This window comes from Streptomyces avidinii (assembly GCF_014650695.1).
In the GTDB taxonomy this organism is placed as follows: Bacteria; Actinomycetota; Actinomycetes; order Streptomycetales; family Streptomycetaceae; genus Streptomyces; species Streptomyces avidinii.
Window position 1 is genome coordinate 1 of record NZ_BMVL01000014.1, and the last position, 114,394, is coordinate 114,394.

Consider the following 114,394-nt stretch of genomic DNA (forward strand, 5'->3'; position numbering starts at 1 on the left):
CGCCGAGGGTGCCGGTGCCGCCGGTGATCAGCGCCGTCCCCTCCGGGTCGATCCCCTGCGCCGCTCCGTCCGCGGCACCGGCCCGGGCCAGTCGCGGCACGTGGGCCGCGCCGTTCCGCAGAACGGTCCGCGGCTCGTCCGACGCCACCGCCCGCCGCAGGGCCTCCAGCGATTGCGGTGCGTCGTCGAGGTCGACCAGGACGATCCGGCCCGGGTGCTCCGTGACCGCGGAACTCAGCAGACCCCAGACGGCGGCCTGCGCCGGGTCGGGTTCCTCCCCGGGGCTCACGGCGTTCGCGTGACGGGTGACCGCCACCAGCCGCGAGGACACGAAGCGCTCGTCGGCCAGCCAGGACCGCAGCAGGTCCAGGGCCCGCTGGGCGCTGTCGTGCGCCGCGTCCGCCCCGTCCTTGCCGTCCGCAGGGGCGGGCGTCGCGACGACGACGAAGTCGGGCACCGGGGCGCCCGCGTCCGTGGCGGCACCGAGCGCCGCCAGATCGGAATGTGCCTCGGCGCCGGGCAGCCCGGCGAGCGCACCCGAGCCGAGCACGGCCCACAGGCCGGCCGGTTCGGCCGCGGCCGCGGGCGCCCACGAGGGCACGAACATCGCGTCCGAGGGTCCGCCCGGCTCGGCGACCCGCCCGGCGGGCCGCACGACCAGGGAATCCACCGTGGCCACGGGCCGGCCGTCCGCGTCGGCGAAGAGCAGTGCGAGCGAGTCGGGACCGTTCGGTGTCAGTCGTACGCGCAGGAACGACGCCCCGGCCGCGTGCAGCGAGACCCCGCGCCACTCGAAGGGCAGCCGGCCCCGCTGCTCCCGGCCGAACTCGCCCGGTACGAAAGCGGCCGCGTGCAGCGCGGCGTCGGCGAGCGCGGGGTGCAGGCTGAAGGAGTCGGCGTCCCCGGCGACCTCGTCGGGCAGCCGTACCTCGGCGTAGACCCGGTCGCCCTGCCGCCACACCGTGCGCAGCCCCTGGAAGGCCGGCCCGTAGTGGAACCCGGCCGCGGCGAAGTCCGCGTAGAAACCGTCGACCGACAGCTCCTCGGCCCCGGCGGGCGGCCATGCCGCCAGATCGTCCGCGGGTTCGGTACCGGCCGCGGTGAGACGGCCGCCGGCGTGCCGGGTCCAGACGTCCTCCGCCGATCCCTCCACCTGCGCGTGCACGGTGAACTCGCGGTCCCCGGACGCGTCCGGGGCCCCCAGGGCGACCTGGACCCGTACGCCGCCGCCGGACGGGAGGGCGAGGGGAAGCTCCAGGGTGAGGTCCGCGACGGACTCCAGCCCGATGCGGGCGCCCGCCCACAGCGCCAGCTCGGCGACGGCGGTACCCGGAAGCACCACCGTGTCCCCGAGGGCATGACCCGCCAGCCAGGGGTGGGTGTCCGTGGACAGCCGGCCGGTGAACAGCCAGCCGCCCCCGGTCGCCGGCACCAGCGCGGCACCGAGCAGCGGGTGATCGGCCGGGGCCAGGCCCGCAGCGGTCACGTCCCCGGAGCCGGGCAGGGTCTGCACCCAGTAGTGCGCGTGCTGGAACGCGTACGTCGGCAGGTCGACCTCGCGGGCGTCCTGTCCGGCGAAGAACGCCGCCCAGTCCACGGGCAGCCCGGCCGCGTGCGCCCGGGCCAGCAGGGTGGTGAGCGTCCTGACCTCGGGCCGTTCCCGGCGCAGGGCGGGTGCGACGACAAAGTCCTCGCCGCCCAGGGCGGCCAGGGTCTCGTTCACCATGGACGTGAGCGCGCCGTCGGCCCCGAGCTCGAGGAAGACGGTCACGCCGTCCTCGGCCAGGGTGCGTACGACATCGTGGAAACGGACGGGTTCGCGCACCTGCCGGGCCCAGTAGCCGGGGTCGGCCCAGTCCTGCGGCGCGAGGACGGTGCCGGTCACGCTGGAGACGACGGGGATGTCCGCGGGCTGGAAGGCCAGGCCCTGCGCCACCCGGCGCAGCTCCTCGACGACCGGCTCCATGAGAGGCGAATGGAAGGCGTGGCTCACCGGAAGGCGCCGCGTCCGCCGGCCGAGCTCGGTGAAGTGCGCCGCGATCGCGGTGACCACGTCCTCGGCGCCGGACACCACGACCGAGCCGGGTCCGTTGACGGCGGCGACACCCGCCGACGCCTCGTGCCCGGCGAGCAGCGGCAGCACCTCGTCCTCGGTCGCCGCGACGGAGACCATCGCGCCGCCCGCGGGCAGCTCCTGCATCAGCCGGCCGCGTGCCGCCACCAGCGCACAGGCGTCCGTCAGCGACAGCATGCCCGACACGTGCGCGGCGGTCAGCTCGCCCACGGAGTGCCCGGAGAGCAGCCGGGGCCGTACGCCCCACTCCTCCAGCAGCCGGAAGAGCGCCACCCCGAGCGCGAAGGTGGCCGCCTGGGTGTAGAGCGTCTGGTCGAGCAGCCGGGCGTCCTCGGTGTCCGCACCGGCCAGCAGCACCGTCAGCAGGGGACGGTCCAGGCGCGGGTCCAGCTCGGCGCACACCGCCTCCAGCGCGCGGGCGTAGACCGGGAACGTCTCGTAGAGCTCCCGTCCCATGCCGGGACGCTGAGCGCCCTGACCGGTGAAGAGGAACGCGCCGCGCACCTCGCTCGCGAGTCCGCCGACGGAACCGGCCGACGGGGCTGCGCCCATCAGTCCGGCCAGCTCGCGCAGCAGTTCCTCGCGGTCCTCGGCGAGCAGGACGGCGCGGTGCTCGAAGGCGGTGCGCTTCGTCGCCAGCGCACACGCCAGATCGCCGAGTGCCAGGTCGGGGCGGCCGAGCAGGTGCTCGTGCAGCCGGGCGGCCTGGGCGGGCAGCGCCGCGGCGGTGGCCGCGGACAGCAGCACCGGCACCACCGGCAGGGCGGCGGGAGCCGGCGGGCGGTTCCCGTCCGGCGCGTCCGTCTCCTCGGGGGCGTCGGCGGCGAGGTCCGCGGCCGCCGGTTCCTCCACGATGACGTGCACGTTCGTGCCGCTGATCCCGAACGAGGAGATCCCGGCCCGGCGGGGCCGGTCGGCCCGCGGCCACGGGCGGTTCTCGGTCAGTAGCTCCACCGCGCCGGCCGACCAGTCCACTTCGGGAGTCGGGCCGTCCACGTGCAGGGTACGGGGCAGCTCCTCGTGCCGCATCGCCATGACCATCTTGATGATGCCGGCGGCGCCGGCGGCGGCCTGGGTGTGCCCGAGGTTGGATTTGACGGACCCCAGCCACAGGGGCTGGTCCGCGGGGCGGTCCTGGCCGTAGGTGGCCAGCAGGGCCTGTGCCTCGATGGGGTCACCGAGCGTCGTGCCCGTCCCGTGCGCCTCCACGACGTCGACGTCGGCGGTGCCGAGGCGGGCCGAGGCCAGCGCCTGCTGGATCACGCGCTGTTGCGAGGGGCCGTTGGGCGAGGTGAGTCCGTTGGACGCGCCGTCCTGGTTGACCGCGCTGCCCCGGACGATCGCGAGCACGTCGTGCCCCTTGCGCCGGGCGTCGGAGAGCCGCTCGACCACGATCAGGGCGGAGCCCTCGCCCCAGCCGACGCCGTCGGCGGCGGCAGCGAACGACTTGCACCGGCCGGTGCGGGACAGGCCGCGCTGCCGGGAGTTCTCCACGAAGGTGGCGGGCGTGGACATGACCGTGGCCCCGCCCGCGAGCGCCATGTCGCACTCGCCGTCACGCAGGGCCTGCACGGCGAGGTGCAGCGCCACCAGGGAAGACGAGCACGCGGTGTCCAGGGTGACGGCCGGTCCCTCGAGGCCGAGGAAGTACGAGATCCGGCCCGACGCCACGCTGGCGGCCATGCCCGTGCTCAGGTACCCCTCGACCTCGTCGGGCAGCATGCCCGGGCCCGAGGCGTAGTCGTGGTACATCAGGCCGGTGAAGACACCGGTGCGCGAACCGGCCAGGGACCTCGGGTCCACCCCGGCGTTCTCCAGGGCCTCCCACGCGGTCTCCAGCAGCAGCCGCTGCTGCGGGTCCATCGCCAGGGCCTCGCGCGGCGCGATCCCGAAGAACTCGGAGTCGAACGACGCCGCCCCGGAAAGGAAACCGCCCTCGGTCGCGTACGCGGTGCCCGAGTGGTCGGGATCGGGGTGGTAGAGCCCGTCGAGGTCCCAGCCGCGGTCCTGCGGCATGGGACCGATGGCGTCCCCGCCACGGCGGACGAGCTCCCACAGCTCGTCGGGCGAGCCGACGTCGCCGGGCAGCCTGCAGGCCATTCCGACAATTGCTATGGGCTCGGCGTCGCCGGCCTCAAGCTTCTTGATACGTCGATGGGCCTGCCGGAGATCGGCCGCCATCTTCTTGAGGTAATCAACCAGCTGCGCTTCGTTCGTCACCTGTGAACCTGCCTGAGAGATTGGCAAACCTCGCCCTTCGAGGGGAAGCTACGGATGCTCCGCCCCTAGCCGCGTCCCCTCAGCCACCCCAGAAAGCCGTCCCGCGGCCTTCTCGCGCAGGGGCGTGCGTGCACGGGCTAGGGGTTGTCGTTAGGGGTGAAGCGCTGTTTAGCATGCGGCGATTTCATTTCGACAGGACTGGAGCGCATCGCCGCCATGACAATCTCTGAGTCGGCAACCGAAACCCCGGTGGAGCAGGAATTCTCCAAGCCTGCGGGCCCCGAGAAAATCCACGACCTGGATTTCCTCCTGGGTGACTTCCGAATCGAGTGGACCAATTACACGTCCGACCCGGCCACCACCGGCGTCGCCACCTGGAACACCGAGTCCACCTTCGGCGGCCACGCGTACGAGATGACGCAGCGCGTGGACGAGCACGACGTCAACGGACGCTTCATCGTCCAGTGGGTCGAGTCCGAGTCCGCCTTCTCCGGCTACTACTACGACGACTGGGCGAACCGCACCCTTCTGACCTCCGAGGGCTGGAAGGACGGCTTCTTCTCCTTCACCGGCACGTGCGTCGGTTTCGGAAAGACGTTCCAGCTCAAGGAGCAGTACGAGATCGTCGACGCCGATCACTACGTCAAGCGCGGATTCGTCAAGTTCGACGAGAACGAGGAGACGGAGTGGATCCCGGCGGACGAGATCCACGCCTACCGGGCCTGAGCACCCCCGGCCGCCCCCTGGACGGCGGCAGCGATGCAGGACTCCGCCGGCCTCTCCCGTGGAACCGGCGGTACCGGGACCGGCCCCGGTCCCGCACCACCTCGGAAAGGTTGAACATGCCCACGCTGTCCGAAGCCCTCCTTGCCGGTGCCCCGCCGGAGGAGTTGGAGCGCGCCGCGCTGCCGGAGGAGTACACCGCCGCATACATCCGGGCCGAGGACGCCGGGATGTTCGAGGGGGTCGGCGACAAGGACGTCCGGAAGTCGCTCCACGTGGGGCAGGTGCCCATGCCGGAGCTGGCCCCGGACGAGGTGCTGGTCGCGGTCATGGCGAGCGCGGTCAACTACAACACCGTGTGGTCGGCCATGTTCGAGCCGATCCCCACCTTCCGCTTCCTGAAGCAGTTCGCCGCCCAGGGAGGCTGGGCCGAGCGGCACGACCTCCCCTACCACGTGCTGGGTTCGGACGGCGCCGGCGTGATCGTGCGCAAGGGGTCCGGCGTGCGCCGCTGGCAGGTCGGCGACCACGTCGTGACGAGTTGCGTCCAGGTCGACGACCAGGAGCCCGCCACGCACGGTGACGGAATGATGGGTGCCGAGCAGCGCATCTGGGGGTTCGAGACGAACTTCGGCGGCCTGGCCCACTACGCGGTGGTCCGGGCGAGCCAGCTCATCCCCAAGGCGGCCCACCTCAGCTGGGAGGAGGCAGCGTGCAACCCGCTGTGCGCGAGCACGGCCTACCGCATGCTCGTCGGTGACCGGGGCGCCCGCATCAAGCAGGGTGACGTCGTACTGATCTGGGGCGCCGCCGGCGGGCTGGGCGCGTACGCCACCCAGTTCGTCCGGAACGGCGGTGGCATCCCCGTGGGTGTCGTCAGCTCGCCCGAGAAGGCGGAGGCGGCGCGCAGGCTCGGCTGCGAGCTGGTCGTGGACCGGTCGGAGATCGGCCTCGACGACAGCATCGCCGATGACCCCGCAAAGGTGATCGAGGTCGGCAAGCGTCTCGGCCGCATCATCCGCAAGGGGGTCGGTGAGGACCCGCACGTCGTCTTCGAACACGTGGGCCGCGCGACCTTCGGGGTCTCGATGTTCGTCGTGCGCCGTGGTGGGACCGTGGTCACCTGCGGCTCCAGCAGCGGTTACCAGCACACCTATGACAACCGGTACCTGTGGATGAAGCTGAAGCGGGTCATCGGCAGCCACGCGGCGAACCTGCAGGAGCAGTGGGAGGCCAACCGGCTCTTCGCCACGGGCCGCATCGTGCCCACCCTGTCCACGGTCCATCCGCTGGCCGAGATCGGCGAGGCCGCCCGCTCCGTGCAGACCAACCGGCACATCGGGAAGGTGGGCGTGCTCTGCCAGGCGACCGCTCCCGGGCAGGGCGTCACCGACCCGGTGCTGCGCGCCTCCATCGGCGAGGACCGTCTGAACCCGCTGCGCGACCTCCACCAGGTACGCACGGCGAGCTGAGCCACCTGATGCACTGGACCTGTCCGGGACCGTAGATACTGGTTCCGGACAGGTCTTTGCCGTGTCCACGGGCCCACGGGTCGCCGCTCAGGTGAGCGGGCGTTGACCCATCCGTGTGACGAGCGGCATAGTAATTGAGTAAAGTCTGCATCAAATACTTTGTGATACCGTTCGCAAGCGCCCGGGATGGAAGCGTGAAGACCGCAGTGCGACCGTCTTCCCCATATGTGCTAGACCACTCCCGGGTCACAACCGTCTACTGGCGGTGACCAAACCCACCCAACACCTCGCCGGAGGAGCTGCCCCCATGCAGTCCAACGACGCCCGAACTCTCCTGCACTGCGTCATCCCCACCGTCGTCGTCGGCGGCGCCGGGATCGCGGTCAGTGCTGCCCTCGCGGGCAGCAAGGGCGCGCTGGGTGCCGCCATCGGCGTGGCACTCGTCCTCGTTTTCATGGGAGGGGGGCTCGTCGCCCTCCAGCGGACCGCTCGCTCCCTGCCTCATCTCTTCCAGATGATGGGGCTCCTGCTCTACACGACGCAGATCCTCGCTCTGATGATCATTCTGAGTGTGATCAAGCGCGTCGCGGTCTTCGACACCAAGTGCACGGCCTTCACGCTGCTCGCGGCCACTCTGGTCTGGATGGCGGCGCAGGTCCGGGCGCACATGAAGTCGAAAATCCTTTATGTGGAGCCGGAAGGGACCCGGACGCCCTCGTAACGTGTAGGCCGGGTGTAAAGGTGCTACCGCTCGTTTGCTATCGTCTCGCCACAGCTGCGGCAGGTTTGCGCGGGCGGCAGACGGACGTCAGATGAGCGTTGTCAGAGCTTGGTGCCCAATCGCCGCACTTAAGTATCCGCCAGTCCAGTCCAGTGCCGTTCCGCGGTCGCAGGCCGCGCCGACACAATGAGGTTGCCGTACCCATGCGTCAAGTTGAAGGAGCTCGCGGTGAGTGACGCCACGACGCTCGCCTTCGAGACCGATTGTCACATCTTCGAAGGGTGCGGCTTCCCGACTCCCGGCCTGCACTCCTTCCTGTTCAAGCCGATGTTCACGGTCGGCGGTATCGAGTTCAACAAGCCGATACTGCTGGCTTTGCTGAGCTCGGTGATCGTCATTGGGTTCTTCTGGGCGGCATTCAGTAAGCCGAAGTTGATCCCGGGCAAGCTGCAGATGATCGGTGAGGCGGGCTACGACTTCGTCCGCCGCGGAGTGGTCTACGAGACGATCGGAAAGCGTGAGGGCGAGAAATACGTCCCGCTCATGGTCTCTCTGTTCTTCTTCATCTGGATGATGAACATCTGGTCGATCATCCCGCTGGCCCAGTTCCCGGTGACGGCGATAATCGCTTTCCCGGCCGGCCTTGCCGCGATCGTGTACGTCCTGTGGGTGAGCATCACCTTCAAGCGTCACGGGTTCGTCGGTGGGTTCAAGAACATCACGGCGTACGACAAGTCGCTCGGCCCGGTGTTCCCGGTGGTCATGCTCTTCGAGTTCCTCTCGAACATGCTCATCCGACCGTTCACCCACGCGGTCCGTCTCTTCGCGAACATGTTCGCGGGTCACGTGCTGCTGCTGATCTTCACCATCGCGAGCTGGTACCTGCTGAACGGCATCGGGATCGCCTACGCCAGCGTGTCGTTCGTGATGGTCATCGTGATGACGATCTTCGAGTTGTTCATCCAGGCACTGCAGGCGTACGTCTTCGTCCTGCTCTCGTGCAGCTACATCCAGGGTGCTCTCGCCGAGCACCACTGACGGTTCGGCCCCCTATACATCCGGTGGCCAACCCCCACCGGCCCGTGAATACAGAAGGAAGAAACGGCATGTCTGCTCTCGAGACCCTCGCAGCGGTCAACATCCAGGGCAACCTCGGAGCGATCGGCTACGGCCTCGCCGCGATCGGCCCCGGCGTCGGCGTCGGCATCATCTTCGGTAACGGTACCCAGGCGCTGGCCCGCCAGCCCGAGGCCGCCGGCCTCATCCGCCAGAACCAGATCCTCGGCTTCGTCCTCTGTGAGGCGCTCGCCCTGATCGGTCTCGTCATGGGCTTCGTTTACCCGGTCCCTTCTTGATCGCCTGAGAACCATTTCCGACGGAAGGCACTGATGTGATCGCCCTGGTACCTCTGGCGGCTGAGGAGATTCAGAATCCCCTCATCCCGCCGATCCCCGAGCTCGTCATCGGTCTGATGGCCTTCGCCATCGTCTTCGGCTTCTTCGCGTGGAAGTTCCTCCCGGCCATCAACAAGGTCCTGGAAGAGCGTCGCGAGGCCATCGAAGGCGGTATGGAGGCGGCCGAGGAGGCCCGGACCGAGGCTCAGAGCGTCCTGGAGCAGTACAGGGCCCAGCTCGCCGAGGCTCGGCACGAGGCCGCGCGCCTGCGCCAGGAAGCGCTGGAGCAGGGCACTGCGCTCAAGGAAGAACTGCGCGCAGAGGGCCAGCGGCAGCGTGAGGAGATCATCGCTGCCGGTCACGCCCAGATCGCGGCCGACCGCAAGGCCGCGTCCCAGGCGCTGCGTCAGGACGTGGGCAAGCTCGCCACCGACCTGGCCGGCAAGCTCGTCGGCGAGTCCCTCGAGGACCACGCCCGGCAGAGCCGCACCATCGACCGCTTCCTCAGCGAGCTTGAGGAGAAGGCCGAGGCGGCCCGATGAACGGAGCGAGCCGCGAGGCGCTGGCCTCCGCGCGTGAGCGTCTCGACGCGCTGACGGACAACACGTCCGTCGACGCGACGAAGCTCGCCGGTGAGCTGGCTGCCGTCACCGCGCTGCTCGACCGTGAGGTCTCGCTGCGTCGGGTCGTCACGGACCCGGCGCAGTCCGGCGAGGCCAAGGCCGAGCTGGCTGCTCGGCTGCTCGGCGGACAGGTCGGCGGGGAGACCCTCGACCTGGTGTCCGGCATGGTCCGGTCCCGTTGGTCGCAGTCCCGCGACCTGGTGGACTCGCTGGAGGAGCTGGCGGCCACCGCCGACCTCACGGCGGCCCAGCAGGCGGGTGCGCTCGACAACGTCGAGGACGAGATCTTCCGCTTCGGCAGGATCGTCTCGTCGAGCACCGAGCTGCGTTCGGCGCTGACCGACCGCGCGGCGACTGCCTCCGCCAAGAGCGGGCTGCTGCGCAGCCTGCTCGGAGGCAAGGCGAACGCCGTCACCGAGCGCCTGGTGGTCCGTCTTGTCACGCAGCCGCGTGGACGTAGCCTGGAGTCGGGACTCGAGTCCCTTTCCAAGCTCGCCGCCGAGCGCCGTGACCGCATGGTCGCCACCGTGACCAGCGCGGTTCCGCTCAGCGACGTGCAGAAGGCGCGTCTCGGTGCGGTGCTGGCCAAGCTGTACGGCCGCCAGATGCACCTGAACCTCGACGTGGACCCCGAGGTCCTCGGCGGGATCTCGGTGCGAGTCGGCGACGAGGTCATCGACGGCACCATCGCGGACCGCCTCGCAGAGGCGTCGCGCCGCATGGCCGGCTGACCAGCCACCAATAGAACAAAAGCATTCCTAGCGGCCCGGTTGGGCCGTGCAGAACTTGCAGAAGATTCCTGGGGGTCGCCCCCAGACCCCTAAGAAGCTTCAGGCCCAACAAGGAGAGCAGGGAACCCAGATGGCGGAGCTCACGATCCGGCCGGAGGAGATCCGGGACGCACTGGATAACTTTGTCCAGTCGTACCAGCCGGACGCGGCCTCGCGCGAGGAGGTCGGAACGGTAAGCGTTGCCGGCGACGGCATCGCAAAGGTGGAGGGCCTGCCCTCCGCCATGGCGAACGAGCTGCTGAAGTTCGAGGACGGCACCCTCGGTCTCGCCCTCAACCTCGAGGAGCGCGAGATCGGTGCGGTCGTCCTCGGCGAGTTCAGCGGTATCGAGGAGGGTCAGCCGGTGCAGCGCACCGGTGAGGTGCTCTCCGTCGGCGTCGGCGAGGGCTACCTCGGCCGCGTCGTCGACCCGCTCGGCAACCCGATCGACGGTCTCGGCGAGATCGCGACCGAAGGCCGCCGCGCCCTCGAGCTGCAGGCGCCCGGCGTCATGATCCGCAAGTCGGTCCACGAGCCGATGCAGACCGGCTACAAGGCCATCGACGCCATGGTGCCCGTCGGCCGTGGCCAGCGTCAGCTGATCATCGGTGACCGCCAGACCGGCAAGACCGCGCTGGCCGTCGACACGATCATCAACCAGCGCGACAACTGGCGCTCGGGCGACGTGAACAAGCAGGTTCGCTGCATCTACGTCGCCATCGGCCAGAAGGGCTCGACCATCGCGTCCGTTCGCGGCGCCCTGGAAGACGCCGGCGCGCTCGAGTACACGACGATCGTCGCCGCCCCGGCCTCCGACCCGGCCGGCTTCAAGTACCTGGCGCCGTACACCGGTTCCGCCATCGGCCAGCACTGGATGTACGCCGGCAAGCACGTCCTGATCATCTTCGACGACCTGTCGAAGCAGGCCGACGCCTACCGCGCCGTGTCGCTGCTGCTGCGCCGCCCGCCGGGCCGTGAGGCCTACCCGGGTGACGTCTTCTACCTGCACTCCCGTCTGCTGGAGCGCTGCGCCAAGCTCTCCGACGACATGGGTGCCGGTTCGATGACCGGTCTGCCGATCGTCGAGACCAAGGCGAACGACGTGTCGGCGTTCATCCCGACCAACGTCATCTCCATCACCGACGGCCAGTGCTTCCTGGAGTCCGACCTGTTCAACGCGGGCCAGCGCCCGGCGCTGAACGTCGGTATCTCGGTCTCCCGCGTCGGTGGCTCCGCCCAGCACAAGGCCATGAAGCAGGTTTCCGGCCGTCTGCGCCTGGACCTCGCCCAGTACCGTGAGCTGGAGGCGTTCGCCGCCTTCGGTTCCGACCTGGACGCCGCTTCGAAGGCTTCGCTGGAGCGCGGCAAGCGCCTGGTCGAGCTGCTGAAGCAGGGCCAGTACCAGCCGATGCCCGTCGAGGAGCAGGTCGTCTCCGTCTGGGCCGGCACCACCGGCAAGATGGACGATGTCCCGGTCAACGACATCCGTCGCTTCGAGTCGGAGCTGCTGGAGCACCTGCGCCGCGAGCGCAAGGACCTCCTCACCTCCATCGCCGACGGCGGCAAGATGTCGGACGACACCCTGTCCTCCATCGCCGACGCCATCACCGGCTTCAAGCGCCAGTTCGAGACCTCGGACGGCAAGCTCCTGGGCGAGGACGCACCGGCCGTCAACGTCTCCAAGTGACGACGGAAGGGACCTGACTCATGGGAGCGCAGCTCCGGGTCTACAAGCGTCGCATCCGTGCCATCACGGCGACCAAGAAGATCACCAAGGCGATGGAGATGATCGCCGCCTCGCGCATCGTCAAGGCGCAGCGCAAGGTGGCGGCTTCGATGCCGTACGCGACCGAGCTCACCCGTGCGGTGACCGCGGTGGCGACCGGTTCGAACACCAAGCACGCCCTGACGACCGAGGCCGAGCAGCCGACCCGTGCCGCGATCCTGCTCATCACGAGCGACCGCGGTCTGGCCGGCGGCTACTCCTCGAACGCCATCAAGCAGGCGGAGCGGCTCACCGAGCGGCTGCGCGCTGAGGGCAAGGAGGTCGACACGTACATCGTCGGCCGCAAGGGTGTCGCCTACTTCGGGTTCCGCGAGCGCAAGGTCGCGGATTCGTGGACCGGCTTCACCGACAGCCCGGCCTACGACGACGCCAAGCGCGTCGCCGGACCGCTGATCGAGGCCATCCAGCTGGACACGGCCGAGGGCGGCGTCGACGAGCTGCACGTCGTCTACACGGAATTCGTGTCGATGATGACGCAGAACGCGGTCGACGGCCGGATGCTGCCGCTCAGCCTCGACAAGGCAGAGGAGGAGACCGGCGCGAAGGGCGAGATCCTTCCGCTGTTCGACTTCGAGCCGTCGGCGGAGGACGTCCTCGACGCCCTTCTGCCGCGCTACGTCGAGAGCCGTATCTACAACGCACTGCTGCAGTCGGCCGCTTCCGAGCACGCCGCCCGCCGCCGCGCGATGAAGTCGGCGACCGACAACGCCGGAGACCTCATCAAGAGCCTCTCCCGGCTTGCCAACGCGGCCCGCCAGGCCGAAATCACCCAGGAAATCAGCGAGATCGTCGGTGGCGCGAGCGCCATGGCTGACGCGACCGCGGGGAGTGACAAGTAATGACGACCACTGTTGAGACGGCCGCCGCCACGGGCCGCGTCGCCCGGGTCATCGGCCCGGTCGTCGACGTGGAGTTCCCCGTCGACGCCATGCCCGAGATCTACAACGCCCTCAAGGTCCAGGTCGCCGACCCGGCCGAGGACGGCGCGCTGAAGACCCTGACCCTTGAGGTCGCGCAGCACCTGGGTGACGGCCTCGTCCGTACCATCTCGATGCAGCCGACCGACGGTCTGGTCCGCCAGGCCCCGGTGACCGACACGGGCGAGGGCATCACCGTCCCCGTCGGTGACTTCACCAAGGGCAAGGTGTTCAACACCCTCGGTGAGGTGCTGAACTACCCGGAGGAGAACGCCAACGTCACCGAGCGCTGGCCGATCCACCGCAAGGCCCCTCGCTTCGACGAGCTCGAGTCGAAGACCGAGATGTTCGAGACCGGCGTCAAGGTCATCGACCTTCTCACCCCGTACGTCAAGGGTGGAAAGATCGGTCTGTTCGGTGGTGCCGGTGTCGGCAAGACCGTTCTGATCCAGGAAATGATCTACCGCGTCGCCAACAACCACGACGGTGTGTCGGTCTTCGCGGGCGTCGGTGAGCGTACCCGTGAGGGCAACGACCTCATCGAGGAAATGGCCGAGTCCGGCGTCATCGACAAGACGGCGCTTGTCTTCGGTCAGATGGACGAGCCCCCGGGCACCCGTCTTCGCGTCGCGCTTGCCGGTCTGACCATGGCGGAGTACTTCCGCGATGTGCAGAAGCAGGACGTGCTCTTCTTCATCGACAACATCTTCCGTTACACCCAGGCCGGTTCGGAGGTGTCGACCCTTCTGGGCCGCATGCCGTCCGCCGTGGGTTACCAGCCGAACCTGGCTGACGAGATGGGTCTGCTGCAGGAGCGCATCACCTCGACCCGCGGTCACTCGATCACCTCGATGCAGGCGATCTACGTCCCCGCGGACGACCTGACCGACCCGGCGCCGGCCACCACCTTCGCCCACCTCGACGCGACGACGGTTCTTTCCCGTCCGATCTCCGAGAAGGGCATCTACCCGGCCGTGGACCCGCTGGACTCGACGTCCCGCATCCTCGACCCGCGGTACATCGCGGCGGACCACTACGCCACGGCGATGCGCGTCAAGGGGATCCTGCAGAAGTACAAGGACCTCCAGGACATCATCGCGATCCTCGGTATCGACGAGCTGGGCGAGGAGGACAAGCTCGTTGTCCACCGTGCCCGTCGTGTCGAGCGCTTCCTGTCGCAGAACACCCACGTCGCCAAGCAGTTCACCGGCGTGGACGGTTCGGACGTTCCGCTCGACGAGTCGATCGTCGCCTTCAACGCGATCTGCGACGGCGACTACGACCACTTCCCCGAGCAGGCGTTCTTCCTGTGCGGTGGCATCGAGGACCTGAAGGCCAACGCCAAGGAGCTGGGCGTCTCCTGATCCGGCGCGCCCCGCGAGGGGCGCATCCGGTTCGCAGGCCGCCGTCGAACGCTGACAGTGTCTGCAGACGGAGAGGGGCGGGTAGGTCCGTCCCTCTCCCCACGCCCATTAGAATTTGACCCAACACCCGGCCGACCCGCCGGGTGGTGACCCGAGGAGCCACCTTGGCTGCTGAGCTGCACGTCGAGCTGGTCGCGGCGGACCGCAATGTCTGGTCCGGCGAGGCCACCCTTGTTGTCGCCCGCACCACGTCCGGCGACATCGGCGTCATGCCCGGTCACCAGCCGCTTCTCGGTGTGCTGGAATCGGGCCCGGTGACCATCCGCACCAGCGAGGGCAACACTGTCGTCGCCGCGGTGCACGGCGGTTTCATCTCGTTCGCGGACAACAAGCTGTCCCTGCTGACCGAGATCGCCGAGCTCGCGGACGAGATTGATGTCCAGCGTGCGGAGCGGGCACTGGAGCGCGCGAAGGCGGAGGCGGACGCCGTCGCCGAGCGTCGCGCTGATGTCCGGCTGCGCGCCGTAACGGGCTGAATGCCCGTCGGAGTTTGATCGCTTGAGTCCCGGGGGGCGACCGCCGGGACGCAGCAGACCTCAGCCGCGGTCCGTGCTGGAATTTTCCAGACCGGGTCGCGGCTGAGGCGATGCAGGTCCGTTTTTTCTCATGCGTATTCGATGAGCGAGGAGGTCGGTGAAGATGCTCCTCGCTCTGCTTGTGAGCGGCCTGGTCGTAACCCTGGTGGTGATCGGGCTGTTCGTGTTCGGGCTGCGCCGCAGACTCATCCAGCGGTCCGGCGGCACCTTCGACTGCAGCATGCGCTGGGGGGTGTCGGAGGAGCCCGACATCTCCGGCAAGGGCTGGGTGTACGGGGTCGCGCGCTACAGCGGTGACCGGATCGAGTGGTTCCGGGTGTTCTCGTACTCCCCGCGTCCGCGCCGGCTGCTGGAGCGGTCCTCCATCGAGGTCGTCGCCCGCCGCGCTCCGGAGGGCGAGGAGGAGCTGGCCCTGCTCTCCGACGCCGTCGTGCTCGGCTGTCTCCACCGGGGGACGCGCCTGGAGCTGGCGATGAGCGAGGATGCGCTGACGGGCTTCCTGGCCTGGCTGGAGGCTGCGCCTCCCGGGCAACGGGTGAATGTGGCCTGAAGATCCTTGCCGGACATGAAGAAGCCGGGGAGACGGGGGCGGACCCGTCTCCCCGGCTTCCGTCTTGTTACTGGAGCCCGGTGTGGACCGCGTTCGCGAGCTCACCGTTCGTGGTGTCGCCGCTGAACTCCCAGTAGAAGGCTCCCCTGAGGCCCTGCTGCTTGGCCCAGGTCATCTTCCCGGCGATGGTGGCGGGGGTGTCGTAGCTCCACCAGTTGCTGCCGCACTTCGCGTAGGCCGTGCCGGCGACGGTGCCGGTGGCCGGGCAGCTGGTCCTGAGCACCTTGTAGTCCTCGATGCCCTGCTCGTACGTGCCCGGCGCGGGGCCGGTGGCGGTACCGCCGGGGGCCGCCTGGGTGACTCCGGTCCAGCCGCGGCCGTAGAAGCCGATGCCGAGGTTGAGCTTGGCGCCGGCGACGCCCTTGGCCTTGAGCTTGGCGATCGCGTCGGCCGAGTTGAAGCCGGCCTGCGGGATGCCGGCGTACGAGGTGAGCGGTGAGTGCGGGGCCGTCGGGCCCTGCGCCGCCCAGGCGCCGAAGAAGTCGTATGTCATGACGTTGTAGAAGTCGACGTACTGCGCGGCGCCGCCGTAGTCGGCCGCGTCGATCTTGCCGCCGCTGGAGGCGTCGGCGGTGATGGCGGCGGTGACCAGGTTGTTCGCGCCGAACTTGGCCCGGGTCGCCTGCATCAGGTTCTTGAAGGCGGCCGCTCCGCTGGTGTCGCAGGACAGGCCGCAGGCGTTCGGGTACTCCCAGTCCAGGTCGATGCCGTCGAAGACGTCGGCCCAGCGCGGGTCCTCGACCAGGTTGTAGCAGGACTGGGCGAAGGCGGTCGGGTTGGCCGCGGCCTGCGGGAATCCGCCGGACCAGGTCCAGCCGCCGAAGGACCAGAGGACCTTGATGTTCGGGTACGCCTTCTTCAGCTTGCGCAGCTGGTTGAAGTTGCCGCGCAGCGGCTGGTCCCAGGTGTCGGCGACGCCGTCGACGCTCTGGTCGGCGGTGTAGGCCTTGTCGTAGTCGGCGTAGGCGTCACCGATGGTGCACTGGCCGTTCTGGACGTTGCCGAAGGCGTAGTTGATGTGGGTGATCTTGCCCGCGGTGCCCGAGGTGACCAGGTTCTTCACGTGGTAGTTGCGGCCGTAGACGCCCCAGTTGGTGAAGTAGCCGAGCTTGACCTTGCCGCCCGGGTCCGGGGGGACGACCCCGCCGGTCGTGGTGACCGTGGCGGAGCCGGAGGACGGGCCCGTCTGGTCGATGGTGTCGCGGGCGGTGACGCTGTAGGTGTACGTCGTGCCCTTGGTCAGGCCGGAGTCCGCGTAGCTCGTCCCGGTGACAGTGGCGATCCTGGCGGAGCCCCGGTAGACGTCGTAGTTCTTGACGCCCTTGTCGTCGGTGGCGGGGGTCCAGGTCAGGGTCAGTGCGGTGTCGGCGACGTTGCTCGCGGTGGGGGTGCCGGGAGCGGTGGGGGGATTGTCGCCGGGCTGGGTGCCGCCGTCGCAGGAGGCCCCGTTGATCTTGCAGCCGCTCGGGGCGCCGCCGCCGGCGCCGTTGAAGCCGAAGCTGGCGGTCGCGCCGGGGGCGAGCGTGCCGTTCCAGCCGAGGTTCTTGGCGGTCCAGTGGGTGCCCGAGCCGGTGACGGTGGCGTCCCAGGCCGAGGTGACCGAGGTGCCCGCCGGGTAGTCCCACTCCACGGTCCAGCTGCTGAGGGTGGTGGTACCGGTGTTCTTCACCACCCACTTGCCCTCGAAGCCGGAGCCCCAGTCGGAGACCTTGGTGTACGTCGCCGTCGCGGACGCGGCTGCCTGGGCCGGGCCGGCCAGTGCGACGAGTCCGGTGACGGGCAGGGCGAGCGCGGCCACGACGGCCGCGACTCGGCTGAAGAACCGGGTGCGCCTGGTGCGGGGTGGGGATGCTGTGCTCAAGGGTGATCCTCCGTAGGTCCGTCGCAGTCGTGGGGCCGACTGCGACATGGGGGTGGGACCTGCGCCGCCCGTGAGCACGCTTTGTCATGGCACGCTCACCACAGTGTTGCGGCGAGCGTAGAAAGGTCTGGACCAACCGTCAAGAGGTCCAGACCGGTGCGCGGCCGCTGCCTATATCCCCAACTCCTGCGCCAACACCGCGGCTTGGAGTCTGCTGCGCAGCTCCAGCTTGCCCAGCAGCCTGCTGACGTGCGTCTTGGCCGTCGCCTCCGCCATCTCCAGGCGCACGGCGATCTCCGCGTTCGACAGGCCCTCGCCCAGCGCGCTCAGCACCTCCCGCTCCCGCGGGGTGAGGGAGGCGACCGCCGCGGCCCGTTCCGGCGCCGGGGCCGGCCGCGCCGGACGGGGCGCGGCGAACTCGGCGATCAGCCGCCTGGTCACCGCCGGGGCGATCAGACCCTCCCCGCGCGCGACGGTCCGTACCGCCGCGATCAGCTCCGCCGCGTCCGCGTTCTTCAGCAGGAAGCCCGCGGCTCCCGCCCGCAGCGCCCCGAAGACGTACTCGTCGAGGTCGAAGGTGGTCAGCACCAGGACGTCGGCCAGGCCCTCCGACACCACCTGACGCGTCGCGGACACCCCGTCGAGGCGGGGCATCTGCACGTCCATGAGGACGAGATCCGGCCGCAGCTCCCGGGCCAGCCGCACCGCATCCTCCCCGTCGCCCGCCTCGCCCACGACCTCGACGTCGCCCGCGCTGCGCAGGATGAGCACGAGCCCCGCCCGGACCGCGCCCTGATCCTCCGCCACCACCACCCGGATGGTCATGCCTCCACCGCCTTCTCCTCCGCGGGCAGTGTTGCCCGTACCTGCCACACCGCACCGGACCGGCCCGCCGTGAACTCCCCGCCCAGCAGTTCCGTCCGCTCCCGCATGCCGATCAGACCCGCCCCGGAGCCGGGGGCGCGGGGGCCGGGCCGGTCCCCGTAGGGGGAGTCCACCGCCACGGTCAGCAGTCCGTCGGCGCGCGCCACCCGGACCGTGACCGTGCCCGGGGCGGCGTGTTTGAGGGCATTGGTCAGCGACTCCTGGACGATCCGGTACGCGGCCAGCTCCACGGGTGCCGCCGTCGGCTCCCCGGACGGCCGGTCGTCGTGGAGCACGAAGGTCAGCCCGCTCGCCGAGCCGTTGGTCCGGGCCTGCCCGATCAGGGCGTCGAGGCCGTCCAGCGAGGGCACGGCGACCGGTTCCCGGTCGCCCCCGGCATCCCGCAGCAGCCCGATCAGGCGGCGCATTTCGGCCAGCCCCTGCACGCTGTTCTCGCGGATCACCCCGAGCGCGTCGCGGCTGGTGGCAGCGGTGTCGATGGAGAGCGCGGCGGTGGAGTGGATGGCGATGGCGGAGAGGTGGTTGGCCACCATGTCGTGGAGCTCCCGCGCCATCCGGGCGCGCTCGGCGGCCACGGCCTGGCTGCGGTCCATCTCGGCCAGCAGTGCGGTCTGCTCCGCGCGCAGCCGGGCCGCCTCGGCGGCCTCGCGGTGGTTGCGCAGGGTGGCGCCGGTCAGCGCCGGGGCGAAGCTCACGATGCCGGTGACCGCGCCGATCAGCAGGGCCTGCGGGGTGCGCAGCCAGGCCAGCGAGGCGATGGTGACCACGACGGTGATCAGGCCGGTGCTGATCGGGAGCCGCCGGGCCATGGCCGGTTTTCCGTACACGACGGCGGCGTACATGAGATCGGTGAAGATCACGACGGTGGCGAGGCTGCCGACCGTGAACTGGTCGGCGATCACCCCGACGGTGCCGACGATCAGGGTCAGATTCGGCAGGGTCCGGCGCAGCAGCTCCATCGAGCCGAGGGCCACGAGCGGGACCAGGGCCGCCCAGGCCGGCAGGAGGTCACGGCCGGGGCTGCTGTAGACCCCGAGCGACCAGAAGGCGAGGCCCGCGAGCACGCTGACCACCGCGAGGAGGACGTCGTCACGGTGGGGGCGCAGGCTCTTCTCGGTCACGTTCCCATCCAACAGGGTGCGCGGGCCCCGCACCTCGGCGGAGAGGCCGAGGCGCGGCTACATCGAACGATGCAGCCCGACATGGTCAATGGCGACGACGTATCGGGCCCGGCCGGACGGGAGCCTGGAAGGGAACGGAGAACCCGAGCGGACGGAGAATCCCATGATCGTCGCGCTGATCATCGCCTGCGAGGTCGGCTTCTGGGTACTGCTGGCAGCCGGCCTGGCCCTGCGGTACCTCGCGAAGATGCCCAGGCTGGGGGCGGCGGTCCTGCTGTGCGAGCCCCTGATGGAGCTGGTGCTGCTGGTGGTCACCACGCTCGACCTGAAGAACGGCGCCGAGCCGGACTGGAAGCACGGACTGGCCGCGCTCTACATCGGCTACACCGTCGCCTACGGCCACTACACGATCAAGTGGCTCGACGGGCACGCCGCGTACCGGCTGGCCGGGGGACCGAAGCCGGCGGGCGCCGGGTACGGGAAGGCGCGGGCCCTGCACGAGTGGAAGCTGTGGGTCCGTACCGTGATCGCCGCGGCCGTCGCCCTGGCCCTGCTCCAGGTGGCCATCTGGTACGTCGGCGACGCGGGCGACGTCAGCTCGCTCCAGGGCTGGCAGTTCGGCGCCCTGCGCGTGGTCGGGATCCACGCCCTGGTCGCCGTGGCGTACACCGTCTGGCCCTCGAAGGCCCCGGCGAAGGCCCCGGCGGACGCCGCCGAGGACCCGTCCTCCCTGGCCCGTACGGAGCGCTAGCGCTCGCCGCCCGGCACCCACAGAACGTCCCCGACCTCCTTGTTGGCCACCCGGGCCAGGATGAACAGGAGGTCGGAGAGGCGGTTCAGGTAGGTGGCGGTCAGCGGGTTCATCACCTCGCCGTGCACCTCCAGCGCCGCCCACGTCGACCGCTCGGCGCGCCGGACCACCGTGCAGGCCTGGTGCAGCAGGGCCGCGCCCGGGGTGCCGCCGGGGAGGATGAAGCTGCGCAGCTTCTCCACCTGCTCCAGGAAGTGGTCGCAGTCCGCCTCCAGCTTGTCCACGTAGAACTGCTCCACGCGCAGCGGCGGGTACTCCGGGTTCTCGACGACCGGGGTGCACAGGTCGGCGCCGACGTCGAACAGGTCGTTCTGCACGCGGACCAGGACCTTGACCACGTCCGCCGGCAGCCCGCCGAGCGCGATCGCCGTCCCGATGGCGGCGTTGGCCTCATTGGCGTCGGCGTACGCGGAGATCCGCAGGTCGGTCTTGGCGGTGCGGCTCATGTCGCCCAGGGCGGTCGTGCCCTTGTCGCCGGTACGGGTGTAGATGCGCGTGAGGTTCACCATGCCGCCAGGGTAGACGGGCCCGCCGGGGAAATTCCGGGCGCGGTCGCCGCTGTCCGCCCACGGGCCGGTGGGGCCCGGCGGACCCGGGGCGGGGGAGCGGCGCAGTGGCCGAGCGGTATGCCGGGACCGACCTCACGTGAACTGGAGGGCCGGGCAGGGCTGCTGGGCCGTACCGGTGTGATGTCCGTCATCTGAGACGTGACGCGTGTTACTTCACGGTCACACCGCACCGCCCGGGCGCTAGTCTCCGCCGGAGTGGCTACGTGACTGTGCCGTAGGGAAACGAGGGGTGTGTAGTGGCTGGGAAGCTCGCCGTCATCGGTGCCGGACTCATGGGTTCCGGCATCGCGCAGGTCTCCGCTCAGGCGGGTTGGGACGTCGTACTCCGCGATGTCACCGATGCCGCGCTGACGCGTGGCACGGACGGAATCAAGGCCTCCTACGACAAGTTCGTCTCCAAGGGCAAGCTGACGGCCGAGGACGCCGAGGCGGCGCTCGCCCGCATCACCACCACCACGGACCTCGACGCGGCCTCCGACGTCGACATCGTGGTGGAGGCCGCATTCGAGAAGATCGAGATCAAGCACGAGATCTTCCGCGCCCTGGACAAGATCGTCCGCGAGGACACGATCCTCGCCTCCAACACCTCCGCCATCCCGATCACGAAGATCGCGGCCGTGACGGAGCGTCCGGAGCGGGTCGTCGGCGCGCACTTCTTCTCGCCCGTCCCGATGATGCAGCTGTGCGAGCTCGTGCGCGGCTACAAGACGAGCGACGAAACCCTCGCCACCACTCGGGCGTTCGCCGAGTCCGTCGGCAAGACCTGCATCGTGGTCAACCGCGACGTCGCCGGCTTCGTGACGACCCGTCTGATCTCCGCGCTGGTCGTCGAAGCCGCAAAGCTGTACGAGTCGGGCGTGGCCTCCGCCGAGGACATCGACATCGCCTGCAAGCTCGGCTTCGGGCACGCGATGGGGCCGCTGGCCACCGCCGACCTCACCGGTGTCGACATCCTGCTGCACGCCACCAGCAACATCTACACCGAGTCCCAGGACGAGAAGTTCGCCCCGCCGGAGCTGATGCGGCGGATGGTGGACGCCGGGGACATCGGCCGCAAGAGCGGCCAGGGCTTCTACAAGCACTGAGGCCTCGCCCCGCCACCGAGCACCACCGTTCGAATGCCTTCACCCGCCAGGGTGAATTAGGTATCGGTTCGCTCACGGTCGGCAACTTCCTCGCTCGCGCGGCAGTCAGTTGCAGTGAGAGTTGCCGACCAGGGACCAGTCGGACCAAACGTACGCAGTACCGCCGGGAGTACACATGCACATCAGGGGCGACCACGCCGAACTCGCTGTCGGGGGCCGCCTCGACGTGCGCAGCGCGGCGGACGCCCGTACGGCCCTTCACACCGCCCTCGACGACGGCCAGGGCGACCTCGTGCTCGACCTCACCGGACTCGACTCCTGGGACGCGACCGGCCTCGGCGTGATCATGGGCGCGCACCGCCGGGCCGGCCGGACCGGCCGGCGACTGGTCCTGCGCGGCGTGCCGCCGCAGATGCAGCGGCTCCTCGTGGCGACCCGGCTGCACCGGATCCTCGCGATCGAAGGCGGCCTGGAAGCCGAGTCCCTGCCCCGCGTCTGACCGGCAGGCCGCTGACCTTTGCATTTCCTGCGGAAACGTAACGGTCCGGTGGTGATCGCACCCCTGCGGTTTCCCGCACGACCGGCCACGGTCTAGGGTTCGGGCGGAAACCGGACCAGGAGCGACAGCGCGTACGCGAAGGCCGGGCGGTACGACGGCGAGGCGCGCGGCCCGCGATCGGGGGACTGGGTCATGGACCGTACACAGGGGCAGAACGAGCAGCACGAGCCGCCCACGGGCGGCTCCGCGCCCACGGCGCCCACGGGCGGCCCCGCGCCCACGGCGCCCACGGGCGGCCCCGCGCCCGCAGTGTCCAAGGCGCCCGCGCCGGGAGCTCCGGCCGCCGGCCCCGCCCGGGTCGTGACCCTGACCGCGGGCGACTTCACCCTCACCGTCAACCCGGTCGACGGCAGCGAGATCGAACCGCTGCGCCCCGGCACCGAGCCGGGCCGCCCCGCCCGTCGCGACGCGGCCGCCCGCGCGGCCCGCAACGCCGCCGTGCGGCCGCCCGTACTGCCGGGCCCCGCCGTCCCCGCCCGCCCCCTGCCGGCGCGCGAGGAGGAGCGGGAGCGGCTCGTCCGCCTGCTGGGCCGGGGCCGCTCCGTACGGCTGACCGGGCCCGCAGGATCCGGCCGCAGCGCGCTGCTCGACGCGGTCGCCGACCGGTGCGCGGACCTCGCGCCCGACGGCGTCGTACGGCTCTCCGGGTGCGGGCACCAGCAGCCCGGGGAACTGCTCCACGCGCTGTACGCGACCGTGTACGAGGCCGAACGGGCCCGGCCCGGGCGGATCGAGCTCCTGGCCCGCGTACGGGAGATAGGCGCCGTCGTCCTCCTGGACGACCTGGAGATGGGCGGGCCCGCCCTCGACGAGCTGCTGCGCGCCACCCCCGAATGCGCCTACCTGCTGGCCGCTACCCCCGACACCCGGGCCCCCTCGGACCACTCGCACGTCGAGGAGGTCTTCCTCGGCGGACTGGGCAAGGCCGACTGCCTGGAACTGCTGGAGACCGGTGTCGGACGACCGCTGACCGACGAGGAGATCGCCTGGGCGGGCGACCTGCGCTTCGCCTCCGAGGGGCTGCCGCTGCGCTTCGTCCAGGCCGCCGCGCTGCTGCGGCAACGGGACGAGCTCAACCACAGCGACGAGGACGACGAGGAGGAGGAGCCCGGCGTCTTCGAGGGTCGCCCGCGCGACGCCGTGCAGGTACCGCTGCCCACCCTCGCCGAGGGCGCGGCCCCTGCCGAGCTGCTGGCCTCGCGGGTCAGCGAGTCGGCGCGCGCCGCCCTGCGCATCGCGTGCGCGCTCGGCGGGGAGCTGCCGCACCACGCGCACCTGCCCGCGCTGGTCGGGGACACCCACGCCGACACGGCCGTGGCGGAGCTGCTCGCCTGCGGGCTGCTGACCCCCGTCGGGACGCGGTACCGGCTGGCCGCCGGCGTCGCCCGCCAGCTGGAGGAGGTCGGGTACGGGGACACCGCGTCGGAGGAGGCCCGTACGGCCGCCCGGCACTACGCCTGGTGGACCGGGCACGCCTCGGTGGTCCCGGAGCGGGTCGCGGCGGAGGCGGACGCGGTGCTCGCGGCGCTGGCCGGTGCGGACGTGGTCGCGGCGGTGCTGCTGGCGCGCACGGCGGCTCCGGCGTTCGCGGCCTCCCTGCACTGGGAGGCCTGGGAGCGGGTGCTGCGCTCGGGGGCCGAGGCCGCACGCAAGGCCGGAGAGGTGGCCGAGCAGGCCTACTTCCACCACGAGCTCGGTGTGCTGGCCCTGTGCGAGGAGCGCCTGGACCGGGCACGGGCCGAACTGGAGACCTCGATCGGGCTGCGGGGTGCGCTGGCGGACAAGCGGGGGACGGTCGCGGGCCGGCGGGCGCTGGCCCTCGTCGTCGACCGGGAGACCGCGGGGGCGGCCGTGTCGCCGCCGCTCCGGCTGGAGGCACCGGCGGCCCCGGCAGCGGCCCCGGAGGCCGTGACGGTGGCCACCCCGGCCGCTCCGGCGGCCGCTGCGCCCAAGGCGGCCCCTGTGGCCTCCGAGGCACCCACGACCGAAGTGGCCCCCGTGGCACCCGCGACCGAAGTGGCCCCCGTGGCACCCGCGACCAAGAGGGCTCCCGGGGCCCGGGTGGCCCCCGTGGCCCGGGTCTCTGCCGAAGCGGTGACCCGGATGACTCCGGTCGTCCCGGTCACCGCCCGCTCGGAGCCGCCCACGACGCTGTCCGAGGTCTTCGAGGACGCCTTCCCGATGGCCCCGAAGCCCGCTCCGGCCCCGGCCCTGCGGCCCGCCGCCGCGCCGGCCCGGGCCCGTGGCCGTCGCCGGCCGGTGCTGCTGGCCGGTGCGGGCGCCCTGACGGTGGTGGTACTGGGCACGGTCGTGAGCCTGGCGCTGAGTTCCTCGGACACCTCGCCGCCGGCCCAGGGGCCGTCGGTGTCCCGGACTCCGACGGTCACGCCGTCCTCGACGGATCCGGTCGTCAGCCAAAACGATCCTGCGCCGGAGCCGCCCGTATCGGCACCGCCGGAGCAGTCCGTGGCGCCCGGCCCGAGCGTCGCCCCGACCCCGGGCCGCACCCCCGCACGAACCCCGTCCCGCCGTCCGGCCGCGACGCCGCCGAACTCCCCGCCCGCGACGTCCGTTTCGCCGCCGCCGACCACGGCCGGGCCCTCGCCCTCCCCGTCGGAGACCGTCGTACCCTCGCCGACGGCCACCGCCCAGACGGGTACCGCCACGGCCACCTCTCCGGCCACGGGCCGGTGAACGACAACGGCTCCGTCCCTCGGGACGGAGCCGTTGCTCGAGAAGTGCCGGAGAACCGGTGGAGGATCAGAACAGGCGGAGCTTGTCGTCCTCGATGCCGCGCAGCGCGTTGTAGTCCAGAACCACGCAGTCCATCCCGCGGTCCGTCGCCAGGACCTTCGCCTGCGGCTTGATCTCCTGGGCCGCGAACACGCCGCGCACCGGGGCCAGGTGCGGGTCGCGGTTGAGGAGTTCGAGGTAGCGGGTCAGCTGCTCGACACCGTCGATCTCGCCGCGGCGCTTGATCTCCACGGCCACCGTCGCGCCCTTGGCGTCCCGGCACAGGATGTCCACCGGGCCGATCGCCGTCATGTACTCGCGCCGGATCAGCGTGTAGCCCTCGCCCAGCGTTTCGATGCGGTCCGCGAGGAGTTCCTGGAGGTGTGCCTCGACGCCGTCCTTGATCAGGCCCGGGTCGGTGCCCAGCTCGTGGGAGGAGTCGTGCAGGACTTCCTCCATGGTGATGATGAGCTTCTCGCCCGCCTTGTTGATGACCGTCCACACGTTGGCCTCGTCACCGCTCCCCTCCTTGAGGGTGCACGGCGGCGACATCCAGTTGAGCGGTTTGTACGCTCGGTCGTCCGCGTGGATCGAGACACTGCCGTCGGCCTTCACGAGGATCAGACGGGGTGCCGAGGGCAGATGGGCGGTGAGCCGGCCCGCGTAGTCGACGGAGCAGCGGGCAATGACGAGACGCATGGTCGGCAACGCTACTCGACGAGAAGGCCTTCACGCGATTCGCCCCTGAAAGCCCCCTTCGCCGATGGCGCGTTGTATGCGCATTCTCCTGGTGCGTCACCCATGGGACGCCTACCGTGGTGAGCGGGAGGTTGTCGAGCGTGCACTCTGCGTCGCGATCTCCTTCCCTGCCCGTAAGACTCCGGCAACCCAAACAGCCGGGGTCGCGAGAGGAGAACCCATGTCGCTCGACGTCTCACCGGCCCTACTCGAACAGGCCGAGCGAGGCGAGGTCGACGAAGCCGCTTTCGTCGACTGCGTCCGGACCTCCCTGCCCTACGCCTGGGAGATGATCAGCTCACTGGTGGCCCAGCTGAAGGTGGACGGCGGACAGTTCGCCGACAACCAGACGCCGCCGCCGGACGAGCAGGCTCGGGGGCAGCTGCTGCGCGCCCTCGCGAGTGACGCGATACGCGGTGCGCTGCAGCGGCACTTCGGAGTACGCCTGGCGTTCCAGAACTGTCACCGGCTGGCGGTCTTCCCGCTGGATCCCTCGGTGGACGACCGGCTGGCCAAGTTCACTTCGATCCGCGGCCAGCTGCTCAACCAGTCGCCGGAGCTGCGGGACTGCTAGGCCGTCTCCTTCGGACCGTGCCCGGCCCCACCGGGGTGATCCGAAGGAAACGGCCCGGGCAGGACCGGCAGGTCTCAGTCGAGACGGGGAAGGACCTCGGCGCCCAGTCGTCGTACGTTCTCCTCCGTCGCGGCGAGATCGCCGGAGCCCTCCGTCAGGAGGGCGAAGCGCGTGATGCCCGTCCGTGCCGACGTGGCCGCCAGCCGGTCCGCCGCCACCTCCGGGGTACCCACCGGGTGCAGGTCGCAGAGCAGTTCCGTGTAGGCGACCGGATCCCGCATCGCGCGCCCCCGACCGTCGACCGTCACATGTGCGTCGAGGCCCTGCTTGAGCCAGCCCGGCATCGCCTTCAGCAGGGTCTCGCGCGCATCCGCCGTACGGTCCGCGATCTGGCACACCCCGGCCGAGACGTGTCCCGCGCCGGCCACGAACTCGCGCGAGTGGCCCGCCGCCAGCGCCGCGCTGCGCCACAGGGCGACCATTTCGGCCTTGCTGTCGTCCCCGCAGTGCATCCCGAGCAACATCGGCAGCCCCCGCTCCGCCGCCATCCGCACCGACGCCGGCGAGGTGCAGGCCACGATGACCTCGGGCCCGGCCGCGTCCCCGTCCAGGGCCTCCGAGGGCCGCGGTACGACGGCCACCTCGCGGAATCCGTACCGCTCGCCGGCGGCTCCGACCCGGGCCTCGGTCAGCCAGCGCCGCAGCAGGTCCAGGGCTTCCGGGAAACCGTTCTCGTAACTGTCCAGGCCGCCCCCGAACACCTCCAGGTCGACCCACGGCCCGCCCCGTCCCACCCCGAGGGTGAACCGGCCGCCCGAGGTCATGTGCAGCAGGGCCGCCTGCTCCCCGAGCGCCACCGGGTGCGTGCTGGGCAGCACGCTCACCGCCGTACCCACCTGCAGCCGCCGGGTGCGGCCCAGCAGCAGGGCCGCCAGGGTCACCGCCGACGGGCAGACCCCGTACGGGACGAAGTGGTGCTCGGCGAGCCAGACCGAGTCGAGCCCGGCCTCCTCGGCCACCTCGGCGGTCCGCACCGCCCGGTGCAGTGCTTCTCCCTGTCCCTGGCCCGGGAACTGGGCCGCCAGTACAAACGCTCCTACGCGCATCGCCTTTAGCCTCCTCGCGGCTGACGCGGCCTCCCCCAGGTTGACCGGTTCTTCCTATGGCAACAACGTCTGACACGTGCCAAAGGCACGGGCTGACAGGAAAGTTATTGGGATTGTCGGGCCATTCCTCTTCGCGGGCCGGCCTCCCACAACCACCCTGCGGGTACCCGGCCTCGCTGCGCGTAGTCTGGGAGAAAGTCACTGCCGTCCGCCCATCCGTGAGGTATACGTGTCACCGCGCAACAACCGCCCCAGAGGCGGCGAGACTCCGGACGAACGCCCCAGCACCGGCCTCGACCGCTACGGGCTGGAGCGCACGGAGGAGTACCAGGGCGAGGACTGGAAGGTCCGGCACGTGGCCGGCGCGAGCGCGGCGGGCAAGCGCTACCGCTGCCCCGGCTGCGACCAGGAGATCCCCTCCGGCACCCCGCACCTGGTGGCCTGGCCCGAGTACGGCGGCGTGGACGACCGGCGGCACTGGCACAAGGCCTGCTGGAACGCGAAGGACCGCCGCACCACGAAGGTGCAGCGGTCCCGCAACGCGCCGAAGTACTAGCCGGAGTACTAGACGTCCCGGCGGCCGACGACCACGTACGATCCGGCCACCGCGGCGCCGGTGACCAGCAGGATCAGGATCAGGTGCGAGAAGTTGCTCGGCGCCGGGCCGAGGTCGCCGCCTTCCTGCAGGCCGAACAGCTGCATCATCGCCACCGGTACGTTGTACTTCAGGATGAGCCGGCCGAGGGGCTCGACGGCCACCCACATGCTGAGCATGCCCCCGATCACCGGCGGCAGCGTGACCAGGCCCAGCATCAGGGCGATCGCCCCGGCCGAGTGCCGCACCAGCGCGCCGATCGCGAGCGCGAGCACGCCGAGCAGGGTGACGTAGCCGCAGCCGAGCAGTGCCCCGAACCACTCGCCGGCCGCGTGCGGCCCGGACGCGGAGCCGCCGCGTACGACCGCCGCGGAGACCCCGACCACGAAGACCGACAGCGTGGTGGTGACGAAGGCCGTCATGCTGAAGACGAGGTACTTCGCGGTGAGCACCCGGTGCCGGTCGGGGGCGGCCGTGAAGGTGGTCCGCACCAGCCCGGTGCCGTGCTCCGAGCTGATGGTCAGCACGCCGAGGACGATCACCGCGAGCTGGCCGACCAGCAGGCCGATCAGGGCGGGCGTGGTGAAGTTGATCTGTGCGAAGTCCTCGTCCCCGGTCTGCGCGACGACGGCCAGGCCGACGCCGACCACGATCAGCACGAGCGAGCCCAGCGTCCACAGGGTGGAGCGGAGCGAGACCAGCTTGGTCCACTCCGAGGCCAGGGCGTGCCCCAGGTGCGGCCGCGGCGTGGCCAGGGGGGAGCTGTAGCTCCCGGGCTGCTCCGCCGTCGTGGTCGTCGGGGTCATCGGGTGTCCTCGGGGGTGTTCGGGGAGGGGTTCCCGGACGCGCTCGCCAGCTCGCCGGGGTTGCTCGGCATCAGGAAGGGCTGCCCGCCCGCCCCGGGCGGCGGGGGAGCGTAGAAGCCGGTCCGCGGGACCTCGGGGGCGGCTTCGGCCTCGTCCTCCCAGGCCGGGAGGGCGAGCGGCTCCGGCTCCCACAGCTCGGCCCGCGGGTCCTCGGTGGAGGTGTACTCGACCGAGGACTGGGTCATCCGCATGTACGCCTCCTCCAGCGAGGCCCGGTGCGGTGACAGCTCCCACAGCCGTACGCCGGCCCTGTGCGCGAGGTCCGAGATCTGCGGCAGCTCCAGCCCCGTCACGCGGAGTGCTCCGTCGGGCTCCTGGAGGATTCGACCGCCCGCCTTGGTGAGGGCCGTACCCAGCGTCTCCCGGCCATCGCGATCAGTGTCGGCCGCACGCACCCGAGCGAATCCGGCCGAGTTGTGCGCGATGAACTCCTGGGTGCCCATGTCGGCCAGCAGGCGGCCCCGGCCGATCACGATCAGGTGGTCGGCGGTCAGGGCCATCTCGCTCATCAGGTGCGAGGAGACGAGGACGGTGCGGCCCTCGGAGGCGAGGCGGCGCATGAGGTTGCGGACCCAGAGGATGCCCTCGGGGTCGAGACCGTTGACCGGTTCGTCGAACAGCAGCACCTGCGGGTCGCCGAGCAGGGCGGTGGCGATGCCGAGCCGCTGGCCCATGCCGAGCGAGAAGCCCTTCGTACGCTGCCGGGCGGCGTCCTGGAGGCCGACCACGGCGAGTACCTCGTCCACCCGCTTCTCCGGGATGCCGGAGAGCTGGGCGATGGAGAGAAGGTGGGCGCGGGCCCGGCGGCCGCCGTGCACGGCCTTGGCGTCGAGCAGCGCCCCGACGTGCCGCTGGGCGTTCGGCAGCTCCCGGAAGGGCCGGCCGTTGATCGTGACGTGGCCGGATGTGGGCCGGTCCAGGGCCACGATCATGCGCATGGTGGTGGACTTGCCGGAGCCGTTGGGCCCCAGGAATCCGGTGACGTGACCCGGCTTGACCTGGAAGGACAGCTGGTCGACGGCGGTCTTCGCGCCGTAGCGCTTGGTCAGGCCGACTGCCTCGATCATCTTGCTGCCCCTTACCAGGCCGGGACGACTTTCGCCCGCGTAAGGGTTAAGAGGATAACGAGCTTCCTACGGTTCCGTCCCCGCCCGGATCCCTGAGGTGCCCCTGAGGCCGACCCGGGGATCCCCCGTAGTACGCGGGCAGGAGTTCAGGCGTCCCTCTTGCGGAGGACGGCGTAGCCCCCGAGTACCGCGGCCAGCGTCCAGAGGACCATGATCCCGAAGCCGCCCCACGGGCCGTACGGCGTTTCGGGGCTGTCGAACGCGTGGGGCACGACCTGCATGATCCGCCCTCCGGCATTGCTCGGCAGGTACTGGCCGACCGTACGCGTCGCCTCGAAGCCCACGAGGAGGTTCGAGACGATCAGGAAGAACGGGACCAGGACGCTGATGGCGGCGACCGAACTGCGCAGCATGGCCGCCACGCCCATGCAGAAGAGGGCCAGCAGCGCCAGGTACAGTCCGGCGCCGGTCACGGCGCGCAGCACGTTCTCCTCGCCGATCCCGATGCCGAGGTCACCGAGGAGCGCCTGGGTGAGGAAGAACGACGCGAAGCTGGTCAGCAGCCCCACGGCCAGGGCCAGCGCGGTCGCGACCGCCATCTTGCCGAGCAGGAAGTGCTCCCGGCGGGGTACGGCGGCCAGCGAGGTACGGATCATGCCCGTGCTGTATTCGGTGCTCACGACCAGCACACCGAAGACGATCATGGCCAGCTGTCCGAGCTCCATCGAACTGAGGCTCGTCGCGGTGGGGTCGAAGGTGGCCCGCTGGGCCGCGTCCAGGCGGTTCGGGTCGAACGTGGCGCTGAACAGCGCGGCGAACCCGACGGTGACGAGGAAGACGAGGGCGAGGGTCCAGCTGGTGGAGGCCACCGTGCGGATCTTGGTCCACTCGGACTGCAGGACGGCGGTGAAGGCCATGCTCACTCACCGGCCTTGCGCGTCGCGGTGTGGGCGGCGCCCCATGCGGGGACGTCGGCCGGCCGGGCCGGGTTGTCGGCAGCCATGCCCGGTGCGTGGGCGTGGTACTCGACGGAGTCCGCCGTCATGCGCATGAACGCTTCCTCCAGTGATGCCCGTTGCGGGCTGAGTTCGTGCAGCACGATCTGGTGCCGGGCGGCCAGCTCGCCGAGCTGCTCCGCACTCACGCCGTCGATCTCCAGGGTGCCGGTGGCGGGAACGCTGACGACATTGATCCCGGCCTCGTGCAGGAGGTCCTTCAGTCGTTCCTGCTGCGGTGAGCGCAGCCGCACGTAGCTGCGCGAGTTCTGCTGGATGAAATCGGCCATCGGCAGGTCTGCCAGCAGCTTTCCCTGTCCGATGACGACCAAATGGTCAGCGGTCAGCGCCATTTCGCTCATCAGGTGGGACGAAACGAAGATCGTCCTCCCTTCTGCCGCCAGGCCCTTCATCAGATTGCGGATCCAGAGAATTCCCTCGGGGTCCAGGCCGTTGACGGGCTCGTCGAACATCAGGATTTCCGGATCGCCCAGCAATGCGGAGGCGATTCCCAGCCGTTGGCTCATTCCGAGCGAAAATCCTTTGGACTTCTTCTTCGCCACGGCCGTCAGGCCGACCAGATCCAGCACCTCGTCGACCCGCTGCCGCGGGATGCGGTTCGACTGGGCCAGGCAGAGAAGGTTGTTGTATGCACTTCGGCCACCGTGCATGGCCTTCGCGTCCAGCAGCGCGCCGACGTGCTTCAACGGCTCCGACAGGTCGCGGTAGTGCTTCCCGTACACCCGGACCGTGCCGCTGGTCGGATTGTCGAGGTCGAGCATCATGCGCATCGTCGTGGACTTGCCCGCGCCGTTCGGGCCCAGGAAACCGGTCACCACCCCCGGCCGGATCCGGAAGCTGAGGTGGTCCACGGCGGTCGTCGTACCGAATCGTTTCGTAAGGCCCTCGAGCTCGATCATGCGGCCACGCTAGAACGCCCGAGGGCCCTACGCCACCTCAAAAGGGTGACATAGGGCCCTCGATCGGGCGCACGACAGGTGCCGCGTACTACCCGCCGGTGATCAGCGGCTCTGCTGCGCCGGGACGCCGCGGGTGACGGGCTCGTCGTCCACGATCGGGTTGGCCGCCGCGACGGCCGCACCGGTGAGCGTCGCCAGCATCTCGCGGACGTTGGTCAGCTGCGCGTTGATCGAGTCGCGGCGGTTGGTGAGCGCCGCCAGCTCGCGCTCGGACTCGCTGCGGATCCGGTCCGCCTTGGCGTTGGCGTCGGCCACGATGTCCTCGGCCTGGCGCTGCGCGGTCTCCACGGTCTGGCGGGCCCGGCGCTCGGCGTCCGTACGCAGCTTCTCGGCCTCCAGGCGCAGCTGCTCGGCGCGGTGCTCGATCTCCGCGAGGCGCTTCTCCGCCTTGGCCTGGCGGGAGGCCAGGTCGCGCTCGGACTGCTCGCGGCGCTTGGCGAGGTTGGTCTCGAAGTCCGCGGCGGCCTGGGCGGCCTTGGCGCGGGTCTCCTCGAACAGGGCGTCGGCCTCCTCGCGCTTGGAGGCCGCGTCCTTCTGGGCCTCGGCGCGCAGGGTCGACGCGTCGCCCTTGGCCTTCTCGACGATGCGGACGCCCTCGTCCTCCGCCTTCGACTTGCGGTCGGCGGCGAACGACTCGGCGTCGTTGCGCACCTGCTGGGCGGCCGACTCGGCGAGCTCGCGGTGCTGCTCGGCCGCGCGACGGGCCTCCTCGCGCAGGTCCTTCGCCTCCTCCTCGGCCAGCCGCAGGATCTTCTCGACCCGGGCGCCGAGACCGGCGTACGAGGGCTCGGCGTCGTTCACCTGGGCCTGGGCGTTCTGCGTCTCGAGGTGCAACTCCTCGATCCGCTTTTCCAGAGAGTTGATACGTCCAAGGGCGCTGTCGCGGTCGGAGACCAGCTTGGTAATGCGGTCGTCCACCTGACCACGGTCGTAACCACGCCGCACGAGCTCGAAGCCGAAGGGGGAGGAAGTGTCGCTCATGGGGTTCCTGTCGAATGAGACCGATGAGGTGCTACGTGAGGTGTTAGGGGAATCCTAGGCGCCCAGACGGCGTGTCATCGAGTCAATCCGCGTTTGATCTGGACAATGACACCCCTTTTGAGTGGCAAGACAGCAGAACGCTTGTCACCCGTTCGCCTGAACCTTCATCAGGTGCACACATCGTTGGGCATTTGGCTACCCCTCCGACGCCTTGCCACCCGAACGAGTGGAACCTGCTGTCGCTCCGGCCTTCACGCCCCCCGCGCCCTGACCGCCGACCGTCGGCTTCCCGCCGCCCGAAGGCGCCTCGAATGATTCCAACGCCTCAAGAACGTCCTGGACACGGGAGATCTCCGCCTGAATGTCCTCACGACGGCGGACCAGGACCTCCAGCTCGCGGCGGCCCTCGTCGACGAGCTGCTCGGCCTCCGCCTTGGCCTGCGCGAGCGCGCTCTCGGCCTCCCGGGCCAGCTCCGCCTTCTTCTGCTCGGCCTCCTTGAGTAGTGCCTCCGCCTTGCGGACCGCGGCGATGCGCACCTTGCTCGCCTCGCTGCTCGCGTCCGAAACCAGCTCCTTGGCCTTGGCCTCGGCCTCGATGCTCTGCTCGGTCGCCGCGCGCACCAGCTTGTCCACGCGCTCGCCGGCCGACTTCATCTGCTCGGCCGACTCCCGCCGGGCCCGCTCGTGCAGCTCCTCGACCTCGCCCTCGACGCGGCCGCGCAGCTCCTCCGCCCGTTCCCTTATGGCCGCCGCGTCCGTGCGCGCGCCCACCAGCAGCTCGTCCGCGTCCGTACGGGCCTTCTCCACCAGGGAGTTGCCCTCGACGGTCGCCTCGGAGGTGATCCGCACGGCCTCCTTGCGGGCCGCGTCGACCATCGCGTCGGCCTGCTCCTCGGCCGCCGTGGTGGCGGCGAGAGCCTGCTTCTGCGCGTCGGTCGTGAGCTTCTCGGCTTCCGCCGAGGCCTCGGTGATGAGCCGGTCGACCTGCTCCGCGGCCTCGCTGCGGCGCTTGTTGGCCGCCTCGCGGGCCTCGTCCAGCAGTCGCTCGGACTCCGTACGGGCCTCGCCGCGGATGCGCTCCGCCTCGGCAGCCGCCTGCGCCTTGACCCGCTCGGCCTCCGACCGGGTGCGGGTCGCGTGCTCCTGCGCCGAGGACAGCGCCTCGGACGCGTCCGCGCGCAGCCGCTCGGCCTCGGTGGCCGCCTCGCCGACCGTCCGCTCGTTGTCCTTGCGGGTCTGCTCGGTGAGCTTCTCCGTCTCGGACACGGCCTCCGTGACGAGCCGGTCCGCCTGCTCGGCCGCCTCGGTGCGCAGCCGGTTGGCCTCGGCGCGCGCCTCGTCCAGCGTCTGCTCGGCATCGCGCTCGGCGCCCGCCAGGGTCTCGTTCGCCGCGACCGTGACCCGGTCCGCCTCCGCGGTGGCCTCGCCGATGATCCGGCCGCCCTCCGCACGGGCGTCGTCCAGCTCCCGGGCCGCCTCGGCGCGCAGCCGGTCGGCCTCCGCCGCGGCCTCGCCGACCGTGGCCTCGTTGGCCACACGGGTCTCGTCGATCAGCCGGTCGCCCTCGGCACGAGAGTCGACCATGATCCGCGCCGCGTCGCGCTCGGCGCTCGCCAGGGTCTCGGCCGCCTGCGCCTTGAGCCGGGTCGCCGCGGTGGTGAGGCGCTCGGCCTCGGCCGCCGCCTCGCCGACCGTCGCCGCGTTCGCCGCCCGGGTCTCCTCGGTGAGCCGGTCGGCCTCCGCCGACGCCTCGGTGATGAGCCGGTCGACCTGCTCCGCCGCCTCGGTACGCAGCCGGTTGGCATCGGCCCGCGCCTCGTCCAGGATGCCCGCGGCCTCGATGCGAGTGGCCTCGGCGATCTCGGCCGCCTCGGAAGTGATCCGCGCGGCCTCCGCCTCGGCGTCCGCGACCGTGGCCGCGTTCGCCGCGAGGGTCTCCTGGGTGAGCCGCTCGGCCTCCGCGGCCGCCTCGGCCGTGATCCGGGCGCCCTCGGTGCGGGCGGCCTCCAGGGCCTCCGCCGCCTCGCCGCGGATGCGGTTCGCGTCGTCCCGGGCGTCGGCCCGGGTCCGCGCCGCGTCCCGCTCGGACGCGGCCAGTGCGTCCGTGGCCTCCGTACGCACCCGCTGTGCGTACTCGGCGGTGTCGCTGCGCAGCTGCTCCGCCTCGGCGATGGCCTCGCCGACCGTACGCTCCGCCAGTGCCTTCGCCGCGTCCGTCTCGGCCCGCGCCTCGCTGCGGACCCGGTTGGCGTCCTCGGTGGCCCGCTCCCGTTCCGCGTAGGCGTCCGCACGGACCCGGCCGGCCTCTTCCTCGGCCTCCGACTTCGTACGCTCCGCCGCGTGCTCGGCGGCATTGCGCAGCCCGGCGATCTCCTCCTCGGCCTGCTCGTGCAGCCCGGCCACGGAGTCCCGTACCTGCTGGGCGGTGGTCTCCGCCGCCGATACGACCTCCGACGCGCGCCGCTCGGCCTCCTCGGTCAGCCAGACCGCCTCGGCCTGTGCCTCCTCGGACCGCTTGCGCGCCTGCGCCAGCAGTTCCTCGCTCTGCTCGCGGGCCTGGGCCCGCTCGCTGTCCGCGTCGGTCCGCGCCGACGCCAGGGTCTCCTCGGACTCCCGGCGGCGCCGGGCGGCCTCCTCCTGGGCGGCGGCCAGCGCCTCGGCGGCCTCCTCGGCGACCCGCTCGGCAGCGGCCTTCGCCTCCGCGCGCAGCCGGTCCGCCGTCTCCTGGGCCTCGGAGCGCACCCGCTCCGCCTCGGCCTCGGCCTCACCGCGCAGCCGCACCGCGGACTGCTCTGCCTCCGCGCGGACCCGGCCGGCGTCCTGCGCCGCGTCGGTGCGCAGCTGGTCGGCCTCGGCCTCCGACTGCGCCTGGAGGGTACGGATCCGCTCCGCCGACTCGGCGCGCAGCCGGTCGTTCTCCTCCGTGGTCTCCCGGCGGATGTTCTCCGCCGCGGCGCGGGCGTCACGCAGCGTCTGCTCGGCCGTCGTCAGCCGGCCCTCGGCCTCGGTGTGCAGCCGTACGAGCTCCTCGTCGGCCTCCGCGCGCTTGGCGGCCAGCGCCTGCTCGGTCTCCTCGCGCCTGGCCAGGGCCGCCGCGTCCGCCTCGGCCCGTACGCTCTCGGCGCCTTCCTCGGCCTCGGCGCGCAGCCGCTCGGCCTCGGCGCGGGTCCGCTCCAGGGTCTCCTCGGCCTGCTTGCGCAGCGTGCCGGCCCGTTCCACGGCCTCGGCGCGCACCCGCTCGCTCTCGGCGGTCGCCCCGCCGCGCAGCTCGTCCGCGTCCGCCTTGGCCTTGCCGAGCAGCTCCTCGGCGGTCCGGGCCGCCTCCTCGATCTGCTGGACGGCCTCGCGGCGGGCCTCGCCGCGGATCCGCTCGCCCTCGGCGACGGCCTCGGCGCGCAGCTGCTCGGCCTCGCCGCGCAGCCGCCGGGCCTCCTCCTGGAGCTCGACCGTGCGGGCCCGGTACTCCTCGGTGTCGTCCTTCGCGGCGCCCTTGAGCTCGTCGGCCGTGGTCGCCGCCTGCAGGCGCAGCCGGTCGGCCTCGGTCTCCGCCTCGCGGCGGATCCGCTCGGCCTCCTCGGACGCGGCCCGGGTGGTGGCCCGGGCGTCCTCCGAGGCCTTGTTCAATACGTCCTCGGCCGTACGGGCGGCCTTCGCCAGCTGGGCCGCCATGTCCTCGGCCGCGGCCGTACGGGCGCTGTCGCCGGCCTCGCGGCGCAGTCGCTCCGCCTCCGCGCGGGCGTCGGCCAGGGCCTGCTCGGCCTCGGCCTTGAGGACCTCGGCCTCCTTGGTGGCCTCGCCGACCAGCCGGGCGACCTGCTCCTTGGCGGTGCGGGTGCGCTGCTCGTTGACGGATTCCGCCGACGCCAGCTGCCGGGTGGAGCTCTCCTTGGCCTCCGCGAGGATCTTCTCGGCCTCGGCGCGCGCCTCGCGCAGCGCGGAGTCGGCCTCCTGCACCCGGGATTCGGCCAGCCGGCCGAGGTCCAGGGTCTGCTGCCGGGTGTGCTCGGCCTCGGCGGAGGTGGTGGAGCGCAGCCGCTCCGCGTGCTCGCTGGCCTCCTGGGCCTGCAAGGAGGCGGCGGTCAGCAGCCGCTCCGCCTCCTTGCGGGCGCGCAGCAGGGTGGCCTCGGCCTCCCCGCGGGCGGCCTCGGCGTCCGCGGCCATCCGGCGCCGGGTCTCCTCGGCGACCCGGGCGGCCTCCGCGCGGGCGGCGTTCAGGGACTGCTCGGCCTCGGCGCGGGACTCCTCCATGAGCCGGCGCGCCTGCGCCTCCGTACGGGCGCGCAGCTGCTCGGCCCAGGCCACGTTCTCGTTGACGTGCGCCTCGACGGTCTGGCGGCGCTCGCCCAGCTCCTGGTCCAGGCGCTGGCGGCGGTTCACCGCCTCGGCGTGCAGCTCGGCCTGCAGGCGCGCCTGGTGCTCGGCGTGCTCCTGGAGGATGCGCTGGGTCTGCGCCCGGGCGTCGCGCAGCTCGCGCTCGGCGTCCGAGCGCATCTGGTCGGCCTGGATCTGGGCATTGCGAAGCAGCTGCTCCGCCTGGTATCCCATGTCCGCGCCGTCGTAGGCGGGGCGGGACGCCAGTGCGCGTCGTACCTCGTGAAGCTTGGCGCGCAGCACCTCGACCTGGTATCCCAGGTCCTCAGCGTGCTGGACGGCCTTCCCGCGCTCCTTCTTCAGCCGCTCCATCTCGGCCTCGAAGCGCGAGAGATGGTCGGCCTCGGCCTGATGGCTCTCCTGGCTTTCGTAGCCCCGCACAGCGCGGTCCCATCCGTCCCCTGGTCGCAAGCTCACTCCCAAATGAGCATCGCTCGCCCGCTGAACGACGCCCCCGGGGGAATGGTGTCAGATACCGGGGCAGGGGTCACAGGCCCCGACCCCGTCTCCGCACCGAACCCCGGCCGAGCCATGGCCACTCTACCGGCCGGGGAATCGGGCCATCAGTGGTCCATCAGTGCTCGGGGTTCGAGGTGACCAGTTCGGTGAGAACGCCGTGGCAGTCCTTGGGGTGCAGGAAGGTGATCGAGGAGCCCATGGAACCCGTGCGGGGCTGGTCGTAGAGGACGCGGACGCCCTTGCCGCGGATGGCTTCGGAGTCCCCCTGGACGTCCTCGGTGCCGAAGGCGATGTGGTGGACCCCCTCGCCGTTCTTCGCCAGCCACTTGCCCACGGCCGAGTCCTCGCGGGTGGGTTCCAGGAGCTGGAGGTAGGAGGCGCCGCCGTCGGAGGTTTCGTTGATCTTCAACATGGCCTCGCGGACACCCTGCTCCTCGTTGACCTCGGAGTGGAACACCTCGAAGCCGTACGTGGCACGGTAGAACTCGACAGTCTTGTCCAGGTCGAAGCAGGCGATCCCGATGTGGTCGATTCTTGTCAGCATGGTGACAGTGCACTCCTGAAGGGGGTGGTCACGCAACGTGCGCGCGATCACACCGGCAGCCCGGTGACCGCTGCGGTACCGCCCAGTACATTCACGTAAACCCTCGTTCACTCCTCATCCAAGGGGCTGTGCCTCATGTCCGGATCGAACAACACCACTTCTGTGATCGTCGCCGGGGCCCGCACGCCCATGGGGCGGCTGCTCGGCTCGCTGAAGTCCTTCTCCGGTGCCGACCTCGGCGGCTTCGCCATCAAGTCCGCGCTGGACCGGGCCGGGATCTCCGGCGACCAGGTGCAGTACGTGATCATGGGCCAGGTGCTGCAGGCCGGCGCGGGCCAGATCCCCGCCCGCCAGGCGGCGGTCAAGGCCGGCATTCCGATGAACGTGCCCGCCCTCACGATCAACAAGGTGTGCCTCTCGGGCCTGGACGCGATCGCGCTGGCCGACCAGCTGATCCGCGCCGGGGAGTTCGACATCGTGGTCGCGGGCGGTCAGGAGTCCATGACCAACGCCCCGCACCTGCTGCCCAAGTCCCGCGAGGGCTTCAAGTACGGCGCCATCGAGATGCTGGACGCGATGGCCTACGACGGCCTCACCGACGCCTTCGAGAACATCGCGATGGGCGAGTCCACCGAGAAGCACAACACCCGCCTGGGCATCGAGCGCGCCCCGCAGGACGAGATTGCCGCCGCCTCGCACCAGCGGGCCGCGGCCGCGCAGAAGAACGGCGTCTTCGAGGCCGAGATCGTCCCCGTGGAGATCCCGCAGCGCAAGGGCGACCCGGTCATCTTCTCCTCGGACGAGGGCATCCGCCCCGAGACCACCGTGGAGTCCCTCGGCAAGCTGCGTCCGGCCTTCGCGAAGGACGGCACGATCACCGCCGGCACCTCCTCCCAGATCAGCGACGGCGCGGCCGCCGTGGTCGTGATGAGCAAGGCGAAGGCCGAGGAGCTCGGCCTGGAGTGGATCGCCGAGATCGGCGCCCACGGCAACGTGGCCGGTCCGGACAATTCCCTCCAGTCGCAGCCGTCGAACGCGATCCTGCACGCGCTGAAGAAGGAGGGCCTGGAGGTCTCCGACCTGGACCTCATCGAGATCAACGAGGCCTTCGCGGCGGTCGCCGTGCAGTCAATGAAGGACCTCGGCGTGACCCCGGAAAAGGTGAACGTCAACGGTGGCGCCATTGCCCTGGGGCACCCGATCGGCATGTCCGGAGCCCGCGTGGTGCTGCACCTGGCGCTGGAGCTCAAGCGCCGCGGCGGCGGCGTCGGCGCGGCCGCCCTGTGCGGTGGCGGCGGCCAGGGCGACGCGCTGATCGTCCGCGTCGCCAAGTAGGCAGCGCCGGGCCGCCGGGCCCCGATACGGGGGCCGGCGGCCCCTCTTCCCCGGGCCTGGCGGCCCTCACCCATCCCGTACGAGATCCGAGGAGCGCAGCACGTATGACGGCGGTGGACGTCCCCCAGCTGGTGGCACAGGCCCGTGAGGGCCGGCCGAGAGCGGTGGCCCGGCTGATCTCGCTGGTCGAGGGGGCGTCCCCGCAACTGCGCGAGGTGATGGCCGCGCTGGCACCGCTGACGGGCGGGGCGTACGTGGTGGGTCTGACGGGATCGCCGGGCGTCGGCAAGTCGACCTCGACCTCGGCGCTCGTGTCCGCGTACCGCAAGGCCGGCAAGCGGGTCGGCGTCCTCGCCGTCGACCCCTCCTCGCCCTTCTCGGGCGGGGCACTGCTCGGCGACCGGGTGCGGATGTCGGACCACGCCTCGGACCCGGGGGTCTACATCCGCTCCATGGCCACCCGGGGCCACCTGGGAGGGCTCGCCTGGGCCGCCCCGCAGGCGATCCGGGTGCTGGACGCGGCCGGCTGCGAGGTGATTCTGGTCGAGACGGTCGGGGTCGGGCAGTCGGAGGTGGAGATCGCCTCCCAGGCAGACACCTCGGTGGTGCTGCTGGCGCCCGGCATGGGCGACGGTATCCAGGCCGCCAAGGCGGGCATCCTGGAGATCGGCGACGTGTACGTGGTCAACAAGGCGGACCGGGACGGCGCGGACGCGACGGCCCGGGAGCTGAACCACATGCTGGGCCTCGGCGAGGCGCGCGGCCGGGACGACTGGCGGCCGCCGATCGTGAAGACGGTCGCGGCCCGCGGCCAGGGCATCGACGAGCTGGTCGAGGCGCTGGAGAAGCACCGGGCGTGGATGGATGAGCGCGGGGTGCTTGCGCACCGCCGGGCCGTCCGGGCGGCCCGGGAGGTCGAGACGATCGCCGTGACGGCGCTGCGGGCGCGGATGGCGGACCTGCACGGTGACGCCCACCTGGACGCGCTGGCCGCCCGGGTGGCCGTGGGCGAGCTGGACCCGTACGCGGCGGCGGACGCGCTGCTGGCGACACTGACGGAGGCCTAGGCCCAGGCCGAGGCCCGGCCCCGGCGGGACGCGTGCGGCGTCGCTGCCGGGGCAGGGCCGGGCCGTCAGTTGTTCTGGTCGGAGTCCGAGTCGGAGTCCGAGTCGGACTGCGCGGTGACCTTGCCGGTCGTGGCGTCCACGGAGCCGTCCCACGTCTTGCCGTCGGAGCCGCGCACCTCGACGTGCCAGGAAGCGGCCTTGCCGTTGTCGTCGTCGGAGTCCCATTCGACGGTCCACGCCGTGCCCGGGTGGGCCGCTACGGCGGCCTTGGCGGCCTGCTCCGCGGTGACCTTGGCGGCGAGCAGGTCCTTGTGTTCGCTCGGGTTCTGGTCGGTGTCCACGTTCTCGCGGGTGACCTTGCTCGTGGCGGCGTCGACCTCCAGCTCGGCGTGGGCCTTGCCGTCCTTGGTGATCACGTCCACGTGCCAGACGTTGCCGTCCCGGTCGAGGGACTCGACGACGCCCGGGTAGTCCTTGAGGGCGGCGGCGATGGCCTGCTCGGCCGTGACGTCGGCCCGGGCAGCGGCAGCGGCAGCGGGGGCGGTTCCGGCCGTGTCGGCCGACGCCGCGGCACTGGTGGCGACGGGTCCCGCGACCAGCAGGGCCACGGACGCGGCTGCGGAGACGAACACGTTGCGCTTCATGGGCTGGACCTCCTCAGGCCGGCCCGACGGGCACGGGGCCGGCAGCGAGCGTTCCCAGCCATTGTCGGGCCGATCGCCGTCCGGGGCGCGGCGAGCCCGCGCGCCCCGGACGGCGATCGGCCGCGCCTCAGACCTTGCCGCGGTTGGCTCGCAGGTGCTCGGCCACCGGGGCCAGCGAGGAGCGCAGCGCCGCCAGGGCCTCCGGCGGCAGCAGGTCGATGAAGTGCTGACGGACGGACGCCACGTGGTGCGGGGCGACCCGTCGCATCGTTTCCATGCCCTCGTCGGTGAGCACCGCGTACAGGCCCCGGCGGTCGGACTCGCAATTCACCCGGCGCACCAGGCCCGCGGTCTCCATGCGGGTGATCTGGTGGGACAGCCGGCTCTTGGACTGCAGCGTGGCGGTCGCCAGGTCGCTCATCCGCATCCGGTGGTCCTGCGACTCCGAGAGGTTCACGAGGATCTCGTAGTCGTTGTTGGTGAGTCCGAAGGGCTGGAGATCCTTTTCCAGCTGGTGCATCAGCAGTCTGCTGACGTCCAGGTGGGTGCGCCAGGCGCACTGCTCGGCGTCGGTCAGCCAACGTGTGGCCGTCTCGGTCTCCATGGTCTCCATGAATGAACTCTACCTAAAAAGTTGAATTACGTACAAAAATCCGAGGTCTGGTGGATCACAGTCCGAGTCGGCGCTGGAGATCACCCAGCTGTCCCGGCATCCGTGGCACGCCCAGCTGCCCCATCGGGCCCTGACCGGCCCCCGGAACGCCCTGTGCGTTGCCCGTCGCCGCATTGGCGCCGACCGTGCCGATCGCCTGCTCCGCCATCAGCATCTCCGACGACTGCAGCAGTACCGTGCCGGCGCCGACGAACTCGAACTGGTGCTCCTCGCCCGAGCTGCCCCCGATGCCGGTCAGCGAGCGCAGTCCGCCCATCACGCCCGTCATGTAGCCGTGGTCGTAGTGGTGGCACGGCGAGGGGCAGTCCGCCCAGCCCACCAGCGCCTGCGGGTCCACGCGCAGCGGCGGCTCCATGAACACCACCGGTCCGTTGGACGCCGCCACGAACTTCCCGGTTCCGATCAGCGTCAGGAAGCCCGGCACGATCGACTGCTTCAGGGCGAGCGAGGGCTGGTACGCGAGCAGGTTGCCCGAACGGATCGTCAGGTTGCCGTTGCCCAGGTCGTACGAGTTCACGTCGAAGGCCCGGTCGGCCAGCAGCATCTTGCCCGAGCCCTCGGCCACCACCCAGTCACTGGCGTGCAGCGGCGAGTGGAAGCTGGTGCGCAGCAGGCGGTCGAAGCGTCCGTTGCCGATGCCGTTGAACTCGATGTTCCCGTAGTACGAGATCATCTTGCCCTTCTGCAGGAACCACTGGCTCCCCTTGAGCTCCACGCAGAAGGTGTACGCGTTCACGTTGTCGTCGGAGGGCAGCGTGTACGGGTCGTGGACCGTCGGGCCGCCCGGTCCGCCGGTCACAGGGCCAAAGTTCACAGCTTCTCCTCGGAGGCCTGTACGTACACCGCGCCCTGGCCGGACAGCTCCAGCTGGAACGCCTCGCCCGAGCCGCGGCCCACCATGTCCCGCCAGCCGAGGGCGGTGGAGAGCTTGTTGCGCACGTCGCCGTGGTGGGCGACGTAGGCCTGCGGGTCCACGTGGATCGGGCGCTGGGGGGTGATCGGCAGTTCGATGACCCCGCCGTGGGCCATCACGGCGACGGAGCCGTGGCCCTTGAGGGTGGTGGTGAAGAGGCCCTGGCCGGTCACCTGGCCGCGGACCATGCCCATGACCCCGCCCTGGGAGCCCATGAACATCGTGCCCTGCTGGAGGGTGCCGTCGAAGGCGAGCAGCCGGTCGGCCTCGACGTAGAGGGTCTCGCCGGTCAGGTTGATGACCTGGATGTGGTGGCCGCCGTGGCCGAACATCACGGTGCCGCTGCCCTCGACCGCCATCAGCGGGGTCTGCTCGTTCGCCACCCGGCGCCCGATCATGCCCATGACCCCGCCCTGACCGCCCGTCAGGCTCGGGGTGAAGGAGACCTCGCCGCGGTACGCGAGCATCGCGCCGCGCTGGCTGTACATCTTCTGCCCGGGGACGACCTGGGCCTCGACCATCTTCGAGTTGATCTCGCGGAACGGCATCAGATGTCGCCCCCGACGGTGTTGCGCTCGCTGGGCTGCACGTAGACCAGGCCCTCGCCCTCGAAGCGGATCTGGAACGACTCCCCGGAGCCCTCGCCGATGAGTGTGCGGAAGTTCACACCGGACTGGAAGGACTGCTGGAGGTTGCCCGTGTGCGCGATGTACGCGCCGGGGTCGACGGACAGCGGGTACTGGGCGCTCACGCGCAGCACCACGGCCGGGCCGTCGGACATGATCGCGGCCTGCCCCGAACCCTCGACGGTCGTGGTGAACAGGCCGTTGCCCGTCGTCGCACCGCGCAGGCCGGTGAAGGTGGTGCCGGTGCGCAGACCGGCGTCGGTGCACAGCAGGTTGCTGGACTCGACGTAGAGCTTCTCGCCCTGCAGGTTGACCAGATTGATCTCACTTGCGCGGTCGGCGAAGAAGCATGTGCCGTGTCCCTGTACCTCCATCACCGTCATCTGTTCGCCGGTCAGCCGGCGGGTCACCATGCCGCGGAGGCCTTCGCCACCGCCGGTCATCTTCTTGAAGGCCATCTGCCCGTCGTACGCGACCATGGAGCCGTTCTTCGCTTTCACGGCATCCCCGGTCAGATCGACGGCCAGCACCTTGCTGCCTTGGAGTCGGAACTGAGCCACGGGAAGACGTTATCGGCAGCGGGCCACCCCGAACAGGGCCCTGTGGCGGATATATGCCACACCCGGGAGATAAGGGGCCGATCTCGGCGCGGTGCAGGCCCCCCGTCGGGGCGGCGACGGGGGGAGGGGTCGGGTCAAGATCCCGTAAAGCGGCTGAGACACTGGGAGGGACCCTGGCCTCCACCCCGAAGGTTCCACGTGGACATCAAGACCGCCTCCGCCCTGCACCGCCTTCGCCTCGTCTCCGTTCCGGAGGCGCTGTCGTTCCCGGCCCTGCTGATCTTCGGCTCGCTGCTGAGCCGGGTCTCGGACATCGACTACCTCTTGATGCCGCTGGGCTTTCTGCACGCGATCCTGTTCATGATCTACGGGGTGCTGCTGCTGGACGTCTGGTACAAGGCGAAGTGGCCGTTCAAGAAGGCCGTGTTCTTCTTCTTCCTCTCCGTGGTGCCCCTGGGCGGCCTGTACGGCGACAAGCTGCTCAAGCGGGAAGAGGCGGACAGCGTGGTGGCGGCCCGTGTCGCGCGCGAGGCGGCCCAGGCATGATCGTCGCGTTCTCGGTGACCCCGCTGGGGGTCGGCGAAGAGGTCGGCGAGTACGTCGCCGACGCGGTCCGGGTGGTCCGCGAGTCCGGGCTGCCGAACCGCACCGACGCCATGTTCACCACCGTCGAAGGACCTTGGGACGAAGTCATGGACGTGGTCAGGCGCGCGGTCGCGGCCGTCGAGGAGCGGGCGCCGCGCGTCTCCTTCATCCTGAAGGGCGACATCCGCCCCGGAGTCCACGACGGGATCACCTCGAAGGTCGAGACGGTCGAGCGGCACCTCGCCGAGGGCTGAGACCCCCTCACCGACTCCCGTTCCACCGAACTTTCCGAAGGCGCCCCCGGCCACCCGGTCGGGGGCGCCTTCGCATGCCCGGAAGCCGGCCGCAGCGACTTGAGCGATTGCTCAATCTCTCCTAGGGTGCCGTTTGAGCGATCGCTCAACACGCAGAACGGGGGGTGGAGATGGGCCTGTACGTCGAGACGCGGATCCGGGCCGGCATGGACGAGCTCTGGGAACGCACCCAGGACCCGGCGCAGCACCAGCGGTGGGACCTGCGGTTCACCTCCATCGGCTACCTCCCGCGCGCCGAGGGCGAACCCCAGCGGTTCCGGTACGCGACCCGCGTGCTGCCCTTCCTCTCCGTCGACGGGACCGGGATCTCCGCCGGGGAACGGCACCGCGCCGACGGGACCCGGGTCTCCGCCCTGCGGTTCGCCTCGGAGCACCCGCTGTCGCTGCTCGCCGAGGGCAGCGGGTACTGGCGCTACGTCCCCGGCCCGGACGGGATCCGCTTCCTCACCGGCTACGACTACCGCCCGCGCTGGGGCCGCTTCGGCGCCCTCGCCGACCGGTTGGTGTTCCGCCCGCTCATGGGCTGGGCCACCGCCTGGTCCTTCGACCGGCTGCGGCTGTGGTGCGAGCGCGGCACCACCCCGGGCCGCGCCCTCGCCCGCGCCGTCGGGGAGAGCGCCCTGCGCGCCCTGCTCTGCACGGCCGCCCTGCTGTACGCGCCGCCGGCGGCCGCCCTGTTCGTCCTGGCCGCCGCCGTGCTGCTTCCCCCGCTGCCCGGCACCCCGGCCGCCCGCCGCTGCCTGCGTACCCCGCCCGGCCGCACTCCCGCCCGCGCCCCCCGCCTGCTCAGCACCCTGGAGCCGTCATGACCTCCATCTTCCGCGCCCACATGGGGGCCGACTTCGACCGTCTGCACCCGCAGATCCAGCGCCGCTTCTCGGTCGGGCTGGCGAGCGGCGAGGGCTGCATCGGCCGCGGCACCATGGAGCGGATATGGCACGGCCCGGGCTATGTGAAGCCCTTCCTCCGGCTCGGCGGCCTGCGGAACATCCTGGTGCCGCGCGAGGGCCGCGACGTCCCCTTCGTCATCGAGAACCTCCCCTACCTCGACTCCTTCGGGCGCGAGACGGTCACCTTCGTACGGACCTTCCGGCTGCCCGGCGGACCCCACCGCTTCGACGCCACGATGGTCCACAGCCCCGAGCGCGACTGCGTCCTCGACTACCTCGGGACCCACCAGCACCTCGCCAGCGACCTGCACATGAGTGCCGAGCCCGACGGCTCGCTGCTCATCCGCTCCGGTGAACACCGCTTCCGCGAGGGCCCCGTCGACGTCCGCGTCCCCGATCTCATCGGTGGTGACGCCGAGGTCCGCGAGTCCTTCGACGAGGCCACCGGCCGCTTCCGGATCCGGGTCCGCGTGGTCAACCGCCGCTTCGGACCGCTCTTCGGCTACGAGGGCTCCTTCACCGCGGAGTACGTCGACGCCCGCGACCGGTGGGCCACGGGACTCTGCGGCGACCTGCGGCCCGTCCGCGAGGAGGTTCGGGCATGAGCGCCGCCACCAGGGAGAAGCTCCTCGAAGGGGCCCTGCGCACCGTGGCCGAGCAGGGCGTGGCCAAGACCTCCGCCCGCACCATCGCGGCCACCGCCGGGGTGGGCCAGGGCCTGATCTTCTACCACTTCGGCTCCGTGGACGAGCTGCTCGCCGCGGCCTGCCGGTTCGGCGCCGAGCAGCGGGTGGCCCGCTACCGCGAACGGCTCGCCGCCCTGGGCAGCCTCGGCGAACTGCTGGAGTTCGCCCGCTCCATGCACGCGGAGGAACGGGCCGCCGGGAACGTGGCCCTGCTCGGGCAGCTGCTGGCCGCGGGGCAGAGCTCGCCCGTCCTCGCCGCCGCCACCGCCGACGGGCTCGGGCTGTGGATCCGGGAGCTGGAGGAGGTCCTCACCCGGCTGCTGGCGGCGACCCCGCTGGCCGGGTACGCCGACCCGGCGGGGCTGGCCCGGGCCACGGCCGCCTCCTTCATCGGCATCGAGCTGTACGAGGGGGTGGACCCGAACGGCGCCGGCAGCGCGCTCGACGCGCTGGAGCAGCTCGCCGGGCTGGCCACGGTGCTGGAGGGCCTCGGCTCCCTGAGCCAGCGCGTGGTCCGCCACGGCCTGCGGCGCGGCACCCGTTGACCCGGTCCGCGCGTACGGCCCTCGGCGGCGAAGCGGCTCGGGGTGCGGGCCCCGGAGCAGCCGGCCGCGCCCCGGGCGTCGCTGCGTCCGCCACAGGAGCCAGGGCTCGGCGGTGCAGGACGCCCGCAGGGTCCGGTCGTTGTTCCCGCCGTCCGCGCGGACCGAGACGCACGTGCCGCTGTTGCGGTTGACCAGGCGCCAGGCGCCAGGCCGAGTGCGGGCGTCGTAGGCGAAGGTACAGAACTGGTCGGGGAAGAGGCCGCTCCCCGCCGGGTGGTTCAGCCGGCGGCGTCGCCGGTGGTGAGCGCGATCGCCAGCGGGGTGCGCTCGTAGCGGACCTGGTGGCCGTGGCGGGCCGAGATGAGCAGCCCGGCCGCGCGCAGGACCCCCAGGTGGGCCGAGACGCTGGACGGGGCCAGACCGAGCCGGTGGGCCAGTGCCGTCGTGGAGGCCGGCTCCTCCAGCGCGCACAGCACATCGGCCCGGACCCGGCCCAGCAGGCGGGCGAGCGCGTCCGGAGTGTCCCTGCCGACCGGCGTCCACAGGGCGCCGATGCCGCGGGCCGGGTAGACGACGGTCGGCTGCCAGGGCGGGTCGAAGCCCCCCGCGATCTGCGGCCAGACGAAGGCGCTCGGCATCAGGAGCAGCCCCTGGCCGCCCAGGACGCGTTCGTGGTGGCTGCGCCGCTCGATGGTCAGGGTGAGGGAGGCGGCGTCCCAGGAGAGGTCCGGGTGCAGGCCGTCGAAGAGCGACTGGAGCCCACCGTCGGCGAGCCGGCGCGAGTGGAAGAGGACGTCCGCCTCCAGCAGGGCCCGCAGCCGTGGCCAGTGCGGTTCGATCAGGACGCTCCAGGCCCGCTCCAACAGATCGGCCAGCTCGCGCACGGCCCGCACCGGATCGGCGAGCAGGGACCGGCCCAGATCGCTGTCGAGGGCGCCCGGCGTACAGGCCAGCGACTTGCGCATGTCCTCGCGCGCCGCGACCGGATCGGCCGCGCGGATCAGTGCGATCTCCTCCTCGAAGGAGACCCCCGGTCCGCTCGGGGGCGGGCTGATGAAGTCCGTACTGTGCCCCCGGTTCGGCATCAGCAGCCACAGCGGCCGCAGGTCCAGACCGTCGGCCGCGGCGCGGATCCGGCGCAGCCAGGGCAGGTGGTAGCCCTGCCGGTCCGGGCGGTTCAGGGTGCGGACGGCCTCCTGCGTCTCCCACGCGGGCGACAGCGCGAACCGGCACCGCAGCAGGTCCTCGTGCCCGAAGTAGTGGTGCAGCCCCATCCCGGCCCTTCCCTTCCCGGCCCTTCCCTTGCCCGGGGGACTCTGCCGCAACATTCGGCCACAGGCGAATCCCTGGGGCGCCGCACCACCGTCCGAGACGCTGGGCCCATGCCAGCCGACACCCAGGCGCCCGGGCGGTCCACATCGCCACCGGGCTACCGCTCCGTGTTCCGGGTCCGTGAGTTCCGGCCCGTCTTCGCCGCCCATCTGCTGTCCGTGTTCGGCGTGGTCGTCGCCGAGATCTCGCTGTCCGTCCTCGTCTACCGCGCCACCGGCTCGCCCCTGATGAGCGCGCTCACCTTCGCCCTCGGCTTCCTCCCGTACGTCCTCGGGGGCACCCTGCTCGCCGGGATCGCCGACCGCCACCCCGCCCGCCGGGTCCTCGTCGCGTGCGACCTCCTGTGCGCGCTGTGCGCGGCGGCCATGGTGCTGCCGGGCACGCCGGTCGCCGTGCTCCTCGCCCTGCGCTGCGCGATGGCCTTCGTGGCCCCGCTGTTCCAGGGCACGCGCAATGCCTCCCTCTCCGACATCCTCGGCGTCGGCGACACCTTCGTCCTCGGCCGCTCGCTGCTGCGCATGGTGGCCCAGAGCGCCCAGCTCATCGGTTTCGGCCTCGGCGGGCTGCTGCTCACCGTGCTCGCGCCGCGCGGTGCCATCGCCCTCACCGCCGCCGGATTCCTCGGCTCCGCGCTTCTGCTCCGGCTGGGCACCCGCAGCCGTCCCGCCCGCGGCGGCGCCCGTACCTCCCCGCTCGCCGGACTGCGCGCCGTCCTCGGCCGACGGCGGCTGCGTGCCCTGATGCTGCTCTTCTGGCTGCCGCCCGTCTTCCTCGTGGTGCCCGAGGCGCTGCTCGCCCCGTACGCGGACGGCATCGGCGTCGGCACCGCCGCACTCGGCCTGATGATGTGCGCCATGCCCGTCGGCACCATCGCCGGGGAACTCTGGGCCGGCTCGGCCCTCACCGCCCGGACGCGCTCGCGGATCGTGGTCCCGCTCGCCGCCGCCGGTCTGCTGCCGCTGATGCTCTTCGCCGTCCGGCCGGGCGTGACGCTGGTCCTCGTCGCGCTGCTGCTCGCCGGGCTGGCCCACGCCTACACCCTCGGCCTGGACCAGTGGTACGTCGACGCCGTGCCCGAGGAGCTGCGCGGGCGGGCGATGACCCTGCTCAGCACCGGTCTGATGACCCTCCAGGGAGTCGGCATGGCGCTGGCCGGGCTCGCCGCCGAGTTCCTTCCGGTGCACGGGGTGGTCACCGGGTCCGGGATCCTCGGCACCGGGGTCGTGCTGCTGCTCCTGGCCGAACTGCGGGCCGCCGTCCGGCAGGAGGACCGACTGAGGGGTGAGACGGCCGCCGCCGCGAAGTGACGTCCCGGTAGGGTCACAGGCGTGCCCAAGCCGCTCAGCCTTCCCTTCGACCCCATCGCCCGCGCCGACGAGCTCTGGCAGCAGCGCTGGGGGCCCGTGCCCTCGATGGCCGCGATCACCTCGATCATGCGGGCGCACCAGATCCTGCTCGGCGAGGTCGACGCGGTGGTCAAGCCGTACGGGCTGACCTTCGCCCGGTACGAGGCGCTGGTGCTGCTGACCTTCTCCAAGGCCGGCGAACTGCCGATGTCGAAGATCGGCGAGCGGCTGATGGTCCACCCGACGTCGGTGACCAACACCGTGGACCGGTTGGTGAAGTCCGGACTGGTCGCCAAGCGGCCCAACCCGAACGACGGCCGCGGCACCCTCGCCTCCATCACGGACAAGGGCCGCGAGGTGGTCGAGGCGGCGACGGAGGACCTGATGGCCGTCGATTTCGGCCTCGGCGCGTACGACGCCGAGGAGTGCGGGGAGATCTTCGCGCTGCTGCGCCCGCTGCGGGTGGCCGCGGCGGACTTCGAGGAGTAGGGGACCGGGTCCCGCCCCGGGGGCGCGTCAAGATCGAGCAAAGCGGACGGCTAGGCTCGTCGGCATGAAACGAAGCGTGCTGACCCGCTACCGCGCCATGGCCTACGTGACCGCGGTCATGCTCCTGATCCTCTGTGCCTGCATGGTGGCGAAGTACGGCTTCGACACCGGAGCCGACCTGACCTTCGTGGTCTCGCAGGCCCACGGTGTGCTCTTCATGATCTACCTGGTCTTCGCCTTCGATCTGAGCTCCAAGGCCAGGTGGCCCTTCGGTAAGATGCTCTGGGTCATGCTCAGCGGAACGATTCCGGTGGCTGCCTTCTTCGTCGAGCGCAAGGTCCGCGCCGAGGTCGAGCCGCTGGTCAACGACTCGCTCGCGACCGCCAAGGCCTGATCGGCGCCGCGCACGAGGCGAGCGCCGCCCGCCCCCGGGACGAGTGCCCGGGGGTTTGCTATCGACATTTACTAGGACGTCCTAGTAAATTCATGGGTATGGACGCTGACGCCATCGAGGAGGGCCGCCTTCGCTGGCAGGCCCGTTATGACAAGGCCCGCAAGCGCGAGGCAGACTTCACCACGCTCTCCGGCGACGAGGTCGAGCCGGTCTACGGGCCCCGGCCCGGCGACGCGTACGAGGGATTCGAGCGCATCGGGTGGCCCGGCGAGTACCCGTACACCCGCGGGCTCCACGCCACCGGGTACCGCGGCCGGACCTGGACCATCCGGCAGTTCGCCGGCTTCGGGAACGCCGAGCAGACCAACGAGCGCTACAAGATGATCCTGGCCGCCGGCGGCGGCGGGCTCTCCGTGGCCTTCGACATGCCGACCCTCATGGGGCGCGACTCCGACGACCCCCGCGCGCTCGGAGAAGTGGGGCACTGCGGGGTCGCCATCGACTCCGCCGCCGACATGGAGGTCCTCTTCAAGGACATCCCGCTCGGCGACGTCACGACCTCGATGACGATCTCGGGCCCCGCCGTGCCCGCCTTCTGCATGTACCTGGTCGCCGCCGAGCGGCAGGGCGTTGACCCCGCCGTCCTCAACGGCACGCTCCAGACCGACATCTTCAAGGAGTACATCGCCCAGAAGGAGTGGCTCTTCGAACCCGAGCCGCACCTGCGCCTCATCGGCGACCTCATGGAGTACTGCACGAAGGGCATCCCGGCCTACAAGCCGCTGTCCGTCTCCGGCTACCACATCCGCGAGGCCGGAGCCACGGCCGCGCAGGAGCTCGCGTACACCCTCGCCGACGGCTTCGGCTACGTGGAGCTGGGCCTCTCGCGCGGGATGGACGTCGACGCCTTCGCGCCCGGACTCTCCTTCTTCTTCGACGCGCACCTCGACTTCTTCGAGGAGATCGCCAAGTTCCGCGCCGCGCGCCGGATCTGGGCCCGCTGGATGAAGGAGGTCTACGGGGCGAAGAGCGACAAGTCCATGTGGCTGCGCTTCCACACCCAGACCGCCGGTGTCTCGCTGACCGCGCAGCAGCCGTACAACAACGTCGTGCGCACCGCCGTGGAGGCCCTCGCGGCCGTCCTCGGCGGCACGAACTCCCTGCACACCAACGCCCTGGACGAGACCCTCGCCCTGCCGAGCGAGCAGGCGGCCGAGATCGCCCTGCGCACCCAGCAGGTGCTGATGGAGGAGACCGGCGTCGCCAACGTGGCGGACCCGCTGGGCGGTTCCTGGTTCGTGGAGCAGCTCACCGACCGCATCGAGGCCGAGGCCGAGAAGATCTTCGACCAGATCAAGGAGCGCGGTCTGCGCGCCCACCCGGACGGGCAGCACCCCATCGGGCCGATCACCTCGGGCATCCTGCGCGGCATCGAGGACGGCTGGTTCACCGGGGAGATCGCCGAGTCGGCCTTCCAGTACCAGCGGTCCCTGGAGAAGGGCGACAAGCGCGTCGTCGGCGTCAACGTGCACCACGGGTCGGTCACCGGCGACCTGGAGATCCTCCGGGTCAGCCACGAGGTCGAGACCGTCCAGGTACGGGAGCTCGCGGCCCGCAAGGCCCGGCGCGACGACGCCGCGGTCGACGCGGCGCTGAAGGCGATGCTGGACGCCGCGCGCGACGGGTCGAACATGATTCCGGCCATGCTGGACGCGGTGCGGGCCGAGGCCACGATGGGCGAGATCTGCAACGTCCTGCGCGACGAGTGGGGCACCTACACGGAGCCGCCCGGCTTCTGACCCCGCGGAGTACGACGGCCGGTCATGGCGCCCGTGCGGGCGGCGCGATGACCGGCCTTCCGCGTCCCGGCCCCCGGACCGGGGCTGCGTCAGAGCGCGGCGGCCGGGCCCCGGAGGCCGTGCATCAGCAGCGCCGTGAAGGTGGCCACCCAGAGCTCGTCCACCGGCTCGGAGCTCACCAGGGCGCGGTGCACCACCGTGCCCGCGATCACGTCGAAGATCAGGTCCGTGGTGCGGCCCGCGAGGGACTCGTCCTCCTCGTACGGGAGTTCCCCACGCTCCTGGGCCCGCTCGCGACCCAGTACGACGAGACGTTTCTGCCGGTCCACGATCGCCGACCGGATCCGGTCGCGCAGGGCCTCGTCCCGGGTGGACTCGGCGACGACCGCCATCAGGGCGGTACGGGCCTCCGGGCGCCGCAGCAGCTCCGCGAACTGCAGGACCACGTACTCGATGTCCGCTTCCAGGGAACCGCGGTCCGGGAGTTCCAGGGCGTCGAAGAGCTCCGCCACCGCGTCCACGACCAGCTCGTTCTTGCCCGCCCAGCGCCGGTAGAGGGTGGTCTTGGCGACCCCCGCACGGGCGGACACGTCCCCCATCGTCAGCTTCGACCAGCCCAGCTCGACCAGCGCGTCCCGGGTCGCGGCGAGGATCGCGGCGTCCGCGGCGGCACTGCGGGGACGACCGGTGCGGCCGGGGCTGGGGTTGCGCATGGCCGAGACCATACCCGCCGGTAGCCGAAGCGGCCGCTGTGGTTCAGATCACGGGGCGGGAAGGGGAGCGCGCGGCTGCCGGGGGAGTTACGCTACGGCTCGTAGCGTAAGAGCGACAACCACGCGAAGAGCTACGGGCGCCAGGTGGGGACCCGGCGCCGACCGGTCATCACGATCGCGACGGTACGGCGGCACGGCCAATTCACGCGATCTTTTTCGTCGGTGCGCACACACGGGGGAGGATGTACGCATGCAGCCCAGAAACATGTCCATGAGCGGCGTCGTCGACCTCGCCGCGGTGAAGGCGGCCGGCGAGGCCAAGGCCAAGGCCGAGCAGGCCCGCGCCGAAGCGGCACGCCAGGCCGGTCAGGCCGGCGGGGCGGGTCCGTCCGCCGGTGCGGTGCCGCCGTCCGCGCTCGTCATCGATGTAGACGAGGCCGGCTTCGAAAGCGATGTGCTCCAGCTCTCCGCAGAGGTTCCGGTCGTCCTGGACTTCTGGGCCGAGTGGTGCCAGCCCTGCAAGCAGCTCAGCCCGTTGCTGGAACGTCTGATCACCGAGGCGAACGGTCGCCTCGTGCTCGCCAAGGTCGACGTCGACGCCAACCAGATGCTCATGCAGCAGTTCCAGATCCAGGGCATCCCGGCCGTCTTCGCCGTGGTCGCCGGTCAGGTGCTGCCGCTGTTCCAGGGCGTGGCCCCCGAACAGCAGATCCGCGAGACCCTCGCCCAGCTGGTCCAGGTCGCCGAGGAGCGCTTCGGGATCATCGGCATCGAGGTGGACCCGAACGCGGAGGGCGCCGCCCCGGCCGCCCCGGCCGCCGACGACATCCCGGCCGGCCCGTACGACGCGCTGCTGGAGGCGGCCGTCGTCGCGCTGGACGCCGGCGACCTGGGCGGCGCGGTCCAGGCCTACAAGAACGTACTGGCGGACGACCCGGGCAACACCGAGGCCAAGCTGGGCCTGGCCCAGGCCGAGCTCCTCGCCCGCGTCCAGCACATGAACCCGCAGGCGGTGCGCACCGCGGCCGCCGAGAACCCGCGGGACCCGGCGGCGCAGATCGCCGCGGCCGACCTCGACCTGGTCGGCGGTCACGTGGAGGACGCCTTCGGGCGCCTGGTGGACACCGTCCGGGTCACGTTCGGTGAGGACCGGGATGCGGTGCGGCTGCGGCTGCTGGAGCTGTTCGAGGTCATCGGCGCGGATGATCCGCGGGTGTCGGCGGCGCGTACGGCGCTCGCGCGGGTGCTTTTCTAGGCCGGCTCCGGACGGGCTCCGAGGCCGCTCGGAGCCTGCCGCGGGGGGTCTGCCGTACACCGCCGGGCCACCGGCGATTTGTTGACACGTAGATAAACAGCGGCCGCGCTTTACTAAAACTTGGTAATCGCGGCCGCTGTTACTCGCAGTAAATCGAACCCCGTGAACTGTCCGGTGTGTTCGTCAATCGACCGTTCTGTCGTGGCCCTGGGTGACACCCTGTGTTGCTGCCCGACGGCGGCGGGTCGTACTCAGGTTATCTGGCCGTTACCCGCCAGTAACGAACCCCCTTGTGCCCCGGCCTGGAATGGACCACGATCGGCGACGCTCGGTCCTTCCCGCAGAGCCGCTCACTCGGAGCCGCGGTGGAGGGTCCCCACCGAGCCGGCCTGTGGCAGTGGCACCGGCCGTGGGACAGGGGGGTCTCTGCCACACCGGCGGGGCCTGTCCTCCAGGTTGCGCGAACGCGTGGCCCAGTGGTTGTCGCTCGGGGGTGATCGCCGGTGTATCGGACGTGGCACAGCCGCGGCCCGGCCGCCTGCGCTCCTTCCCGAGGACGTAGCACTTCTCCCATCCCAGGACGGGCACGGCCCGGACCGGAGATGTACGTCCGAGAAGGAGGAACGAAATGAGTTCTCAGGTTCGTGGCGGGACCAGATGGAAGCGCTTCGCGCTCGTCATGGTGCCGAGCATCGCGGCCACGGCCGCGGTCGGTGTGGGTCTGGCGCAGGGCGCCCTCGCGGCGTCGTTCAGCGTCTCCGGCCAGGACTTCAAGGTCTCGGCCGACAAGCTCGACGGTGAAAACCTCATTCAGTACGGCGGTATCGCCGAGGGGCACGACCTCAAGGGCAACGCCCAGCACCACCCGGTCACCATCTCCGGGTTCAGCAACGCCAAGATCACCAACATGTGCCAGTCCCTGGTCACCCCGACTCCGCTGGGCAACATCACGCTCCAGCTGAAGACCGGTCACAAGGGCACCCCGGCCGAGGCCAGCAACATCTACCTGGATGTGGCCGAGCTCGACACCGACGCCGAGTTCACCAACCTGGACATCGGTGTCGCGGTCGGCGACCCGAGCCACAAGACCAAGCCGCAGGCCGGCACGGTCGCCAGCCCGTACGCGTTCTCGCAGCGCGCCGACCGGGCCGTCCTGACGAACGTGAAGCAGAAGGCGTGGGCGACCACGGCGGGCACCTTCAAGCTGCCCAACCTGAAGCTGCGCCTCCTCGGTGGCGACCAGCCCTGCTACCAGGACATCAAGGACTGATCGGTCCCCGTGTCCGACCGGCCGGGCGGGTGGCGGCAGCCGTCGTCCCCGCCCGTCCGGGCTCCACAGATTTCTCCGTACCACCGTTTCCAGGGAGCTGTTGTCCATGAACCCCCAGGCCCCGGTTTACGTTCGCGCAGAAGACGACGCCTGGCCCACCGTGGTGTACTACCACTTCCATGCATGGAGCGGCCGCCGTCCCTTCTGGGCCGGGTTGTTCACGCTCCTCGGTGGCTTCCCGATCGCATACTTCCCCTACGCGGACCTCCGGCTGGGCAACGTCAGTCTTGCGATGGCCACCACCGGCGGTGCCGGTGCACTGATCATCGGTGTACTGCTGATCACGCTGGGCCTGGCCCTCTGGTTCCAGGAAACCATCCGCGTCTTCGCCGGCGTGGCCGCGATCCTGCTCGCCCTGGTCTCGATCCCGGTCTCCAACCTCGGTGGCTTCTTCATCGGCTTCACCCTCTCCATGGTCGGCGGCGCACTCGCCCTGGCCTGGGCGCCGGGGCAGCCGGCGGAGGAGGGCGAGCGGCCGGTGGTGGACCAGCAGCCGGGCGTGGTCGGTCTGACCAAGGCGGAGGCGACGGCGGACATGGGCGTCCAGGGAACCCAGGGCATTCCTGGTCCCCGTGGGACGGAAACGGCACACGCGAGCGAGACGACTGCCCACGCCGATGGCGGGAGGAACAGTGCGGGGTGACGAGACGCAGCGGGGCGTGGCCCCAGGCGCAGAGTCCCGTGCAGTGAAGGGGCCGCGCCACGCGGCGCCCAGGAAATCGCTGCTGAACAAGATCCAGATACCCGTCGGCAAGACGATGGCGCTCGCGGCGATGCCGACGGCCGTGTTCGTCGGGATGGGCATGGCGCCGAAGCTGGCCGTGGCCGACGACAAGGAGATCCCCTTCGCGCCCGGCCCGTGTGTGACGCGGTCCGACGAACCCGCGGAGACCGAGTCGAAGTCCCCGTCCCCCACGCCCTCGAAGACGCCGTCGCCGAGTACGTCGCCCAGCGCGACGCCCTCACCCTCCGCGTCGGCGTCCGCGAAGGACAAGGCGAAGCCCAGCACCTCCCCGTCGGCGACCAAGCCCCCGGTGACGAACGGGACGGCCCCGGCCCCCACACCCTCGCCGGACCAGCCCAAGTCCACGAACCCGCTGGACCCGCTGGGCGTCGGCGATGCGCTCAAGGATCTCGTCGACGAACTCGGCAGGCCCCTCAAGGACGCGAAGGAGACGGCGACCCCGACTCCCACGCCGTCCACGACCCCCACGGCGACCCCGACTCCCGACCCGGCCGCGGACGCGATCCGCGATGCGGCGAAGAAGGCCGGCGTCGAGGTCAAGGACCTGTCCGACGAGGTCAAGAAGACCGAGAAGGACCCGAAGGACGAGACGGGCGAGGACAAGGCCGAGGACGAGGACAAGGACGAGGACAAGGCCAAGGACGAGGAGACGAAGGACCCGGACGGGAAGCAGCCCTTCCCGTGCCCGACCTACGACGCCAAGGCGCTGGCCGACGCCGAGCTGGAGCAGGGCGTCCCGCTCCTGCCGGACGAGCCCTGGTACCTCGACAGCTCCCTGCTGACCCTCTACGGCCTGGACTACCACGGCATCGTCGAGGTGAAGACGGGCAGCGGCAAGGTCAAGAAGGTCCTGAAGTTCACGGCGGACTCGCTCGACATCAAGGACCTGTACCAGACGGTCGGCAAGGGCGGGAACGTCGCCCACCTCAAGTCCCGTCCGGGCTCCACGTCCAAGATCCGCGGCGGCACGGTGACGATGTACACCGAGAGCCTCAAGGGGAACCTGTTCGGTCTGATCCCGATCGAGTTCACCCCGAACAGCCCGCCGCCCCTGAACGTCCCGTTCGCCTTCTTCACGGACGTCAAGGTGGTCCAGGCCGGCCAGTTCGGCGGCACCCTGACGGTCCCGGGCCTGAAGAACTACATCGGCCCGCCGGAGTAGTCCCGTACCGGGCGCACGCGAAAACGCCGAGGGCGGCACCCCGCATCACTGCGGGGTGCCGCCCTCGGGCTCTGTGCGGCAGAGGTGGTGCGTCAGGCGGTGTCGCCGCCCAGGTGGTGCACCCGGACCATGTTGGTGGTGCCCGGGACACCGGGGGGCGAGCCGGCGGTGATGACCATGGTGTCGCCCTGGTTGTAGCGGTTCAGCTTGAGCAGCTCGCCGTCCACCAGGTCGACCATCGCGTCGGTGGTGTCCACGTGCGGGACGATGTAGGACTCGACGCCCCAGCTCAGCGTGAGCTGGTTGCGGGTGTTGACGTCGGTGGTGAACGCCAGGATCGGCTGGGTGACGCGGTAGCGCGACAGGCGGCGGGCGGTGTCCCCGGACTGGGTGAAGGCGATGAGCGCCTCGCCGTCGAGGAAGTCCGCGATCTCGCACGCCGCGCGGGCGACGGAGCCGCCCTGGGTGCGGGGCTTCTTGCCCGGGACCAGCGGCTGGAGGCCCTTGGAGAGGAGCTCCTCCTCGGCCGCCGTGACGATCTTCGACATCGTCTTGACGGTCTCGATCGGGTAGGCGCCGACCGAGGATTCGGCCGACAGCATGACCGCGTCCGCACCGTCGAGGATCGCGTTGGCGACGTCGGACGCCTCCGCGCGCGTCGGGCGGGAGTTGGTGATCATCGACTCCATCATCTGGGTCGCGACGATCACCGGCTTGGCGTTGCGGCGGCACATCTCGATGAGCCGCTTCTGGACCATCGGGACCTTTTCGAGCGGGTACTCGACGGCCAGGTCACCGCGGGCCACCATGACCGCGTCGAAGGCGTCGACCACGGCCGCCATGTTCTCGACGGCCTGCGGCTTCTCGACCTTGGCGATGACGGGGACCCGGCGGCCCTCCTCGTCCATCACCTTGTGGACGTCCTTGACGTCGTTGGCGTCGCGGACGAAGGACAGGGCGACCATGTCGCAGCCCATCCGCAGGGCGAACCGGAGGTCGTCGACGTCCTTCTCCGACAGGGCGGGGACGTTCACGGCGGCACCCGGCAGGTTGATGCCCTTGTGGTCCGAGATGACACCGCCCTCGATGACGATGGTCCTGACCCGCGGGCCCTCGACCGCCGTCACGCGGAGCTCGACGTTCCCGTCGTTGATCAGGACCTGGTCGCCCTTGGTGACGTCGCCCGGGAGGCCCTTGTAGGTGGTGCCGCAGATGGACTTGTCGCCCGGGACGTCCTCGGTGGTGATGGTGAACTCGTCACCGCGCACCAGCTCGACGGGACCTTCGGCGAAGGTCTCCAGACGGATCTTCGGGCCCTGGAGGTCGGCGAGGACGCCGACGGCGCGCCCGGTGTCTTCGGAGACCTGCCGGACGCGGTCGTACCGCTCCTGGTGTTCTGCCTGGGACCCGTGGCTGAAGTTGAATCGGGCCACATTCATACCTGCCTCGATGAGCGCTTTCAGCTGCTCATACGAGTCGACGGCGGGGCCCAGCGTGCAGACAATTTTGGAACGGCGCATGACTGGATCCTATCGGTTTGTTTCGTAGCGGAATATTCCGTCTGGTGGAAAGTCCAAGTGACTAACCGGTAACCAGCGCGTACGCCTGGGTGGCGATCTCCAGTTCCTCATCCGTCGGGACCACCGCCACCGCCACCCGGGCGTTCTCCGCCGAGACCAGCCGCGGCTCGCCGGAGCGCACGGCATTGGCCTCCGGGTCCAGCGCCAGGCCCAGCTCGGCCAGGCCGTCCAGCGCGGCCACGCGGACCTGGTGGGCGTTCTCGCCGACCCCGGCCGTGAAGGTCACCGCGTCCACCCGCCCGAGCACCGCCGAGTAGGCCCCGATGTACTTCTTCAGACGGTGGACGTACGCGGCGAAGGCGAGGCTCGCCGCCTCGTCGCCCTCGCCCGCCCGCCGGAGCACCTCGCGCATGTCGTTGTCGCCGCACATGCCCAGCAGACCGCTCTTCTTGTTCAGGAGCGAATCGATCTCATCCATCGAGAAGCCGCCCACCCGCGCCAGATGGAAGACGACCGCCGGATCGACATCGCCCGAACGGGTCCCCATGACCAGCCCCTCCAGCGGGGTCAGGCCCATGGACGTCTCCACGCACACCCCGCCCCGCACGGCCGACGCCGAGGCGCCGTTGCCCAGGTGCAGCACGATCACGTTCACGTCCTCCACCGGCCGGCCCAGCAGCTCGGCCGTCGCCCGGGAGACGTACGCGTGGGAGGTGCCGTGGAAGCCGTACCGCCGGATGGAGTACGCGTCGGCGGTCGCGGCGTCGATCGCGTACCGCGCCACGTACTCCGGCATCGTCGAGTGGAAGGCCGTGTCGAAGACGGCGACCTGCGGGATGTCCGCGCGCAGGGCACGCGCCACCTCGATGCCCGTGACGTTCGCCGGGTTGTGCAGCGGAGCCAGCGGGATCAGGTTCCGGATCTCCGCCAGCACCTCGTCGTCGATCACGGTCGGCCGGGTGAATCGCGTCCCGCCGTGCACCACCCGGTGTCCCACCGCGGCCAGTTCGGGGGAGTCCAGGCCCATCCCGTCGGCGGCGAGCTCCGCGGCCACGGCCTTCAGCGCCGCCCCGTGGTCCGCGATCGGGCCGACCTGCTCCCGCCTGCCGCCCTCGGCGCCGGGGCCGGTGAGCGGCTCGTGCACCAGCCGGGAGGTCTCCTCGCCGATGCGCTCCACCAGGCCCGACGCCAGCCGGGACCGGTCGGCCATGTCGAGGAGCTGGTACTTGACCGACGAGGAGCCGGAGTTCAGGACGAGTACGCGCGATGCGGTCACGGTGGAGGTCTTTCCTTGTCGCGGGTGATGAGGGGAGGGATCAGGCGGTGGGCGCCGGCGCGCCCTGCGCCTGGATCGCGGTGATGGCCACGGTGGTGACGATGTCCTGGACGAGCGCGCCGCGCGAGAGGTCGTTGACCGGCTTGCGCAGACCCTGGAGCACCGGGCCGACCGCGACGGCGCCCGCCGAACGCTGCACGGCCTTGTACGTGTTGTTGCCCGTGTTGAGGTCGGGGAAGACCAGCACCGTCGCGCGGCCGGCCACCGCGGACCCGGGCAGCTTGGTCGCGGCGACCGAGGGCTCCACTGCCGCGTCGTACTGGATCGGCCCCTCGACCGCCAGGTCGGGGCGCTGCTCGCGGATCAGCTCGGTGGCCTTGCGGACCTTGTCGACGTCCGCGCCGCTGCCGGAGGTCCCGGTCGAGTAGGAGAGCATCGCGATCCGCGGCTCGACGCCGAAGGCGGCCGCGGTGGCGGCCGACTGGACGGCGATGTCGGCGAGCTGCTCGGCGTTGGGGTCCGGGTTGACCGCGCAGTCGCCGTAGACGAGGACCCGGTCGGCCAGGCACATGAAGAAGACCGAGGAGACGATGGACGCCTCCGGCTTAGTCTTGATGATCTCGAAGGCCGGGCGGATGGTCGCCGCGGTGGAGTGCACCGAACCGGAGACCATGCCGTCCGCCAGGCCGCGCTGGACCATCAGGGTGCCGAAGTAGTTGACATCGGTGACCACGTCGTGGGCCAGCTCCACCGTCATCCCCTTGTGGGCGCGGACCTGGGCGTAGTACTCGGCGAAACCCTCCCGCATCGGGGAGGTCGCCGGGTCGATGAGCTGTGCGCCCGAGATGTCGACGCCGAGGTCGCCGGCCTTCTTCAGGATCGCCTGCTCCTCGCCCAGCAGGGTCAGGTCGCAGACCCCCCGGCGCAGCACCACGTCCGCGGCGCGCAGCACCCGCTCCTCGGTGCCCTCGGGCAGCACGACGCGGCGGCGCTCCGAGCGGGCCCGCTCCAGCAGCTCGTGCTCGAACATCATCGGGGTGACCCGCTCCGAGCGGGCCACCGACAGCAGACCGCGCAGCTCACCGGTGTCCACGTGCCGCTCGAACAGGCCGAGCGCGGTCTCCAGCTTGCGGGGGGTCGCCGAGTTCAAGCGGCTCTGCAGCGAGAAGAGTTCGGCGGCGGTCGGGAAGCTGTTCCCGGCCACCGACACCACGGGCGTGCCCGGCGCCAGCTTCGAGGCCAGCGTCAGGATGTCCCGGCCCGGGCGCTCGTTCAGGGTGAGCAGCACGCCGGCGATCGGCGGGGTGCCCGACGCGTGCGCGGCCAGCGCGCCGATCACCAGGTCGGAGCGGTCTCCCGGGGTCACGACCAGGCAGCCGGGGGTCAGGGCGTTCAGGAAGTTCGGCAGCATCGCACCGCCGAAGACGAAGTCCAGGGCGTCCCGGGCCAGCCCGGCCTCGTCGCCGAGGAGCACCTCACCGCCGAGGTCCCGGGTGATCTGGGCGACGGTCGGGGCGGAGAGCGACTTGTCGTCCGGCAGCACGTAGCAGGGCACGGGGAGCCGGGCGGCCAGTCGCTCGGCTATGACGTCGCGGTCCTCCGCGGCCACCCGGTTCACGACCATGGCGACGACGTGGCAGCCCAGGGTCTCGTAGGCGCGGTAGGCGTTGCGGGCCTCGGCGCGGACGGCCTCGGCCTGGTGCCTGGTGCCGCCCACGACGGGCACGACGACCGCGCCCAGTTCGTTCGCGAGGCGGGCGTTGAGCGCCAGCTCGTCGGGGAGGTTGGTGTCCGCGTAGTCGGTGCCGAGGACGAGCATGACCTCGTAGTCGCGGGCCACCCGGTGGTAGCGGTCGACCAGCTGGGAGACCAGTTCGTCGGTGCCCTTCTCGGCCTGGATCGCCGAGGCCTCCCGGTACGACATCCCGTAGGCCGTCGAGGCGTCCTGCTCGATCCGGTAACGGGCCTTGAGGAGGTCGAAGAGCCGGTCCGGTGAGTCGTGCAGGAGCGGACGGTAGACGCCGACCCGGCCCGTCTGCCGGGTCAGCAGCTCCATGATCCCCAGCTCGACGACCTGCCGGCCGTCCCCGCGCTCGATCCCGGTCACGTACACGCTGCGCGTCACGCCGGCACTCCGTCCCATGCTGTGGATGTCTTTTTGGTCGGGCTTGACCCCTTGACAATACCTCTGTCAATGGATAGGGCGCCCCCCGGGAAAATGCCTGGCCGAGAGGGCCGAAAGGCCTTCCGGGCGGACCAGCCGAAAACGCGCGGCACCCCGGGCCCGTGGAACAATCGGACAGGCTTCACCATTACGCCCTTCATATGTACGGCAGGAGACACAGCACGATGCGTATCGGAGTTCTCACCGCAGGCGGCGACTGTCCGGGCCTCAACGCTGTCATCCGGTCGGTCGTACACCGTGCCGTGGTCGGGCACGGGGACGAGGTCATCGGTTTCGAGGACGGCTTCAAGGGCCTCCTCGACGGCAACTTCCGCCCCCTCGACATCAATGCCGTCAGCGGCATCCTCGCCCGCGGCGGAACGATCCTCGGTTCGGCACGCATGGAGCGCGCCCGTCTCCACGAAGCCGCCGAGAACGCGCAGGAGCTGGCGGAGCGCTACGGCATCGACGCCCTCATCCCGATCGGCGGCGAGGGCACCCTGACCGCCTCCCGGATGCTCTCGGACGCCGGGATGCCGGTCGTCGGCGTACCGAAGACCATCGACAACGACATCTCCTCCACCGACCGCACCTTCGGCTTCGACACCGCCGTCATGGTCGCCACCGAGGCGATCGACCGCCTCAAGACCACCGCCGAATCGCACCAGCGCGTGATGGTCGTCGAGGTCATGGGCCGGCACGCCGGCTGGATCGCCCTGGAGTCCGGCATGGCCGGCGGCGCGCACGGAATCTGCCTGCCGGAGCGCCGCTTCGAGGTGGACGCCCTGGTGAAGATGGTCGAGGAACGATTCGCCCGCGGCAAGAAGTTCGCCGTGATCTGCGTCGCCGAGGGGGCCCACCCGGCCGAGGGCTCCATGCCCTACGAGAAGGGCGCGATCGACCAGTACGGTCACGAGCGCTTCGCCGGCATCGGCAACCGCCTCGCGATCGAGCTGGAGCACCGCCTCGGCAAGGAGGCCCGCCCCGTGATCCTCGGCCACGTCCAGCGCGGTGGCACTCCCACCGCCTACGACCGGGTGCTCGCGACCCGCTTCGGCTGGCACGCCGTGGAGGCAGTCCACCGCGGCGAATTCGGCAACATGACCGCCCTGCGCGGCACCGACATCGTGATGGCCCCGCTCGCCGAGGCGGTCACAGCGCTGAAGACGGTCCCCGAGGAGCGCATGTACGAGGCCGAGTCGGTCTTCTAGCCCCGCGGGCGGGACCTTCGGCCCCGATGGCGCGGCCGAACGGTTCCCGCCGCGATCGGGGGGTACGCTCCCGGCCCTGAGCCGATCGGTCGTGGAGGCGCCATGGACACCCCTGTTCCGGGCACGCCCGTTTTCCTCGCCCCACCGCCCGTCGAACCGAGCGGCTCCGCACCGGTCGCCGTCGCGTGGACACTGGGCGATCCCGGCCGTGAGCTGGACGCGCAGCTGGTCCGGCTGAGCGCGGGAGCCGTCGTCGAGGAGCACACCGGGACCGCCCCGGGCGTGCTGGTCCTCGTGGTCGGAGGCTCGGGCGAGATCCGGACCCCGGACCGCACCGTGGCGCTCACCCCCGGCTGCGCGGCCTGGCTGCCCGCCGGCACTGCGCGCGCCCTCCGGGCCGGCGCCGAGGGGCTGGCCTACACCACCGCACACCGCAGGCGCCCGCCTGCGACCGCCCTCGCCGGGCCCGGTCCGGACACCGGCGAGGGCGCCTGCCTGCTGCACCTCGTCTGCGACGCGTGCGGACGCCTGGCCTCCGACCGCGACGCCCGCTTCTGCACCCGCTGCGGCACCCGCCTGCCGGGCCCCGATCGGAATCGGAGTGCCTAGCCCGCACCGCCCGCGAGGTACCAGAAGCGGTCCACGATCTCGGCGAGGAACTCCCGGCCGGCGTCGCCGCTGCCGGCCTCGCCCTGGCCGCCGCCCCAGCTGAGGGTCGCCACCATGCGCGACTGGTAGTCCCCGTGCAGCTGATCCAGTACCCGCTCCAAGTGGTGCTTGGGGATCGGCAGCAGCTTGCCCAGTGGTTTCACGTACGCCTGCCAGCGCGTGGTGACCGCGCTGCGCAGCAGCTCGGCCAGTTCCTCGTGCTTGCCGGTCGCGGTCACGAACTGGGCCAGTGTCAGGCCCAGCACCGAGGCGAGGGCGGCGGACTGCCGCTCGTTTCCCTTCCAGCGGCCGGTGTCCTCCATCTTCTGGTACGAGCCGGTCTCCAGACCGATGCGCCGGGCCAGGTCGTCCGCCGCGAGGCCCCGGGCGACCCGGTGCTCCCGCAGGGTGACCGGCTCGGCGAGGAGTTCGCCGGGGGAACACCACAGGACGCCCGCGAGCGCCGTGACTTCGGCGGAGGAAGGTGATATCTCGCCACGCTCCCAGGCCATCACCATCTCGGGCGCGACGACGAGTCCGTACTGGGCGCGCAGGCCGTAGGCGACATGACCGGGAGCCATGCCCAGGGCCGCGCGCAGGCGACGCGCGGCGGGGGCATTGAAAGGTGGGCTGGAGTGCACACCGCACACCGTAGAAGTGGCCAGGCTGTGGCGCCTACAGACCAAACAAACAAGCCCATACCTCGTAGGAACGTCCTATGAAGTTAAGGGCTTTCGTCGGGTTTCCGTGCGACTGTCCGGTAATCGGTGACGCCGCTAGATCCTTTCGGTGGGTACGGTTCCAGCCATCGCCCGTCGATGCAAGACCCTTCACATCCTCCGCACCATGTGAACCGACCATCCACCCAGTGCGTGATTCCTTCGGGGGCCCTCGCCCACGGGGGTGGCGAGGGCCCCTTGCCTTGACGTCGGCGTCAAGGAATACGGTCCTGCCATGCGCATCGGCGAACTGGCGGAGCGGGCCGGGACGAGCACCCGGACGCTGAGGTACTACGAGTCGCGCGGGCTGCTCCCCGCACGACGGGCCGACAACGGCTACCGGACCTACGACGAGGACGACCTGCGGCTGCTGAGCCAGATCCGCGTGCTCCAGGACTTCGGCTTCGAGCTGGAGGAGACCCGGCCCTTCGTGGACTGCCTGCGGGCCGGCCACCCGGCCGGGGACTCCTGCCCCGCCTCGCTCGCCGTCTACCGGCGCAAGCTCGCCGAGCTGGACGGCCTGATCGGCCAGCTGGCCGACGTGCGCGATCAGCTCGGGCGGCAGTTGGCCGATGCGGAACGGGCGGCCGGCGAAGCGGCCGTGCCGAAGTGCGAGATGACCGGATGACCGGACGGACGAGAGGGACGGGGACATGAAGGCCCACGGTGTGGCACAGGTGACCGACGCGGATTTCGAGGCCGAGGTGCTCGGGGAGCGGGGGCGGCCCGTCCTCGTCGAGTTCACGGCGGACTGGTGCGGCCCCTGCCGCCAGCTCGCCCCCGTACTCTCCTCGATCGCCGCCGAGGAGGCCGACCGGCTCAAGGTCGTGCAGATCGACGCGGACAGCAACCCCGGGGCCGTCACCCGGTACGGGGTGCTGTCCATGCCGACCCTGCTCGTCTTCCGTGACGGCGAGCCCGTCCGGCAGATGGTCGGGGCCCGGGCCAAGCGCAGGCTGCTCCAGGAACTGGAGGAGCACCTGGCCACGGCCTGAGCCCCGGCCCCTCAGCCCTCCGGCCGGAACCAGACCGTCGCAAGCGGTGGGAGGGTCATGCGCAGGCTCGCCGGGCGGCCCTGCGCCGGGACCGGCTCCGGCCGCAGCGGCTGCGTGTGGTGGACGCCGCTGCCGCCGTAGACCTCCAGGTCGGTGTTGAGCACCTCCCGCCACAGCGGCACCTCCTCCGGCACCCCGATCCGGTATCCGTGCCGGACCACGGGCGAGAAGTTCGACACCGCCAGCAACTGCGAGCCGTCCTGCGCGTACCGCAGGAACGCGAAGACGTTGTCCTCCGCGGCGTCCGCCTCCACCCAGGCGAAGCCCTCCGGCACGGTGTCCCGCTCCCAGAGCGCGGGCGCCGCCGCGTACGTACGGTTCAGGTCGCGCACCAGGTCCCGTACGCCGCGGTGGTCGCCCGCCGCCGAGTAGGAGGAGTCCAGCAGCCACCAGTCCGGCCCGTGCGCCTCCGACCACTCCGATCCCTGCGCGAACTCCTGCCCCATGAAGAGCAGTTGCTTGCCCGGGTGGGCCCACATGAAGCCCAGGTACGCGCGGTGCGAGGCCCGCCGCTGCCACCAGTCCGCCCCGGGCATCCGCGACACCAGCGAACCCTTGCCGTGCACCACCTCGTCGTGCGAGATGGGCAGCACGTAGTTCTCGCTGAAGGCGTAGATCATCCCGAAGGTCATGTCGTTGTGGTGGTACTTGCGGTGCACCGGCTCCTTCGACATGTAGCGCAGGGTGTCGTGCATCCACCCCATGTTCCACTTCAGTCCGAAGCCGAGCCCGCCGGAGTCCGTGGGCCGGGTCACGCCCGTCCAGGCCGTGGACTCCTCCGCGATCGTCACGACCCCCGGGCAGCGCCGGTACACCGTCGCGTTCATCTCCTGGAGGAAGCCGACCGCGTCCAGGTTCTCCCGCCCGCCGTGCTCGTTGGGCGCCCACTCGCCCTCACTGCGCGAGTAGTCGAGATAGAGCATCGAGGCCACCGCGTCCACCCGCAGGCCGTCCACGTGGAACTCCTCGCACCAGTACACGGCATTGGCGACGAGGAAGTTGCGGACCTCCTTGCGGCCGTAGTCGAACTCCAGCGTCCCCCAGTCCGGGTGCGCCGCCCGGCGCGGGTCGTGGTGCTCGTAGAGCGGCCGCCCGTCGAACTCCGCGAGGGCCCAGTCGTCGCGCGGGAAGTGCGCGGGAACCCAGTCGACGATCACCCCGATCCCGGCCCGGTGCAGCGCGTCCACGAGGAAGCGGAAGTCGTCCGGGGTGCCCATCCGTGAGGTCGGCGCGTAGAAGCCGGTGACCTGGTACCCCCACGAGCCGCCGAAGGGGTGCTCGGCGACCGGCATCAGCTCCACGTGCGTGAAGCCCAGCTCCTTGACGTACGCGGGGAGCTGTTCGGCGAGCTGCCGGTAGGACAGCCCCGGCCGCCAGGACGCCAGGTGCACCTCGTACACCGAGAAGGGGGCCTGGTGCGGGGGACGGGCGCCGCGCTCGGCCATCCACGCCGCGTCCTGCCACTCGTACCGGGAGGAGGTGACCACCGAGGCGTTCGCCGGGGGGACCTCCGCGGACCGCGCCATCGGGTCGGCGCGCAGGGTGTGACTGCCGTCCGGGCGGGTGATGTCGTACTTGTAGAGCGTCCCGGCGCCCACCCCGGGCAGGAACAGCTCCCACACCCCCGTCGAGCCGAGCGAGCGCATCGGGTAGGCGGCGGAGTCCCAGTACGAGAAGTCCCCGGAGACCCGGACCCCCTGGGCGTTCGGCGCCCACACCGTGAAGCGGGTCCCGGCCACGCCCTGGTGCTCCATCGGCTCGGCGCCGAGCGCCTTCCACAGCTGTTCGTGGCGGCCCTCGCCGATCAGGTGAAGGTCCAGCTCGCCGAGGGCGGGCAGGAACCGGTACGGGTCGTGGACCTCGATCTCGTCGCTGTCGTACGCGACCAGCAGCCGGTACTCCGGCACGCCGGTCAGCGGCAGCAGCCCCGAGAACAGCCCGTCGCCCTCGTCGACGAGCTCGGCCCGCAGCCCCTTCGCGACGACGGTGACCGCCTTGGCGTAGGGGCGCAGCACCCGGAAGGCCACCCCGCCCCGCTGGGTGCGGGCCCCCAGCACCGCGTGCGGATCGTGGTGTCGGCCCTCCAGCAGCCGGGCCCTTTCGTCGGCGCCGAGTGCGGGCGCCGGCCGGACGCCGTGCGCAGGATCGGCGCGGCGGGCCCGGGGGGTACGGGCCTTCTTCACCGCCGCCGGAGCGGGTGCGGCTTCGTCGCGGACGGTCGGTGACGGCTGTCGTGCGGCGCTCACGCGAGCGGCCTCCTCGGGGGCTTCGGATGGGGGTGCGGGGAGATGGAGCCGGGGGCGGGCGGGGTCGGCGGCACGCGGTGGGCGGGCCGTACGGGCTCCGAGAGCCGCCGGATCGCGGCCATCGGGACGTGCAGCCAGTCGGGGCGGTGCCGGGACTCGTAGCGGGCCTCGTACACCGCCTTGTCGGTCTCGTACGCGCGCAGCAGTACGGGGTCCTCGCGGGGGTCCCGGCCGGTGGTCCGGGCGTAGCCCTCGCAGAAGGCGGCCCGGCAGTCGTCCGCCCAGGCGGGGGCGAACGGCCGGTGCGAGCGGGCGGCGTAGTCGAAGGAGCGCAGTATCCCGGCGATGTCGCGCACCGCCGGTTCGGGACGGCGCCGGTCGGCCAGCGGCCGGGCCGGCTCGCCCTCGAAGTCGATCAACGACCAGCTGCCGTCGAGGGTGCGCAGGGTCTGACCCAGATGGAGGTCCCCGTGGATCCGCTGGGCGGGCACGCCCGCGCCCCGGGAGGCGGCCAGCGCGTCGAAGGCGCCCCGCAGCCCCGCCTCGTAGGGCCGCAGCGCCGGTACCTCCCGGGCGGTGGCGGCCAGCCGCGCCGTCATGCCCGCGGCGAGCCGGGCGGTCTGCTCCGGCCCGAGCGCGACCGTGGGCAGTGCGGAGGCCAGCGCGCTGTGCACCTCGGCGGTGGCCCGGCCCAGGGCGTGCGCCTCCGCGGTGAAGTCCGCCCCGGCGCCGAGTCGGCGCAGTGCGAGCTGCCAGCCGTCGTCGGAGCCGCGCAGGTACGGCTGGAGCACCCCCAGGGTCAGCGGTTCGCTGCCGGGCGGCACGGCCTCGTACCAGGCGACGGGCGCCGGGACGCGGGCGCAGCCGGCGGCGGCCAGCGCTCTGGGCAGTTCCAGGTCCGGGTTGATCCCGGGGCCGACCCGGCGGAAGACCTTCAGGATGAACGAATCTCCGTAGATCAGGGACGAGTTCGTCTGCTCCCCGGAGATCGGCCGGGGCGTGAGCCCCGCCGGGATCGGCGTGGCCGGGTCCCGGTCGAAGCGCAGCGGCCCGAGGGTGCCGGGGGAGCGCAGCCGCTCCAGCAGCATGGCCGCGAGCCGGGGGTCGCCGAGCGCCTCGTACACGGCCCGGCCCGCGTACGGACCGTCCTCGGCGTGGCCGATCAGTGTGGGTGCCAGGGCGGGCGGCAGGGACGGGCGGATGCCCAGCAGCAGTTGGTAGCAGTCCCCGTCGACGTCGAGGAGCAGGTGCAGCAGTCCGGGGGTGGACCCCGGTGGCAGCAGCTCGGCCGCCGAGACGGTCCTGAGCCTGCTGATGGTGCGGCCCTTGCCCGCGAACCAGCGCTGTGCGGGCAGCCAGGCCCTCAGCATCGGCTCCAGCGGAGCGATCCCGGCGGCCCGGTCGGCCGTCAGCCGGCTCCGGGCGGATGCAGCCTCCGACATGGCGTCGCGTCCTTTCCCCGGGCCGTCACAGAATGCGCAGAGTGTCCCGGATGCGCGGCAGTTGCTTCTCCGGCATGTGCGAGTGTCGGGTCAGGATGGTCCGTACAGGGGCGGGCGATTGACCCATTCGAGCTGCCCGCCCCGTCTTCGGCCCGCTACTCGGCGCGTTGCTCGCCGCGCTGTTCGGGCCGCAGCCGGAACCAGTAGAAGCCGTGTCCGGCCAGGGTCAGCAGGTACGGCCACTCGCCGATCGGCGGGAAGCGCACGTCACCCGTGAGCTCCAGCGGGACCCGCCCGTTGAACGACCGCAGATCCAGCTCGGTGGGCTGCGCGAAGCGGGAGAAGTTGTGCACGCACAGCACCAGGTCGTCCCCGTACTCGCGGAGGAACGCGAGCACCGCCGGGTTCGACGACGGCAGTTCGGTGTACGAGCCGAGCCCGAAAGCGGTGTTCGCCTTGCGGATCTCGATCAGCCGCCGGGTCCAGTGCAGCAGTGAGGAGGGCGACGCCATGGCCGCCTCGACATTGGTGACCTGGTACCCGTAGACCGGGTCCATGATGACCGGCAGGTTCAGCCTGCCCGGATCGCACGAGGAGAAACCGGCGTTGCGGTCCGGGGTCCACTGCATGGGCGTGCGCACACCGTCGCGGTCACCCAGCCAGATGTTGTCGCCCATGCCGATCTCGTCGCCGTAGTAGAGGATCGGCGATCCGGGCAGGGACAGCAGCAGGGCGGTGAACAGCTCGATCTGGTTGCGGTCGTTGTCCAGGAGCGGGGCGAGCCGGCGCCGGATGCCGATGTTGGCCCGCATCCGCGGATCCTTGGCGTACTCGGCGTACATGTAGTCGCGCTCTTCGTCCGTGACCATTTCGAGGGTGAGCTCGTCGTGGTTGCGCAGGAAGATTCCCCACTGGCAGCGGTCCGGGATCGCCGGTGTCTTGGCCAGGATTTCGGAGACGGGGTAGCGGGACTCTCTTCGTACGGCCATGAAGATGCGCGGCATGACGGGGAAGTGGAAGGCCATGTGGCACTCGTCCCCGCCCTTCGCGTAGTCCCCGAAGTAGTCGACGACGTCCTCGGGCCACTGGTTGGCCTCGGCGAGCAGCACGGTGTCCGGGTAGTGCGCGTCGATCTCGGCCCGGACCCGCTTGAGGAGCTGGTGGGTTCTGGGCAGGTTCTCGCAGTTGGTGCCCTCCTCGGCGTACAGGTAGGGCACGGCGTCGAGGCGGAAGCCGTCGATGCCGAGGTCGAGCCAGAAGCGCAGGGCCGAGACGATCTCCTCCACCACGGCCGGGTTCTCGTAGTTGAGGTCCGGCTGGTGGGAGAAGAATCGGTGCCAGTAGTACTGCTTGCGTACCGGGTCGTACGTCCAGTTGGAGGTCTCGGTGTCGACGAAGATGATGCGGGCGTCCTGGTACTGCTTGTCGTTGTCGGCCCACATGTAGTAGTCGCCGTACGGTCCCTCCGGGTCCTTGCGCGACTGCTGGAACCACTCGTGCTGATCGCTGGTGTGGTTCATGACGAAGTCGATGATCACCCGCATGCCGCGGGTGTGCGCCGCGTCCACGAACTCCACGAAATCGGCGAGGTCGCCGAACTCGGGCAGCACGGAGGTGTAGTCGGCGACGTCGTATCCCCCGTCGCGCAGGGGTGAGGCGAAGAACGGCGGCAGCCAGAGGCAGTCGACACCGAGCCACTGGAGGTAGTCCAGCTTGCTGGTGAGCCCCTTGAGGTCCCCGACGCCGTCGCCGTTGCTGTCGTGGAATGAGCGGACGAGGACCTCGTAGAAGACCGCCCGCTTGAACCAGTCGGGATCGCGGTCCTTGGCGGGGGTGTCCTCGAAGGTGTCGTGGACGGGATCGTTGATCATCATGTGGTGGGTGACCCTCCGGTGGGCGGGGACGGTCGCAGAGCGGCCAGTACGTGCGCGGGCGTGCGGCCCGGCTCTAGGCGCACGTAGTTCGCCCTGCCCCAGTGATAGGTCTCGCCGGTGAGCTCGTCGCGCACCGCGAGGGACCCGTGCCAGTCGAGGCCGAGTACCGGCATGTCCAACGAGACCGTCGCCTCCTGGGTGTGGTGCGGATCGAGGTTGACGACCACCAGTACGGAATTGGCTCCGGCATGCTTCGAATAGGCGATCACCTGTTCGTTGTCGGTCGAGTGGAAGTGGATGTCGCGCAGCTGCTGGAGCGCCGGGTTGCGGCGGCGCAGCCGGTTCAGCGAGGTGATCAGCGGGGCGATGGTGGCGCCGGTGCGGTCGGCGTCCGCCCAGTCGCGTGGCCGGAACTCGTACTTCTCGGAGTTCATGTACTCCTCGCTGCCCTCCCGCATCGGAGTGTTCTCGCAGAGCTCGTAGCCGGCGTAGACACCCCAGGTGGGGGAGAGGGTGGCGGCGAGGACGGCCCGGACCTCGAAGGCGGGACGGCCGCCGTGCTGGAGGTACTCGTGCAGGATGTCCGGGGTGTTCACGAAGAAATTCGGCCGCATGACGGAGGCTGAGGGGGTGGCGGCCAGCTCGGTCACGTATTCGGTCAGCTCGGCCTTGGTGTTGCGCCAGGTGAAATACGTGTACGACTGCTGGAAGCCGATGGCGGCGAGCGCCCGCATCATCGCGGGCCGGGTGAAGGCCTCCGCCAGGAAGATCACGTCCGGATCGGACTTGTTGATGTCCGCGATCACCTTCTGCCAGAAGACGACCGGCTTGGTGTGCGGATTGTCGACCCGGAAGATCCGGACCCCGTGGTCCATCCAGTGCCGCAGGATCCGGCAGGTCTCCTCGACGATCCCGGCCATGTCGGTGTCGAAGTGGATCGGGTAGATGTCCTGGTACTTCTTCGGCGGGTTCTCCGCGTACGCGATCGTCCCGTCGGCGCGGTGGCGGAACCACTCCGGGTGCTTCTCCACCCAGGGGTGGTCGGGGGAGCACTGCAGGGCGAAGTCCAGCGCGATCTCCATGCCCAGCTCGCGGGCGCGCCCGATGAAGGCGTCGAAGTCCTCGATGGTGCCGAGCTCCGGGTGGACCGCGTCGTGCCCGCCCTCCGTGGAGCCGATGGCCCACGGCACGCCCGGGTCCCAACTCCCGGCGGAAAGGGTGTTGTTCGGACCCTTGCGGTAAGTGGACCCGATCGGGTGGATGGGCGGCAGGTAGACCACGTCGAAGCCCATCGCGGCGATCGCCGGCAACCGCTCGGCGGCGGTCCGGAAGGTCCCGCTGACAGGAGCCTCGTCGGGCTCCAGCACTGCTCCCTCGGAGCGCGGGAACATCTCGTACCAGGAGCCGAAGAGGGCCCGCTTGCGCTCCACCAGCAGCGGCAGCGGCTTGGAGGCCGTGACCAGCTCCCGGTAGGGGCGCCTGGCGAACGCGGCGTCCACGGCGGGGTCGAGGGCGGCCTCGTGGCGTTCGATCGCGGGCCGGTCCTCGTCGCGCATGGCCTCGGCTGCGGCCAGCACGGCCTCTCGCCCGTCGCGCTTGGGGATCCGGGCCCCGGCCCGCTCGTAGAGCTCGGCGCCCTCCAGCAGCATCAGCCCGGTGTCGATCCCGGCGGGGATCTTGATCGCGGCATGGGCCCGCCAGGTGGCCACCGGATCGCTCCACGCCTCGACGGTGTACGTCCACCTCCCCTCGATCTCGACGGAAATCCTGGCTCCCCACCGGTCGGTGCCGGGGGCGAGTTCGCTCAGCGGCACGGGGGCACGCAGCCGCCCGCCCGGATCACGCAGGACGAGGTGGGCGGCGACGGCGTCGTGCCCCTCTCGGAACACGGTGGCGGAGATCTCGAAGACCTCGTCCACGACCGCCTTTGCGGGTCTGGCGCCGCAGTCGACGGCGGGGCGGACGTCCAGCACGGGAATGCGACCGATCATGATGGGATCACCTGGGGGCAGTTCGCAGGGCTCGGTGACAACAGGCCAGCCGGAATCACGGCTGGTAGTGCACGCTCTGTTCGCTCTGTTTCTAGCCGCTCAGTGGACGGCTGGGCTGCGGGCATGGCCGCTCCTGTCCGCGTTCACTCGGGTGGCGGGGAGAGGGTTTGTGGGCGGGTGCGCCGTGCGTGTACGCGTCTACCCGGGGAGCCCTTCCCACTATCACCCCACCCAACCCGGGTGCTCGGTTAACTACTCGTACGTAGTGGCACGGGCGATGCCGAGGGTCTGGTCGACATCCGGCCGGGCTCCGTCAAGTCGGCCGGGACCAAGTGACGTACGGGCGGAAGCGGAATCGGGCGGGTGCGCGGCCGGGGCGGGGGGCGGGGCGCGACCGGGGTGGGAAACACCCGTCCCACGGGCCCCGCGGACCCCGTCGGCCGAGCCGCCGGGGCCACCCCGGGAGGCGACGGTCCGTCAGAGCGGAAGGCGCGGGTGACCAGCGGTCCCGGGATCCTGAAGCATGCGTTCGAAGGGCGACCGCCGTCGTCCCGCAGTGCCGGGGCGCACTCGCAGGGGGCCGACGGGTCGTGCGGAGCACCGGCTGCCGCGGCGGATCCCGGGCGGCAGCGGGGAGGGGGCGGTCCCCGGCCGTTTTCGGCCGGGCGCCCGGACGCGAGCGGTCGCACCCGCCCCGGTGGAGCGCCACAGGCGCCATGGCCGGAACCCGCGGGCGTCGCTAGCCTTCCGGGGGTGATGCGCGGGTGCACAGCGTGGTGCGGCCGCTCCTATCCGTAATCCCCTGCGAAGGTGGAACACGTGAAGGCTATCCGTCGATTCACCGTGCGCCCCGTCCTCCCGGAACCCCTGCTGCCGCTCACCGACCTCGCGCGCAATCTGCGCTGGTCGTGGCATGCCGAAACCCGTGAACTCTTCCAATCCGTCGACCCCGAGGGCTGGCAGGCCGCCGGCGGCGATCCCGTCCGGCTGCTCGGTGCCGTTCCGGCGGCCCGGCTCGCGGAACTGGCCGCCGACCGCCGGTTCCTGCGGCGGCTCGCCGTCGCCGCCGCCGACCTCGATGACTACGTGAAGGGCGGGAGGTGGTACCAGAGCCAGGAAAACGGCACGGAACTGCCAGCCGCCATCGCCTATTTCTCGCCAGAATTCGGGATCACCGCCGCCCTGCCCCAATACTCCGGCGGCCTCGGCATCCTCGCCGGGGACCACCTGAAGGCCGCCAGCGACCTCGGCGTCCCGCTCATCGGCGTGGGCCTGCTCTACCGCCACGGCTACTTCCGGCAGTCGCTCTCCCGCGACGGCTGGCAGCAGGAGCACTATCCCGTCCTCGACCCCAACGAACTTCCGCTCGGCCTGCTCCGCCAGGACGACGGCACCCCCGCCCGCGTCTCGCTGACCCTGCCCGGCGGACGCACCCTGCACGCCCACATCTGGCAGGCCCGCGTCGGCCGGGTGCCGCTGTTGCTCCTGGACTCCGACGTCGAGGACAACGACGCCCCGGCCCGCGAGGTGACCGACCGGCTCTACGGCGGCGGCAGCGACCACCGGCTGCTCCAGGAGATGCTGCTGGGCATCGGCGGCGTGCGCGCGGTGCGCGCGTACTGCCGGATCACCGGGCATCCCGATCCCGAGGTCTTCCACACCAACGAGGGCCACGCCGGATTCCTCGGGCTCGAACGCATAAGGGAACTGGAGCGGGAGCAGGGCCTCGGCTTCGAAGCGGCCGTCGAGGCGGTGCGCGCCGGAACCGTGTTCACCACGCACACCCCCGTCCCGGCCGGGATCGACCGCTTCGAGCGGGCCCTGGTCGCCCGGCACTTCGGGGAGGGCGGCGAACTGGCCGGCGTACCCGTCGAGCGGATCCTGGAACTGGGCGCCGAGACCTACCACGGAGGCGACCCCGGGGTGTTCAACATGGCCGTGATGGGCCTGCGCCTGGCCCAGCGGGCCAACGGGGTGTCCACCCTGCACGGCGCCGTGAGCCGGGAGATGTTCGCCGGCCTGTGGCCCGGCTTCGACCCGGCCGACGTCCCCATCACCTCCGTGACCAACGGGGTGCACGCCCCGACCTGGGTGGCCCCCGAGGTGATCCGGCTCGGCGCCCGCCAGATCGGCGCGGGCCGCGCCGAGGACGCGCTGTCGGTCGGCGGCTCCCCGCGCTGGGACGCGGTCGCCGACATCCCGGACCAGGACGTGTGGGACCTGCGCCGGGTGCTGCGCGAGCAGCTGGTGCAGGAGGTACGGGACCGGCTGCGGGCCTCGTGGCGCCAGCGCGGGGCCGCGGCGGCCGAACTGGGCTGGGTGGACTCCGTCCTCGATCCCGACGTGCTGACCATCGGCTTCGCCCGGCGCGTGCCCTCGTACAAGCGGCTGACACTGATGCTGCGCGACCCGGAGCGGCTGCGCAGGCTGCTGCTGGACCCGGAGCGGCCGGTGCAGATCGTCGTCGCGGGCAAGGCGCACCCGGCCGACGACGGCGGGAAGCGGCTCGTGCAGGAACTGGTGCGGTTCGCGGACGACCCGCGGGTACGGCACCGGATCGTGTTCCTGCCCGACTACGGCATGGCCATGGCGCAGAAGCTCTACCCGGGCTGCGACGTCTGGCTGAACAACCCGCTGCGACCCCTGGAGGCCTGCGGCACGAGCGGGATGAAGGCCGCGCTGAACGGCTGCCTCAACCTCTCCGTGCTGGACGGCTGGTGGGACGAGTGGTTCGAGCCGGACTTCGGCTGGGCCATTCCGACCGCCGACGGGCTCGGCGCGGACGAGGACCGGCGCGACCACCTGGAGGCGAGCGCCCTCTACGAGTTGATCGAGAACCGGGTCGCGCCCCGGTTCTACGACCGGGGCGGGCGCACCGGGCTCCCGGTGCGGTGGATCGAGATGGTCCGGCGCACCCTGGTCTCGCTGGGGCCGAAGGTGCTCGCCGGACGGATGGTCCGGGAGTACGTGGAACGTCTGTACACGCCGGCCGCGCTCGCCCACCGGGCCCTGGACGCCGAGGCGGCGCGTGACCTCGCCTGGTGGAAGGGGCGGGTCCGGGCGGCCTGGCCGCGGATCTCGGTGGAGCACGTGGAGACGCTGGCCGAGGCTCCGGTCAACGGCACCGCCGAGCTGGGCGCCACCCTCACCCTGCGCGTGCAGGTGGCGCTGGACGCCCTCGCGCCCGAGGACGTGGAGGTGCAGGCCTTCGCCGGCCGGGTGGACCCGCAGGACGTGATCCGGGACGGGCGGAGCTTCCCGCTCAAGCCGGCCGCGGGACCCGATCTGGACGGCCGCTGGGTGTACGAGGGCCCGCTCGCGCTCGACCGTACGGGGCCCTTCGGCTACACGGTGCGCATCCTGCCGTCGCATCCGCTGCTGGCGACCCCGGCCGAATTGGGCCTGGTCGCGGCCCCGGTGGAGACGGACGCAGGGGGTGGCGTGCTCCTGCGCTGACCTCGTGGGGCCGGGCGGCGCACTGCAGGTGCGCGCCGCCCGGCCTCCCGGGTGAACCACGCTCGCGCAGGGTCTGCCGAAACGTTCCGGCGATGTGTCCCGCTCCTACGCTGCCCGAGGATGCCACCGGACCGGTATCCCGGAACCCGAGGAACGGACACCCCCCATGCGTCTTCGCCCGACCGCCGCCGTGATCGTCGGCGCTCTCGCGCTCGCCCTGCCCACCGCCGGGCCGTCGCTCGCCGACGACCACGGCGAACGCGCCCTCGGCACGCTGCACTACGAGTACCTCGACGCGGGCGGCGCCACGCGCAACGGGCGGATCCGGCCCGCCGACAACGACACCTGCTACCTGCTGACGCGCACCTCCCGCGACGAGCCGGCCATCGAGGTGCGCAACGAGACGCAGTCGCTGGCGGTCCTCTTCGACAACCGCAGCTGCGAGGGCGAGGCGGAGGCGGTGCTGAAGCCGGGAGGCAGGGCGAAGCAGGTGGAGGTCGTCTCGGTCTACTTCAAGCCGGCGGACGACGAGAACGCGGGCCGCGGCGACAACGGCGCCAATGGCGGCAACGGCGACAACGGCACCTGGCCGGGCCGCGGCGACCAGAGCCAGGACCAGGACCAGGACCGTGACGACGAGGACGACGTGGACGATGTGGAGGGCTTCGTCGCCCGCATCCTGCGCGCCCTCGGCTGATCCGGCCCGGAAACGCCCCGGCGTCGAAGGCACATGGAACAGGGCCGCCCGGGGAGGATTCCTCCCGGGCGGCCCCGTGATCTATCTGCTCAGCCGGTGTTCACGCTGCCCCGGTGGGGTCAGAAGGTGAGCTTCCAGCTGTTGATGTAGCCGGTGTCCAGGCTGGCGGCGTCCCGGACGCGGAGCTTCCAGGTGCCGTTCGCGACCTCGGAGGAGGCGTTCACGGTGAAGGACTGGACGATGTTGTCCGCGCTGCCGCCGGTGCGGTTGCGCAGGTTGTAGACGCTGCCGTCGGGCGCGACCAGGTCGACCACCAGGTCACCGACGTAGGTGTGGACGATGTTCACGTCCACCTTGAGGGCGCTCGGGGCGTTGCCCGTGCGCGTCACGTTGAGCGGGGACTCGACGGTCGCGTTGTCCGCGATCTGGTAGTCCGTGGTGTTCTCGAAGACGTTCGGCTGCGTGGTGCCGACCGTCCAGGTGAACGCCGCGGTGCCGGTCTGGTTCTGCGAGTCGGTCACTGTGACGGTCACGTTGGACGTGCCCGCGGTGGTGGCGGTGCCCGAGATCAGGCCGTTGGAGGAGTTGATCGACAGCCCGGCCGGCAGGCCGGTCGCCGCGTAGCTCAGCGCACCCGGGTTCGTGCTGGTGGCCTGGACCTGCAGGCTGACGGCACCGCCCGTGACGGTGTTCTGGTTGGCGATCGGGGTGACCGAGACGCCGTTGGAGATGCGGGATCCGACGGCGATGCCGGCCCACGCGTTGGCGACGTTGTTGTAGATCGTCGAGCCCTGGCCGTAGAGGTCCGCGGCGGCCTTCAGGGTCTGGACGCGGGCGTCGGCGTAGTTGGTGTTCGACTTGAAGTAGCCCACCGTCAGCGCACGGAACCAGATCTTCGAGGCGGCGTCACGGCCGATCGCGGTGACCGGCAGGCCGTCCGCGGTCGGCGAGTTGTAGCTCACGCCGTTGATGACCTTGGCGCCCGAGCCCTCGGAGGCCAGGTAGTACCAGTGGTTGGCCGGGCCCGAGGAGTAGTGGACGTCGATGCCGCCGAGGCCCGAGTACCAGCTGTCCTTGGACGAGCCGTCCTTGCTCGGCTTGTCCATGTAGCGCAGCGGGGTGCCGTCGCCGTTGATGTCGATCTTCTCGCCGACCAGGTAGTCGCCGACGTCCTGCGGGTTGTTGGCGTAGAACTCGACGGCCGCGGCCATGATGTCCGAGGTCGCCTCGTTCAGACCGCCGGGCTCACCGCTGTAGGTCATGTTGCCGGTGACCGAGGTCAGGCCGTGGGTCATCTCGTGCGCGGCCACGTCGGTGGAGGTGAGCGGCTTGTTGTTGCCCTCACCGTCGCCGTAGGTCATGCAGAAGCAGGAGTCGCTCCAGAACGCGTTGACGTAGGCGTTGCCGTAGTGGACCCGGGTGTAGGGGGCCACGCCGTCGTTGCGCAGGCCGTTGCGGCCGTGCACGTTCTTGTAGTAGTCCCACGTGACGGCCGCGCCGTAGTGGGCGTCCGCGCCGGCGGTCTCCAGGTTGGACGGCAGGTTGTTGCCCCAGGTGTCGTCCGGGCCGGAGAACAGGGTGCCGGTGCCGGAGCCGGTGCCGCGGTTGAGGTTGTACGTCTTGTGGTTGCCGCGGGCGGCGTCGGTCAGGTTCCAGGTGCTGCCCGACTGGGTGGTCCCGAGGGTCACCTGGCCGCTGTACATCGTGTTGCCGGTGCCGGTCTCGATGGCCTGCCACTCGGTGATCTTGGCGCCGGTCTTGGCGTTGGTCACCACGTGGAGCTCGTTCGGCGTGCCGTCGTGCTGGAGGCCGCCGACGACGGTCTCGAACGCGAGGACCGGCGCGCCCTCGGCCGCCCAGATCACCTTGCGGGCGCCCTTGGTGGCCTTGGCCTCCTTGGAGCCCTCGGCGTTGGCGGCGGAGACGGCCTGGCTCTCGGCGGCCGCCGGGGTGACGGTGGCGCTGGTGTCCGCGACCTTGATCTCGTGGTTCGTCGCCTTGGTCACGCTCTTGGTGACGCCGCCCTTGGCGTGGACGGTGAGGTCACCGCCGAGGACCGGGAGTCCGTCGTAGGTGCGCTCGTACGTCGTGTGCGTGGTGCCGTCGGCGTCCTGGACCACGTCGCGGACGACGAGCTTCTCGCCACTGCCGAGGCCGAGCGCCTTGGCGGCCTGGACGGTGGTGGAGTTGGCCTCGGCCAGGAGCGTCGCACGCTCCGAGGCGCTGAGTGCGCGGTTGGCCGCGCCCGGGTTGGACTGGGCGGCCTTGGGTGCCTGCGACGCGGTGGCGTCGGCGGTCGCGGTGCCGGTCTGTATACCTACGGCGAGCAGGGCTGCCGCGGCAACGAGCGCGCCGGCTGCGGTGGCACGCCTCTGGGGGGTGGACCTCAACGCAGACTCCTTCTGCAAGGGGGGTTCCGGATGGCTGGGTGGGCCTCCGGGCAGAACAGGGCTGGTGCGATGAACGGTCGAAGATTGCCACTCGCAGCGTCAGATGTCAGGGCCGCGTCAAAAGGTTGGCCGGAAACGGTCCGTTGTTCGAAGATGCGACTCCGGTATCCGGACCATTCACCTTCGTATGCCTTCCTGCGCCGCCCAATAACCGGAACACCAGGTACCGGTTGCTAACACTTGCGCAACAAGAGGCTGCGTTGACCCAAACGGCATTTACCGTACGGGTGTTTGTCGTACTGTTTCCCGGTGCGGCAGATGTTCGGTGCCAGGGGAAGCCATGGACACCTGCCGTTGTCATAGACCACGTGCCAGGGGGGCCCATGAGGCATGTTCATTTTCCTGCGCAAAGAGTGGCCAGAGCGGCCCGGGAGTCCCTTGCGCCCGCACGGCGCCTCGGAGACAAGGCCCGTTGGTACCGCCCTGCCGCAGTCGCCGCCGATTTCCTCGGCGCCGCGATCCCCGTAGGACTCGTCTTCGATGCCGCGCAGCAGGTCCGGCCGGTCTACTGCGCCCTGGCCGCCGCCGTGGCGTGGACCGGGGTGCAGGCGCTGCGCCGGCGCTACGCGTCCCGGGCCCTCGGGGAGTCCCGCGGTGTGCTGCCCGTCGTACATGACTGGCTGATTCTTATCGGCGTGCTGGCCGTGGCGCGCGTGGTGACCGAAGAGGCCACCCCCCGGCTGTCCGCCCTCGGGGCCCTGCTGCCCGCTCTGCTCATCACCGTCGCCGTCCACAAACTGACCTACCGCCACCTCTCGGCCGCCCGCCGCGAGGCCCAGGCCGTGAGCCGCGTCCTGGTCGTCGGCGAGCCCGACGCGGCCGAGGACGTCATCGCGCACCTCGCCGCGCGCACCGACCACCCGTACGTCGTCGTCGGCGTGGTCCCGGTCGGTACCGGGCCCCTCGCCAGCGGAGTACCCGTGGCGGCGCGGCTCGACGGAACGACCCCCGAGGTCCCGAACAGCGACTCGGCCGCCGTGCTCGGCGCCGTCGCCAGCCACCACGCCGATCTGGTGCTCGTGGCCCCCGGCGTGCGCATCACGGGGGAGCGGCTGCGCCGGATCGCCTGGGCCCTGCACGACGCCGGGCTGGAACTCGCGGTCTTCCCCGGACTGGTGGAGGTCTCCGTCAAGCGGCTGGAGACCCTGTCCGCGGGCGGGCTCGCCGTGCTGCGGGTCGCGCCGCCCGTCAGCCGCGGGGTGCAGACCCTGCTCAAGTCGGCCCTGGACCGGGTGGGAGCCGCGGCCGGACTGCTGCTGCTCTCCCCGCTCTTCCTGGGGATCGTGCTGGCCATACGGTTCGGTTCGCGCGGCCCGGCCTTCTACCGCCAGCGGCGGATCGGCCGCGACGGGGCCCCGTTCGTCATGTGGAAGTTCCGCACGATGGTCGTGGACGCCGACGCACTCAAGGCCGACCTGTCCGGGGCAAACGAGAACGACGGCCTGATGTTCAAGATGCGCCGCGACCCGCGGGTCACCCGGGTGGGCAGACTGCTGCGCCGCACCTCGCTGGACGAGCTCCCGCAGCTCATCAACGTACTGACCGGCAACATGTCGCTGGTCGGCCCGCGCCCGCCGCTGCCGGAGGAGGTGGCGAAGTACGACGAGGTCGAGCTGCGCCGGCTCACCGTACGGCCCGGGATGACGGGGCTGTGGCAGATCAGCGGACGGTCCGACCTGTCCTGGGACGAGACCATCCAGCTCGACCTGCAGTACGTCGACAACTGGTCCTTCACCAGTGATGTCGACGTCATGGGCCGCACGCTCCGCGCCGTCGTCGACGGTCGCGGAGCGTACTGAGGAACCTGGGCCGCCTGTGCGATCAGCTCTGCTCGCGCCACCACCGGTAGGTGGCGGCGATGCCGTCCCGCAGCGGGACGGCGGGCTTCCAGCCGAGCGAGGTCAGGCGGCTCACGTCCAGCAGCTTGCGCGGGGTCCCGTCCGGCTTGGACGTGTCCCAGGCGAGGCGGCCGCGGAAGCCGGTCACCTCGGCGACGGTCTCGGCGAGCTCCTTGATGGTCAGGTCCTCGCCGCAGCCGATGTTGACGGGCTCGTCGCCGTCGTAGCTGCTGAGCAGCACGGCGCAGGCCGCGGCCAGGTCGTCCACGTGCAGGAACTCCCGGCGCGGGGTGCCCGAGCCCCAGAGCGTGACCTCGTCACGGCCATCGGCGGCGGCCTCGTGGAAGCGCCGGACGAGGGCCGGCAGGACGTGCGAGGTCTCCAGGTCGAAGTTGTCGCCCGGGCCGTAGAGATTGGTCGGCATGGCCGAGATGTACGAGGCCCCGTACTGCTTGCGGTACGACTGGACCTGGACGATGCCGGCGATCTTCGCGAGGGCGTAGGCCTCGTTGGTCGGCTCCAGCGGGCCGGTCAGCAGCGCGTCCTCGCGGATGGGCTGCGGGGCCAACTTCGGGTAGATGCAGGACGATCCGAGGAACAGCAGCCGGCCCACGCCGGCGGCGTGGGCGCCGCCGATCACGCTGAGCTGGATCTGCAGGTTCTCCTCCAGGAACTGCACCGGGTACGTGCTGTTGGCCATGATCCCGCCGACCTTGGCCGCAGCCAGCACCACGGCGTCCGGGCGGACGTCCTTCAGGTACGCCGCGGTCGCGGCGGCGTCGCGCAGGTCGAGGTCGGCCCGGCTCCGGGTGAGCACCTCGTGGCCGTCGGCGGTGAGCCGCCGGACGACCGCGGACCCCACGAGGCCGCGGTGGCCCGCGACGAAGACGCGGGCGTTCGGGGGCAGGAGCGGCAGCGAACTTGTCATACCGCCGATGATGCCAGTCCGCTCCCGCGGGGGTCGCAGGGGTCCACCGGGGCGGGCTCCTGCCCGTGGGCCGGAGCCCGCCCCGGTGGACCGCTCGGGCTCCGACGCGGTTCCCGCCCCGGCCCGTCGGCCGGGCCGCGGCCGGCCCTCGGCCCGGGCCCGGACGGCGCCGAGGAGACGACCGGAACCGGGGCCGGCCCGGCCCGCGTCAGCTCCGGGCAGGGGCGTCCGCCCCGCCGGGGCGGTCCGGGAGCAGCCGTGTACGGTAACGCAATCCGGCCCCCGGGCCGCGGCAGGGCCGTTCGGTGCGACGCCCGAAGGCCCGCTCCGCACCCACCCCGAGGCGCAGCCTCATGAGGCGCAGCCTCACCACGACAGACAGAAACCACCAGCAAGGGGACCCCATGGGCAAGACCGCACTGATCACCGGAGTCACCGGACAGGACGGCTCGTACCTCGCCGAGCTCCTGCTCTCCAAGGGCTACACGGTGCACGGGCTCGTGCGGCGGTCCTCCAGCTTCAACACGGAGCGGGTCGACCACATCTACCAGGACCCGCAGACCGCCAACCGGTCCTTCGTCCTGCACCACGCCGACCTCTCCGACGGCGTCGCGCTCGTGAACCTGCTCCGCGACATACGCCCCGACGAGGTCTACAACCTCGGCGCGCAGTCCCACGTCCGCGTCTCCTTCGACGCCCCGCTCTACACGGGCGACGTGACCGGCCTCGGCGCGCTGCGGCTGCTGGAGGCCATCCGGGCCAGCGGTGTCGACACCCGCATCTACCAGGCCTCGTCCTCCGAGATGTTCGGCGCCACCCCGCCCCCGCAGAACGAGGCCACGCCGTTCCACCCGCGCAGCCCGTACGGCGCCGCGAAGGTGTTCGCGTACTGGACCACGGTGAACTACCGCGAGGCGTACGACATGTTCGCCGTCAACGGGATCCTCTTCAACCACGAGTCCCCGCGCCGCGGCGAGACCTTCGTGACCCGCAAGATCACCCGCGCGGTGGCCCGCATCAAGGCCGGTCTCCAGGACCACCTCTACCTCGGCAACCTCGACGCGGTGCGCGACTGGGGCTACGCCCCCGAGTACGTGGACGCCATGTGGCGGATGCTCCAGCAGGACGAGCCCACCGACTACGTCGTCGCGACCGGAGTGGCCGCGACCGTCCGCGAGTTCGTCGAGTCCTCCTTCTCGCACGCCGGCCTCGACTGGACCGAGCACGTGCGCTACGACTCCAAGTACGAGCGCCCGAGCGAGGTCGACGCCCTCATCGGCGACGCTTCCAAGGCCCATGACCTGCTTGGCTGGAAGCCGACGGTCCTGGTGGCGGAGCTGGCGCAGATCATGGTGGACGCCGACATCCGCCAGGTCGAGGACCAACTGGCGGGCGTGACGGTCCGGATCGACCGCTGAGGCCTTATATTTCCCCTACGGTTTGCCGTGTTCCGGCCATACGTCGCAGCTCTGCGCGGGTATGGCCGGGGTAAACCTGCCGTATGTCCCTTGTGCGCCCTCATGTTGAACCTGTTGATTCCAACTTGGTATGCAATGGGTCAAGAGAGGTGACCGGGCCTTCACGTGAGCCCTAGTCTGCGCCAGTACATATGGCTGTTCGGATAGTTCAAGCCATCAAACCGGGCGATTGCCCTGGGGGGCTCATGCGTAGATCCAGAGGGCTGACTGCTGCCCTCGTCCTGTCACTGGCCGGTGCGGGTACCGGCATAGGCCTGGTGTTGATGCCTCAGGCGTCCGCCATCACGCCGCCTGTGGCATTCACCGCCGACGAGCTGCCCACCTGGCAGCCGAACGGCATCGTCTGGGCCATGGCCCAGGCCAACGGCACCGTCTTCGCCGGCGGTACCTTCTCGGCAGTCCGCCCGCCCGAGGGCGCGGCCGGAGCCGAGCAGGACGCCGTGAACTTCGTCGCGCTCGACGCCGCGACCGGCAACCCCACCTCCTGCAAGCTGGCCTTCACCATCGGCGACGGCACCGCGACGGTGCGCGCGCTGGTCGTCTCGAAGGACAAGAAGACCCTCTACGCGGCCGGCTCCTTCGGCGCGGTCAACGGGACCCCGGTCTCCAGCCTCGCAGCCATCGACATCGCGAGCTGCACCCCCAAGGCATCGTTCCACCCGAGCTTCCCCGCCACCGTGCGCGCGCTCGCCGTCACCGACGACACCCTGTACGCGGGTGGCGACTTCAACACCGTCGAGGGCCAGACCCGCGAGCGGTTCGCCGCCGTGGACGCCTCCACCGGTGCGCTCAAGCCCTTCGTCGCCAACGTCGACGAGCCGGGCCGCGCGGTCGAGGTCACCCCCGACGGCAAGAACGTCCTCCTCGGCGGCGACTTCTTCACCGTCAACAACTCCAACAGCCACGCCCTGGCCGTGGTCAACGCCACGACGGGTGCGGTCACCAAGACGTACAGCAACATCCCGTCGAACTCGGTCGTCAAGGACATCTCCACCGACGACACCGGCTTCTACACGGGCCACGAGGGCTCCGGCGGCGGTGTCTTCGACGGCCGCATCGGCCTGCGCCTGAGTGACTTCACCGAGAAGTGGCGCGACCGCTGCCTCGGCGCCACCCAGTACGTCCTGCCGTACGAGGGAGTGCTCTACAGCTCCTCGCACGGGCACGACTGCTCCACCGAGCTGGAGTTCCCCGACGGCAAGCGGAACTTCCTGCTGGCCCAGCCGACCAACCACGAAGGCGCCGCCCCCGCGCCCGTGGACGGGTTCGTGCGCGGCCCCGGCAAGCTCGGCTGGCACCCCACGGCCAACGACGGCATCGGCGAGGGCATCGGCCCGCGCGTCATGTCCGTGGCCGAGAAGAACGACGTCAAGTACATGTGGGTCGGCGGTGAGTTCACCCTCATCAACGGCAAGGCCCAGCAGGGTCTGACCCGCTTCGCCTCCACCGGCGACGTCGGTGCCCCGACCACCCCGGTGGCCAGCGCCTCCAGCGTCAAGCCCGGCGAGGCCCAGGTCCGCTGGCGCACCAGCTACGACGCGGACGACAGCAAGCTGACGTACCGCATCTACCGCAACGGCTCGGCCACCCCGGCCGCCACGGTCACCGCCAGCTCGCTGGAGTGGGAGCGCCCCCAGGCCTCCTGGAACGACACCACGGTCAAGGCGGGCCAGAGCTACACCTACCGCGTGACCGCGACCGACGCCGCCGGTAACACCAGCGCCCTGTCGGCCACCACCTCGGTGACGGTCCCGACCTCGGTCCAGTCGTACCCGAACCAGGTCCGCACCGACGGCGCCGACCTGTACTGGCGCTACGACGACGCGGTCAGCCCGTACGTCGCCGACTCCTCGGTGTCGGGCAACCGCAGCGGCATCCAGGTCAACGCCCCCGCCCTGAAGCAGTCGCCCGGCGCCGTCTCCGGCAGCACGGCGATGGGCTTCAACGGGACCAGCCAGCAGGTGCACAGCGACCGCCGTCAGACGGTCGGCAACTTCACCATCGAGACCTGGTTCAAGACGAACACCACGCGCGGCGGCAAGCTGATCGGCTTCGGCAACAACACCACCCGCAACAGTGGCTCGTTCGACCGCCAGATCTACATGACCAACACCGGTCGCCTGGTCTTCGGCGTCCACAACGGCTCGACCCGGACCGTCTCCACGGGCCTGTTCGAGACGTACAACGACAACAAGTGGCACCACGTGGTCGGCACCCAGGGCCCCAGCGGCATCACGCTGTACGTCGACGGCCAGAACAAGGGCTCGCTGAACGCCACCAGCACCGCTGCCTACGCGGGCTACTGGCACGTCGGCGGTGACAACCTCTCCGGTTGGCCGACCCGCCCGACGAGCAACTTCTTCGCCGGCCAGCTCGACGAGACGGCCGTCTACCCGTCGGCGCTCACCCAGGCCCAGGTCAAGAACCACTTCGACCTGGCCAAGGCCCCCACCGACACGGTCTCCGCGGTCAAGACGACCGAGGACACCTACGTCAACCAGGGCGCCCCGAGCACCACCTACGGCACGTCCACCTCGCTCGCGGTGCGCGGCAGCGGCTCGCTCTACGAGTCGTACCTGCGCTTCAACCTGCCGGCCGCCCCGTCCGGCCAGGTCCTGAAGTCCGCCTCGCTGCAGATCAAGACCACCACGCAGACGGGCGCCGGCACCGCCGACACCGTGAAGGTGGTCCCGGTCACCGGTAACTGGACCGGCGCGGGCACGGCCTTCAACAGCAAGCCCACCCTCGGCACCACCCCGCTCGGCAGCATCGCGGGCGTGCCGGACGGCTCCGCCGTCCACAACGTGGAGCTGGACACCACCGCGCTCTCCGCGGTGCTGGGCAGCAGCTACAGCCTGGGCCTGACGAGCACGGGCACCGACCCGCTGTGGATCTGGTCCTCCGAGGCCACGGCGGCGGAGGGTACTCCGCAGCTGGTCCTCACCTTCGGCGCGAAGTAAGCGACGAAGACCGGAACAACCGCCTTACGGCGTGCGGGGCCCGGCTCTACGTGGCCGGGCCCCGCTTGTACACCCCCTTGAGTACGGGAGCCATCCGATGTACCGACGCTCCGCAGCGGCTGCTGTCCTGCTGGCCGCCGCCCTGACGCTCACCGCCTGCAGTTCGGGCGGGGACAAGGCCGACTCCGGCGCCAAGCCGAAGCCTCCGGCCTCGTCGGCGGCCCCCGACCCCGCGGACACCCCGCAGCCGTCGGGCTCCGCGGCCGACGCGAAGCCCACGGGTCCCGTCCTTCCCGACGCGAAGATCACCCCGAAGACGGGCAGCTTCACGGCGCAGGAGAAGCAGTACCTGAGCGGTCGGGTCCCCGAGAAGATGGACCCGGCGGCCGTTCTGCAGACCGGCCAGGACGCCTGCCAGCGGGTGGCGCGCACCGCCAAGCGCGACAAGGACGCGGCGACCGGAGCCGTCATCACCGGCGAGATCGCGGGCGCCAAGGACGCGATCAACCTCCTGTGCCCGGAGCAGAAGCCGATCCTCGCCGCGGCGGAGAAGGGCTTCGCGGAAGGCCCCCGGACCTCGCCCGCGGCCGGCAACTACCGGGCGCTGACCCAGGCCACGAACTGCACCTGGGAGGCCAAGGGCAAGGACGGCTCCGTCCTCGCCTCGGGCCCCGAGACCCCGCCCAAGGCGGGCGACAAGATCACGGCGGCGATCCCGGCGGGCACGGCGGAGTTCAACTCCTCGGGCTGCTACGCCTGGATCCCCGCGTAATCGAACGCCGACGCCCCCGAGGACCGGACTCCCGGCCCCCGGGGGCGTTTTCGTACCCGGAACCGGGGTACCCGCGCGGTCACAGCCATGACAGCGGAAGGCGGACCCATGGGCATCGGCGGATGCATCGTCCTGATCGTGGTGGGTGCCATCCTCACCTTCGCCAGCGACTGGGAGCTGGAGAGCGTCGACCTCGACCTGGTCGGCCTGATCATGATGGCGGTCGGCGGCATCGGCCTCGCCGTGTACACCAGCATCTACAAACGCCGCCGCACGGCGGGCGGCGCCATCCCGGTGGTGGAGGAACACCGCCGCGATGTCATCTGACGCCGCCCTCGGCCCGGCGGATGCCCTCGTGCGTTCCGGTCCTCCGTGATCGAAGCCGCGCTCCCGGATCTGAGGGGCCCGGCCGACACGATCCGAAAGGGATGACCCGGCCGATGTCGTGCAGCCACGCCGCCGCGACCAGCAGCTGTCCGTCCGCCTCCGGAACGGACGGGGACTGCGGTGCGGATGAGGGTGCGGCCCGCACCGTGTCGATGCGGGCCGCACCCTCAGCGGCGGATGCCTCCGTAGACCGGGAGGAGGGTGTCAAGGACGGCGTCCATGGAGAAGGACTCGGCGGCCAGTTCGCGGGCCGCGCGGGAGGCCTTGTGGTTCGCCGTCGGGTCCAGCAGGTCCAGGACGGCGGCGCAGACGCCCGCCGGGCCGGGGTCGACCGCGTGGCCGGCGCCGGTGCGGGCGATGTCGCGGGCCAGGCCGTTGGAGTGGGTCACGACCGGGGGGACGCCCACGGAGAGGGCCTCCAGTACCGACATGGGGAACGGCTCGTCCACCGACGGCAGCACGTAGACGTGGGCCCGGCGCAGTTCGGTGAGGACCTCCGCGCTGGACAGGGCCCCCGGGACCGTGAACCGGTCGGTGAGGCCCAGTGCCCCGATCCGGGCCCGTACGGCGCCCAGTTCGCCCTCGTCCGGTCCCGCGACCACGAAGTGGGCGTCCGGGTGGACGGCGAGGACCCCCGGGGCCGCGTCCACGAAGTCCACCGGCCGCTTACGGGCCTGCAGGCGCGCCGAGTACAGGATGCGCGGCGGCCCGCTCAGGGCAGGCCGTTCCTCCTGTGCCGGGGTGCCGTTGACCAGGCGGACCGCCTGCGCCAGCGGAGCGCCGACCACCGCGTCCAGCCCCTCCCGCTCGTGCGGGGTCAGGTACAGCACCGCGTCCGCGCCGCGCAGCAGGCGGCGTACCGCCACCGCGTCCAGCACCTTGGCCAGCAGCTTCTCGCTCGGGTCCACCATGCCGTGGGTCTGCAGCACCAGCGGCTTGCCCGCCCGCAGTGCGGCCAGGGCCACCGGTAGCGTCACCAGGTCACGTGCCAGGTGGACGTGCACGACATCGGCGTCCCGCACCAGCCGGCCGGCCGAGGCCAGCAGGGCCGGCGAGGTCATTCCGCTGAAGCCCAGCGGCAGCAGCCGGCGTGCCGGGAACAGCTTCGCCGGAACGCCCTCCACATCGGTCGGCCACTCCTCGAAGCCCTCGCCGAGCGCCAGCAGCCGCGCTTCGTGCCCCCGGGCCCGCAGCCCCTTCGCCAGGTTCAGCGCGACCCGGACAGGGCCGCCGAAGGCGTGCGAGGGGGAGTGGAGCGTGACGGCGTGCAGGACTCTCACTTGGGCTCCTCGACCGGGCGGCGCTGCCCGTCCATCGTCTGCAGGGTCAGTGCAGGAAGGTTTTTGTGGACCACCGAACCGGCGCCCGCGACCGCGCAGCGCCCCAGCGTGACCCCGGCCAGCACGGTCGCCCGTACGGCCACCCACGCGCCGTCCTCGACCACGATCGGCGCGTTGCGGTAGCGGAAGTCGGCGGCCCGGTGGTCGTGCGAACCGGTGCACAGCATGGCTTCCTGCGATACGCACACGTTCGCCCCGATGGTGACCGGCTCCAGGTTCAGCAGCCAGGCGCCTTCGCCGATCCAGGTGTGGTCGCCGACCGTCAGCTTCCAGGGCCACAGCACCCGCACCCGGTGCCGGATCAGCACGCCCTCGCCGATCTTCGCCCCGAAGGCGCGCAGCAGCGCCACCCGCAGCCGTGCCGGACAGAACCAGCTCATGAACAGCGTGTTCATCACGGCGAACCAGAGCGCCTGCGTCAGCAGCCCGCGCCCCTTGTCGTACCCGGCCAGCGTGAAGGAAGGAAGATCCCGCAACTGTCGCCCCCATCTGCTCCCCCGGGCTTCGTCCGGGGGGACCCCCGCGCCGCCGCCTCCCCGGGCGTGGCCCGCTCAGACTAGACTGCGCGCGGACCAGGCACATCGGGTGGGGGCGGCAGTGACGACGGACATACGCAAGCCCTCCGCGGCGCCCGCGAAGCAGCCCGTTCCGTCCCCTTTCGAGGACGAGAGCCTGTGGGGCCGGGCCACCCTCCCGCGCACCCTCCTCTCGCGTGCCCTGTCCGTCCCGCTGGCCCTCGGTTTCACCGTCTTCCTGCCGCTGTTCGTCGCCCTCCAGTCGGGCGCCGGCGTCCGCGACGCGGCCTTCTGGCTCCAGCTGCTGCTCACCATGTACGCGGGTGCCCGGCTCTCCGCGATGGTCCTCACCAGCCGCCGCAAGCTGCTCCAGGGCTCCTTCTGGCTCTTCGTCTACATGGCCATGGGGGTGGCCCCGCTCGCGCAGGCCGTCCTCGGCCAGGTGCCCACGCCGGTCGTCGGCCCGCGCTCCGACCTGACCGTCGCCGTCGGACTCGTGCTGCTCGGCTGCACGGCCTTCGACGTCGGCGTGCTGCTGGCCCGGCACCGGCCGACCGGGCGGGCGGGCGGCTCCCAGAAGGCGTCGAAGCCCGTCATGGCGCACCGGCGCCGGCTCCAGCTGCTGACGGGCCTGTCGTTCCTGTGCAGCGCCGTCTTCATCATGAAGCTCGGCGGCCCGGCGGTCTTCTTCTCCAGCCGCCAGGAGATCATCGCCGGCATCGAGGAGGCGGGCGTCTCCAACGGCGACGGCCAGGCCGGCCAGGCCCTGCTGCGCGGCTTCGGCACCGTACCGGCCCTGCTCGCGCTGCTCCTGTACACCCGCTGGCTGATCACCTCGAAGTTCGCCCGCCGCAAGGTGTCGGTCATCGTCACGTGGGCGGCGCTCGCCGGCCTCAACCTGATCGTCAACAACCCGATCTCGAACCCGCGGTACTGGTTCCTGACGGTCATGTTCGCGCTGCTGTTCACCGTCTTCCCGGTGAGCGCGGCGATGTACCGGGTCGCGCTGTCCATGGCGGTGGTCGTCGCGCTCCTGATCTTCCCGTTCGCGGACCGCTTCCGCTACGACGAGAAGAACTACCGGCCGGTCGAGACCACGTCCTTCCTGGAGCCGATGGCCCTCAAGGACTACGACCAGATCGGCATGTTCGCCAACACCATCACCTTCTCGAACTCCGGCCCCGGCCACTTCTACGGCCGCCAGCTCGCGGGATCGATCTTCTTCGCGGTGCCGCGCGCGGTGTGGCCCGGCAAGCCGCGGGACACGGGCGTGATGGTCGGCCAGTGGATGGGCACGGTCAACACCAACCTCTCCTCGCCGATCTGGGCGGAGCTGTGGCTCGACTTCGGTCCGCTGGGCATGGGCGCGGGACTGCTGGGCATGGGGTACGCCTCCGCGCGCGTCGACCGGCGCTACGCGAAGCGTGCGACGCGGCGGAGCCCGCCGGGCAGCCTGATCTCGGTGGTGGTTCCGCTGGTCGCGGGCTACTCGTTCATCCTGCTGCGCGGGCCGTTGCTCCAGGCGTCCGGGCGGGTGGCGATCGCGGCTCTCTGCCTCGCGCTGGTCGCGACCTACCGCACGGACAAGTCCACCACCCTGCGCTGACCGCGCCGCCGTTGCGGGTGGCCGCCCGCACCTTGCCCGCGCCGCCGCTTCCCGGGTATTTCAGCCCGTCCGGCGTTCGAGGACCGGGTCCGGGCAGCGCCCGGGGAACGGTGAAGGGCGGGGCGGGGAGAGAAGCCCGCGCAGCGGGCACGGCGGTCCGGTGGGGCTCATCGTTGCGCGCGAGCGGGTCAGGCGGCAGCCACGGGCTCGGTGTCCCGTGAGCCGGCGGCGGCCGGCAGGCGGGTGACGCGCCACCAGGCGGCCAGGGCCTTGAGGGCCGAGCCGGCCGCCAGGCCCCACGCGGCGCCCGCCACCCCCCACACCGCGTACCCGCCGAGCAGCAGCCCCACGGACAGCAGCGAGAAGACCACCTGCAGGGACAGGGTGGCCTTCGGGGCCAGCACCCGCAGGGTCAGCAGGGCGCACGTGCCGAGCCCCATCACGGCGTACTGCGCCCCGGTGGCCGGCAGCAGCGCGGACGCGCCCGCCCAGGTGTCGCCGAGGAGTTCCCGGCCCAGCCGGTCCGGCAGCAGGTACAGGGCCGTGGCCCAGCCCGCGCCGACCGCCGCCAGTACGAGTCCCAGCGCGGCCGTGGCCCGGACCGTGGCGCGCTTGCCGCCGAGCCGCCCGAGGACCGGCGGCCCGAAGGCGTTCGCGGAGTTGAACAGCACGTTCAGCGGCCCGAAGAGCGTGGTCGCGCCCCGCAGCGCACCGACGGCCAGCGGCGTCGCGAAGACGCCGAGGCCCAGTACGGCGAGCTGGCTGGAGCCGTTGCCCACCGCGAACTCGACCACGAACCGCTGCCCGAGGTGACCCCGCCGCAGGTACGGTCGCAGGTCGCCGCGCACGCCGCGCACGTACGGCCGCAGCAGCCACAGCCCGAGCGCCAGCGCGGGCAGCGCGGAGAGCCCCCAGGCGAGGACCAGCCGCCCGGCCGAGGCCCCCTCGGGCTGCACCGCGAGCGCCGCGACCACGCACGCCAGCCGCAGCGCGTCGGCGGCCAGCGCCCGTTCCGGGGCGCGCAGCGCGGAGAAGCAGTACCGCAGGCCGTCCTGGAGGAGCACCAACGGCAGTACGAGGCCCAGCGCGAGGAAGGCCGTCCCGGTGGCCGCGGCCAGCGCGAGGCCCACCAGCAGCAGCAGCGCGCCCACGGCGGCCGACGCGGCGGCGGTGAAGCCCACCGCGGAGCGGCACTCGGCGCCGAGCCGGTCGCCCTTCTCCAGCACCAGGCTCTGGCCGACGTAGGCCATGTTCAGTCCGAGGAGCACGCTGAAGGTCACGTACACCATGGAGAAGTCGGCGAACCCGGCCGCCGAGGACAGCCGGGCGGCCAGCACCAGCACCAGGATGTTGGTGGCGCTGGAGGCGGCCTGGTCCAGGACCGACGCGACGGCGGCGAGGCCGCGTCGGCTCATCTGCGGCCCATGCGGACGGTGCGCAGCGCGACGGTGTCGGTGCCGTCACCGGGGATGTGCTGTTCGGGCTCGGCCACTTCGTAGGGGATCGGCTGCGGCTGCGGCACGGGCTTGCCGGACTTCGCGGCGGTCCCGGGACCCGCGCCGGGTCCGACCGGCGCCGGGCCGCCCTTGTCCTTGCTGCGGCCGCGCTTCTCGCCGGGCAGCGGCGCGTGCAGCACCGCGCCCAGCACGGTGCCGCCGGCGCCGCTGATCAGCTCGCGGATCCGGGACAGGTCGGTGCGGTGCACGGCGCGCGGGTCGCAGACGACCAGGACGCCGTCGACGCGGTCGACGAGTGCGAGGGCGTCGGCGTACGAGAGCACGGGCGGCGCGAGCACGACGACGGTGGCGTTGGGGGAGTCGGCCTCGGAGATCAACCGGGTGGCGCGGGCCGAGGTCAGCGAACGCGGGACGTTGCGGGCCCGCTCGCCCGGGATCAGGTCGAAGGATCCGGATTCCCCGGCGTCCACGACGAGTTGGCGTCCGTCGGGCCATTCGGTGTCCGAGTGACGGCCGCCCGCGGACGGGCTGCCCGGGGTCTGGCTCCAGCGCGGCCGGCCGCCGGCGTCCGTCGGCAGCTGGCTGGCCAGGACCGGGGTGCGCAGGTCCGCCTCGATGAGGAGCACGTCCTTGCCGGTCTCCGCGAAGGAGGCGGCGAGGTTCACGGCCACCGCGGCGGCGGTCTCGCTGCTGCCGCGCGGAGCGACGACGAGCAGCCGGCGCCGGTCGGCGAAGCGGGCGTCGTAGGCCAGGCGGAAGGCCACCGAGCGGTACTCCTCGGCGAGCCGGGGATCGGCCTCGCCGGCGGCGAGCAGCGGTCCGCCGCCCGTCCGGTCCCGGGGCAGGTAGCCCAGGACGGGTGCGCGCAGCGCCCGGGCCACGTCGCCCTCGGAGCGCGGGGCCGGGTCGAAGACGAGGCGCACCCAGGCGGCCAGCAGGCCGAGCGCGAGGCCGACGGCCGCGCCGAGCGCGAGGGACATGATGATGCCGGGGCCGTCGGTGGCGGTGGGCGCGGTGGCCGCGCTGGTGACGCGGCCCGGGGTCATGTCCAGGGCCTCAAGCTTGGTGATCTTGGTGTTGTAGCCGCCGACCTCGCTCTGCAGGTCGGTCTTCGAGGAACTGGCGGCGTCGCGTCCGGCGCCGGCGGGCATCCGGGCGATCTCCTTCGACAGCTCGTCGAGCTGCTTGGCGATCGGGTCGCGCTGCTCCTTGTACCCCTTGACCATCTTGTCGCGGGTGGCGTCCAGGGCCTCCTGCCGCTTCAGCAGGTACGCCTCGGTCATCGTGTTGGCGCGCTTGGCGGCCTCCTTGGGGGAGTCCGCGGTGTACGTGAAGCGCAGCACCATGGTCTGCGGCGGGTTGGTGACCTGCAGCCCGCTGCGCAGGGCGGCGAAGCCGGACGCGCCCACGCCGAGCTTCTTCGCCGCCTCGTTGGCTATGGAGGAGCTGAGCGCGACCTGGCGCTCCGAGCCGATGTTGATCGCCTTGTCCGGGGCGAGGCTCGGGTTGAACGGGTCGTCGGTGGGCGCGCGCAGGACGACGTCGGCGGTCGCGACATAGGTGTCCGCCGTGGAGATGCCGAGGTAGACGCCGCCCAGCAGGCCTATCCCGATGCCCGCGCCGATGAGCCTGCGGTAGCGCAGGAGCTGCCGGAACTGATCTCTCAGGAGATCGGGTTCGTCGTCGGCCGGTGCCGCTGCAGGGCGGTTCGTCTCGATCACGGCCGCGGTCCCCCAAGTGCTTCGTCTATCAGTGCGTCGATGCGGGCCAGGCCCGCTTCGCGGCTCAGATGGGCCGCCACGTGGCGGGGTCCGGCCGCTCCCAGTGCGTCCGCGCCTTCCGGATCCTCGGCCAGGGCCCGGACGGCCTTCAGCAGGGCCTCCGGATCCTCCGGAGGTACGAGTACCCCCGCGCCCGAGCGTTCCACTTCCTGGGCGGTCCCGCCCTCCGCCGCCACGGAGGCGACGACGGGCCGGCCCGTCTGGAAGTAGGAGGTGAGCTTCGACGGGACGCTCATGTCCAGCACGGCGGCGTGCTGCGTGACCGCGAGAACGTCCGCCGCGGCGAGGATATCCGGGAACTCGCCGTCAGCGGCAGGGGGGATGATGTCCAGATTCGGCACATCCGCTGCGAGATCGGACAGGGCCGCCCGCTGACTGCCGTCGCCCATCAGGACGAAGCGGACACTCGGATCCAGCCGGGCGGCGCCCACGAGGACCTCCAGGCCCTGCTTGAGACCCATGTTCCCGGAGTGCAGGACGACGGTCTCGCCCGGCGCCCACCCCAGGTGGTGGCGGGTCTCCCCGCGGGGCTTGGTGGGCACGGACACGTGCGACCAGTTGGGGACGAGGCGGATCTTCTTCGGGTCCACGCCCATGCCGACGACCCGGTCCACGAAGGTCTCGTGGATGACGCCGACGAGCGTGGCCCGCTTGAGGGCGTACGCCTCGGCGCGGCCGGCGATCACGGCCGCCTTGTCACCGCCGCTGATCCCGCTCTGTGCGGCGGCGGCGCCCATCAGGTCCTGGACGACCGGGACGTACGGGACCTTCCACCGGGCCGCGAGCCGGGCGGCGAGCACCCCGCCGGCCAGGCTGGGCATCTGGGCGAGGACCGCGTCGGGCCTGGGCATCCGGGGCGGGGCCACGGCGCCGTGCAGCAGAATCGATCCTTCAAAAAGGGCGCGCTTCACGGCGGTCTGACGCCGCGGAACGGTGTGCGCGCGCCGGTGCACGGTCACGCCCGCCCGCTGTTCCGTGCGCCGGAAGGCGCCCTTGTACTCCGGTTCGAGCGACCACGCCGGGTAGTGCGGCATGCCCGCCAGCACGTGGGTCTCGTGACCGAGATCCGCCCAGTGCTCCGCGATTTGGGTGGCGTACGGGCCGATCCCCGCGTGCTCCGGAGCGTAATTGGTGGAAACCAGCAGCATGCGCCGGTGACCGGATCTGGACACTGAGCGTCCCCTTCTCCCCTGGATGATGCGCACGTCACCCTATTCGTTCACCAACGTGGTGCGGAACGTGCACGCTATTGTCTGCTAATCCGCTGCACCGGGGGGTGTGGCCGCTGGGGGTAAATGATGACGGAGCACGACATGTCCGACCTTGCCGCGCCTTCGCGCAGGCCGTATCGCGTCGGCTACGCGCCCGGTGCCTACGACCTGTTCCACATCGGCCATCTCAACATCCTTCGGCACGCCCGGAGCCAGTGCGACTACCTGGTCGCGGGTGTGGTCTCCGACGAGATGGCCGAGCTCGCCAAGGGACGCCGCCCGATGATCCCGCTCGTCGAGCGGCTGGAGATCGTCCGCAGCGTGAAGTACGTCGACGCCGCCTTCGTCGAGACGGTTCCCGACAAGGTGGAGACCTGGAAGCAGGTCCGCTTCGACGTCATCTTCAAGGGCGACGACTGGCGCGGCACCCCCAAGGGCGACCGGCTGGAGAAGGACTTCGCCGCCCACGGCGTCGACGTCGTGTACTTCCCCTACACCGTGCACACGTCCAGCACCCAGCTGCGCCGGGCCCTGGACGCGCTCGCGGAACCAGCCGCGGTCCCGGGCCAGGTCACCGGCGAACGGCGCTGAGCTCCCGGAACCACTTCGCGAGGAACGCCAGCAGGAACAGCGCGGCGACCACGCCCAGTGCCGCGTACGCCCAGGCGAACAGCTTCCCGCCGCCGAGCAGTACGAACACCAGGCAGAACACCCCGTAGTCCACGGGGAGCAGGGCCACGGCGCGCGCGGTCGACGGCGCGGCCGCCGGGCTGCCGGGGGCCGGCTTCGGCTTGAGCTTCTCGGTCAGCAGCCCGCCGAAGAAGGTCACCACCGCGGCGAACTGGAAGCCCAGCGGCACCAGCAGCCAGCCGTCACCGCCCGTCCCGTACGCCTCGGGGAAGCGGTAGAAGGCGATCAGCACACAGGAGTGCAGGGCCGTCAGCTTGGCGGCGTCCACGACGTGATCGAGCCATTCGCCCGCCGCGCTGCCGCCCCCGCGCAGCCGGGCCAGCTGCCCGTCCGCGGAGTCGAAGGCGAAGCCGACGGCGAGGGCGGCCCACACCGCGATCCCGAGCCCCCACGAGGGCGCGGCCAGCGCGACCGCGGCCACGGCGGCGAAGCTGAAGGCGGCACTGATCAGCGTCACCTGGTTCGGGGTGAGCCCCAGCGCGTACGAACCGGCGGCCAGGTACCGGCCGACGGGCCGGTTCACGAACCGGGAGTAGAGCGAAACCCCCTTCGCCGACTTCTGCGCACCGCGCAGTTCCTGCAGCGCGGTCGTGACTCTGCCCATGCAGGGACCCCCTCCGAGACGATGTCGAACACATCATCGCAGTACGAACGAGGGTGCTGGTTCCGGATGTACGGGTACGTCCGGAACCAGCAGGACGGCAGGGGCGTCACGGGCCGCCGGGGCTCAGCTCACCACCCTCAGCAGCAGCACCGATCGCGCCGGGACCGTCAGGGCCAGTCCGCCGCGGTGGCGGGTGCCGGGAGGGTCGGACTGGGTCTCCAGGGAGGTGTCCAGGACGACCTCGTACTCCTCCGCCCACGGCGCCCCCGGCAGGACCCACGGCACCGGCCGGTCCCCGGTGTGCAGCAGCACGAGGAAGCTGTCGTCCGTCACCTGCCGGCCCCGCTCGTCGCGGCCCGGGATGTCCCGCCCCGACAGGTACATCCCCAGCGCGGCGGCCGGCGCGTACCAGTCCCGCTCGGTCATCTCCGCACCCGCCGTGGTGAACCAGGCCAGGTCCCGCAGCCCGTCCGCGCCCTGCGACTGCCCCGAGAAGAACGCCCGCCGCCGCAGCACCGGATGGGCGTGGCGCAGCGAGATCAGCCGGGAGGCCAGGGCGAGGAGGGACCGCCAGGCCGGATCCTCCAGCAGCGACCAGTCCACCCAGCCCGTCTCGTTGTCCTGGCAGTACGCGTTGTTGTTGCCGTCCTGCGTCCGCCCGAACTCGTCGCCGGCCACCAGCATCGGCACACCCGTGGACAGCAGCAGGGTGGTGAGCAGGTTGCGCAGCTGGCGGCGGCGCAGCACGCCGATCCGGGGATCGTCGCTCTCGCCCTCCGCCCCGCAGTTCCACGACCGGTTGTCATTGGTCCCGTCCCGGTTCGCCTCCCCGTTCGCCTCGTTGTGCTTGCGCTCGTAACTGACCAGGTCGCGCAGGGTGAAACCGTCGTGCGCGGTCACGAAGTTCACCGAGGCGTACGGCCGCCGCCCGCCCCACGCGTACAGGTCGCTCGACCCCGACAGCCGGTACCCGAGATCCCGAACGTCGGGCAGCGCGCCCCGCCAGAAGTCCCGTACGGCGTCCCGGTAGCGGTCGTTCCACTCCGTCCACAGCGGGGGGAAGGCGCCCACCTGGTAGCCGCCCGAACCCACGTCCCACGGCTCGGCGATGAGCTTGACCCGCCGCAGCACCGGGTCCTGTGCGATCACCGCGAGGAACGGCGAGAGCATGTCCACGTCGTGCATCGAGCGGGCCAGCGCCGCCGCCAGGTCGAAGCGGAAGCCGTCCACCCCCATCTCGGTGACCCAGTAGCGCAGCGAGTCCGTGATCAGCCGCAGCACGTGCGGGCGGCCCGCGTGCAGGGTGTTCCCGCAGCCCGTGTAGTCGGCGTAGCGCCGCTGGTCGGACTGGAGCCGGTAGTAGCCCCGGTTGTCGATCCCGCGCAGGGACAGGGTCGGACCCAGCTCGCTCGCCTCCGCCGTGTGGTTGTAGACCACGTCGAGGATGACCTCGATCCCGGCCGCGTGCAGGGCCCGGACCATCCGTTTGAACTCCCCGACCTGCTGCCCGGCCGTACCGCTCGACGAGTACCCCGCGTGCGGGGCGAAGTAGCCGACCGAGTTGTAGCCCCAGTAGTTGCGCAGCCCCCGGCGCAGCAGGTGGTCCTCGTGCGCGAACTGGTGCACCGGCAGCAGCTCGACCGCCGTCACGCCCAGCCCCGTCAGGTGCTCGATCGCCGCCGGGTGCGCCAGGCCCGCGTAGGTGCCCCGCAGTTCCTCGGGAATACCCGGATGGCGCATCGTGAAGCCGCGCACGTGAAGTTCGTAGATCACCGAATCGGCCCACGGGGTCTTCGGCCGGACGTCGTCCGCCCAGTCGTCGTCATCGTGGACGACCACGCCCTTCGGGACGAACGGCGCCGAGTCCCGGTCGTCGCGTACCGTGTCCGCGATGTACTGCTGCGGCCAGTCCCGGACGTGCGCGTACACCTCGGGGGGCAGCGTGAAGTCCCCGTCCACGGCCCGCGCGTACGGGTCCAGGAGCAGCTTCGCCGGGTTGTACCGGGCGCCCGTCCAGGGGTCCCAGCGGCCGTGCACCCGGAATCCGTACCGCTGCCCGGGGCGTACGCCCGGCACGAACCCGTGCCAGATCTCGTGGGTGTGCTCCGTCAGGGCGCAGCGGGTCTCGGCGCCGGCCTCGTCGAAGAGGCACACCTCCACCGCCTCCGCGCCCTGTGCCCACAGGGCGAAATTGGTGCCCGCGGTCCCGCCCGGACCGTGGTGGAACCGGGCCCCCAGCGGATGGGAGGACCCTGGCCACACCGGTGCCCCGGGGCGCGCTTGCACCCGTGACACCTGGCCCCTGACCTGGCCGTTCGGCCGCTCCTTCGGCCGCTCCTCCGGTCGGCCGTCGATCTGCGGTACGGGCGCGGCCTGGCCGCTCCGCACCGCTCCGACGGCATTGCTGACGGCTTCCACCGCCTCCTGCTCGGCTGCGCTCGACACTGCCCGCCTCCACGGCTCCTGGGTACCGGCGGGGGTAGGGGAGAGTGCGGCCCCGGCGTCCCGGCCTGGGCCCGCCCCCGTCTGGTCCTTCCCACTGTTCTGCCCGGACAGATCTGCCCGGAACGTCGCCCGCGCTCACGTTTCCCCGGCACCGCCCGGTCGTTGGAGGGATCGTGACACTTCTGACGAGGCGGGCAGGGGCGGGCTTGGCCGCCGTGGCGGCATGGGCGGGCCTGCTGGGCGGCCTGGCCGGATGCACCCAGGACGGCAGGGCCCCGGTCGAGATCCAACTGCCCGGCAAACCCCGCTCGCCGGACGAGGCCATTCGCATCACCCCCGACGACAACGCGAAGGCGGTGCCCGCAGACGGCCGACTGTCCGTCACCGTGCCCGAGGGCCGCCTGGAGCGGGTCGTGGTCACCAAGGTGGAGGACGCGCAGCAGGAGCAGGTGCCCGGCTCCATCGCCCCCGACGGGCTCAGCTGGAGCCCCGAGCCCGCGTCCGCGCGGCTCGCGCTCGCGGCCAAGTACACCGTGGACGCCGTCGCCCTCGACGGGCACGACCGCCGCCAGGCCCGCCACACCACCTTCACCACCTACGTTCCCGAGGAGCGGTTCATCGGCTACTTCAAGCCCGAGAACCGCTCGACCGTCGGCACCGGGATGATCGTCTCCTTCCGGTTCAGCCGCGCCATCGAGCGCCGCGCCGAAGTGGAGCGGGCCATTTCCGTCACGTCGGATCCCGGCGTGCAGGTCGTCGGCCACTGGTTCGGCCGCGACCGTCTCGACTTCCGGCCCAAGGAGTACTGGAAGTCCGGCACCAAGGTCACCGTGAAGATGGACCTGCGCGACATCGAGGGCGCGCCCGGCTCGTACGGCATCCAGGACAAGACCGTCACCTTCACCGTCGGCCGCTCCCAGGTCTCCACCGTGGACGCGGCCGCGCACACCATGGAGGTCCGCCGGGACGGGCAGCTGGTGTCGACCGTGCCGATCAGCGCCGGGGCGCCCAAGACCACCACCTACAACGGGAAGATGGTGGTGATGGAGATGTTCGACGTCACCCGGATGAACGGCCAGACCGTCGGTTTCGGCGGCGAGTACGACATCCCCGACGTCCCGCACGCCATGCGGCTCACCGCCTCCGGGACCTTCCTGCACGGCAACTACTGGTCCAGCCCCGACAGCTTCGGCACCACGAACCTGAGCCACGGCTGCGTGGGCCTGCGCGACGACAAGGGCGGCGGCTCCGACACCCCCGCCGGCTGGTTCTTCGACCGGACCCTGATCGGGGACGTGGTGGAGGTCGTGAACTCGCAGGACAAGACGGTCGCCCCCGACAACGGGCTGGGCGGCTGGAACATGTCCTGGGCGGACTGGGTCGCCGGGTCCGCCGTCGCCTGAGCACGGACGGCCCGGCGCGGCGCGAGCGGCGCCGCGCGGCCGATCCGGCGCGGGCCGCGCGGCCGCGCCCGGGAGAGTGATCGCTGTGATCGAAATGCCGTAGCGGAGAGTGTCCTCACCACGCCCCGCCGAAGCCTGCCTCCAGCCTGTCAGGGCACATCAGGGCAGCAGGCAACGGACGGAGCGTCATGTCATTGAGGAACTGGACCCTGGGGCTCGCGATCGGAGCCGTACTGGCCTCCGCCGCGCCCGCCGCCTTCGCGGCGGGTCCCGGCGGCGAGCGGCCGGCGGCTGCCGCAAGAGCGCCGCTCCCCGGGGGGCTGGGGCCCTGCGTGCCCGGTGACTGCCCCGACCCGTACCCGCCCATCGGCAGCGACGGCGTCCCGCAGGGCCGGGACAACGGCATCAACATCTTCGCCGGCGGCGACTTCCGGGTCAGGGGCCGGGCCTCCGAGGCCGAGGGCCGGCTCGTCGTCCTCGGCGACTTCGACCAGGACAAGCAGACGGGCGGGGACAGCCGCTACAACGTCGGCATCGTCGGTGCCGGATCGCGGGTGCCCCCGCCCGTCGGCGCCGACTTCCTCACCACCGGCGGCTCGATCGCGGTGGCGACGGGCGAACGCCTGCTCGCCGACGGCGGCGTGGTCCGGTACGCGGGCGCCCTCACGGGCACGGTGACGGGCCGCCCCGTCCGGGACCCCGCCGCGGCCGCCCCGTACGCGGGGCTGCGCGACCGGCTCAGCGCCGCCAGCCGGTGCTACGCGCGGATCGGCGGGCAGCCCCGACCGGCCACCGGCACGGCCGTCAACAACGGCTTCGAGACCCTCTTCACCGGCGACAACTCCTCCGAGCTCCAGGTCTTCAACATCGACGCGAACCTGGTCGGCAACGGTGGACGGCAGCAGGGAATCCGGTTCACCGGCATCCCGGCCACCGCCACCGTCCTGGTGAACGTCCTGGGCGCCACCCGCACGATCAACACCTACAGCGGCGGCATCGCGGACACCGACCCCCTCAACGCCTACCGCGACCGGCTGCTGTGGAACTTCCCGGACGCCACCACCGTGAACCTGACCGGCAGCGGCCAGTTCCAGGGCAGCTTCCTGATGGGGCAGCAGTCCTCCGAGACCACCGTCACCCTGCCCGGCATCAACGGGCGCTTCTTCACCACCGGCTCCGTCACGCACACCAGCGCAGCCACCGGGGGCGGCGGACAGGAGTTCCACGCCTATCCCTTCAACGGCGACCTGCCCGAGTGCGGCGGCCCGGCTCCGGTGACCGGATCGGTTTCGGTGCTCAAGCGGGACGCGGCGACGGGCGCTGCGCTGCAGGGGGCCCAGTTCGAACTGTGGCGCGAGACGAACGGGACGGACGGGCTGCAGGACACCGCTCCGGGAGCCGACATCCTGATCGACGAGTGCACCACGCCGGCGTCCGGCATCTGCGAGCAGGTCACCGAACCCGGTACGTACTACTGGCGCGAGACCAGGGCGCCGCTCGGCTACGACCTCCCGGCCGAGCGGGTCCACGAGCTGACCCTCACGACCGAGAACGCCTCCACCGGGGTCCGGTACGAGGCCGACAACCAGCGCACCCCCGAGCCGCCGGCCGCCGCCCGGGTGGTGCTGCGCAAGAACGACCGGGCCACGGGCCTCCCGCTGGCCGGCGCGCAGTTCGAGCTGTGGCAGGAGAGCAACGACCGCCCGGGCCTCCAGACGGACGTACCCGCCGACACCCGTCTCGACGGGGTCTGCGTGACGGACACCCGGGGCACCTGCACGGTGGAGCTGCCGATCGGGCAGACGTACTACTGGCGGGAGACCGCCGCCCCGGTCGGGTACGAGAACCCGGCCGACCCGGTCACCCGGTTCGAGTTGGACCGCGGTGACGTGGTGGACGGCGTCGTCGTCGCCGTTGCGAACACCCCGGTGAGCGAGGAATACGAGGGCTCGATCCGGGTCGTCAAGCAGGACGCCAGGACCGGGCGCCCGCTGCCCGGCGCGGTCTTCGAGGCGTGGCAGGAGACCAACAACACCCCGGGCCTGCAGACGCGCGGCATCAACGCCGACCGCCGGGTCGGCCCGGACTGCACCACCGACCGCGCCGGCGCCTGCGACTTCGGCCCGCTCCCCGAGGGCTGGTACTACCTGGTCGAGACCGCGGTCCCCGCGGGCTACGTCCTGCCCGCCGATCGGGTCACCGGGCCGCTGCGCCTGGACATCGGCACCCCCGACCGGCGCATCGTGGTCACGCTGCGGAACAAGCCCGTCGACCACGGCAAGGACGAGCACGGCAAGGGTGACCACGGCAAGGACAAGCCGAAGCACCCGAAGCACCCGAAGGGCGACCACGGCAAGGGCAAGCCGGGGCACTCCAAGGGCGACCACGGCAAGGGCAAGCACCCGAAGGCCTCCAAGCCCTCCAAGCCCTCCAAGCACTCCAAGCACTCCAAGCACCCCAAGCAGGCCCCGCACTCCAAGCACCCGAAGGGCCCCCGCGCCTGACCCCCTCGGCGACCGCCCCCGCGGGTCGGCCCGATCACTCCCCACCCCCGGTCCCGGGGGGCGGCCCGCCGAGGCACCGTTCCGGGCAGTTGGGACGGAACGGTGACAAGACCGTGGCTCATCGTGATCCCTCCCTGTGATTACCTGTCAACAAGCGCGCGACAGTCCGCGCGCGGGGGACATGGGGAGAACACGAGTGAACCTGCAGCCGATACGCGGCCGCGCCCGCACCGGCCTGCCGGCCCTTCTGCTGGGGGCGGCCCTGCTGTTCACCACCGCGTGCAGTGGCGGTGGCGGAGGCAGCGGCAGCGGCGACAACGCCGGGGGCGGCGGCAAGACCGGTACCGAGGCCTCGAAGGCGGTCGTCAGCGTCAAGCCCGACGACGGGGCCAAGGAGGTCGCCACCAGCGGCGTCCTGAAGATAACGAGCACCGGCGGCAAGCTGACCACTGTGACGGTCGCCGACACCAAGGGCAACGCGGTCGAGGGCAAGCTCGCCGACGACGGCTCCAGCTGGGAGCCGGCCCGCCACCTGGCCTCCGCCACCGAGTACAAGGTGCACGCGGTCGCCAAGGACGAGGGCGGCCGGGAGTCGGCCAAGGACACCACCTTCACCACCCTGACCCCGACGAACACCTTCGTGGGCCACTACACCCCCGAGGACGGCTCCACCGTCGGTGTGGGCATGCCGGTCTCGATCAACTTCACCCGCGGGATCACCAACCCGGAGGCCGTCGAGAAGGCCATCACGGTGACGGCCGAGCCGCCCGTGCAGGTCGAGGGCCACTGGTTCGGCAACGACCGCCTGGACTTCCGCCCCGAGAAGTACTGGGCCGCGGGGACCAAGGTCACCGTGAAGCTCGCCCTCGACGGAGTCGAAGGCCGCCCGGGCGTCTACGGCAAGCAGACCCGTACGGTCACCTTCACCGTCGGCCGCTCCCAGGTCTCCACGGTGGACGCCAGCGAGAAGGAGATGCAGGTCGTCCGTGACGGCCAGGTCATCAAGACCCTCCCGATCACCGCGGGCGCCCCGTCGACCACCACCTACAACGGGCAGATGGTCATCAGCGAGAAGTACAAGGTCACCCGCATGAACGGCGCGACCGTGGGCTTCGGCGGCGAGTACGACATCTCCGACGTCCCGCACGCGATGCGCCTGTCGCAGTCGGGCACCTTCGTCCACGGCAACTACTGGGCCTCCGCCGGCACCTTCGGCTCGGCGAACGTCAGCCACGGCTGCGTCGGCCTCAAGGACGTCCGCGGCGCCGGCGACAACGACCAGCCGGCCGCCTGGTTCTTCAACGAGTCCCTGATCGGCGACGTGGTCGTCGTGAAGAACTCCAAGGACAAGCAGATCGCCCCGGACAACGGCCTCAACGGCTGGAACATGGACTGGGCGGAGTGGATCAAGTAAGCGGGTCCCGTACCCCGTGAAGTGGCCCGGTGCTGTGACCCACGGCACCGGGCCACTTCACGTTAACCGGCGCTAACCTGGCCCGCATGACCCTCTCTCTCGAAGTCTCCGAAGGCGTCGGCACCATCCGCCTGGACCGGCCGCCCATGAACGCCCTGGACATCGCAGCCCAGGACCGGCTGCGCGAGCTCGCCGTGGAGGCGACCGACCGGACCGACGTCCGCGCGGTCATCATCTACGGCGGCGAGAAGGTGTTCGCGGCGGGCGCGGACATCAAGGAGATGCAGACGATGGACCACGCGGCGATGGTCGCCCGGTCCCGCGCGCTCCAGGACGCCTTCACCGCCGTCGCCCGCATCCCCAAGCCCGTCGTCGCAGCCATCACCGGCTACGCGCTGGGCGGCGGTTGCGAACTCGCGCTGTGCGCCGACTACCGGATCGCCGCCGACAACGCCAAGCTCGGTCAGCCCGAGATCCTGCTCGGCCTGATCCCGGGCGCCGGCGGCACCCAGCGGCTGTCCCGGCTGGTCGGACCCTCCAAGGCCAAGGACCTGATCTTCACCGGCCGCATGGTCAAGGCCGACGAGGCGCTGACTCTCGGCCTGGTCGACCGGGTGGTGCCCGCGGCCGAGGTGTACGAGCAGGCGCACGCCTGGGCCGCGAAGCTGGCGCTGGGTCCGGCGATCGCGCTGCGTGCCGCCAAGGAGTGCGTGGACGCGGGTCTGGAGGCCGACATCGACACCGGCCTGACCATCGAACGCAACTGGTTCGCCGGCCTGTTCGCCACCGAGGACCGCGAGCTCGGTATGCGCAGTTTCGTCGAAGAGGGCCCTGGCAAGGCGAAGTTCGTCTGAGCGGTGGTCTGCGGCCGAGTGCGGCGGTCCTCCCTGTGGGTGGATTAGCCAGGCCTTAAGGCAACCTTAAGGGGAAACGGTGATCCACTCGCTGTGATCACATCCATGCGTGGTGTCACCTCAGGTCATGGTGCGTGTCGAGGCCCTCTGGTTGCCTCCTGCATATGACGGAACACCCCCTTGGACTGGTTGAATCCGGGGGGTGTTTTCCTGTGGAACCGCCCGGGAGGGCGCATCGGCCGTCCATGATGGGTGCATGGCGGGCCTGGAGGGTGTGGAACAGCCGCGGCAGCGCGGCAGCGCTTCGGCGGTACGGCTCACGGCGGCTGTTGAGGACGAACAGGGCCTCAAAGCGTTGGAGTTGTACGGAAATCCGGCCGAGGCGGAAGTGACCTTGCCGTCCATGCCGGAGTCGGCGAGCACCGCGCGCCGGCTCACCCAGTGCGTGGTGATCCGCCTCTGGGGCCTCTCGCCGCAGATCGCCGAGCACGCCGTCCTGCTGGTCTCCGAGCTCGTCGGCAACGCGGTCCGGCACACCGGGGCCCGCTCCTTCGGCTTACGGATGTTGCGGCGCCGGGGCTGGATCCGGGTCGAGGTGCGTGACCCCTCGCGCGGACTGCCCTGCTTGATGCCGGTCCACGAGATGGACACCACCGGCCGCGGCCTCTTCCTCGTCGACAAGCTGTCCGACCGCTGGGGCGCCGATCTGCAGCCGCGCGGGAAGATCACCTGGTTCGAGATGCGGGTCGCCGACCGCCAGAACGCCTGAAGCCCCCGTGCGCCGGATCGGCATGGGGGGCTTCATGGGTGCGCCGAGGATCGAAGGGGGTGTGATCCTCGGCGTGGTGACTTCGCTCGGGTCAATGGGAAGTCGTGCTTCCGACTATGGCAGACGAGGGCCCAAACGCCAAAAGTCCCTACTTGGACATAAGTGGGCAAATCGTAAGACTTTCTAGCTAAATCCTAGGTGAGGTGGGCCACTCACCTCGTAATCCATGAATAAGCATCGACTGCTCTGTGTAAATCGTTGATCACTTAGCGACCCGACCACCCGGTTGGCCCCTTTTGGTGGACCTACCGAATTGGGTCAATCATTACCATCCGGGTCATCCACCCCTTAAATGGGCAAGTGCTCTCACAACCAGGCCGCCGCGCGGCCCTGCGCGTGGCCCTGCGCGCGGCCGTCCTCCCGGCGGCCGGCGCCGCCGCTGCCGGCCTCACCGCCGCCTGCGGACCGGGCCGGCCCGCCACCGCGTCCTCCGGTCCGCCGCCGGGTCCGGTCCGGCCGGCCCGCCCGGCACAGGCGGCCCCGGCCGCCGCCCCGCGCCGGTTCGCGGGGCAGCCGGTCGAGATCGACCACGGACCGCGCGACCGCCCCCGGGTCGCCCTCACCTTCCACGGCAACGGGGACCCCGCCATCGCCCGGGCCGTCCTGGCCGCGGCCGAGAAGGGCGGCGCGCGGGTCACCGTCCTCGCGATCGGCTCCTGGCTCGACGCCCATCCGGAGCTGGCCCGCCGCATCCTCGACGGCGGTCACGAGCTCGGCAACCACACCCAGCGCCACCTCGCCATCAACGACATGCCCGAGGCGGAGGCGTACGCCGAGATCACCGGCTGCGCCCAGCGGCTCAAGCGACTCACCGGCTCCATCGGCACCTGGTTCCGGCCCTCCCAGACCCAGTACGCGACCCCGCTCGTCCGGAAACTGGCCCAGCGCGCGGGCTACCCGCACGTCCTCTCGTACGACGTGGACTCCCTCGACTTCACCTCGCCCGGTGCCGCGGCCGTCATCCGCACCGTCACCGGGACGATCCGGCCCGGATCGGTGGTGAGCCTGCACTTCGGCTACGCGGACACGGTCGACGCGATGCCTCCCCTCCTCGAAGAACTCGCGCGCCGCAAACTGCGCGCGGTGACCACCACGGAGCTGCTGACCCCATGACGACCACCCGCCTTCCCCGGACTGCCGGCGTGCTGCTGGCAGGGCTGGTCCTCGCCGCCCTGGCCGGCTGCGGATCAGCCGACAAGGGACCCGCCGAGGCGCTCGGCACCAAGGGCCCGGCCAAGCCGGTCAAGGCCGTGCCGGCCGCCCCGGCCGGCCTGCCCGGCATGCCGCCGCTCCTCGATCCGAACGACGTCTACGCGGCGGACCGGCCGAACAAGCTCTCACCCGTGGTCAAGGACTTCCCCTCCCGCGTCTACGTGCCGAACACCAACTCCAACACGGTGTCCGTCATCGACCCGGCGACCTACCAGGTCATCGACACCATCCCGGTCGGGGTCCAGCCCCAGCACGTGGTCCCTTCCTGGGACCTGAAGACCCTGTGGGTCAACAACAACCGGGGCCACACGCTCACCCCGATCAACCCGGCCACCGGCGAGGCCGGAAAGCCGGTCGAGGTGCACGACCCGTACAACCTGTACTTCACGCCGAACGGCAAGTACGCGATCGTCATGGCCTCGATGGACAAGGAGCTCGTCTTCCGCGACCCGCACACGATGGACCGCGTCAAGACGGTCCCCGTGACCTGCTACGGCGTCAACCACGCGGACTTCTCCGCCGACGGCCGCTACTTCATCGTGAGCTGCGAGTTCTCCGGCGAACTCCTCAAGATCGACACCGAGCGGATGGAGGTCGTCGGCCAGCAGAAGCTGCCGTTCGAGGGCGCGATGCCGCAGGACGTCAAGGTCTCCCCGGACGGGAAGACCTTCTACGTCGCGGACATGATGGCGCACGGGATGTGGGTGCTGAGCGGGGACAAGTTCGAGACCCCCAAGCTGCTGCCCACGGGCAAGGGCTGCCACGGCCTCTACGTGAGCCGTGACTCCAAGGAGATGTACGTCTCCAACCGGGGCGAGGGCACCATCTCGGTCTTCAACTTCCCGGAGAACCGGCTCACCAAGAAGTGGACGCTGCCGGACGGCGGCAGCCCCGACATGGGCGGGGTCTCGGCCGACGGCAAGGTGCTGTGGCTGTCCGGCCGCTACAACTCCGAGGTCTACGCGGTCGACACCCTGACCGGCAAGCAGGTCGCCCGGATCCCGGTGGGCGGCGGACCGCACGGTCTCGCCGTGTACCCGCAGCCCGGCCGCTACTCGCTCGGCCACACCGGGATCTTCCGGTAGGGGGAGCCCGGTGCGATCGGCAGGACACCCCCGGGCCGCCGTCGGGCACGGCAGGGCGGGCGGGCAGGACCCGGCGGGTCCACCCGCCCCGGGGGCGGCTACCCTGGGCCGGTCAACAAGCACCAAGAAGGGGTGGACCCAGTGGCGGACATCGAGAGCGCACGGGCTACGTTCGACAAGTTCGACGTGAACGGTGACGGCTTCATCACGGCCGACGAGTACAGCGCCGCGATGCGCGCCATGGGCGACGCCTACGTGTCCCCGGCTGTCGCGGATTCCGTCGTCGCCTCCAAGGACGCGAACGGCGACAAGCTGCTGAGCTTCGACGAGTTCTGGGCCTCCCTGAACAAGTAGTCCCTCCCGCTGCCGCCCCGTCCCGGACCGCCGGGGCGGGGCGGCAGCGTGCGTCCCGCCCCGGAGCCCCGCGTCCGGTGTCAGGCCTGCGGGCCGGACATGTCCTCGACCTCGGTGAGGGCCTCCTCCAGCCAGTGCAGCCAGAACGTCTCCAGGGCGATCCCGCCGTGCAGCACGAGCCGGCGCAGCCGGTCCTCCACAGCGTCCCGCCCCGGCGGGAAGTCCTTCTCCTCGATGGCCTCGTACTGCGCGAGCTGGCGCCGGTGCAGCTCCAGGTGGCGCCGCAGCTCGGGGCCGAGCCCCTGCGGCCCCACCACACCCGCGGCACGGATCCGCAGCAGCAGCGGGTCGCGCATCGGCTTGGGGTCCTGGCTCTCGCCGACCCACCGGGCCAGCTCCGCGCCGCCGGCCGGCAGCACCTCGTACTCCTTCTTCTGCCCCCGTACGGGCACCTCGCTGGGCAGCTCCCGGATCAGCCCGGCCTCCTCCAGCCGCCCCAGCTCGCGGTAGATCTGCTGGTGCGTCGCCGACCAGAAGTACCCGATCGACTTGTCGAACCGCCGGGTCAGCTCCAGCCCGGACGAGGGCTTCTCGAGCAGGGCGGTGAGGATGGCGTGCGGGAGCGACATGCGGTCATCCTAGATTCGCGGCCGCGCGGGCCACGCCGGGGCCGCCCCGTACGGGCGTCCCCCGGTGGCGGAGGCCGGACGCCCTGTCCACGCTGGGGGAGTGGCTGCCGCATACGACTACTCGGACCTGACCGCCCTTTACGTGAACTGCACGCTCAAACGCTCGCCCGAGACCAGCAACACCGAGGGCCTGATCGACAGGAGCCGCGCGGTCATGGAGGCCGCCGGTGCCCGGACCTCCCTCGTGCGCGCCGTCGACCACGACATCGCGACCGGGGTCTGGCCCGACATGACCGAGCACGGCTGGGAGAGCGACCAGTGGCCGGTCCTCTACAGCCAGGTCATGGACGCCGACATCCTCGTCCTGTGCGGCCCCATCTGGCTAGGCGACAACAGCTCCGTGATGAAGCAGGTCATCGAGCGGCTCTACGCCTGCTCCTCCCTGCTGAACGAGCAGGGCCAGTACGCCTACTACGGGCGGGTCGGGGGCGCGCTGATCACCGGCAACGAGGACGGCGTCAAGCACTGCGCCATGAACATCCTCTACAGCCTCCAGCACCTCGGCTACACGATCCCGCCGCAGGCCGACGCGGGCTGGATCGGCGAGGCCGGGCCCGGACCCTCGTACCTGGACCCCGGCTCGGGCGGACCCGAGAACGACTTCACCAACCGCAACACCGCCTTCATGTCCTGGAACCTCATGCACCTGGCCGCCCTGCTCAAGCGCTCGGGCGGCATCCCGGCCCACGGCAACCAGCGCGCGCAGTGGGACGCGGGCTGCCGCTTCGACTTCCCCAACCCCGAGCACCGCTGAGTTTTCGCCGCCCGGGCGGTCTCATCGTCATCGACCCGACCGGAGGAAGCCCGTGGAGCAATTGCTGAGAGTCCAGAACTTCACCGTCTCGCGCGACGGATTCGGCGCCGGCGAGCACCAGAGCCTCGCGCGGCCGTTCGGTGACGCCGATCCCGGCCCGCTGTTCGCCTGGGCCGGAGCGACGGCGAGCTGGCCCAACCGCACCGACCCCGGAGGAAGCCGCGGCCTCGACGACTACTTCACCCGGGACTTCGCGCACAACATCGGCGCCGAGATCATGGGCCGCAACAAGTTCGGGCCCCAGCGCGGCCCCTGGGCCGATCACGACTGGCGCGGCTGGTGGGGCGAGGAGCCCCCGTTCCACACCCCCGTGTTCGTGATGACCCACCACCCGCGTCCTTCGTTCACACTCTCCGACACCACGTTCCACTTCGTTGCCGGGGAGCCGGCGACGGTCCTCGCCGCGGCGCGGGACGCGGCGCAGGGCAAGGACGTCCGGCTCGGCGGCGGGGCCACCACCGTCCGGGAGTTCCTCGACGCGGACCTCGTCGACACCCTGCACGTGGCGGTCGCGCCGGTGGAGTTCGGATCCGGGGTCAGGCTCTGGGAGTCCCCCGAGGAGCTGCTCGACCGGTTCCACCTCGACGTCGTGCCCAGCCCCAGCGGTGTGAAGCACCACTTGTTCTGGCGGAGGTGAGGGGGCGGGGACGAACAGCGAGGCCCGGGGCGTGGGACGCCCCGGGCCCGGCGGCCGGCGGACCGGCTCAGTGCGCGATGTCCACCACGTACCGCTCCGGCGCGTGCAGGGCGAACGCGCGGTAGTACGGCAGGGTGTCGAAGGCGGCGCCGAAGGTCACGTACCCCTCGTAGTCGCCGGTCAGGGCGATGCCCTTGAGCTTGCTGAGGTTGATCTGCTGGAGCTTGGGGCCCTGGTAGACGTTCCCGCCCGCGTCGTTGTGCGCGGCGGCCGGGTTGAGGCGGATCTCCAGGAAGTACTTCCCGGGCAGCGGCACGGGCTTCCCGGAACCGTCGTAGACCAGCTGGTTGACGGGGGTGACGGTCACCGTGGGGGAGTACCCCTGGAGATCGATGACGATCCGGTCGTAGGAGGGGTGCCCGGCCCAGCGGGCATTGACGACGAGCGGGGTCTGGGCCTGTGCCGTGGTGGCGGTGAGGGAGGAGGCCGAGGCAGGCGCGGCGAAGGAGAGGCAGGCGGCGAGCAGCGCGCCGGTTGCCAGGGCCACGAACTGCCGGAGACGGGCGTGGATCATGACGTCCCCTCGATTCTCGAGAGACGGGGACTGGTGGCACAGCCTGGGACGCCGCTGAGGGCCCCGCGGTTCCGGTTCCGGACGGAGAAGGGGCCCGGCGCACGCGCCGGGCCCCTCTCGTGTCACGCGGTGGGCGTCAGCACTCGATGACGTTGACCGCGAGGCCGCCGCGGGCGGTCTCCTTGTACTTGACCTTCATGTCGGCGCCGGTCTCCTTCATGGTCTTGATGACCTTGTCGAGGGACACCTTGTGGCTGCCGTCGCCGCGCATCGCCATCCGGGCCGCGGTGACGGCCTTGACCGCCGCCATGCCGTTGCGCTCGATGCACGGGATCTGGACGAGGCCGCCGACCGGGTCGCAGGTCAGACCCAGGTTGTGCTCCATGCCGATCTCGGCCGCGTTCTCGACCTGCTCCGGGGTGCCGCCGAGCACCTCGGCGAGGGCGCCGGCCGCCATCGAGCAGGCGGAGCCCACCTCGCCCTGGCAGCCGACCTCGGCGCCGGAGATCGAGGCGTTCTCCTTGAAGAGCATGCCGATCGCGCCCGCCGCGAGGAGGAAGCGGACCACGCCGTCCTCGTCCGCGCCCGGCACGAAGTTCATGTAGTAGTGGAGCACGGCGGGCAGGACGCCCGCGGCGCCGTTGGTCGGCGCGGTCACGACCCGGCCGCCCGCCGCGTTCTCCTCGTTGACGGCCATGGCGTAGATCGTCGCCCACTCGCTGCGGTGCAGCATCGGGTCGCCCTCGGTGCGCAGCTGGCGCGCCGTGGAGGCGGCCCGGCGCTTGACCCGCAGGCCGCCGGGGAGGATGCCCTCGCGGGACATGCCGCGCGAGACGCAGGACTGCATGACGCGCCAGATCTCCAGGAGGCCCTCGCGGATCTCGTCCTCGGTGCGCCAGGCCTTCTCGTTCTCCAGCATCAGGGAGGAGATCGACAGCCCGGTCTCGTTCGCGAGGCGCAGCATCTCGTCACCGGAGCGGAAGGGGTACTTCAGCACCGTGTCGTCGAGCTTGATCCGGTCCTCGCCGACCGCGTCCTCGTCCACGACGAAGCCGCCGCCGACCGAGTAGTAGGTCTTCTCCAGCAGCGGGGTGCCCGCGGTGTCGTACGCGAAGAGCGTCATCCCGTTCGCGTGGTACGGCAGGGAGCGCCGACGGTGCAGGATCAGCTGGTTCGGCTCGTCGAAGGCGATCTCGTGGACGTCACCTATTTCCGCGCCCAGCAGCCGCAGCCGGCCGGTCCTGCGGATGCGCTCGACCTCGTCGTCGGCGGTCTCGACGTTGACCGTGCGGGGGGAGTGGCCCTCCAGGCCGAGGAGCACCGCCTTGGGGGTGCCGTGTCCGTGGCCGGTCGCACCGAGGGACCCGAAGAGCTCGGCCCGGACGGAGGCGGTCTGGGCCAGCACGCCGTCCTTCTTCAGCCGCGTCACGAACATGCGCGCGGCCCGCATCGGACCGACCGTGTGGGAGGAGGAGGGACCGATACCGATGGAGAAGAGATCGAAGACGGAGATGGCCACGGTGGCGGACTCCCTTGTCTGCTCGTGGGGTGGGAGGGGGCAGGAGAGGTGGATTATTCGGATTTTGTCCGGCAGACGAGCTTAGCGCGGTGAGGTGAACGCGTCGGCTGCCGGACGAGGTGGGATGCGTTACGCGGACGGGTCGGGCGGGTGCCGGTCCGCGGTCCCGGGC

The 114,394-nt window shown here is 71.2% G+C and carries 97 protein-coding genes; 56 read left to right on the top strand and 41 right to left on the bottom strand.

All coding sequences use genetic code 11. The features are described from left to right. The coding region (locus tag IE257_RS29340) for a type I polyketide synthase (protein WP_189972901.1) at nucleotides 1–4,294 on the bottom strand (4,294 nt) is incomplete at its 3' end. 216 nt (nucleotides 4,295–4,510) lie between these two features. On the opposite strand from IE257_RS29340, the gene IE257_RS29345 reads away from it, so the two are divergent. From IE257_RS29345 to IE257_RS29400, 12 genes are all read left to right on the top strand, one after another. Next, nucleotides 4,511–5,020 (top strand): NlmOI, encoded by a 510-nt coding sequence (locus tag IE257_RS29345; protein ID WP_189972902.1) that lies wholly within the window; start codon nucleotides 4,511–4,513, stop codon nucleotides 5,018–5,020. A 116-nt stretch (nucleotides 5,021–5,136) separates the two neighbouring features. Then, nucleotides 5,137–6,489 carry a crotonyl-CoA carboxylase/reductase gene (gene ccrA / locus IE257_RS29350; RefSeq protein ID WP_189972903.1) on the top strand — a complete coding sequence of 451 codons (1,353 nt, stop codon included), beginning with the start codon at nucleotides 5,137–5,139 and terminating at the stop codon, nucleotides 6,487–6,489. Between the two features lie 307 nt (nucleotides 6,490–6,796). Next, nucleotides 6,797–7,210, top strand: a complete 414-nt coding sequence (locus tag IE257_RS29355; protein ID WP_189972904.1) for a Cg1360 family ATP-synthase-associated protein — start codon at nucleotides 6,797–6,799, stop codon at nucleotides 7,208–7,210. 186 nt (nucleotides 7,211–7,396) lie between these two features. Beyond that, on the top strand, nucleotides 7,397–8,248 hold the full coding sequence (gene atpB / locus IE257_RS29360) for a F0F1 ATP synthase subunit A (protein ID WP_189972905.1): 852 nt from the start codon (nucleotides 7,397–7,399) through the stop codon (nucleotides 8,246–8,248). A 68-nt stretch (nucleotides 8,249–8,316) separates the two neighbouring features. Continuing rightward, nucleotides 8,317–8,565, top strand: coding sequence for an ATP synthase subunit C-like protein (locus IE257_RS29365; RefSeq protein ID WP_189972906.1), 249 nt, complete (start codon nucleotides 8,317–8,319; stop codon nucleotides 8,563–8,565). Nucleotides 8,566–8,600: 35 nt separating this feature from the next. Continuing rightward, nucleotides 8,601–9,146: a F0F1 ATP synthase subunit B gene (locus IE257_RS29370; RefSeq protein WP_189972907.1), complete on the top strand. Its 546-nt coding sequence runs from the start codon at nucleotides 8,601–8,603 to the stop codon at nucleotides 9,144–9,146. Beyond that, nucleotides 9,143–9,958, top strand: coding sequence for a F0F1 ATP synthase subunit delta (locus IE257_RS29375; protein ID WP_189972908.1), 816 nt, complete (start codon nucleotides 9,143–9,145; stop codon nucleotides 9,956–9,958). Before IE257_RS29370 ends, IE257_RS29375 begins: the two co-directional genes overlap by 4 nt. Nucleotides 9,959–10,088: 130 nt before the next feature. After that, nucleotides 10,089–11,684 carry a F0F1 ATP synthase subunit alpha gene (atpA, locus tag IE257_RS29380; RefSeq protein ID WP_189972909.1) on the top strand — a complete coding sequence of 532 codons (1,596 nt, stop codon included), beginning with the start codon at nucleotides 10,089–10,091 and terminating at the stop codon, nucleotides 11,682–11,684. A 20-nt stretch (nucleotides 11,685–11,704) separates the two neighbouring features. After that, on the top strand, nucleotides 11,705–12,622 hold the full coding sequence (locus IE257_RS29385) for a F0F1 ATP synthase subunit gamma (protein ID WP_189972910.1): 918 nt from the start codon (nucleotides 11,705–11,707) through the stop codon (nucleotides 12,620–12,622). Next, on the top strand, nucleotides 12,622–14,064 hold the full coding sequence (gene atpD, locus IE257_RS29390; protein ID WP_189972911.1) for a F0F1 ATP synthase subunit beta: 1,443 nt from the start codon (nucleotides 12,622–12,624) through the stop codon (nucleotides 14,062–14,064). The genes IE257_RS29385 and atpD overlap by 1 nt, the downstream gene beginning before the upstream one ends. A 164-nt stretch (nucleotides 14,065–14,228) precedes the next feature. Then, nucleotides 14,229–14,600, top strand: a complete 372-nt coding sequence (locus IE257_RS29395; RefSeq protein WP_189972912.1) for a F0F1 ATP synthase subunit epsilon — start codon at nucleotides 14,229–14,231, stop codon at nucleotides 14,598–14,600. Nucleotides 14,601–14,763: 163 nt separating this feature from the next. Beyond that, nucleotides 14,764–15,210, top strand: coding sequence for a DUF2550 domain-containing protein (locus IE257_RS29400; protein WP_189972913.1), 447 nt, complete (start codon nucleotides 14,764–14,766; stop codon nucleotides 15,208–15,210). Nucleotides 15,211–15,277: 67 nt separating this feature from the next. On the opposite strand, the gene IE257_RS29405 is transcribed toward IE257_RS29400, so the two are convergent. The 3 genes from IE257_RS29405 to IE257_RS29415 all read right to left on the bottom strand — a co-directional run bounded on the left by IE257_RS29405 (nucleotide 15,278) and on the right by IE257_RS29415 (nucleotide 19,137). Further along, complete coding sequence (locus tag IE257_RS29405; protein ID WP_189972914.1) at nucleotides 15,278–17,179, bottom strand: glycoside hydrolase family 18 chitinase; 1,902 nt, start codon at nucleotides 17,177–17,179, stop codon at nucleotides 15,278–15,280. A gap of 123 nt (nucleotides 17,180–17,302) precedes the next feature. Continuing rightward, complete coding sequence (locus IE257_RS29410) at nucleotides 17,303–17,956, bottom strand: response regulator (RefSeq protein WP_189972915.1); 654 nt, start codon at nucleotides 17,954–17,956, stop codon at nucleotides 17,303–17,305. Beyond that, nucleotides 17,953–19,137, bottom strand: a complete 1,185-nt coding sequence (locus tag IE257_RS29415; protein WP_229920731.1) for a sensor histidine kinase — start codon at nucleotides 19,135–19,137, stop codon at nucleotides 17,953–17,955. Before IE257_RS29415 ends, IE257_RS29410 begins: the two co-directional genes overlap by 4 nt. Before the next feature lie 163 nt (nucleotides 19,138–19,300). Here IE257_RS29415 and IE257_RS29420 point away from each other — a divergent pair, with 163 nt between their 5' ends. Then, entirely contained in the window at nucleotides 19,301–19,888 is a 588-nt protein-coding gene (locus IE257_RS29420; protein WP_189972917.1) for a hypothetical protein, read from the top strand. Here IE257_RS29420 and IE257_RS29425 read toward each other — a convergent pair. Continuing rightward, nucleotides 19,885–20,457 (bottom strand): cob(I)yrinic acid a,c-diamide adenosyltransferase, encoded by a 573-nt coding sequence (locus IE257_RS29425; protein WP_052873719.1) that lies wholly within the window; start codon nucleotides 20,455–20,457, stop codon nucleotides 19,885–19,887. The two genes, IE257_RS29420 and IE257_RS29425, sit on opposite strands and share 4 nt — an antisense overlap. A 296-nt stretch (nucleotides 20,458–20,753) precedes the next feature. Here IE257_RS29425 and IE257_RS29430 point away from each other — a divergent pair, with 296 nt between their 5' ends. The 3 genes from IE257_RS29430 to IE257_RS29440 all read left to right on the top strand — a co-directional run bounded on the left by IE257_RS29430 (nucleotide 20,754) and on the right by IE257_RS29440 (nucleotide 24,855). Next, nucleotides 20,754–21,602, top strand: coding sequence for a 3-hydroxyacyl-CoA dehydrogenase family protein (locus IE257_RS29430; protein ID WP_030386931.1), 849 nt, complete (start codon nucleotides 20,754–20,756; stop codon nucleotides 21,600–21,602). Between the two features lie 175 nt (nucleotides 21,603–21,777). Continuing rightward, on the top strand, nucleotides 21,778–22,101 hold the full coding sequence (locus tag IE257_RS29435; RefSeq protein WP_030386930.1) for an STAS domain-containing protein: 324 nt from the start codon (nucleotides 21,778–21,780) through the stop codon (nucleotides 22,099–22,101). 192 nt (nucleotides 22,102–22,293) lie between these two features. Continuing rightward, on the top strand, nucleotides 22,294–24,855 hold the full coding sequence (locus tag IE257_RS29440) for an ATP-binding protein (protein ID WP_189972918.1): 2,562 nt from the start codon (nucleotides 22,294–22,296) through the stop codon (nucleotides 24,853–24,855). A gap of 66 nt (nucleotides 24,856–24,921) precedes the next feature. Here IE257_RS29440 and nucS read toward each other — a convergent pair whose 3' ends face one another. Further along, nucleotides 24,922–25,593, bottom strand: a complete 672-nt coding sequence (gene nucS, locus IE257_RS29445; RefSeq protein WP_030386928.1) for an endonuclease NucS — start codon at nucleotides 25,591–25,593, stop codon at nucleotides 24,922–24,924. Nucleotides 25,594–25,813: 220 nt separating this feature from the next. Between nucS and IE257_RS29450 the strand changes: the two genes are divergently transcribed. Continuing rightward, nucleotides 25,814–26,206 carry an SCO5389 family protein gene (locus IE257_RS29450; protein ID WP_030386927.1) on the top strand — a complete coding sequence of 131 codons (393 nt, stop codon included), beginning with the start codon at nucleotides 25,814–25,816 and terminating at the stop codon, nucleotides 26,204–26,206. 74 nt (nucleotides 26,207–26,280) lie between these two features. Here the strand turns inward: IE257_RS29450 and IE257_RS29455 are convergent, their stop codons facing one another. Further along, nucleotides 26,281–27,312, bottom strand: coding sequence for an LLM class flavin-dependent oxidoreductase (locus tag IE257_RS29455; protein WP_189972919.1), 1,032 nt, complete (start codon nucleotides 27,310–27,312; stop codon nucleotides 26,281–26,283). Nucleotides 27,313–27,541: 229 nt separating this feature from the next. Between IE257_RS29455 and IE257_RS29460 the strand changes: the two genes are divergently transcribed. Next, the gene (locus tag IE257_RS29460; protein WP_030386925.1) at nucleotides 27,542–27,868 is read left to right on the top strand and encodes an Rv1322 family protein; all 327 of its coding nucleotides are present in this window, start codon (nucleotides 27,542–27,544) and stop codon (nucleotides 27,866–27,868) included. Nucleotides 27,869–27,876: 8 nt separating this feature from the next. Here the strand turns inward: IE257_RS29460 and IE257_RS29465 are convergent, their stop codons facing one another. The 7 genes from IE257_RS29465 to mce form a co-directional block, all read right to left on the bottom strand. After that, nucleotides 27,877–28,713, bottom strand: coding sequence for an ABC transporter permease (locus IE257_RS29465; RefSeq protein ID WP_189972920.1), 837 nt, complete (start codon nucleotides 28,711–28,713; stop codon nucleotides 27,877–27,879). Then, complete coding sequence (locus IE257_RS29470; RefSeq protein ID WP_189972921.1) at nucleotides 28,710–29,840, bottom strand: ABC transporter ATP-binding protein; 1,131 nt, start codon at nucleotides 29,838–29,840, stop codon at nucleotides 28,710–28,712. Before IE257_RS29470 ends, IE257_RS29465 begins: the two co-directional genes overlap by 4 nt. 146 nt (nucleotides 29,841–29,986) lie before the next feature. Further along, nucleotides 29,987–30,757, bottom strand: a complete 771-nt coding sequence (locus tag IE257_RS29475) for an ABC transporter permease (RefSeq protein WP_189972922.1) — start codon at nucleotides 30,755–30,757, stop codon at nucleotides 29,987–29,989. A 2-nt stretch (nucleotides 30,758–30,759) separates the two neighbouring features. Next, nucleotides 30,760–31,755, bottom strand: a complete 996-nt coding sequence (locus tag IE257_RS29480; RefSeq protein WP_189972923.1) for an ABC transporter ATP-binding protein — start codon at nucleotides 31,753–31,755, stop codon at nucleotides 30,760–30,762. 102 nt (nucleotides 31,756–31,857) lie between these two features. Then, entirely contained in the window at nucleotides 31,858–32,796 is a 939-nt protein-coding gene (locus tag IE257_RS29485) for a coiled-coil domain-containing protein (protein WP_030386920.1), read from the bottom strand. 195 nt (nucleotides 32,797–32,991) lie between these two features. Continuing rightward, entirely contained in the window at nucleotides 32,992–37,548 is a 4,557-nt protein-coding gene (scy, locus tag IE257_RS29490; protein ID WP_189972924.1) for a polarized growth protein Scy, read from the bottom strand. A gap of 193 nt (nucleotides 37,549–37,741) precedes the next feature. Next, nucleotides 37,742–38,170, bottom strand: coding sequence for a methylmalonyl-CoA epimerase (gene mce, locus IE257_RS29495; RefSeq protein ID WP_008738238.1), 429 nt, complete (start codon nucleotides 38,168–38,170; stop codon nucleotides 37,742–37,744). 135 nt (nucleotides 38,171–38,305) lie between these two features. On the opposite strand from mce, the gene IE257_RS29500 reads away from it, so the two are divergent. After that, entirely contained in the window at nucleotides 38,306–39,505 is a 1,200-nt protein-coding gene (locus IE257_RS29500; RefSeq protein WP_189972925.1) for an acetyl-CoA C-acetyltransferase, read from the top strand. A gap of 104 nt (nucleotides 39,506–39,609) precedes the next feature. After that, nucleotides 39,610–40,572 carry a methylmalonyl Co-A mutase-associated GTPase MeaB gene (meaB, locus tag IE257_RS29505; RefSeq protein WP_189972926.1) on the top strand — a complete coding sequence of 321 codons (963 nt, stop codon included), beginning with the start codon at nucleotides 39,610–39,612 and terminating at the stop codon, nucleotides 40,570–40,572. Nucleotides 40,573–40,637: 65 nt separating this feature from the next. Here the strand turns inward: meaB and IE257_RS29510 are convergent, their stop codons facing one another. The 5 genes from IE257_RS29510 to IE257_RS29530 all read right to left on the bottom strand — a co-directional run bounded on the left by IE257_RS29510 (nucleotide 40,638) and on the right by IE257_RS29530 (nucleotide 43,988). Beyond that, on the bottom strand, nucleotides 40,638–41,216 hold the full coding sequence (locus IE257_RS29510) for a PepSY domain-containing protein (protein WP_189972927.1): 579 nt from the start codon (nucleotides 41,214–41,216) through the stop codon (nucleotides 40,638–40,640). A gap of 127 nt (nucleotides 41,217–41,343) precedes the next feature. Beyond that, nucleotides 41,344–41,820 (bottom strand): MarR family winged helix-turn-helix transcriptional regulator, encoded by a 477-nt coding sequence (locus IE257_RS29515; RefSeq protein WP_189973038.1) that lies wholly within the window; start codon nucleotides 41,818–41,820, stop codon nucleotides 41,344–41,346. A 64-nt stretch (nucleotides 41,821–41,884) separates the two neighbouring features. Next, complete coding sequence (locus IE257_RS29520; protein ID WP_189973039.1) at nucleotides 41,885–42,688, bottom strand: AIM24 family protein; 804 nt, start codon at nucleotides 42,686–42,688, stop codon at nucleotides 41,885–41,887. A gap of 11 nt (nucleotides 42,689–42,699) precedes the next feature. Then, nucleotides 42,700–43,350, bottom strand: a complete 651-nt coding sequence (locus IE257_RS29525; protein WP_189972928.1) for an AIM24 family protein — start codon at nucleotides 43,348–43,350, stop codon at nucleotides 42,700–42,702. Next, on the bottom strand, nucleotides 43,350–43,988 hold the full coding sequence (locus IE257_RS29530; protein ID WP_189972929.1) for an AIM24 family protein: 639 nt from the start codon (nucleotides 43,986–43,988) through the stop codon (nucleotides 43,350–43,352). Before IE257_RS29530 ends, IE257_RS29525 begins: the two co-directional genes overlap by 1 nt. 198 nt (nucleotides 43,989–44,186) lie before the next feature. Between IE257_RS29530 and IE257_RS29535 the strand changes: the two genes are divergently transcribed. From IE257_RS29535 to IE257_RS29555, 5 genes are all read left to right on the top strand, one after another. After that, nucleotides 44,187–44,534 (top strand): DUF3817 domain-containing protein, encoded by a 348-nt coding sequence (locus tag IE257_RS29535; RefSeq protein ID WP_189972930.1) that lies wholly within the window; start codon nucleotides 44,187–44,189, stop codon nucleotides 44,532–44,534. After that, nucleotides 44,531–44,827 carry an MTH1187 family thiamine-binding protein gene (locus tag IE257_RS29540; RefSeq protein ID WP_189972931.1) on the top strand — a complete coding sequence of 99 codons (297 nt, stop codon included), beginning with the start codon at nucleotides 44,531–44,533 and terminating at the stop codon, nucleotides 44,825–44,827. Before IE257_RS29535 ends, IE257_RS29540 begins: the two co-directional genes overlap by 4 nt. Nucleotides 44,828–44,997: 170 nt before the next feature. Then, nucleotides 44,998–45,696, top strand: a complete 699-nt coding sequence (locus tag IE257_RS29545; protein WP_189972932.1) for a hypothetical protein — start codon at nucleotides 44,998–45,000, stop codon at nucleotides 45,694–45,696. Beyond that, nucleotides 45,693–46,382: a DUF4166 domain-containing protein gene (locus tag IE257_RS29550; RefSeq protein WP_189972933.1), complete on the top strand. Its 690-nt coding sequence runs from the start codon at nucleotides 45,693–45,695 to the stop codon at nucleotides 46,380–46,382. The genes IE257_RS29545 and IE257_RS29550 overlap by 4 nt, the downstream gene beginning before the upstream one ends. Further along, nucleotides 46,379–47,008, top strand: a complete 630-nt coding sequence (locus IE257_RS29555) for a TetR/AcrR family transcriptional regulator (RefSeq protein WP_189972934.1) — start codon at nucleotides 46,379–46,381, stop codon at nucleotides 47,006–47,008. Before IE257_RS29550 ends, IE257_RS29555 begins: the two co-directional genes overlap by 4 nt. Nucleotides 47,009–47,286: 278 nt before the next feature. Here the strand turns inward: IE257_RS29555 and IE257_RS29560 are convergent, their stop codons facing one another. Further along, nucleotides 47,287–48,282, bottom strand: a complete 996-nt coding sequence (locus IE257_RS29560; protein WP_189972935.1) for an ArsR/SmtB family transcription factor — start codon at nucleotides 48,280–48,282, stop codon at nucleotides 47,287–47,289. Between the two features lie 108 nt (nucleotides 48,283–48,390). Here IE257_RS29560 and IE257_RS29565 point away from each other — a divergent pair, with 108 nt between their 5' ends. The 4 genes from IE257_RS29565 (at nucleotide 48,391) to icmA (ending at nucleotide 52,368) form a co-directional block, all read left to right on the top strand. Beyond that, nucleotides 48,391–49,647 (top strand): MFS transporter, encoded by a 1,257-nt coding sequence (locus tag IE257_RS29565; RefSeq protein WP_189972936.1) that lies wholly within the window; start codon nucleotides 48,391–48,393, stop codon nucleotides 49,645–49,647. A 21-nt stretch (nucleotides 49,648–49,668) separates the two neighbouring features. Further along, nucleotides 49,669–50,175, top strand: a complete 507-nt coding sequence (locus tag IE257_RS29570) for a MarR family winged helix-turn-helix transcriptional regulator (RefSeq protein WP_189972937.1) — start codon at nucleotides 49,669–49,671, stop codon at nucleotides 50,173–50,175. 64 nt (nucleotides 50,176–50,239) lie between these two features. After that, nucleotides 50,240–50,569 carry a DUF3817 domain-containing protein gene (locus tag IE257_RS29575; protein ID WP_030720789.1) on the top strand — a complete coding sequence of 110 codons (330 nt, stop codon included), beginning with the start codon at nucleotides 50,240–50,242 and terminating at the stop codon, nucleotides 50,567–50,569. A 98-nt stretch (nucleotides 50,570–50,667) separates the two neighbouring features. Next, nucleotides 50,668–52,368, top strand: a complete 1,701-nt coding sequence (icmA, locus tag IE257_RS29580; protein ID WP_189972938.1) for a coenzyme B12-dependent isobutyryl-CoA mutase large subunit — start codon at nucleotides 50,668–50,670, stop codon at nucleotides 52,366–52,368. An 89-nt stretch (nucleotides 52,369–52,457) separates the two neighbouring features. Here the strand turns inward: icmA and IE257_RS29585 are convergent, their stop codons facing one another. Next, complete coding sequence (locus tag IE257_RS29585) at nucleotides 52,458–53,081, bottom strand: TetR/AcrR family transcriptional regulator (protein WP_189972939.1); 624 nt, start codon at nucleotides 53,079–53,081, stop codon at nucleotides 52,458–52,460. A 250-nt stretch (nucleotides 53,082–53,331) separates the two neighbouring features. Here IE257_RS29585 and IE257_RS29590 point away from each other — a divergent pair, with 250 nt between their 5' ends. The 4 genes from IE257_RS29590 to IE257_RS29605 all read left to right on the top strand — a co-directional run bounded on the left by IE257_RS29590 (nucleotide 53,332) and on the right by IE257_RS29605 (nucleotide 57,573). After that, nucleotides 53,332–54,336 (top strand): tetratricopeptide repeat protein, encoded by a 1,005-nt coding sequence (locus IE257_RS29590; protein ID WP_189972940.1) that lies wholly within the window; start codon nucleotides 53,332–53,334, stop codon nucleotides 54,334–54,336. A 628-nt stretch (nucleotides 54,337–54,964) separates the two neighbouring features. Beyond that, nucleotides 54,965–55,606: a DUF6230 family protein gene (locus IE257_RS29595; protein ID WP_189972941.1), complete on the top strand. Its 642-nt coding sequence runs from the start codon at nucleotides 54,965–54,967 to the stop codon at nucleotides 55,604–55,606. A gap of 106 nt (nucleotides 55,607–55,712) precedes the next feature. Continuing rightward, a complete protein-coding gene (locus tag IE257_RS29600) occupies nucleotides 55,713–56,309 on the top strand; it encodes a DUF6114 domain-containing protein (RefSeq protein WP_189972942.1) in 597 nt (198 codons plus the stop codon). Beyond that, nucleotides 56,299–57,573, top strand: a complete 1,275-nt coding sequence (locus IE257_RS29605; RefSeq protein WP_189972943.1) for a hypothetical protein — start codon at nucleotides 56,299–56,301, stop codon at nucleotides 57,571–57,573. Before IE257_RS29600 ends, IE257_RS29605 begins: the two co-directional genes overlap by 11 nt. 92 nt (nucleotides 57,574–57,665) lie before the next feature. On the opposite strand, the gene pyk is transcribed toward IE257_RS29605, so the two are convergent. From pyk to pta, 3 genes are all read right to left on the bottom strand, one after another. Further along, entirely contained in the window at nucleotides 57,666–59,093 is a 1,428-nt protein-coding gene (pyk, locus tag IE257_RS29610; RefSeq protein ID WP_189972944.1) for a pyruvate kinase, read from the bottom strand. 61 nt (nucleotides 59,094–59,154) lie between these two features. Next, nucleotides 59,155–60,369 (bottom strand): acetate kinase, encoded by a 1,215-nt coding sequence (locus tag IE257_RS29615; RefSeq protein ID WP_189972945.1) that lies wholly within the window; start codon nucleotides 60,367–60,369, stop codon nucleotides 59,155–59,157. A gap of 40 nt (nucleotides 60,370–60,409) precedes the next feature. Then, nucleotides 60,410–62,494, bottom strand: a complete 2,085-nt coding sequence (gene pta, locus IE257_RS29620; RefSeq protein ID WP_189972946.1) for a phosphate acetyltransferase — start codon at nucleotides 62,492–62,494, stop codon at nucleotides 60,410–60,412. A gap of 224 nt (nucleotides 62,495–62,718) precedes the next feature. Here pta and IE257_RS29625 point away from each other — a divergent pair, with 224 nt between their 5' ends. Both IE257_RS29625 and IE257_RS29630 read left to right on the top strand, forming a co-directional pair. Continuing rightward, the gene (locus IE257_RS29625) at nucleotides 62,719–63,744 is read left to right on the top strand and encodes an ATP-dependent 6-phosphofructokinase (RefSeq protein WP_189972947.1); all 1,026 of its coding nucleotides are present in this window, start codon (nucleotides 62,719–62,721) and stop codon (nucleotides 63,742–63,744) included. A 102-nt stretch (nucleotides 63,745–63,846) separates the two neighbouring features. Continuing rightward, the gene (locus tag IE257_RS29630) at nucleotides 63,847–64,353 is read left to right on the top strand and encodes a cupin domain-containing protein (protein WP_189972948.1); all 507 of its coding nucleotides are present in this window, start codon (nucleotides 63,847–63,849) and stop codon (nucleotides 64,351–64,353) included. On the opposite strand, the gene IE257_RS29635 is transcribed toward IE257_RS29630, so the two are convergent. Beyond that, the gene (locus IE257_RS29635; RefSeq protein ID WP_245385157.1) at nucleotides 64,350–64,973 is read right to left on the bottom strand and encodes a helix-turn-helix domain-containing protein; all 624 of its coding nucleotides are present in this window, start codon (nucleotides 64,971–64,973) and stop codon (nucleotides 64,350–64,352) included. The genes IE257_RS29630 and IE257_RS29635 overlap by 4 nt on opposite strands. Nucleotides 64,974–65,346: 373 nt before the next feature. Between IE257_RS29635 and IE257_RS29640 the strand changes: the two genes are divergently transcribed. Then, the gene (locus tag IE257_RS29640) at nucleotides 65,347–65,739 is read left to right on the top strand and encodes a MerR family transcriptional regulator (protein WP_189972950.1); all 393 of its coding nucleotides are present in this window, start codon (nucleotides 65,347–65,349) and stop codon (nucleotides 65,737–65,739) included. Between the two features lie 25 nt (nucleotides 65,740–65,764). Continuing rightward, nucleotides 65,765–66,106, top strand: coding sequence for a thioredoxin family protein (locus IE257_RS29645; protein WP_245385133.1), 342 nt, complete (start codon nucleotides 65,765–65,767; stop codon nucleotides 66,104–66,106). An 11-nt stretch (nucleotides 66,107–66,117) separates the two neighbouring features. Here IE257_RS29645 and glgB read toward each other — a convergent pair whose 3' ends face one another. From glgB to IE257_RS29665, 4 genes are all read right to left on the bottom strand, one after another. Further along, on the bottom strand, nucleotides 66,118–68,412 hold the full coding sequence (glgB, locus tag IE257_RS29650; protein ID WP_189972951.1) for a 1,4-alpha-glucan branching enzyme: 2,295 nt from the start codon (nucleotides 68,410–68,412) through the stop codon (nucleotides 66,118–66,120). After that, nucleotides 68,409–69,854: a maltokinase N-terminal cap-like domain-containing protein gene (locus tag IE257_RS29655; RefSeq protein WP_189972952.1), complete on the bottom strand. Its 1,446-nt coding sequence runs from the start codon at nucleotides 69,852–69,854 to the stop codon at nucleotides 68,409–68,411. Before IE257_RS29655 ends, glgB begins: the two co-directional genes overlap by 4 nt. A 155-nt stretch (nucleotides 69,855–70,009) precedes the next feature. Next, nucleotides 70,010–71,728, bottom strand: a complete 1,719-nt coding sequence (gene treS, locus IE257_RS29660; protein WP_189972953.1) for a maltose alpha-D-glucosyltransferase — start codon at nucleotides 71,726–71,728, stop codon at nucleotides 70,010–70,012. Beyond that, complete coding sequence (locus IE257_RS29665; RefSeq protein WP_189972954.1) at nucleotides 71,725–73,719, bottom strand: alpha-1,4-glucan--maltose-1-phosphate maltosyltransferase; 1,995 nt, start codon at nucleotides 73,717–73,719, stop codon at nucleotides 71,725–71,727. The genes treS and IE257_RS29665 overlap by 4 nt, the downstream gene beginning before the upstream one ends. Nucleotides 73,720–74,538: 819 nt before the next feature. On the opposite strand from IE257_RS29665, the gene glgP reads away from it, so the two are divergent. Continuing rightward, the gene (gene glgP / locus IE257_RS29670) at nucleotides 74,539–77,175 is read left to right on the top strand and encodes an alpha-glucan family phosphorylase (RefSeq protein ID WP_189972955.1); all 2,637 of its coding nucleotides are present in this window, start codon (nucleotides 74,539–74,541) and stop codon (nucleotides 77,173–77,175) included. 166 nt (nucleotides 77,176–77,341) lie between these two features. Then, entirely contained in the window at nucleotides 77,342–77,872 is a 531-nt protein-coding gene (locus IE257_RS29675; protein WP_189972956.1) for a hypothetical protein, read from the top strand. Between the two features lie 119 nt (nucleotides 77,873–77,991). Here the strand turns inward: IE257_RS29675 and IE257_RS29680 are convergent, their stop codons facing one another. Then, the gene (locus IE257_RS29680) at nucleotides 77,992–80,262 is read right to left on the bottom strand and encodes a M4 family metallopeptidase (RefSeq protein ID WP_189972957.1); all 2,271 of its coding nucleotides are present in this window, start codon (nucleotides 80,260–80,262) and stop codon (nucleotides 77,992–77,994) included. 383 nt (nucleotides 80,263–80,645) lie between these two features. Between IE257_RS29680 and IE257_RS29685 the strand changes: the two genes are divergently transcribed. After that, on the top strand, nucleotides 80,646–82,121 hold the full coding sequence (locus IE257_RS29685; RefSeq protein WP_189972958.1) for a sugar transferase: 1,476 nt from the start codon (nucleotides 80,646–80,648) through the stop codon (nucleotides 82,119–82,121). Nucleotides 82,122–82,143: 22 nt separating this feature from the next. On the opposite strand, the gene IE257_RS29690 is transcribed toward IE257_RS29685, so the two are convergent. Continuing rightward, complete coding sequence (locus IE257_RS29690; protein ID WP_189972959.1) at nucleotides 82,144–83,088, bottom strand: GDP-L-fucose synthase family protein; 945 nt, start codon at nucleotides 83,086–83,088, stop codon at nucleotides 82,144–82,146. 404 nt (nucleotides 83,089–83,492) lie between these two features. Here IE257_RS29690 and gmd point away from each other — a divergent pair, with 404 nt between their 5' ends. The 4 genes from gmd (at nucleotide 83,493) to IE257_RS29710 (ending at nucleotide 88,625) form a co-directional block, all read left to right on the top strand. Further along, the gene (gene gmd / locus IE257_RS29695; protein ID WP_189972960.1) at nucleotides 83,493–84,506 is read left to right on the top strand and encodes a GDP-mannose 4,6-dehydratase; all 1,014 of its coding nucleotides are present in this window, start codon (nucleotides 83,493–83,495) and stop codon (nucleotides 84,504–84,506) included. Between the two features lie 245 nt (nucleotides 84,507–84,751). Beyond that, nucleotides 84,752–87,526, top strand: coding sequence for a CBM96 family carbohydrate-binding protein (locus tag IE257_RS29700; protein WP_189972961.1), 2,775 nt, complete (start codon nucleotides 84,752–84,754; stop codon nucleotides 87,524–87,526). Nucleotides 87,527–87,623: 97 nt separating this feature from the next. Continuing rightward, nucleotides 87,624–88,298: a hypothetical protein gene (locus IE257_RS29705; protein WP_189972962.1), complete on the top strand. Its 675-nt coding sequence runs from the start codon at nucleotides 87,624–87,626 to the stop codon at nucleotides 88,296–88,298. Nucleotides 88,299–88,406: 108 nt separating this feature from the next. Continuing rightward, nucleotides 88,407–88,625 carry a DUF6458 family protein gene (locus IE257_RS29710; protein ID WP_189972963.1) on the top strand — a complete coding sequence of 73 codons (219 nt, stop codon included), beginning with the start codon at nucleotides 88,407–88,409 and terminating at the stop codon, nucleotides 88,623–88,625. Between the two features lie 227 nt (nucleotides 88,626–88,852). On the opposite strand, the gene IE257_RS29715 is transcribed toward IE257_RS29710, so the two are convergent. Next, the gene (locus tag IE257_RS29715) at nucleotides 88,853–89,965 is read right to left on the bottom strand and encodes a glycosyltransferase (RefSeq protein WP_189972964.1); all 1,113 of its coding nucleotides are present in this window, start codon (nucleotides 89,963–89,965) and stop codon (nucleotides 88,853–88,855) included. Next, nucleotides 89,962–90,501, bottom strand: coding sequence for a WcaF family extracellular polysaccharide biosynthesis acetyltransferase (locus IE257_RS29720; RefSeq protein WP_189972965.1), 540 nt, complete (start codon nucleotides 90,499–90,501; stop codon nucleotides 89,962–89,964). Before IE257_RS29720 ends, IE257_RS29715 begins: the two co-directional genes overlap by 4 nt. Before the next feature lie 121 nt (nucleotides 90,502–90,622). Here IE257_RS29720 and IE257_RS29725 point away from each other — a divergent pair, with 121 nt between their 5' ends. Continuing rightward, nucleotides 90,623–92,146, top strand: a complete 1,524-nt coding sequence (locus IE257_RS29725) for a hypothetical protein (protein WP_189972966.1) — start codon at nucleotides 90,623–90,625, stop codon at nucleotides 92,144–92,146. A gap of 188 nt (nucleotides 92,147–92,334) precedes the next feature. On the opposite strand, the gene IE257_RS29730 is transcribed toward IE257_RS29725, so the two are convergent. Genes IE257_RS29730 through IE257_RS29740 form a run of 3 tightly spaced genes read right to left on the bottom strand, consistent with a single transcriptional unit; the run spans nucleotide 92,335 to nucleotide 96,532 of the window. Beyond that, a complete protein-coding gene (locus IE257_RS29730; protein ID WP_189972967.1) occupies nucleotides 92,335–93,561 on the bottom strand; it encodes an MATE family efflux transporter in 1,227 nt (408 codons plus the stop codon). Beyond that, entirely contained in the window at nucleotides 93,558–95,324 is a 1,767-nt protein-coding gene (locus tag IE257_RS29735; RefSeq protein WP_189972968.1) for a lipopolysaccharide biosynthesis protein, read from the bottom strand. The genes IE257_RS29730 and IE257_RS29735 overlap by 4 nt, the downstream gene beginning before the upstream one ends. Then, nucleotides 95,321–96,532: a glycosyltransferase gene (locus IE257_RS29740; RefSeq protein ID WP_189973041.1), complete on the bottom strand. Its 1,212-nt coding sequence runs from the start codon at nucleotides 96,530–96,532 to the stop codon at nucleotides 95,321–95,323. The genes IE257_RS29735 and IE257_RS29740 overlap by 4 nt, the downstream gene beginning before the upstream one ends. Before the next feature lie 165 nt (nucleotides 96,533–96,697). Between IE257_RS29740 and IE257_RS29745 the strand changes: the two genes are divergently transcribed. Beyond that, on the top strand, nucleotides 96,698–97,186 hold the full coding sequence (locus IE257_RS29745; protein ID WP_189972969.1) for an FAD synthase family protein: 489 nt from the start codon (nucleotides 96,698–96,700) through the stop codon (nucleotides 97,184–97,186). Here IE257_RS29745 and IE257_RS29750 read toward each other — a convergent pair. Then, complete coding sequence (locus IE257_RS29750; protein ID WP_189972970.1) at nucleotides 97,167–97,889, bottom strand: CDP-alcohol phosphatidyltransferase family protein; 723 nt, start codon at nucleotides 97,887–97,889, stop codon at nucleotides 97,167–97,169. The genes IE257_RS29745 and IE257_RS29750 overlap by 20 nt on opposite strands. A 123-nt stretch (nucleotides 97,890–98,012) precedes the next feature. Beyond that, on the bottom strand, nucleotides 98,013–100,184 hold the full coding sequence (glgX, locus tag IE257_RS29755) for a glycogen debranching protein GlgX (protein WP_229920739.1): 2,172 nt from the start codon (nucleotides 100,182–100,184) through the stop codon (nucleotides 98,013–98,015). Between the two features lie 332 nt (nucleotides 100,185–100,516). On the opposite strand from glgX, the gene IE257_RS29760 reads away from it, so the two are divergent. The 8 genes from IE257_RS29760 to IE257_RS29795 all read left to right on the top strand — a co-directional run bounded on the left by IE257_RS29760 (nucleotide 100,517) and on the right by IE257_RS29795 (nucleotide 109,989). Beyond that, nucleotides 100,517–101,737: a L,D-transpeptidase gene (locus IE257_RS29760; RefSeq protein WP_189973042.1), complete on the top strand. Its 1,221-nt coding sequence runs from the start codon at nucleotides 100,517–100,519 to the stop codon at nucleotides 101,735–101,737. Between the two features lie 188 nt (nucleotides 101,738–101,925). Further along, the gene (locus IE257_RS29765; RefSeq protein ID WP_189972972.1) at nucleotides 101,926–104,241 is read left to right on the top strand and encodes a choice-of-anchor A family protein; all 2,316 of its coding nucleotides are present in this window, start codon (nucleotides 101,926–101,928) and stop codon (nucleotides 104,239–104,241) included. Nucleotides 104,242–104,422: 181 nt separating this feature from the next. Continuing rightward, nucleotides 104,423–105,655, top strand: a complete 1,233-nt coding sequence (locus IE257_RS29770; protein WP_372453065.1) for a L,D-transpeptidase — start codon at nucleotides 104,423–104,425, stop codon at nucleotides 105,653–105,655. An 86-nt stretch (nucleotides 105,656–105,741) separates the two neighbouring features. Then, nucleotides 105,742–106,509: an enoyl-CoA hydratase/isomerase family protein gene (locus tag IE257_RS29775; protein WP_189972973.1), complete on the top strand. Its 768-nt coding sequence runs from the start codon at nucleotides 105,742–105,744 to the stop codon at nucleotides 106,507–106,509. Nucleotides 106,510–106,765: 256 nt separating this feature from the next. Next, nucleotides 106,766–107,278 carry an ATP-binding protein gene (locus tag IE257_RS29780; protein WP_052873668.1) on the top strand — a complete coding sequence of 171 codons (513 nt, stop codon included), beginning with the start codon at nucleotides 106,766–106,768 and terminating at the stop codon, nucleotides 107,276–107,278. A 360-nt stretch (nucleotides 107,279–107,638) separates the two neighbouring features. After that, complete coding sequence (locus tag IE257_RS29785) at nucleotides 107,639–108,451, top strand: polysaccharide deacetylase family protein (RefSeq protein WP_229920732.1); 813 nt, start codon at nucleotides 107,639–107,641, stop codon at nucleotides 108,449–108,451. Next, nucleotides 108,448–109,635 (top strand): YncE family protein, encoded by a 1,188-nt coding sequence (locus IE257_RS29790; protein ID WP_189972974.1) that lies wholly within the window; start codon nucleotides 108,448–108,450, stop codon nucleotides 109,633–109,635. Before IE257_RS29785 ends, IE257_RS29790 begins: the two co-directional genes overlap by 4 nt. A 141-nt stretch (nucleotides 109,636–109,776) precedes the next feature. Beyond that, the gene (locus IE257_RS29795; protein ID WP_189972975.1) at nucleotides 109,777–109,989 is read left to right on the top strand and encodes an EF-hand domain-containing protein; all 213 of its coding nucleotides are present in this window, start codon (nucleotides 109,777–109,779) and stop codon (nucleotides 109,987–109,989) included. Between the two features lie 80 nt (nucleotides 109,990–110,069). Here IE257_RS29795 and IE257_RS29800 read toward each other — a convergent pair whose 3' ends face one another. Continuing rightward, the gene (locus IE257_RS29800) at nucleotides 110,070–110,618 is read right to left on the bottom strand and encodes a PadR family transcriptional regulator (RefSeq protein WP_189972976.1); all 549 of its coding nucleotides are present in this window, start codon (nucleotides 110,616–110,618) and stop codon (nucleotides 110,070–110,072) included. A gap of 100 nt (nucleotides 110,619–110,718) precedes the next feature. On the opposite strand from IE257_RS29800, the gene IE257_RS29805 reads away from it, so the two are divergent. Together IE257_RS29805 and IE257_RS29810 are read left to right on the top strand one after the other, a co-directional pair. Continuing rightward, entirely contained in the window at nucleotides 110,719–111,432 is a 714-nt protein-coding gene (locus IE257_RS29805; protein ID WP_189972977.1) for a flavodoxin family protein, read from the top strand. A gap of 52 nt (nucleotides 111,433–111,484) precedes the next feature. After that, a complete protein-coding gene (locus IE257_RS29810) occupies nucleotides 111,485–112,129 on the top strand; it encodes a dihydrofolate reductase family protein (RefSeq protein WP_189972978.1) in 645 nt (214 codons plus the stop codon). A gap of 67 nt (nucleotides 112,130–112,196) precedes the next feature. Here the strand turns inward: IE257_RS29810 and IE257_RS29815 are convergent, their stop codons facing one another. Beyond that, on the bottom strand, nucleotides 112,197–112,703 hold the full coding sequence (locus IE257_RS29815; protein WP_189972979.1) for an AMIN-like domain-containing (lipo)protein: 507 nt from the start codon (nucleotides 112,701–112,703) through the stop codon (nucleotides 112,197–112,199). A gap of 136 nt (nucleotides 112,704–112,839) precedes the next feature. Further along, nucleotides 112,840–114,222 carry an L-serine ammonia-lyase gene (locus IE257_RS29820; protein ID WP_189972980.1) on the bottom strand — a complete coding sequence of 461 codons (1,383 nt, stop codon included), beginning with the start codon at nucleotides 114,220–114,222 and terminating at the stop codon, nucleotides 112,840–112,842. Between the last annotated feature and the right edge of the window lie 172 nt (nucleotides 114,223–114,394).

Excerpts from the sequence above, each read along its gene's own strand:
- IE257_RS29345 (WP_189972902.1), top strand. The coding sequence starts at position 4,511 with ATGACAATCTCTGAGTCGGCAACCGAAACCCCGGTGGAGCAGGAATTC.
- ccrA (WP_189972903.1), top strand. The coding sequence starts at position 5,137 with ATGCCCACGCTGTCCGAAGCCCTCCTTGCCGGTGCCCCGCCGGAGGAG.
- IE257_RS29355 (WP_189972904.1), top strand. The coding sequence starts at position 6,797 with ATGCAGTCCAACGACGCCCGAACTCTCCTGCACTGCGTCATCCCCACC.
- atpB (WP_189972905.1), top strand. The coding sequence starts at position 7,397 with ATGAGGTTGCCGTACCCATGCGTCAAGTTGAAGGAGCTCGCGGTGAGT.
- IE257_RS29365 (WP_189972906.1), top strand. The coding sequence starts at position 8,317 with ATGTCTGCTCTCGAGACCCTCGCAGCGGTCAACATCCAGGGCAACCTC.
- IE257_RS29375 (WP_189972908.1), top strand. The coding sequence starts at position 9,143 with ATGAACGGAGCGAGCCGCGAGGCGCTGGCCTCCGCGCGTGAGCGTCTC.
- atpA (WP_189972909.1), top strand. The coding sequence starts at position 10,089 with ATGGCGGAGCTCACGATCCGGCCGGAGGAGATCCGGGACGCACTGGAT.
- IE257_RS29385 (WP_189972910.1), top strand. The coding sequence starts at position 11,705 with ATGGGAGCGCAGCTCCGGGTCTACAAGCGTCGCATCCGTGCCATCACG.
- atpD (WP_189972911.1), top strand. The coding sequence starts at position 12,622 with ATGACGACCACTGTTGAGACGGCCGCCGCCACGGGCCGCGTCGCCCGG.
- IE257_RS29400 (WP_189972913.1), top strand. The coding sequence starts at position 14,764 with ATGCTCCTCGCTCTGCTTGTGAGCGGCCTGGTCGTAACCCTGGTGGTG.
- IE257_RS29405 (WP_189972914.1), bottom strand. The coding sequence starts at position 17,179 with ATGTCGCAGTCGGCCCCACGACTGCGACGGACCTACGGAGGATCACCC.
- IE257_RS29410 (WP_189972915.1), bottom strand. The coding sequence starts at position 17,956 with ATGACCATCCGGGTGGTGGTGGCGGAGGATCAGGGCGCGGTCCGGGCG.
- IE257_RS29420 (WP_189972917.1), top strand. The coding sequence starts at position 19,301 with ATGATCGTCGCGCTGATCATCGCCTGCGAGGTCGGCTTCTGGGTACTG.
- IE257_RS29425 (WP_052873719.1), bottom strand. The coding sequence starts at position 20,457 with ATGGTGAACCTCACGCGCATCTACACCCGTACCGGCGACAAGGGCACG.
- IE257_RS29435 (WP_030386930.1), top strand. The coding sequence starts at position 21,778 with ATGCACATCAGGGGCGACCACGCCGAACTCGCTGTCGGGGGCCGCCTC.
- IE257_RS29440 (WP_189972918.1), top strand. The coding sequence starts at position 22,294 with ATGGACCGTACACAGGGGCAGAACGAGCAGCACGAGCCGCCCACGGGC.
- nucS (WP_030386928.1), bottom strand. The coding sequence starts at position 25,593 with ATGCGTCTCGTCATTGCCCGCTGCTCCGTCGACTACGCGGGCCGGCTC.
- IE257_RS29450 (WP_030386927.1), top strand. The coding sequence starts at position 25,814 with ATGTCGCTCGACGTCTCACCGGCCCTACTCGAACAGGCCGAGCGAGGC.
- IE257_RS29455 (WP_189972919.1), bottom strand. The coding sequence starts at position 27,312 with ATGCGCGTAGGAGCGTTTGTACTGGCGGCCCAGTTCCCGGGCCAGGGA.
- IE257_RS29465 (WP_189972920.1), bottom strand. The coding sequence starts at position 28,713 with ATGACCCCGACGACCACGACGGCGGAGCAGCCCGGGAGCTACAGCTCC.
- IE257_RS29470 (WP_189972921.1), bottom strand. The coding sequence starts at position 29,840 with ATGATCGAGGCAGTCGGCCTGACCAAGCGCTACGGCGCGAAGACCGCC.
- IE257_RS29475 (WP_189972922.1), bottom strand. The coding sequence starts at position 30,757 with ATGGCCTTCACCGCCGTCCTGCAGTCCGAGTGGACCAAGATCCGCACG.
- IE257_RS29480 (WP_189972923.1), bottom strand. The coding sequence starts at position 31,755 with ATGATCGAGCTCGAGGGCCTTACGAAACGATTCGGTACGACGACCGCC.
- IE257_RS29485 (WP_030386920.1), bottom strand. The coding sequence starts at position 32,796 with ATGAGCGACACTTCCTCCCCCTTCGGCTTCGAGCTCGTGCGGCGTGGT.
- mce (WP_008738238.1), bottom strand. The coding sequence starts at position 38,170 with ATGCTGACAAGAATCGACCACATCGGGATCGCCTGCTTCGACCTGGAC.
- IE257_RS29500 (WP_189972925.1), top strand. The coding sequence starts at position 38,306 with ATGTCCGGATCGAACAACACCACTTCTGTGATCGTCGCCGGGGCCCGC.
- meaB (WP_189972926.1), top strand. The coding sequence starts at position 39,610 with ATGACGGCGGTGGACGTCCCCCAGCTGGTGGCACAGGCCCGTGAGGGC.
- IE257_RS29510 (WP_189972927.1), bottom strand. The coding sequence starts at position 41,216 with ATGAAGCGCAACGTGTTCGTCTCCGCAGCCGCGTCCGTGGCCCTGCTG.
- IE257_RS29515 (WP_189973038.1), bottom strand. The coding sequence starts at position 41,820 with ATGGAGACCGAGACGGCCACACGTTGGCTGACCGACGCCGAGCAGTGC.
- IE257_RS29525 (WP_189972928.1), bottom strand. The coding sequence starts at position 43,350 with ATGCCGTTCCGCGAGATCAACTCGAAGATGGTCGAGGCCCAGGTCGTC.
- IE257_RS29540 (WP_189972931.1), top strand. The coding sequence starts at position 44,531 with ATGATCGTCGCGTTCTCGGTGACCCCGCTGGGGGTCGGCGAAGAGGTC.
- IE257_RS29545 (WP_189972932.1), top strand. The coding sequence starts at position 44,998 with ATGGGCCTGTACGTCGAGACGCGGATCCGGGCCGGCATGGACGAGCTC.
- IE257_RS29550 (WP_189972933.1), top strand. The coding sequence starts at position 45,693 with ATGACCTCCATCTTCCGCGCCCACATGGGGGCCGACTTCGACCGTCTG.
- IE257_RS29555 (WP_189972934.1), top strand. The coding sequence starts at position 46,379 with ATGAGCGCCGCCACCAGGGAGAAGCTCCTCGAAGGGGCCCTGCGCACC.
- IE257_RS29560 (WP_189972935.1), bottom strand. The coding sequence starts at position 48,282 with ATGGGGCTGCACCACTACTTCGGGCACGAGGACCTGCTGCGGTGCCGG.
- IE257_RS29565 (WP_189972936.1), top strand. The coding sequence starts at position 48,391 with ATGCCAGCCGACACCCAGGCGCCCGGGCGGTCCACATCGCCACCGGGC.
- IE257_RS29575 (WP_030720789.1), top strand. The coding sequence starts at position 50,240 with ATGAAACGAAGCGTGCTGACCCGCTACCGCGCCATGGCCTACGTGACC.
- icmA (WP_189972938.1), top strand. The coding sequence starts at position 50,668 with ATGGACGCTGACGCCATCGAGGAGGGCCGCCTTCGCTGGCAGGCCCGT.
- IE257_RS29585 (WP_189972939.1), bottom strand. The coding sequence starts at position 53,081 with ATGCGCAACCCCAGCCCCGGCCGCACCGGTCGTCCCCGCAGTGCCGCC.
- IE257_RS29590 (WP_189972940.1), top strand. The coding sequence starts at position 53,332 with ATGCAGCCCAGAAACATGTCCATGAGCGGCGTCGTCGACCTCGCCGCG.
- IE257_RS29595 (WP_189972941.1), top strand. The coding sequence starts at position 54,965 with ATGAGTTCTCAGGTTCGTGGCGGGACCAGATGGAAGCGCTTCGCGCTC.
- IE257_RS29600 (WP_189972942.1), top strand. The coding sequence starts at position 55,713 with ATGAACCCCCAGGCCCCGGTTTACGTTCGCGCAGAAGACGACGCCTGG.
- pyk (WP_189972944.1), bottom strand. The coding sequence starts at position 59,093 with ATGCGCCGTTCCAAAATTGTCTGCACGCTGGGCCCCGCCGTCGACTCG.
- IE257_RS29625 (WP_189972947.1), top strand. The coding sequence starts at position 62,719 with ATGCGTATCGGAGTTCTCACCGCAGGCGGCGACTGTCCGGGCCTCAAC.
- IE257_RS29630 (WP_189972948.1), top strand. The coding sequence starts at position 63,847 with ATGGACACCCCTGTTCCGGGCACGCCCGTTTTCCTCGCCCCACCGCCC.
- IE257_RS29635 (WP_245385157.1), bottom strand. The coding sequence starts at position 64,973 with ATGGCTCCCGGTCATGTCGCCTACGGCCTGCGCGCCCAGTACGGACTC.
- IE257_RS29640 (WP_189972950.1), top strand. The coding sequence starts at position 65,347 with ATGCGCATCGGCGAACTGGCGGAGCGGGCCGGGACGAGCACCCGGACG.
- IE257_RS29645 (WP_245385133.1), top strand. The coding sequence starts at position 65,765 with ATGAAGGCCCACGGTGTGGCACAGGTGACCGACGCGGATTTCGAGGCC.
- IE257_RS29655 (WP_189972952.1), bottom strand. The coding sequence starts at position 69,854 with ATGTCGGAGGCTGCATCCGCCCGGAGCCGGCTGACGGCCGACCGGGCC.
- treS (WP_189972953.1), bottom strand. The coding sequence starts at position 71,728 with ATGATGATCAACGATCCCGTCCACGACACCTTCGAGGACACCCCCGCC.
- IE257_RS29665 (WP_189972954.1), bottom strand. The coding sequence starts at position 73,719 with ATGATCGGTCGCATTCCCGTGCTGGACGTCCGCCCCGCCGTCGACTGC.
- IE257_RS29675 (WP_189972956.1), top strand. The coding sequence starts at position 77,342 with ATGCGTCTTCGCCCGACCGCCGCCGTGATCGTCGGCGCTCTCGCGCTC.
- IE257_RS29685 (WP_189972958.1), top strand. The coding sequence starts at position 80,646 with ATGAGGCATGTTCATTTTCCTGCGCAAAGAGTGGCCAGAGCGGCCCGG.
- IE257_RS29690 (WP_189972959.1), bottom strand. The coding sequence starts at position 83,088 with ATGACAAGTTCGCTGCCGCTCCTGCCCCCGAACGCCCGCGTCTTCGTC.
- gmd (WP_189972960.1), top strand. The coding sequence starts at position 83,493 with ATGGGCAAGACCGCACTGATCACCGGAGTCACCGGACAGGACGGCTCG.
- IE257_RS29700 (WP_189972961.1), top strand. The coding sequence starts at position 84,752 with ATGCGTAGATCCAGAGGGCTGACTGCTGCCCTCGTCCTGTCACTGGCC.
- IE257_RS29705 (WP_189972962.1), top strand. The coding sequence starts at position 87,624 with ATGTACCGACGCTCCGCAGCGGCTGCTGTCCTGCTGGCCGCCGCCCTG.
- IE257_RS29710 (WP_189972963.1), top strand. The coding sequence starts at position 88,407 with ATGGGCATCGGCGGATGCATCGTCCTGATCGTGGTGGGTGCCATCCTC.
- IE257_RS29730 (WP_189972967.1), bottom strand. The coding sequence starts at position 93,561 with ATGAGCCGACGCGGCCTCGCCGCCGTCGCGTCGGTCCTGGACCAGGCC.
- IE257_RS29740 (WP_189973041.1), bottom strand. The coding sequence starts at position 96,532 with ATGCTGCTGGTTTCCACCAATTACGCTCCGGAGCACGCGGGGATCGGC.
- IE257_RS29745 (WP_189972969.1), top strand. The coding sequence starts at position 96,698 with ATGTCCGACCTTGCCGCGCCTTCGCGCAGGCCGTATCGCGTCGGCTAC.
- IE257_RS29750 (WP_189972970.1), bottom strand. The coding sequence starts at position 97,889 with ATGGGCAGAGTCACGACCGCGCTGCAGGAACTGCGCGGTGCGCAGAAG.
- IE257_RS29765 (WP_189972972.1), top strand. The coding sequence starts at position 101,926 with ATGTCATTGAGGAACTGGACCCTGGGGCTCGCGATCGGAGCCGTACTG.
- IE257_RS29770 (WP_372453065.1), top strand. The coding sequence starts at position 104,423 with ATGGGGAGAACACGAGTGAACCTGCAGCCGATACGCGGCCGCGCCCGC.
- IE257_RS29775 (WP_189972973.1), top strand. The coding sequence starts at position 105,742 with ATGACCCTCTCTCTCGAAGTCTCCGAAGGCGTCGGCACCATCCGCCTG.
- IE257_RS29780 (WP_052873668.1), top strand. The coding sequence starts at position 106,766 with ATGGCGGGCCTGGAGGGTGTGGAACAGCCGCGGCAGCGCGGCAGCGCT.
- IE257_RS29790 (WP_189972974.1), top strand. The coding sequence starts at position 108,448 with ATGACGACCACCCGCCTTCCCCGGACTGCCGGCGTGCTGCTGGCAGGG.
- IE257_RS29800 (WP_189972976.1), bottom strand. The coding sequence starts at position 110,618 with ATGTCGCTCCCGCACGCCATCCTCACCGCCCTGCTCGAGAAGCCCTCG.
- IE257_RS29815 (WP_189972979.1), bottom strand. The coding sequence starts at position 112,703 with ATGATCCACGCCCGTCTCCGGCAGTTCGTGGCCCTGGCAACCGGCGCG.